Origin of the sequence: Delftia acidovorans NBRC 14950 (assembly GCF_001598795.1) — a bacterium.
GTDB classification, from domain to species: domain Bacteria; phylum Pseudomonadota; class Gammaproteobacteria; order Burkholderiales; family Burkholderiaceae_C; genus Comamonas; species Comamonas acidovorans.
In genome coordinates this window covers 55,702-161,082 of sequence record NZ_BCZP01000013.1, presented here as the reverse complement: position 1 = coordinate 161,082, position 105,381 = coordinate 55,702, and the positions used below count along the sequence as shown (strand labels likewise).

The following is a 105,381-nucleotide window of genomic DNA, read 5'->3' as shown; positions in this document are numbered from 1 at the left end:
GCTCGGCGATGAGTTGGTTTTCGTCCTGGGGAGCGGTCTGGTCCGCTGCGGATCGGGGTGTTGATGTTCGGATCATGACAATGAGCGCCAGCGCAAAACGCCGAGGGGCCGGTAAAAAAAGCCTGGGGGGAAAAAAGCGGGAAAAGCCGCAAAAAAGCCGTGACCCTGTCCAAGATGTGCGGCGCCGGCATGGAGGCCACCATCCTGGCGCACGACCAGTTGGTCGCAGGCAGCCGCGATGTCGTGGTCTCCGGCGGCATGGAAAGCATGACCAATGCGCCCTACCTGCTCAAGAAGGGCCGTGGTGGCTACCGCATGGGCCACGACAAGGTCTATGACCACATGATGCTCGACGGCCTGGAGGACGCCTACGAGCCTGGCCGCTCCATGGGCACTTTTGGCGAGGACTGTGCCGCCAAATACCACTTCACGCGCGAGCAGCAGGACGCCTACGCCATCGAAAGCGTCAAGCGCGCCCAGGCGGCCACTGAAAGCGGCGCCTTCGCCGCCGAGATCACGCCCGTCACCGTCTCCACGCGCAAGGGCGATGTCACTGTCAGCATCGACGAAGGCCCGGCCAAGGCCAAGCTGGACAAGATCTCCAGCCTCAAGCCCGCCTTCAAGAAGGACGGCACGATCACGGCCGCATCGAGCTCCAGCATCAACGACGGCGCCGCCGCCCTGGTGCTGATGCGCGAGTCCACGGCCAAGGAGCTGGGCTGCAAGCCGCTGGCGCGCATCGTCGCCCATGCCACGCACGCCCAGGAGCCCGAATGGTTCACCACGGCCCCCGTGGGCGCCACGCAGAAGGCCCTCAAGAAGGCCGGCTGGACGGCGGCGGACGTGGACCTGTGGGAAGTCAACGAAGCCTTTGCCGTCGTGCCCATGGCCCTGATGGCCGAGCTGGGCGTGCCGCGCGACAAGGTCAACGTCAACGGCGGCGCCTGTGCGCTGGGCCACCCCATTGGCGCCAGCGGTGCGCGCATCCTGGTCACGCTGCTGCACGCCCTGCAGGCGCGTGGCGGCAAGCGCGGCCTGGCCACGCTGTGCATAGGCGGCGGCGAGGGAACAGCCATGGCGATAGAAATGGTCACCCCCTGAGGCGCTGCGCGCCCTCCCCCTGAAAGGGGGACGACACCCTCGGTGCGGGGCGGCGCGGCCGGCCCAGGCCCTTCCTCGGTGTCTCTGATTTGCATTGCGCCAGTTTTATGGGCAGCGCCACAGACGTCCAGAGAGCTAGACTTGGATCGGCCGATCCGCTATTACTTTGACCTCTCGACCATGATTACCAGCGAAGAACAGTTGCGCAGCCTGTATGCCATGCCGGCCGAAAGGGCCTTGCTCAAGCAGCAGGTGGACCTGGACCGGCACTGCCTGCGCTTCATCGCGCTGTCGCCGCTGTGCATCGTGGCCACGGGGGGCGGGGCGGGCGCGATGATGGATGCCTCGCCGCGCGGCGGCAAGCCGGGCTTCATCAAGGCGCCTGACAACCAGACGCTGCTGATTCCCGATTCGGGCGGCAACAACCGCCTGGACAGCTTCAGCAACCTGATCGCCGATCCGCGCATCGGCCTGCTGTTCATGGTGCCGGGTTTCGACGAGACCCTGCGCGTCAACGGCGTGGCCAAGCTGCGCGACGAGGCCCACTACACGGCGCTGTTCGCCAGCGAAGGCTTCCGGCCCAAGATCGTTCTGGAGATCCAGGTGCAGGAGGCCTATCTGCACTGTGCCAAGGCCCTGATGCGCGCCCGGCTCTGGAAGCCAGAGTCCCAGGTGTCGCGCAACGTCATGCCCTCGGTGAACCAGATGGTCCACCAGCAGATCGGCCTGCCTGCGCCCACCGAGACGCAGGAGGCCATGGTCGAGCGCTACGAAAAGCAGATCGCGGACGAGCAGGGCCGCTGACCGCATTCCATTTGAAAGGTCGAAAGACATGGCAGTCACTCTGGTGTTGGGAGCCTCGCGCGGGCTTGGTTTTGCCTTGGTAGAGGCCTATGCGGCCCGGGGCCGCAGCGTGGTCGCCACGGTGCGCAGCGAGGCCGACCGCGAGCGCGTCGAGGCCACGGGCGCCAAGGTGCTGCTGGTGGATGTGGCCGACCCGGCCAGCGTCAGCGGCCTGGCCTGGCAACTCGACGGCGAGAAGATCGAGCTGGCGCTGTATGTGGCCGGAGTGTGGGATGCCCACAGCTCGGCCACGCCGCCCACGCGCGAGCAGTTCGACCGCGTCATGCACACCAATGTACTGGGCGCCATGCAGGTGCTGCCCCAGGTGGCGCCGCTGGTCGAGGCGGCGGGCGGCGTGTTCGGCCTGTTCTCCAGCCAGATGTCGCTGCTTGCCGACGCCGAATCCGACGCCTGGCTCTACCGCGTCAGCAAGGCTGCGCTCAACATGGTCGTGGCCAGCGCCCAGCCGCAATGGCCGGGCGCCACCGTGGTCGCGCTGGACCCGGGCTGGGTGCAGACCGACATGGGTGGCGCGGCTGCCACCTTCACCGTCGAGCAAAGCGTGCAGGGCCTGGTGCGCACGCTGGCCGGCGTCACGCCGGCCGACCGGGGCCGCATGCTGCGGCATGACGGGCAGCGCATCGCCTGGTAGATCCGACCAGCGCAACGGACAACGGACAACGAAACAAGAATCAGGAGACAAGACATGCTGCTCAACGCAGACCAGGAAATGATCCGTGACGCGGTGCGCGACTTCGTGCGCACCGAAATCACGCCCCATGCCGCACGCTGGGACAAGGAACACCACTTTCCCAAGAACGTGCACCAGGGCCTGGCGGCGCTGGGCGCCTACGGCATCTGCGTGCCCGAGGAATACGGCGGTGCCGGCCTTGACTACCTGAGCCTGGCCCTGGTGCTGGAGGAGATCGCAGCCGGCGACGGCGGCACCAGCACGGTGATCAGCGTGACCAACTGCCCCGTCAACGCCATCCTCATGCGCTATGGCAGCGAGGCGCAAAAGCAGCAATGGCTGGCGCCGCTGGCGCGCGGCGAGATGCTGGGCGCCTTCTGCCTGACCGAGCCGCATGTGGGCTCGGATGCCTCGGCACTGCGCACCACGGCCACGCGCGACGGCAGCGACTACGTGATCAACGGCGTCAAGCAATTCATCACCAGTGGCAAGAACGGCGACGTGGCCATCGTCATCGCCGTCACCGACAAGGCGGCGGGCAAGCGCGGCATGAGCGCCTTCATCGTTCCGACCTCCGCACCCGGCTACCAGGTGCTGCGGCTGGAGGACAAGCTGGGCCAGCACAGTTCGGACACGGCCCAGATCCAGTTCGAGGGCTGCCGCATCCCCGCCGCCAACCTCATCGGCGCCGAGGGCGAGGGCTACAAGATTGCGCTGTCGGCGCTGGAAGGAGGGCGCATCGGCATTGCCGCGCAAAGCGTGGGCATGGCGCGTGCGGCCTTCGATTGCGCGCTGCAGTACTCCAAGGAGCGCGAGAGCTTCGGCCAGCCCATCTTCAACCACCAGGCCGTGGGCTTTCGCCTGGCCGACTGCGCCACGCAGATCGAGGCCGCGCGCCAGCTGATCTGGCATGCGGCCAGCCTGCGCGATGCCGGCCTGCCCTGCCTCAAGGAAGCAGCCATGGCCAAGCTGTTCGCCAGCGAAATGGCCGAGCGCGTGTGCAGCGCCGCCATCCAGACCCTGGGCGGCTATGGCGTGGTCAGCGACTTCCCCGTGGAACGCATCTACCGCGACGTGCGTGTCTGCCAGATCTACGAGGGAACGAGCGACGTGCAGAAAATTCTCATCCAGCGCGCCCTGGCCTGAGGGTAATCCCCCGCGCTGCGGGTCGGGCCGGATGGCCCTGACACCCGCAGGGCTTAGCATGGAGCATCGCCGGCACGGCGCCCGAGAGAGGCGGGCAGCCGTTTCCGGCCGGTTTGTGACCACCTTCGCAGGAGATCCCGACATGCCCATCGCTTCCGTCAACGGCCAGAACCTGTACTACGAGGACACGGGCGGGAGAGGCCCGGTCCTGGTGTTTTCGCACGGGCTGCTCATGGACCACACCATGTTCGCTCCCCAGGTCCAGGCACTGCAAGGGCGCTTTCGCTGCATCAGCTGGGACGAGCGCGGCCATGGCCAGACGGCAGACCCCGAGCAGTGCGCACCCTTCGACTACTACGACTCGGCCGACGACCTGGCCGCCCTGCTTGAGCACCTGGGCGTGGAGCGCGCGGTGCTGGTGGGCATGTCGCAGGGCGGCTATCTGTCGCTGCGCTGCGCGCTCATCCACCCCGAGATCGTGCGCGCGCTGGTGCTGATCGACACCCAGGCCATGCTGGAAGACCCCGAGCAGATGCCCCACCATGAAGCCTTGCTGCGGGCCTGGATGGAGCATGGCCTCAGCGACGACATGGCGACCACGGTGGAGCGCACCATCCTGGGCCAGGGCTGGAGTGGCGCGGCGGCCTGGCGTGCCAAATGGAAGAAGGCCACGCCCATCAACCTGGGGCAGAGCTTTCTGGCGCTGGCCCAGCGCGATGACATCAGCCCGCGCCTGCCCGACATCCATGTGCCGGCCCTGGTCATCCATGGCACGGACGACACAGCCATCGCGCCCGACCGTGCACGCGCCATGGCCAAGGCCTTGCCCAGGGCGCAGTGGGTGGAGGTGCCGGGTGCCGGCCATGCGGCCAACCTCACGCATCCGCAGCCCGTGAATCTGGCCATCGAGCGCTTCCTGGAGCAGCTCGACTGACAGGGGCCGCCGAGCAGGGGGTCACACCGGCGGATCGCCGTCGTTCTCGCTGTCGCGGCGGCGCAGGACGACGGTGATGCTGCCGTCGGTCTCCAGCGTGGCGCGTTCCACCTCGCGCAGGTGCAGGCAGCCGCCCGCACGCAGCGCGGCCTCGATATCGTCGCGCGTGATGCGTTCCTCGCGCATCAGATCCTTGTTCAGGTGTCCGTCCCTGATCAGGGCCTTGGCCTTGCCGTCCACCAGCCGCTCCAGCACCGGGAAGTGAAAGGTCAGCCAGGACAGCAGCAGATGGCACAGGATCAGCGTGGAGGCCGAGACCATGCCACCGATCAGCGAGTTGTCCCCGGCATTCATGGAGTTCTGCACCGCATTCGACAGGATGAGCAGCAGTACCAGGTCGAACGGCGCGTACTGCCCCGTCTGGCGCCGCCCCGTCAGCCGAAGGAACACCAGCAAGAACAGGTAGACGGCCACGCCGCGCACCACGAACTCCCACCACGGGACCGACATTGAAAACATGGGCTCTCCTTACAGGCCCGAGGGCCTGCGGTCAGTATCATGGCCCGCCTGTCCTCCATCAAGAACCCGGTCGCAGCAAGGCGGCCGTGACTGACATGCATTCCTGCTCCCGCGCCGTCCTACCCCAAGGTCCCCAAGTTCCGCAAGTTCCGCAGGGCCAGCCGCTATGAGCGCTGCCGCCACCTCCCCGGCCTGTCCCTGCGGCCAGCACGATGCCAAGGGCCGTCCCCTGGCATTCGATGCCTGCTGCGGCCGCTACCTGGACCATTTCGACGACTGCCCTGCGCCCGACGCCCAGGCGTTGATGCGCTCGCGCTACAGCGCCTTCGTGCGTGAGGACGCCGCCTATCTGCTGGCTACCTGGCACGCCAGCCAGCGGCCCGCCACGCTGGACTTCGAGCCTTCGGCACGCTGGCTGGGGCTGACGGTCAAGGACTTCCGAAGCACCGGCGAGGACAGCGCCGAGGTGGAATTCGTCGCGCGCTACCGCGTGGGCGGCCGCGCCGTGCGCCTGCATGAGCGCAGCCGTTTCGTGCGAGAAGCCGGGCGCTGGCTCTACGTGGATGGCGACCAGTTCTGAGCACGGCGGCGGCCCTGCGGAGCCGCTGTGGAAGTTGCAGCAGCGCCAGCGGCTGCTGCTGTCCATCGCATCGCGGGGCTCGTCCGAGGCGGCGGCCCTCATCATCCCCGGCATCGTGGTCTGGCTGCAGCGGCACGAAACGGGCGCCTTCCAGGTGCCGCTGCTGCTGTGGTGGCTGGGCATGGCGGTCATGGCCTGCGTCTTTGTCGGGTTGCGGCGCCAGTTGCGCCGGGACCTGGGTGCTGCCGTGCCATCGGCCGAGTTGCCAACGCGGCTGCAGCGCTGGGAGCGCGTGATGGGCCGCATGGCCCTGCTCAACGCCGGTTCCTGGGCGCTGGCGATACCGCTGACCCATGGCAGCGGCCATGAATTCCGGCTTTTCATCTACCTGGTGCTGTGCGGCGTCGTGGCCTCGGCCGCCACCTTTCTGGCGCCGGCGGCTGCCGTGTTCAAGCGCTTCTTCGGCGTGCTGTACGGCGCCATGCTGCTGGCCGTGGTCTGGTACTTCCCGAACAGGGGCCTGTACCTGCTGCCGCTGCTCATGCTGTATGGCGCCACCATCGCGCGCCATGCCTGGGGGGCGCGCCAGCTCATGCAGCAGCAATGGGCGCAGGAGCGTGACCGCCAGCTGCTGGCCGAACGCTACCTGGCCGCCAAGGAGCAGGCCGAACAGGCGCTGGAGGCCAAGAGCCGCTTCCTGTCGGCCGCCAGCCATGACCTGCGCCAACCGCTGCATGCTCTGGGCCTGCTGGTGGAAACCGCCCGCCAGCGCAATGCCGACGGCGCACTGGCAGGCGTGCTTGACGATGCCCAGGCCTGTGCCCAGTCGCTGGGCACCATGTGCAACGATCTGCTGGACCTGTCGCGGCTGGAGAACGGCACCTGGGAGCTGCGCGCCCAGGTGATGGACCTGCGCATTCTGCTGAGCGATGCCACGCGCCTGTTCGCGGCCGAGGCACGCCAGCGCGGGCTGGTGCTGCGCTGGCGCGTGGCGCGCGGCATGGACAGCCTGGTGCGTGCCGACGAGGCCCTGCTGCGCCAGATGGTGTTCAACCTGCTGCACAACGCCCTGCGCTACACCCAGTGCGGCGGGGTGCTGCTGGCCGCCCGCGTGCACGGCGGGGGCTGGCGCATCGAGGTCTGGGACACGGGCCTGGGCATTGCGGCCGAAGACCGGCCCCATGTCTTTGCGCCGCACTTTCGCGCGCGCTCAGGCCAGGCGGCCCGATGCGCGGCCCAGCCTGCGGCCGACCACCTGCCCGGCGTGAGCAGCCAGGGCCTGGGCCTGGCCGTGGTGGCCGCAGCGGCCCGCCGCATGGGCGTGGAGCACGGCCTGCTGTCCACGCCGGGGCGGGGGTCCTGCTTCTGGCTGCAATTGCCGTCCAGCCTGAATGTGCAGGCGGCCTTGCCGCAGTCCGAGGGATCGCAGGCGCAGACGCAGGCGCAGTCCCGGCCGCCCCTGCTCCAGGGCCGGTGCTGGGTGGTCGATGACGATGCGCAGGTGGCGCGGGCCCTGGTCGGCCTGCTGCGCGATTGGGGGCTGCAGGTGGATGTGGCCGCCACGGGCCGCGAGGTGGCCGACTGGCTGGCGGCGGGGCAGCATCCCGATTTCGTGCTGTGCGACCACCATCTGGCACGGGGCGAGAACGGCTTTGCGCTGCTGCAGAATGTGCTGGCGCAAGCGCCGCAGGCGGCGGGCGCCCTGCTCAGCGGCGAGCCGTCACCGGCGCTGGAGCAGGAGGCGCAGGAACTGGGCTATCTGCTGCTGCGCAAGCCCGTGGACCCGCTGGCGCTGCTGGCCCTGCTTCAGCGCAGGCTGGCCGTGGCCGGCGCCTGAACCGTATCGGTCGGCGGGACGGAGGGCGGCAGCTCCAGCGCAATGCCCTGCATGCGCGTGATGGCGTCGATGCGGCTGTGCACGCCCAGGCGCTGCAGGGCGCCTGCCACATGCTCCTTGACCGTGTGGGGCGACAGGTGCAGCAACTGCGCAATGCTCGGATTGGGCAGGCCGCGCAGCACAAGGTCCAGCACCTGGGCCTGGCGCGGGGTGAGGCCCAGCTCGGCCGCCGTCATGCGGATGGCATGGGCGCCGCCCGGCGCCTGCGGCGCCAGCGGGGCTGCGGGGAACCAGGTCTCGCCGCGCAGCAGGGCAGCCACGGCCTGCTGCAGCACCTGCGGCGGCTGCGACTTGAGCACAAAGCCATGGGCCCCCGCCGCGCGTGCCTTCAGGGCAATCGCGCCATGCGTGTCGCCGCTGGTCATGAGCACGCGGCAGGCGGGCGCCAGCGTGCGGATTTCGCGCACCACGTCCGTGCCCGCGCTGGCACCCAGCCAGAAATCCACGATGGCCAGATGCGGCGATCCCCTGCCGGCCATGCACTGCAGGCCTTGGCCCGCATCGGCCACGGCATGGACTTCGGACAGGCCGAATTGTTTCAGGAACTCGGACACGCCCATGGCCGTCAGCGGGTGGTCGTCGATCACCAGGGCATAGCGCCCCGATTGGAGACAGGAGGAATCGGTCAGGAGGGGATGGCTGTGCATGGTCCGCGCGAAGGCATGTCGAAAGGGCTGGAGCGCCAGGGCGCGCCCGGATACACCTTGCGCACATCGTAACGATTACCCCCCGGCCGGGGGGTGACCGGATGTCGGCCAACTCCCCAAAATCGCCGCCGATGCCCTGAGATTCCGCATGGAACGGGCACGTATTCAACGAGAAGGGGAGATAGTCATGAAGATGGTACAGCTCACGCGCCGCAGTGCGGCATTGATGCTTCTGGGAACCCTGGCCGCCTGTGGCGGCGGCGGTGGTGGTGGATTGGGAGAACCGGGCGGCGGAGATCCCGGCAATGGCGGAAATCCTGGCAACCCCGGCACGCCCGGCAACCCCGGCGGCGGCACGACGACCCCGGTGACCGGCCAGTACCGCATGGAGACGGCTGCCGAAAACTTCGACGCGGCCCTGTCCGCCATGAACACGCTGGGGGCGCAAGGCTATGCCTTCACCTACAGCCTGGCCTCGGGCGGCACCACCTTCCCCATTCCCATCGGTGACTTCTACGTTACCGACACGGCCCACACCGGCACGCGCCTGGACTACCGCATGGTGGCCGACGTGGCTGGCGTCTCGGCCCTGGTGGCCCAGCTCAATGCGCAGGGTGCGCAGGGCTACCTGTACAAGTCGGGCATGGCGTTCCCGAGCAGCACGCAGGACCTGCGCAACCTCTATGTGCGCAGCAGCAGCGCCGCCGCCACCTACAGCTACGAGACGCGCCCCGCCGTGGGTGCGCTGGACACGTCCGGCTTCACGCAGCAACTGGCCGAGATGAGCGGCCGGGGTTTCCGCTACACGGGTCCGCTGATCTCGGGCGACGAGATGTTCAACCTCTACGTCAAGGACTCCAAGGCACCGGCCTTCGAGTACGCGGTGTTCGCCCTGGCCGCGCCCTTCGGCATGGCCAACGGCGCGGCGCTGAAGCAGCGCCTGGACGAGATGGGTGCCAAGGGCCACCTGCTGCGCGGCGCCCTGGTGCTGCGCGGCAATACCGAAGGCGTGCAGCTGTACGAAAAGAGCGGCGACCAGCAGGGCGCCATCGAGTACCGCCTCGAATCCGTGTCCAACAACGCCAGCCTCGCGCAGCGCCTGGAGCAGTTCAACCGCAACGCGGCCGAAGGCTTTTTCGCCTTCGGCGATGTGGTCACCGACGATGGCCAGTTCCATTCCATCTCGGTGCGCAACGTCAAGCGCATGGTGCATCCGCTGGCCGGTGCCTCCTTCCCCTGAGCAGGGCACAGGCATGCGCGGCCGGCGCATAATCCGGCCATTTTCCGCAGCAAGGGCGCCCCAGGGCGCCCTTGCTCAGTTTGTTTCGAGAATCCATCCATGACTGCTTTCGAGGCCGTGCTCTTCGACTGTGACGGCGTGCTCGTCGACAGTGAATCCATCACCAACCGCGTGCTGTGCACCATGCTCAATGAATCGGGCTGGCCCATCAGCACCGAGGAATGCCTGCGCGAATTCATCGGCAAGACCGTGCGCAGCCAGGCCGCGCTGATCGAGGCGCGCACCGGCAAGCCGCTGACCGACGCATGGATGGCCGCCTTCTACGAGCGCCGCAACGCCGCGCTGCGCGCCGAGCTGGTGGCCATTGACGGCGCGCTGTCCGCCGTCAGCGAATCCCATGCGCTGTGCGCTGGCCGCATCGCCTGCGCCTCGGGCGCGGACCGCGCCAAGGTGGAGATGCAGCTGGCCCAGGTCGGCATGGCCCCGTATTTCGAGGGCCGCGTCTTCAGCGGCCATGAGCTGCCGCGCAGCAAGCCCTTTCCCGATGTGTACCTGGCAGCCGCCGCAGCCCTGGGCGTGGAGCCGGCGCGCTGCCTGGTCATCGAGGACACGGTGACCGGCGTCACCGCCGGCGTGGCCGCAGGCGCCACGGTCTGGGGCTACTTCCCGGCCGACCAGGGCCATGCCTCGGCCGAGCAACTGCTCGAAGCCGGCGCCAGCTGCGTGTTCGGCGACATGGGCGAGCTGCCGGCCATGCTGCGCGCCATCGGGCAGGCCAGCGCCAGCGCCTGAGCTTGGGCCTGAGCCGGCCCTAGCGCAGCCGCGGCGAAGGCGTCTCGTCCACGGCCTGCGCACGCGCGGCCTGCTGCTCGGCCTGCAGCGCCCGCTGGAAGGCGGGCCGCTGCTGCAGGCGCTGCCAGTAGGCCAGGGTGGCAGGCCCCCATTGCGGCTCCATCTCCAGGTGGGCCGACAGCATCAGCGCATAGCCCACGGCCACGTCTGCAGCGGTGAAGCGGTCTGCCGTGAGCCAGTCGCGCTGCTCCACGGCCTGCTCCACGGCGCGCAGCCGCGCGAGGAACCAGCGCTGGTAGTCCTGGGCCACCTGGGGCTGGCGCCGTTCGGCCAGCTCGAAGTGCGCATAGCGCAGCACCAGGGTCTGCGGGAAGGTCAGCGTGGCATCGCTCATGTGCAGCCAGTTGAGGTAGGCCGCAAAGCCCGCCTCCTGCGGCTGCACGGACAGGCCCGCCCCGGGGTGCAGGGCGGCCAGGTATTCGCAGATGGCGGCTGACTCGGTCAGCCTGGCCTCGCCGTGGCGCAGCAGCGGCACCGTGCCCAGCGGGTTGAGCTCCAGGTAGCTGCGCTGCAGCATGCGCGGCGGAAACGGCAGCATGTGCAGCGTGTAGGGAAGCTGCAGTTCTTCGAGCATCCACAGCGCGCGGAAGGAGCGCGCGCTGACGCAGTGGTGGAGATGGTGCATGCGCAAAGCCTAGGCCAGATGCGCGGACGGCGGCTGTCGCGCAGGATGCAAATCGCGCCAGGATGCGCACGGCCCTCACTCGGGCCGGGCTCGCGCGCTCTTGCGGAATTCGGAAGGCGACAGCCCCGTCCACAGCCGGAAGGCGCGGATGAAGCTCTTGTCGTTGAGAAAGCCGCAGGACTGGGCGATGCGCTTGATGGGCCGGCTGGTGCGCAGCAGCAGGGCCACGGCACGCTCGCGCCGCACCTCGTCCTTGAGCGCCTGCAGCGAGGCGCCTTCTTCCTTGAGCTGGCGGTGCAGGCTGCGCTGGGACAGGTGCAGCTGGCGCGCCAGCGTGTCGGCCGTCTGCAGGCATTCGGCGTCGGCGGCCAGCAGCTGGCGCACGCGCTGCACCAGCTGGCGCTCGCGCCGGTAGGGGCGCACCTGCAGCGGCAGGGCGCGCTGCAGCATGCGCTGCAGCGCAGGCTCGTCGCGCGTCAGCGGCATATCCAGAAAACGCGCGTCGAACTGTAGGCAGGCCCGGGCCGCGCCAAACTCCACCTCGCCCGGCGGGAACAGCAGCGCATACACGCCCGCATGTGGCGGGGGATCGAAGGGAAAGCAGACGCGCCGCAGCGGCAGCGGCTCATCGATGAACCAGCTGGCCAGGCCGTGGATATTGCGCAGCACCGACAGCAGGCAGAACTCGCGCATGGCGCCCAGCGTGGACAGCTCCTCGATGGCCAGCGTGGCCAAGCCGTCTTCCTGCGTCAGCGTGAGCCGGATGTCATCGGTCAGCAGGCCATGGTGGCGGCACCAGCGCGCCAGCGCCAGGCCCAGCTGCTCGCTGCCCATGCTGGCGCGTGCCAGCATGCCGTAGCTGCCCCAGGGCAGGCGCCGGGAGAACCAGCCCAGGGCCTCGTCGTCGAGTTCGCGCATGGCGGCATCGGACAGTGCCTCCATCTGCAGCGCCGTGATGCACTCGTTGCGCTCTTTGACGGAGTCTGGCGCGATTTGTGCCTTCTCCAGGGCGGACAGGGCGCTGATGTCCCGGCGTTCGTAGGCCAGCATAATGGCCTGCACAAAGGCCATGGGCGTGACTGCAGGGTGTGCGGAGGCCATGGTGGCGGCCGCCTGGGGCAGGGGGGTCTTGACCAGCGAGGGGGTGAACATGCTGGCAATTATTGCAACCTTCGTGGCCTGTTCTGCTCGGGGTTGGCCCTTATGCTGCCACGCAATAGCTGCCGTGACGGGGCAGGCCACTGCATTTGCCCGTCCCAGGCGCCGCCGACGACACAGGAGACAACGCATGCCCGCCCAGAACGCCCCGCTCGCTTCCAGCCATGCCCAAGGCCGCACCGATGTGCCGCTGATCGAGCAGACCATCGGCGACTTCTTTGCCGACATGGCGGCCCGCCAGCCCGATCGCGAGGCCCTGGTCAGCCGCCACCAGGGCCTGCGCTACAGCTATGCCAGCCTGCACACCGAGGCGCGCCGCCTGGCCAGCGCGCTGCTGGGCCTGGGGCTGGACAAGGGCGACCGCGTCGGCATCTGGTCGCACAACAACGCCGAATGGGTGCTGATGCAGCTGGCCACGGCCCAGGTCGGCCTGGTGCTGGTCAACATCAACCCGGCCTACCGCACCTCCGAGGTCGAGTACGCGCTCAACAAGGTCGGCTGCAAGGCGCTGGTGACCATGGCGCAGTTCAAGACCAGCGACTACCTGGGCATGCTGCGCGAACTGGCCCCCGAGCTGGCCACGGCCGAGCCCGGCCGCCTGCATTGCGCGCGCCTGCCCCAGCTGCGCAGCGTGGTCTGGATCGACGTCGCAGGGCAGGGCGAAGAGCAGCCCGGCATGCTGCGCTTTTCCAGCCTGCTGGCCCGCGGTGATGCGCAGGATGCGCGCATCGACGCCGTGGCCGCCACGCTCAAGAACACCGACCCCATCAACATCCAGTTCACCAGCGGCACGACGGGCTTTCCCAAGGGCGCCACGCTGACCCACCGCAACATCCTGAACAACGGCTTTTTCATCGGCGAGTGCATGCGGCTGACGCCCGAGGACCGGCTGTGCATTCCCGTGCCGCTGTACCACTGCTTCGGCATGGTGCTGGGCAATCTGGCCTGTTTCACGCATGGCTCGGCCATCGTCTACCCGAATGACGGATTCGATCCGCTGTTGGTGCTGGAGACCGTGCAGGCCGAGCGCTGCACGGGCCTGCACGGCGTGCCCACGATGTTCATCGCCGAGCTGGATCACCCGCGCTTCAAGGAGTTCGACCTGAGCACGCTGCGCACCGGCATCATGGCCGGCTCGCCCTGTCCCATCGAGGTGATGAAGCGCGTGGTCAGCGACATGCACCTGTCCGAGATCACCATCGCCTACGGCATGACCGAGACCAGCCCCGTCAGCTGCCAGAGCGATGCCGACACGCCGCTTCAGCGCCGCGTGTCCACCGTGGGCAAGGTGCAGCCGCACCTGGAGGTGAAGATCGTCGACCCGGCCACGGGCGAGGTGGTGGCACCCGGCGTCTCGGGCGAGCTGTGCACGCGCGGCTACTCGGTCATGCACGGCTACTGGGGGGACGAGGCCCGCACGCGCGAGGCCATCGACGACGCGGCCTGGATGCACACCGGCGACCTGGCCACCATGGATGAGCAGGGCTACGTGAACATCGTCGGCCGCATCAAGGACATGGTGATCCGCGGCGGCGAGAACATCTACCCGCGCGAGATCGAGGAATTCCTCTACCGCCATCCCCAGGTGCAGGATGTGCAGGTGGTCGGCGTGCCCGACGCGCGCTACGGCGAGGAGCTGTGCGCCTGGATCATCGTCAAGCCCGGCCAGACGCTGACCGAAGACGGCGTGCGCGACTTCTGCAAGGGCCAGATCGCCCACTACAAGGTGCCGCGCTACATCCGCTTCGTCGAGGCCTTCCCGATGACGGTGACCGGCAAGATCCAGAAATTCAAGATCCGCGACGAGATGATCGCCATGCTGGATCTGCGCCCGGCCAGGACCGCCTGAGGGCTGCTTTCATGCACTGCCGCCAGCTGTCCACCGCGTGCCGCCTAGTGCGTGCCGCCTTCGGGCGCGGCCACGGCCGAGGCTGCAGCGCGGCGCGCCACGACCAGGCGCTTGCGCAGCGAGATCTCCTGCATGTCCAGCTCGCTGACCAGGCGGCGCAGCGACTCGTCGTTGATGCGGTGGGCCTGGCGCTCGGCGTAGAGCGCGTCGCGCTCCTGGTGGATGCAGCGCAGCCGCAGCTCGATCTCCAGCAGGTAGCGCAGCTTGCGCTGGCGCACGACTTCGGGCGCCTCGCGCTGGATCTCGATGCTGGAGGCCGTGCCGCTGCCGTCGTCCAGCAGCTGGACGCGGTTGCGGTACTCCTGCGTCAGGTGGCCCATGACCTCCTGGTGCATGGCCACCCATTCGGGCGTGTGGCCCTGGATCTCTTCCTCGCTCAGCGTCAGCCCGCCAATGGCGGACTGGCAGGCGGCCACGCGCGCCAGGCGCTCCTCGCGCACCGTGGGCGATTCGCCGGGCTGGGGCATGCGGCGCAGGATCAGCGGCAGCGCGATGCTGCCCAGCACCAGGGTGAACAAGATGGTGCCGGTGGCCAGGAAGACCAGCATCTCGCGGCCCGGAAAGGGCTGGCCGTTGTTCAGCAGCATGGGCACGGACAGCGCGCCGGCCAGCGTCACGGCGCCGCGTATGCCGGCCATGGTGGTGGCCAGGTTCAGCAGGTGGGAAGGGCGCTCTGCCATCTTTCCCTGGAAGTGGGCGCGTGCCAGGCTGCGCTGCACGCCCAGGGTCAGCCAGATCCAGCGCATCAGCAGCAGCGCGCTGGAGATGATCACCACATAGCCCACCAGCACCCACCATTCGCTGCCCGCATCGTGCAGCGTCACGCCGATGATGGAGGGCAGCTGCAGGCCCAGCAGCAGGAAGATGGCGCCGTTGAACGAGGCTTCCACCATGCTCCAGGTGCCCTCGGTCTGCAGCCGCTCGCTGATGTAGCTGCTGCGCTCCAGGTCGGCGAAGTTGGTGGCAATGCCCGCGGCCACGGCCGACAGGATGCCCGACACGCCGATCTTTTCGCCCACGATGTAGGCAGCGAAGGGCAGCAGGATCAGCAGCAGCACCATCTGCGTGGCCGCCACGTCGCCCAGGCGGCGCGTGATGGTGCTGCGCGCATAGGAAAAGCCCCAGCCGATCAGCGTGCCCACGCCCAGGCCGCCCAGGGCCATCCACATGAAATCCTTGGCCACCTCGGTCCACGAGAACAGGCCGGTCAGCGTGGCGGCAATGGCGAACTTCAGCGCCACCAGGCCCGAGGCATCGTTGAGCAGGGACTCGCCTTCGAGGATGTGCATGGTCTTCTCGGGCATGCCCAGGTTGCGCGTGATGGCCGAGACGGCCACGGCATCGGTGGGCGAGACCACGGCGGCCAGCGCGAAGGCCACGGTCAGCGGCATGCCGGGCACCAGCCAGTGGATCAGCCAGCCCAGCCCCACCACCGTGAACAGCACCAGGCCCAGCGCCAGGCGCAGGATGGGGCGGTACAGCGAAAAGAACTCGCGCTTGGGGATGCGCCAGCCGTCGGCGAACAGCAGCGGCGGGATGAACAGCAGCAGGAACAGCTCGGGATCGAAGGCGATGTGCAGGCCCTTTTGCGGCCAGGCGATCAGCGCTCCCAGGGCGATCTGTATCAGCGGCAGCGGGATGGCGCGCACATAGCGCGCGGCAATGCCGGTCAGTGCCCCCAGCAGCAAAACGAGCAAGACGATTTCAACGGTGTGCATACGGCATTTTCCCCAGCCCGGGCCGCCGTTCTTTGCAGCACATTCGAAAAAACCAAGCGCCCGCATCGGGCAAACACAAGAAGAGGCCACACATGAGCATTCTGGGCACCCAACTCAATCCGCGTTCGGCGGACTTCCTGGCCAATGCCGCCGCCATGCGCGCCGTGGTCGAAGACCTGCAGGCCCAGGTGGCCAAGGTCGCCGAGGGCGGCGGCGAGGCCGCGCGCGCCAAGCACGTGGCGCGCGGCAAGCTGCTGCCGCGCGACCGCGTGGCCATGCTGCTGGACCCGGGCACGCCCTTTCTGGAGATCGCCCCGCTGGCCGCGCTCAACATGTACCGCAACGATGCACCCGGCGCGGGCCTGATCGCCGGCATCGGCCGCGTCAGCGGCGTGGACTGCATGATCGTGTGCAACGACGCCACGGTGAAGGGCGGAACCTACTACCCGATGACGGTGAAGAAGCACCTGCGCGCCCAGGAGATCGCCGCGCAGAACCGCCTGCCCTGCATCTACCTGGTGGACTCGGGCGGCGCCAACCTGCCCAACCAGGACGATGTGTTTCCCGACCGCGAGCACTTCGGCCGCATCTTCTTCAACCAGGCCAACATGAGCGCCGAGGGCATTGCCCAGATCGCCGTGGTCATGGGCTCGTGCACGGCCGGCGGCGCCTATGTGCCGGCCATGAGCGACGAGTCCATCATCGTCAAGAACCAGGGCACCATCTTCCTGGGCGGCCCGCCGCTGGTGAAGGCCGCCACGGGCGAGGTGGTCAGCGCCGAGGACCTGGGCGGCGGCGACGTGCACACGCGCCTGTCGGGCGTGGCCGACCACCTGGCCCACAACGACACCCACGCGCTGGCGCTGGCGCGCCAGTCCGTGGCCAACCTCAACCATGCCAAGCAGCCTTCGGCCGGCGACCTGCCCCCCGAGGCGCCGCTGTTCGACGGCGGCGAGCTGTACGGTGTGATCCCCGTGGACACGCGCAAGCCCTTCGATGTGCGCGAGATCATCGCCCGCGTGGTGGACGGCAGCCGCTTCGACGAGTTCAAGGCCCGCTTCGGCGCCACCCTGGTCTGCGGCTTTGCGCGCATCGAGGGCATGCAGGTGGGCATCATCGCCAACAACGGCATCCTGTTCAGCGAATCGGCCGTCAAGGGCGCGCACTTCATCGAGCTGTGCTGCCAGCGCAAGATCCCGCTGGTCTTCCTGCAGAACATCACGGGCTTCATGGTGGGCCGCAAGTACGAGAACGAAGGCATTGCCCGCCACGGCGCCAAGCTGGTCACGGCCGTGGCCACGGCGGCCGTGCCGAAGTTCACCATCATCATCGGCGGCTCCTTCGGCGCGGGCAACTACGGCATGTGCGGCCGCGCCTACTCGCCGCGCTTCCTGTGGATGTGGCCCAACGCGCGCATCTCGGTCATGGGCGGCGAGCAGGCGGCCAGCGTGCTGGCCACCGTCAAGCGCGACGGCATCGAGGCCAAGGGCGGCCAGTGGACGGCCGAGGAGGAAGAGGCCTTCAAGGCCCCCATCCGCCAGCAGTACGAGGATCAGGGCCACCCCTATTACGCGACGGCGCGCCTGTGGGACGATGGCGTCATCGACCCCGCCGACACGCGCCGCGTGCTGGCGCTGGGCCTGGCGGCCACGCGCAACGCTCCCATAGAGGACACGCGCTTCGGTGTGTTCCGCATGTGACGGCGGCCCCTCTTTCCTTGCAGCGAGGTACTTCATGAAAACCACCGCACTGACCCTCGAATTCCAGGGCCCCCTGGCCACCATCACGCTGACCCAGCCCGAAGTGCGCAACGCCTTCAGCGACGAGGTCATCGCCGACATCACCCAGGCCTTCCACTCCGTGGGCAAGCGCAGCGACGTGCGCGCCGTGGTGCTGGCCGCCGAGGGGCCGGCCTTCTGCGCAGGCGCCAACCTCAACTGGATGCGCCGCATGGCCGACTACTCGCGCGACGAGAACCGCGAGGACGCCGGCCTGCTGGCCGAAATGCTGCGCGTGATCTACGAATGCCCGCAGCCCACCATCGCGCGCGTGCAGGGCGATGTCTATGCGGGCGGCATGGGCCTGGTCGCTGCCTGCGACATGGCCGTGGCCGCCGAGGGCGCGGGCTTTTGCCTGTCCGAGGTGAAGATCGGCCTGATCCCCGCCACCATCAGCCCCTACGTGATCCGCGCCATGGGCGCGCGCGCCGCCCACCGCTACTTCCTGACCGGTGAGCGCTTCGACGCGGCCGAGGCGCTGCGCATCGGCTTCGTGCACCGCGTGGTGGCGGCAGACGAGCTGGACAACGCCGTGGACGGCCTGCTCAAGCACCTGGTCAGCGCCGGTCCCGCCGCCGCCCGCGCCTGCAAGCGCCTGGTGATCGACGTGGCCGAGCGCGAGATCAACGAGCAACTGATCGCCGCCACCGTCGAAGGCATTGCCGACATCCGCGCCAGCGCCGAGGGCAAGGAGGGCGTGCAAGCCTTCCTGCAAAAGCGCAAGCCGGCCTGGCTGGCCTGACACGCGCGGGCCGCCCATTCATCGCGCGACCACCGAGCAACGCCGAGCCAACGCCGAGCCAACACCATGAGCACCCTGACCGACTCCCTCGTCCAGTGGCTGCAGTCCGTGGGCCTGTACCCGGGCCCGGCCGTGCACCACACGGTCAGCGAGGCGGCTGGCGAAGTGGCCGAGCGCGTGGGCCAGGCCACCAGCGGCATGGACATGGCCGGCCTGCTGGCGCTGGCCGCCGCACTGGGCTGGGCCAGCGGCTTTAGGCTCTACGCCGTGGTCTTCGTGACCGGGCTGCTGGGGGCGCTGGGCTGGGTGGCGCTGCCGGGCGGGCTGCATGTGCTGGAGCATCCGGCCCTGCTGTTCGCCAGCGGCGCGCTGCTGTTCGTGGAGTTCTTCGCCGACAAGATCCCCGGCGTGGACTCGGTCTGGGACCTGCTGCAAAGCGTGATCCGCATCCCGGCGGGCGCGGCGCTGGCGGCCGGCGTCTTCGGCGCCGACAGCGCGACCATGGCCACCATGGCGGCCCTGATGGGCGGCTCGCTGGCCCTGTCCAGCCAGGTGGCCAAGAGCACGGCGCGCGCGGCCATCAACACTTCGCCGGAGCCGTTTTCCAACGTGGGCGCGAGCCTGGTGGAGGACGGTGCCTCGGTGGGCGCGATCTGGCTGGCGCTCACGCATCCGCTGGCCTTCGCCGCCGTGCTGCTGGTCGTGGTCATCGCCCTGTGGCTGCTGACCTGGGTGCTGTGGCGCTTTCTCAAGGCCGTGGTGCAGCGCCTGCGCTCGCTGTTGGGCGGGTCTCCCGCGATGAATCAAAAACCATAGCCGCCGGTCGCCGAATGACCGGGGCTGCAGAGAAAACACTGGAGATAACGCATGTTCAAGAAGATCCTGATCGCCAACCGCGGTGAAATCGCCTGCCGCGTTGCGGCTTCCGCCCGCCGCATGGGCGTGCGCACCGTGGCCGTGTACTCGGACGCCGATGCCCGCGCCAAGCATGTGCAGGCCTGCGACGAGGCCGTGCACATCGGCGGCAGCGCCCCCAAGGACAGCTATCTGCGCTGGGAACGCATCCTGGAGGCCGCCAAGGCCACGGGCGCCCAGGCCATCCACCCCGGCTACGGCTTTCTCAGCGAGAACGAGGAATTCGCCCAGGCCTGCGCCGATGCCGGCCTGGTCTTCATCGGCCCGCCGCCCTCGGCCATTCGCGCCATGGGCCTGAAGGCGGCCTCCAAGCAACTCATGGAAAAGGCCGGCGTGCCCCTGGTGCCCGGCTACCACGGGGCCGACCAGGACCCGCAGCTGCTGCAGCGCGAGGCCGACCGCATCGGCTACCCGGTGCTGATCAAGGCCAGCGCGGGCGGCGGCGGCAAGGGCATGCGCCTGGTCGAGCGCAGCGAGGACTTCGCCGCCGCCCTGGCCAGCTGCCAGCGCGAGGCCATCAACAGCTTCGGCGACGACGCCGTGCTGGTCGAGAAATACGTGCTGCGCCCGCGCCATATCGAAATCCAGGTCTTTGGCGATACCCAGGGCAACTGCGTCTACCTGTTCGAGCGCGACTGCTCGGTCCAGCGCCGCCACCAGAAGGTGCTGGAGGAGTCCCCAGCGCCTGGCATGACGCCCGCGCTGCGCCAGAAGATGGGCGAGGCCGCCGTGGCCGCCGCCCAGGCCGTGAACTACGTGGGCGCGGGCACGGTGGAATTCATCGTCGAGCAGCCCGGCGGCTACGACCAGCCCGAGGCCATGAAGTTCTACTTCATGGAAATGAACACCCGCCTGCAGGTCGAGCACCCGGTGACCGAGGCCATCACGGGCGAGGACCTGGTGGACTGGCAGCTGCGCGTGGCCAGCGGCCTGCCCCTGCCCAAGCGCCAGGACGAGCTGCGCATCACCGGCCATGCCATCGAGGCGCGCATCTGCGCAGAGAACCCCGACAACGGCTTCCTGCCCGCCACCGGCACCCTGCACGTCTACCGCAAGCCCGACTGCGCCAGCTTCCATGTCGGCGACGTGCGCGTGGACGACGGCGTGCGCGAGGGCGATGCCATCAGCCCCTTCTACGACTCCATGATCGCCAAGCTCATCGTGCATGGCGACACGCGCGAACAGGCGCTGGCGCGGCTTGATGCCGCCCTGGCCGAGACACGCATCGTGGGCCTGGCCACCAATGTGCAGTTCCTGCGCCTGGTCATCGCCAGCGATGCCTTTGCAACCGCCAAATTGGACACGGCGCTGATCGAGCGCGAGAAGCAGCATCTGTTCCATCAGCAGCGCCTGCCGCAGGCCCAGGCCGTGGCCGCCGCCGTGGCCCAGGTGCTGCAGGCCGAGCGCGCGCAGGAAACCGCCGATCCCTTCAGCCGCCGCGACGGCTGGCGCTCGCACGGCGTGGCCGAGCGGCGCTGGGACTTCCGCCAGGGCGAGGCCGCCGTGCCCGCGCGCCTGCGCTACCTGCATGACGGCGCGCTGCAACTGGCCGTGGGCGAGGGCGAGTCCTTCGCCGAGGGCCTGCTGTCCTGGCAACAGGCCGGGGACGGCGCCTTCGACGTGCAGTTCGCGGGCCAGCGCCTGCGCGCCCAGGTCCATGTGCTGGGCGAGCAATGCCATGTGTTCGCTCCCCAGGGCGCGGCCGTGCTGGGCCTGGCCGATCCGCTGGCCCATGCGGGCGAGGTGCAGTCCGAAGGCGGCCGCCTGACGGCGCCCATGCCGGGCAAGGTGGTCTCCTTTGCCGTCAAGGCCGGCGACAAGGTCAGCAAGGGCCAGCCGCTGGCCGTGATGGAGGCCATGAAGATGGAGCACACCATCGCCGCGCCCGGCGACGGCGTGGTGGCCGAGCTGCTGTATGCGCCCGGCGACCAGGTGACCGAAGGCTCCGAGCTGCTGCGCCTGGAAAGCTGAGGCCGCAGGCAAGACAGTTTTGCGCAAAAGTCGCGCGTGGGCGTCGCCAGGCCGTTAGGCTTGGCCCCCTATGCGAGTGACTTTCTGCTGCGAAGACACCAGGCCCGACGCCTGGCTGCAAGGACTGCGCGCGGCCCTGCCGGGCGCCGAGGTGGACATCTGGTCGCCGGGCGCGCCGCAGGCCGACTACGCCCTGGTCTGGGCGCCACCCCAGCGCTTCATCGACGAGCAGCCGGGCCTCAAGGCCGTGTTCAACATCGGCGCCGGCGTCGATGCGCTGCTGCCGCTGCGCCTGCCGGCCGACCTTCCCGTCTACCGCCTGGAGGACGCCGGCATGGCCGTGCAGATGGCCGAATATGTCTGCCAGGCGGTGGTCCGCTTCTTCCGCGGTCTAGACGGCTACGAGGCCGACATGGCCGCCGGCCTGTGGCAGCACCGGCCCAATCCCCGGCGTGCCGACTACCCCGTGGGCATCATGGGGCTGGGCCGCATGGGCGAGCGCGTGGCGCGCGCGCTGACGGTGTTCGATTTCCCCGTCAACGGCTGGAGCCGTACGCCGCATGCCATCGACGGCGTGCGTGGCTTCTGCGGCCCGCAGGACTTCGATGCCTTTCTGCGCGCCACCCGCATCCTCGTCAACCTGCTGCCGCTGACACCCGAGACGGACAGCATCATCGACGCGCGCAGCCTGGCCCTGCTGCAGCCGGGCGCCTATGTCATCAACGTGGGACGCGGCGGCCATGTGGCGGACGAGGACCTCATCGCCGCCATCGACGGGGGCCATGTGTCCGGCGCGTTGCTCGATGTGTTCCGCACCGAGCCGCTGCCCGACGGCCATGCCTTCTGGCGGCATCCGCGCATCACGCTCACGCCCCACACCTCGGCCCGCACCCTGGCGCGCGACAGCGTGGAGCAGATCGTGGGCAAGGTCGCGGCGCTGAGCCGGGGCGAGGCCGTGAGCGGCCGCGTGGACCTGCGGCGCGGCTACTGACGGGCGCGCTCAGTCCAGCGTCACGCCGGTGCTGCGCACCAGCGCGCCCAGGCGCTGGGAGTCGCTCTTGATCAAGGCACCGAATTCGGCCGCCGTGCCGCCCACGGCCGGCGTGCCGATGGCCTCCCAGCGCGTGCGGAAGGCCGGGTCCTTGAAGATGGCGTTGACCGTGGAATTGAGTTTGTCGATGGCGGCGGGCGGCGTGCCCGCGCGCACGGCAATGCCATGCCAGCCCGTGATCTGGTAGCCGGGCACGCCGGCCTGGGCCATGGTGGGCACGTCGGGCAGCACCTTGGTGCGCTCGGCCGAGGTGACGGCCAGCGGGATCAGGCGCCCGCCCTGGATGTGCTGCAGCGAGCTGCCTACGATGTCGAACATCACGCCCACCTGGCCGCCGATCAGGTCGTTGAGTGCCGGTCCCGCACCCCGGTAGGGGACATGGCCCAGCTTGACCTGCTCCATGGAGTTGAACAGCTCGCCCGCCAGGTGCTGGGGCGTGCCATTGCCGGCCGAGGCAAAGCTCAGCGTCTTGCCCGCTTTGGCCAGGGCCAGCAGCTCGGCCACGGTCTTGACGCCCAGCGAGGGATGGACCTCCAGCACCAGCGGGAAGGCCGACAGCTGCACCACGGGCTCCAGGTCCTTGAGCGGGTTGAATGGCATGCTCTTGTACAGCGAGGAATTCACGGCCATGGGGCCGCTGGCGGCCAGCAGCAGGGTGTGGCCGTCGGCGGGCGCCTGGCGGGCCACCTCGGCGCTGCCCAGGTTGCCGCCCGCGCCGCTCTTGTTCTCCACGATGACGGTCACGCCCAGGTGCTGCTGCAGCTCGGGCTGCAGCATGCGTGCCATCAGGTCGGTGGGGCCGCCGGGCGGATAGGGCACGACGAAGCGGATGGTCTTGCTGGGGAATGCCGGCGACGGGGTCTGGGCCGAGGCCTGGCCCGCCAGGCCCAGGGCCATGAAGGCCAGGGGAAGCGCCGTGAATGCGGTGGCTACCTTGATTTTGGCGATGGCGTCACGCCGCGTGCCGTGGGTGGGCTGTTGCATGGTTGTGTCTCCTGCCTGTGGTTGGAATGGAAGGCCCGTCTTGTGCGGGCTCATGGGCCTATCGGCTTATGGGCCTGTAAGGCGCCTGGTGCTCAGCCCGGTGTGAAGCGCCGGCGTATGTCGTCGGCCGTGGCCAGGGGGCGGCCCAGCGCCTGGGCGGACACCACGGCCTGGCGGACCAGGGCGGCGTTGTCGGGCGCGGTGTGGCCGTCCCGCGTCAGCAGGTTGTTCTCGAAGCCCACGCGCGCATGGCCGCCGAAGGCGGCGGCTGTCGCGATGCAGGTGTTTTCCGTGGCGCCGAAGGCGCACACGGCCCAGGGCTCGCCGCCGTCATGTGCCGCAAGAAAGGGCAGCAGGTCCTGCGGCCGCGAGGTCTGGCCCGCGCTGTAGCGGCCCAGCACGAAGAGCAGGAACCAGGGCGCCTCGGGCACCACGCCCTGGGCGCGCAGCGCCTGCCAGCGGCGCAGGTCGGCCACGTCGTAGAGGATGACCTGCACCATGACCTGGTCGCGCACCAGGCCCGTGAAAAAGTGCGCCAGTCCCGCATCGCCGATCTCGGGCTGGTCGATCTCGCGCAGGCCGATGGAGACGGCCTCGGGCCGCAGCGCCTGCACCATGGCGATCTGCTCGGGTGCGCGGTAGACGCCGGCCGCCTCGCTGGTGATCTGCACCACCATGTCCGTGCCCACGGCCTCGCGCACCACGCGCCAGGCTTCGCGGTAGCCGTCCACATCCAGGCTGTGGCGCCCTTGGGCGTCGCGGATGTGCATGTGGATCATGGCCGCGCCGGCATCCAGGCAGGCGCGTGCCGTGGCGGCCAGCGCCTGCGGTGTGATCGGCAGGGCTCGGTGGTCGGCCGGCTGCTTGTAGGCGCCATTGGGGGCCACGGTGACGATCAGCGGGTCGCTCCACTGCGACGTGGTTGACGTGGGCGATGTGGGCGACGCGGTTGACTTGGGGACCGGCGTGCTCATGGCGTGTCCTGTGCCTGCTCCGGCACCGGCAGCTCGCTGGCCAACAGGGCCAGGCCCTGGCGCAGCAGCGCGTCGTAGCGGGCACGCTCGGCCAGACGGCGGTCCTCGGGCCAGTCGAAGAAGCCCTTGCCGGTCTTCATGCCCAGATCGCCGCGCGCCACGCGATCGCGCAGGGCCTGGGCCGGCACATCGGTGTTGGACAGCGTGGGGTACATGGTGGCGGCGGCCGCGCAGTGCACCTCGATGCCCGCATGGTCGCGCTGCAGCACGGGACCGGCCGCCAGGAAGCGGAAGCCGAAGCCGAAGCGCACGGCGGCATCCACGTCCTCGGGCGAGGCAATGCCCTCGTCGATGAGGGCGAAGGCCTCGCGCGACAGCGCGTGCTGCATGCGGTTGGCCAGAAAGCCGGGCTTGTCCTTCTTCACCAGCACCGGCACGCTGCCGCAGCCGCGCATGAAGCCGTGCAGCCACTGGCCCAGGGCCGGATCGCTGCGCTCGCCCAGCACCACTTCCACCAGTGGCACCAAATGGGCTGGCATGAAAAAGTGCAGGCCCAGCATGCGCTGCGCCGTGGGCAGGCCGCTGGCGATGGCGCTGATGGGAAAGCCCGAGCTGTTGCTGGCCAGCACGGCGTCGGCCGGCGCATGCGCCTCAAGTTCGGCGAACAGTGCCTGCTTGGCATCCAGCCGCTCGGTGATGCATTCCACCACCAGGGCGACGCCGTCCCAGGCCACATCCTCCAGCGCCGCGCAGACCGAGACCTGGGACGCGCACCGGGCAAAGCCGGCCGTGGCCAGCTCGATGGCAATGTGCTGCAGCAGCAGCTCGCGCCGTGCCGCGCCGGGGTCGACCACGGTCACCAGGGCGCCGCCCCGGGCCAGGACCACGGCCACATCGGCACCCATGGTGCCTCCCCCGACGACCACCGTGCGCGCGTTGCGCGGCGAACTGCTGTGCATGCTGTCTCCTGCTGATTTCATGGATTTGAGGCGCAGTCTAGGCAGCCGTCATTGAACGGTAAAGACGCATTTTTCGATAAACTGATCGGCCATGAAGATCAATTGGTCGGCCCGCGAGGTCGATGTCTTTCTGGCGCTGGCCGATTCGCTGAGCTTTCGGCGCACGGCGCTGCAGATGCACCTGTCGCAGTCGGCCGTCTCGGGCACGCTGGCGCGGCTGGAAGAGATGCTGGGCGCGCGCCTGTTCGAGCGCACCACGCGCGCCGTGGAACTGACCCAGGCCGGCGAGGTCTTCGCCGAGCAGGCGCGCATCCTGCGCCACCAGATGGACGAGACCGTGCGCCGCGTGCAGGAGGTGGCCCAGGTGCAGGTGGGCCGGCTGGCGCTGGCGGCCCTGCCTTCGCTGGCCGCGGGCCTGCTGCCCCGCGTGCTGGCGCGCTTCGCGGCCGAGCATCCGGGCGTGCATCTGGAGCTGTTCGACAGCCTGGCCGGACCGGCCTTCGACATGGTGCGCGCGGGCCGCGTGGACTTTGCGCTCACGGCGGCCAACCCCGCCTATGCCGACCTGGACTACCTGCCCCTGGCCTCCGACCGCTTCGTGCTGCTGCTGGGCCGCGGCCATGCGCTGGCGCGCGGGCGCGGCGATCTGGGCTGGGCCGACGTGGCCCATCTGCCCCACATCTCCATGCCGGCCGGCACCAGCGTGCGCCAGTACGCCGACGAGGCCCTGCTGACCCACGGCATACGCTTTGCGCCCCAGTACGCCGTGGAGCACCTGGCCACCATCGCGGCCATGGTGGCCGCCGATCTGGGTGTGAGCGCGCTGCCGCTGCTGGCCGCCCAGGTGGTGCAGCGGCCGGAAGTGGTGGCGCGCCCGCTGGCACGGCCGGTGCTGCGCCGCCCCATCGGCCTGGTGCGCCTGAGCGGCCGCCGCCTGTCGCCGGCTGCCGCGCGCATGGTGGAGATGCTGCGCGAGGAAATGGCGGCCCTGCCCGGCTGAAGGGGGCGCTGGCAGCCGTTGTGCATGGCCCGGCAGGATATGGGGTGGTGCCCGGGCCTGCAAGCCTGGACAATAGGGGCCGTACCCGTCATCCCGGTGAGAACACCCCATGAGCATTCCTTCCCGCGTCAAACTCGTCGATGTAGGCCCCCGCGACGGCCTGCAGAATGAAAAACAGCCCGTGCCCGCCGCCGTCAAGATCGAGCTGGTGCACCGCCTGCAGGATGCCGGCCTCAAGGAAATCGAGGTCACCAGCTACGTCAGCCCCAAATGGGTGCCGCAGATGGCCGACAACGCCGAAGTCATGGCCGGCATCGTCCGCCGCCCCGGCGTGCGCTACAGCGTGCTCACGCCCAACATGAAGGGCCTGGAGGCCGCGCTGTCGGCGCCGCGCGAACTGTGGCCCGACGAGATCGTGGTCTTCGGCGCGGCCAGCGAGGCCTTCAGCCAGAAGAACATCAACTGCTCCATTGCCGAAAGCATCGAGCGCTTCGCCCCCGTGGCCGAGGCCGCGCGCGCCCAGGGCATCTACGTGCGCGGCGCCATGAGCTGCACCGTGGGCTGCCCCTACGAAGGCGAGATCGCCCCCGAGCGCGTGGCCTACCTGGCCGGGCTCATGAAGGGCATCGGCGTGCAGCATGTGGGCGTGGCCGACACCATCGGCGTGGGCACGCCCGTCAAGGTGCGCAAGGCCATCGAGGCCACGCTGCAGCACTTCGCCATCGACGATGTCTCGGGCCACTTCCACGACACCTACGGCCAGGCCGTGTCCAACACGCTGGCCGCGCTGTCGCTGGGCGTGTGGCAGTTCGACACCTCGGTGGCGGGCCTGGGCGGCTGCCCCTACGCCAAGGGCGCCACGGGCAATGTGGCCACGGAGGACGTGGTCTACATGCTGCAGGGCATGGGCATCGAGACCGGCATCGACCTGGACAAGCTGATTGACGCCGGCCAGTTCATCAGCGACCACCTGGGCCGCCCCACGCAGTCGCGCGTGGCCAAGGCACTGCTTACCAAGCGCGCCAGCGCGGCTGCATGCGAGGCGGTGTGAGCATGTGCGGATCTGAACTCCACCATCTTCCCGAAGGCGTGCAGCGCGTGGCGGCCTTCCTGCAGCAGGCCGGCCACGGCGACGGACCGCGCATGCTGGACGGCGCCGCGCGCACGGCCCAGGAAGCGGCCGACCAGCTGGGCATCCTCGTGGGCCAGGTGGCCAAGAGCATCATCTTCCGCCGCCGCAGCGACGGCGTGGCCGTGCTGGTCGTGGCCTCGGGCGACCGCCGCGTGGACGAGAAAAAGGTCGCCGCCCTGGTCGGCCCCGTGGGCCGTGCCGATGCCGATTTCGTCAAGGCGCAGACGGGCTTTTCCATCGGCGGCGTCAGCCCCGTGGCCCATGCCAACACGCCCGTGACCCTGGTGGACCGGGAACTGCAGCGTTTCGACACCGTCTGGGCGGCAGCAGGCCATCCGCATGCGGTGTTCGCGGCCACGCCGGCCGCGCTGCAACTGCTGGCCGGTGCGCCCTGGGCCGACGTGGTGCAGGAGGTGGCGGCATGATGGGCCCCAAGGAAATGCTGGCCCAGAAGGCCCGCGCCGCATACGCTCCGCGTGCCGAAGAGGAACCCGTGCTCTCGCCCTGCATCTCGGTCTGCCGCATGACGCCCGACCGCAGCCATTGCGAAGGGTGCTTTCGCACCATCGACGAGATCCGCGCCTGGTCCAAGTCCGATGCGCCGCAGCGCCTGGCGATCTGGAACGCGCTGTTGGAGCGCGCAGGCATCGCAGTCACCGCACCCTAGATACCCATCACGACGCACCCGCCATGAAGCAGATCACCTTCCATCTCGACTTCATCTCGCCCTATGCATGGCTGGCGTTCGCGCAACTGCCGCAGGCGCTGCAGGGCATCAGCCACCACATGCAGTACCGCCCCGTGCTGCTGGGCGCGCTGCTGCAGCGCCACGCCAACCCGGGACCGGCCGGCATCGCGGGCAAGCGCGAATGGACCTACCGCCATGTGAGCTGGCTGGGCCATGCCACGGGCGTGGGGCTGGATATGCCGGCCCGCCACCCGTTCAACCCGCTGCCGCTGCTGCGCCTGGCGCTGGAGTGCAGCGATGACGGCACCATCAACCGCTTTGTGGCGGACGCCGTGCTGCGCCATGTCTGGCTGGGCGGTGCCGACGCGCTGGACCCCGCGCGGCTCGATGCACTGCGCGCCACGCTGGCGCCGCAGCTGCGCACGGATGCGGCGGACAACGCCAAGCGCCTGCTGCGCGAGAACACCGACGCCGCCGCCGCGCAAGGCCTGTTCGGCGTGCCGGCCTGGGAGGTCGACGGCCGCCTCTTCTGGGGCCTGGACAGCCTGCCCATGCTGCGCGCCTACCTGGAAGGCGACAGCTGGTTCGACAGCGGCTGGGATGCGGCTGCAAGCGTGGAGCAAGGCCTGAAGGTTTGAATGGCGGGGCTGGAACAACGGCCCCGCCCCATGCCCAACGCCTTCAACTTCGCCGCCTCTCCCTTCGACTGCCTCACGCCCGACGAACAGGCGCTGGTGCGCGATGGCGTGGACATCGCCTACTTCCCCGAGGGCGCCGTGGTGCTGGACGCGGGCTCGGCTCCCACCCACCTCTTCGTCATCATCAAGGGCCATGTGGTGCAGACCGAGGGCGACGAGGTGCTGGCCAGCTACGGCCCCGACGACAGCTTCGACGGCCGCGCCCTGGTGGCCGGCCGCACGGGCAGCCGCTTCACCGTGGCCGAGGAGCTCATCGCCTACCAGCTTGCGCGCGAAACCGTGGGCGAGCTGATCGCGCGCAACACGGCCTTTGGCGCCCTGCTGTTCTCCGACCTGGGCCACAAGCTGGGCACATTGGCCCAGCGCGCCGACCGGCACGAATTGCAGTCGCTGACGCTGGCGCGCGTGGACCAGGCCTATCTGCGTGCCGCCCATGTGGTGGATGCGGCCACCGACATCGTCTCCGTGGTGCGCCTGTTCCATGCAGAGCGCACAACCTGCGTGCTGGTCTCGGGACTGCCGCAGGGCGGCCTGGGCATCTTCACGGGCACCACGCTGCAGCGCGCCATCCTCGACGGCCGCCCGCTGGAGCGGCTGGCCGTGGGCGAGTTCGCCAGCCAGCCCGTGTTCACCGTGCGCGCCGACGACCAGCTGGGCGATGCCCTGGTCGTGCTGCTGCGCGCGCGCGTGCACCGGCTGGCCGTGCTGGATGCACAGGGCCAGGTGCTGGGCATCCTGGAGGCGCTGGACCTGTTCAGCTTCCTGGCCAACCACTCCCACCTGATCACCGTGCAGATCGAGCAGGCAGCCGACCTGCAGGCGCTGGAGCAGGCGGCCGCCCAGATCACGCGCCTGGTGGCCGCCCTGCACCGGGGCGGCACGCGGGTGGCGCTGATGGCGCGGCTGGTGCAGCAGCTCAATGCCCGCCTGTTCGAGCGTGCCTGGCAGATGCTGGCGCCGCCGGACCTGGTGGCCCACAGCTGCCTCTTCGTCATGGGCAGCGAGGGGCGCGGCGAGCAATTGCTCAAGACCGACCAGGACAACGGCCTGCTGCTGCGCGACGGCTATGCGCCGCCCCAGGACCTCGATGCCATCTGCGCGCGCTTTTCCGCGCAGCTGCAGCGCTTTGGCTACCCCGAATGCCCGGGCGGCATCATGCTCAGCAATCCGCAATGGCGCGGCACGGTGGCCAGCTTCGGCAGGCAGGTGCGCGAATGGCTGATCCTGCCCGGCCCCGAGGGCCTCATGCACTTGGCGATCTTCCTGGACGCCCATGCCGTGGCCGGCGATGCCGCGCTGCTGGCCACGGTGCGGCGCGACCTGATGGCGCTGGCCCTGGATAGCGATGCCCAGGTGGCGCGCTTCGCCTCGGCCGTCGATGCCTTCGCGCACGAGCCGGGCAGCTGGTGGGAGCGGCTGCTGGGCCGCGGCGGCGAGGGCGCGCCCGTGCACCTCAAGAAGGCCGGCATCTTCCCCATCGTGCATGGCGTGCGCAGCCTGGCGCTGTCCCAGCGCATCGCCGCCACCGGCACGGCCGAGCGCATCGCGGCCCTGGTGGACAAGGGCGTGCTCGACGGCGCCCAGGGCCAGGAGCTGCTCCAGGGCCTGCATTTCCTCATGGGCCTGCGCCTGCAGGCGGGACTGGCCGAGATCGACCTGGGCCGCCCCGTCACCGGCCATGTGGACCCGGCGCGCCTGAGCAGCCTGGAGCGCGACCTGCTCAAGGACACGCTGGCCGTGGTGCGGCGCTTCCGCGAACTGCTGCGCCAGCGCCTGCGGCTGGACGCGGTATGAGCGTGGCGCCCTTGCAGCGCTGGGTGGCGGGCCTGCGGCGCAACTGGCAGCGGCGCAGGCTGGCGGACCCCGCCTATGCCTTTCTCTTCGACGCGCCGCCGCCCGGCGAATGGGTGGCGCTGGACTGCGAGACCACGGGCCTGGATGTGCGCTGCGACCAGATCATCTCCATCGGCGCCGTGCGCATCGTGGGCGAGCGCATCCTGTCCAGCCAGCGCCTGGAGCTGCTGGTGCGCCCCTCGCGCAGCGTGCCCGGCGACAGCGTGCGCATCCACCGCCTGCGCGAGCGGGACCTGGCCCGGGGCCTGGCCATCGAGGACGCGCTGGCGCAGCTGCTGCGCTTCATCGGCAGCCGGCCGCTGGTCGGCTACTACCTGGAATTCGACGCGGCCATGATCGAGCGCGTGCTGCGCCCCTGGCTGGGCACGGGCCTGCCCAACGAGCGCATCGAGGTCTCGGCCCTGTACTACGACCACCGCTTCCGGCAACTGCTGCCCTGGCAGCAGCAGGCGCCCGAGATCGACCTGCGCTTTGCCACGCTGATGGCCGACCTGGGCCTGCCGCAGCGCGAGGCCCACGACGCGCTCAACGACGCCGTGATGGCGGCGCTGGCCTTCATCAAGCTGCGCAGGCTGGCCGGCGCGACGTAGGGCGCCCGGAAAGGCGTTCGCTCAAGCGGCGGAGACTGACGGGTTCAGGCTGTACAGGCCGGTGATGCTGGCCTTTCCCAGCACCTGGCCGGCTTGCAGCGCCGCGCGCACGTTGGCGCCGGTCAGCTCGCCGGAGACCGCCAGCGTGGGCGTGGCCAGCGCATAGACGGTGAAGATGTAGTGGTGGACGATGCTGTCGTTCCACGGAGGGCAGGGGCCGTCGTAGCCGAAGTAGTCGCCCTTCATCTGCTCGTCGCCCGCGAACCAGCCCGTGTAGTCGTTGATGCCGTGGCGCAGGCCGCCGGGGGCGGCCGGGCCGCTCTTGCCGCGCGGCGTGACGCCGTCGGAATGGGCGCCTGCCGCGATCTCGGTGGTGGCGGCCGGAATGTCCAGCAGCAGCCAGTGGAAGAAATCCACGCGCGGCAGGCTGGCCGGCACTTCGCGGCCTTCCTGGTTCACATCGTCGCCGCGGCTGGGCACGTCGGGGTCATGGCAGACCACGACGAAGGACTGCGTGCCCGCAGGCGCGCCGCTCCAGGCCAGGTGCGGGTTGCGGTTGGACGACAGCGCCACGTGCGAGGCCGCATCGGGCACCGCAAACGCGAATTCGCCGGGAATCGCCTGGCCGTCCTGGAAGCTTTGGCTGATGAGTTGCATGTCGGATCTGTCCTGTGCGTTGAAGAGGGAAGCGGTGCTGCACACGCGAAGCTGCGCAGACCCCGCAAGTCTAGAGGCCTGGACGGTGCCGGCCATCGCAGATCCGATCGCGCGCCTTCTCCAGCCGATCAATCTGAGGGCGGCTGCTGCCACGCCAACGAAAAAGCCGGGCGCTGGGCCCGGCTTTTCATGGTGGGTGCCTGAGGGGCTCGGTGGCTCAGTGGCCCGAAGCACCCGAGGCGCCAAGGCCTGTTTCCGAGCGCACCTGCTGCGCGGGGAAGATGGCGCGTTCCTTGGCGGCCTGGGCGCTCTTGTCGAGCACCGAGAACAGCCACACGCCCACGAAGCCGATGGTCATGGAGAACAGCGCGGGCGAGGCGTAGGGGAACCAGGCCGAGCCTGCGGGGTTGCCCAGCGTGGCCTCCCACACCGGGGGCGAGACCACGGTCAGGCCCACGGAGGAGATCAGGCCCATGAAGCCGCCGATCACCGCGCCCTTGGTGGTGCAGTCCTTCCACAGCACCGACAGCAGCAGCGGGGGGAAGTTGGCCGAGGCCGCGACCGCGAAGGCCAGCGACACCATGAAGGCGATGTTCTGCTTCTCGAACACGATGCCCAGCAGCACGGCGATGGCGCCCAGCGTCAGCGTGGTGATGCGCGAGACGCGCAGCTCGGCGGCGCTGTCGGCCTTGCCCTTCTTGATCACGGTGGCGTACAGGTCATGCGACACGGCCGAGGCGCCCGACAGCGTCAGGCCCGCGACCACGGCCAGGATGGTGGCGAAGGCCACGGCCGAGATGAAGCCGTAGAACACGTCGCCGCCCACGCTCTTGGCCACCAGCACGGCCGCCATGTTGGCCGTGCCCGCGCCGCCGTGGATCACGCCCTTGACCGTATCGGCCATCTCGGGATTGGTCAGCACCAGGGTGATGGCGCCGAAGCCGATGATGAAGATCAGCACGTAGAAGTAGCCGATCCAGGTCGTGGCCCAGAACACGCTCTTGCGTGCTTCCTTGGCGTCGGGCACGGTGAAGAAGCGCATCAGAATGTGGGGCAGGCCCAGCGTGCCGAACATCAGCGCCATGCCGAAGCTGATGGCCGAGATCGGGTCCTTGATGAAGCCGCCCGGGCCCATGATGGCCAGGCCCGCCTTGGCGGCGGCCGAGGGGTCGGCGCCGTTGTTGGCAGCGATCTCGGAGCGCACGCGCACGCCTTCGGCGAACAGCGCCTCGGGGCTGAAGCCGTACTTGGCCAGCACCATGAAGCCCATGAAGGTCACGCCGGCCAGCAGCATGCAGGCCTTGATGATCTGCACCCAGGTCGTGGCCGTCATGCCGCCGAACAGCACATAGATCATCATCAGGCCGCCCACCAGCACCACGGCGATCCAGTAGTCCAGGCCGAACAGCAGCTTGATCAGCTGGCCCGCGCCCACCATCTGCGCGATCAGGTAGAAGGCCACCACCACCAGCGTGCCGCTGGCCGCGAAGGCGCGGAACGGCGTCTGGGAGAAGCGGTAGCCTGCCACGTCGGCGAAGGTGAACTTGCCCAGGTTGCGCAGGCGCTCGGCCAGCAGGAAGGTCAGGATGGGCCAGCCCACCAGGAAGCCGATGGAGTAGATCAGGCCGTCATAGCCGCTGGCCATGACCGAGGCCGAGATGCCCAGGAAGGAGGCGGCCGACATGTAGTCGCCCGCAATCGCCAGGCCGTTCTGAAAGCCCGTGATGCCGCCACCGGCCGTATAGAAGTCGGCGGCCGACTTGGTGCGGCCTGCAGCCCACTTGGTGATCCACAGCGTGGCCACGACGAAGGCCGTGAAAAGAATGATGGCGGTCCAGTTGGTGGCCTGCTTGGCGGCCACGCCGACATCGCCGCCGGCGGCCAGCACGGGCCCCGTCAGGGCCAGCGCCACGGCGGGCGCCAGCAGCATGCGTTGTGCGGAATTCTTCATTTCGTGGCGTCCTTCAGGATGTCCTGGGTGAGCTTGTCGTACTCGCCATTGGCGCGGCGCACGTAGAGGCCGGTGATGATCACCGAGAAGACGATCACGCCCATGGCGATCGGGATGCCCAGCGAGGTCACGCCCGCGCCAATGGGCTGGGCCAGAAATGATTTGTCGAAGGCAATCAGCGCGATATAGCCGTAATAAACGACCAGCATCAGCAGCGTCAGAAAAAGGCCCAGGCGATTGCGTCTGGATCGCAACTCCTGGTATTTGGGATGGCGCTGTATTTTGTCTACCACCGGATCGGTCATGGTTTGTCTCCTGAAGTTGGAATCGCGGCGGCAGCCCCATGGATCTGCAGCCTTGCGGCGCATTCTGGAAAGCGCTTCTGACCGAGTGCTTACGCAGTGCAGCATGGTTTGGCAGGGTTTTTACGGTGCTTTTCACATGGAAAAAGACGGCATCAGGGTTGCTGCTGAGTTAGTAAGAAATCGTTCAGTTCGCCGTCAATTTCTGTAAGAGGTGAGTCAGATTCGCGTCAGCAGGCAGGCGGATAGTGAATTGGCGGGCCAATGTCAAACCCGCTGCAAATTCAATAAATCAAGGAGACAGACATGGCTATCAACGCATCGCAAGGCGCGGGGGTCAAGGCGACCCCGCGGCCCATGACTCCGGAAGAACGCAAGGTGATCTTTGCCTCGTCGCTAGGCACGGTTTTCGAGTGGTACGACTTCTATCTCTACGGATCGCTGGCGGCCATCATCGCCAAGCAATTCTTCAGCGGGCTCGATGCGGGATCGGCCTTCATCTTCGCGCTGCTGGCCTTCGCGGCCGGCTTCATCGTGCGGCCCTTCGGCGCACTGGTGTTCGGGCGGCTGGGCGACATGATCGGGCGCAAGTACACCTTCCTCGTGACCATCCTGATCATGGGTCTGTCGACCTTCATCGTCGGCATCCTGCCCACCTACGCCAGCATCGGCGTGGCGGCGCCGGTGATCCTCATCGGCCTGCGCATGCTGCAGGGCCTGGCCCTGGGCGGCGAGTACGGCGGTGCGGCCACCTATGTGGCCGAGCATGCGCCGCACGGCAAGCGCGGCGCCTACACCTCATGGATCCAGACCACGGCAACGCTGGGCCTGTTCCTGTCGCTGCTGGTGATCCTGGGCGTGCGCACCTCCATCGGCGAGCAGGCCTTTGCGGACTGGGGCTGGCGCATTCCCTTCCTGCTGTCCATCGTGCTGCTGGGCATCTCGGTGTGGATCCGCATGACGCTGTCCGAGTCGCCGGCCTTCCAGAAGATGAAGGCCGAGGGCAAGGTCTCCAAGTCCCCGCTGACCGAGTCCTTCGGCCAATGGCGCAACCTCAAGATCGTGATCCTGGCGCTGATCGGCCTGACCGCCGGCCAGGCTGTCGTCTGGTACACGGGCCAGTTCTATGCGCTGTTCTTCCTGACGCAGCAGCTCAAGGTCGATGCGGTGACGGCCAATCTGCTGATCGCGGCGGCGCTGATCATCGGCACGCCGTTCTTCGTGATCTTCGGCTCGCTGTCCGACAAGATAGGCCGCAAGCCCATCATCATGCTGGGCTGCGTGCTGGCCGTGGTGACCTACTTCCCCGTGTTCAAGGCGCTGACCGAAGCGGCCAACCCCGACCTGGCTGCGGCACAGGCCAAGAGCAAGGTGGTCATCGTCGCCGATCCCAAGGAATGCTCGTTCCAGTTCAATCCCACGGGCACCTCCAAGTTCACCAGTTCCTGCGACGTGGCCAAGCAGTTGCTGGCCGCTGGCTCGGTCAGCTATGACTCCGAGGACGCAGCGCCTGGCAAGACGGCCTTCATCCGCATCGGCAGCACCGAGATCCCCTCGTTCTCCATCAAGGGCCTGAGCCCCGAGGAAGCCAAGGCCAAGGACGCCGAGTTCAAGAAGACCGTGGCCAAGGTGCTGGCCGAGGACGGCTATCCCACCAAGGCCGACCCCGCGAAGATGAACAAGGTCATGATGGTCGCCATCCTGACCTACCTGGTCATCCTCGTGACCATGGTCTACGGGCCCATCGCCGCCATGCTGGTGGAGCTGTTCCCCACGCGCATCCGCTATACCTCGATGAGCCTGCCGTATCACATCGGCAATGGATGGTTCGGCGGCCTGCTGCCCACCATGTCCTTCGCCATCGTGGCCCAGACCGGCAATATGTACAGCGGCCTCTGGTATCCCATCGTCATTGCAGGCGCCACGGCCATCATCGGCACGCTGTTCCTGCGCGAGACCAAGGATGTGGATATCTACGCGAATGATTGAGTGAAGGCACCCCCTGAGCGGCTTACGCCGCTTCCCCCTCTCTGCTTGCTTCGCAAGGGAGGGGGACGACACCCTCGCGGCGGGGCGGCCCTTGCTTGGTGTCCCTGGCTTTGGGCCGCGCCGGGTTCATGCGATGTGCGTGTTATCGGCCGGAGTTTTTTGCTCTGCATTGATGAAAGCCCATGGGGGTTTGCCGTGGGCTTTTTCTTTGGGTGCTTCTAATGGTTTTCCATGTCATGCCTGTGGCAGCAAAGCATCAGATGGCGCATTTTCAGAGGCGGGCATACATTTTTTGACATGCCCGCACCTAGAATCCGCAGCAGCCGCAAATGGCACTGATCTAGAGCCGGAGTCGGCCCTGAGATTTCAAGAATACCCACTCAACAATCCCAAGGAGATGCCGAGATGATCAAGATGAACCGCGTTGCCCTGGCCGTGCTGGCCGTGCTGGGTTCCACCACCGTGATGGCGCAAAGCAGCGTCACGATCTATGGCCGTATCAACACCACGATCGAGCGCCAGAAGATCGGTGACGAAAGCGTCAGCAAGATGGAGAACAACTCCTCGCGTTGGGGCATGCGCGGTGTCGAAGATCTGGGCGGCGGCCTGAAGGCCGGCTTCGTGCTGGAAAGCGGTTTCGCTTCCGACACCGGCATGGGTTCCTCCTCCACCGGCGCGCTGACCTTCGGCCGCCAGAGCGAAGTGAACCTGTCGGGCAACTTCGGTATGCTGCGCCTGGGCAACTTCTTCCCCGGCTCGTACTTCGCCACGGCCGACTACGTGAGCATGCACAACCATGACACGGGTTCGTCCTCCGACGCGCTGTACTTCGATCCCGTCTGGTTCGCCAGCGGCCTGGGCACCGCCAACAAGATCTCCTACACCACGCCCAACTTCGGCGGCCTGACGGTGGAAGGCTCGGTCTCCATGCACGAGAAGGCCACCGCCCTGGCCAAGAAGAAGAACGGCTACGACCTGGCCGCCAACTACAACGTGGGCCCCCTGGCCCTGGGCGCCGGCTACAGCCAGTTCGACGAAGACAAGCAGCTGGCCTTCCGCGCTGCCTACACTCTCGGCCAGTTCGTGCTGGGCGGCTACTACCAGCGCAACGACGAAGAAATCCGCGGCACGCGCAACAACTTCCGTCTGTCGGGCATGTACACCCTGGGCGCTTCCGAGTTCCACGTGAACCTGGGCCACGCCAACAAGTGGAGCAACATTGCCGACTCCGGCGCCAACCAGTGGACCCTGGGCTACAACTACAACCTGAGCAAGCGCACCAAGGTCTACGGCTACTACACCAAGGTGGACAACAAGGCCGGCGCCAACTACATGACCGGCGTGAAGGGCGCGGACTTCTCGTCCTTCGCCGTCGGCGTGCGCCACGCATTCTGATCGCCGCGCGGCGTAAGCCGCGAGCAAAGCAGGTCTGTTCCAATCAGCACCTGCCTGCCATCAGGCCTCGTACCGAAAGGTGCGGGGCCTTTTTGTCTGGGCTCGTCTTTTCACAGCCTGATCAAGGAAATACCCATGAGGATCATCGCGGCCGGTTGCCTGGCCTTTGTTGTCGTGTCGCTGCTGGCCATCACCCAGGTGAAGGGCGTGCCGGACGGGCAGGCCATGCCTGCCTCCGTGCAGATGGCCAAGTAAGCCCTCGGCAAGAGGCACGAGCCCCGGACTGGTTCCGGGGTTTTTTTATGGTCGCGCGGATGCGTCGAGGCGGTGTCTTTTTGTTTAACCTGTATAAAAATACAGGTATTGAGAAGCGTCTGATGCCTGACGCATGGACTGCCTAGAATGTTTGGCTCCCACTGACCACAGAACACCCATGACGCACGGTCTGATTCGAATTCGCGGCGCACGCCAGCACAATCTCCAGAACCTGGATCTCGACATCCGTACCGGCGAGCTGACCGTGGTCACGGGGCCCAGCGGCTCGGGCAAGTCCAGCCTGGTGTTCGATACCCTGTATGCCGAAGGCCAGCGCCGCTATGTCGAGACCTTCTCGGCCTATGCGCGCCAGTTCCTGGACCGCATGGACAAGCCGGCCGTGGACCGTGTGGAAGGTGTGCCGCCGGCCATAGCCATCGACCAGACCAATCCCGTCCGCAACTCGCGCTCCACCGTGGGCACGATGACCGAGCTCAACGACCACCTGAAGCTGCTGTTTGCGCGCGCAGCCCAGCTGTTCGACCGCGACACCGCCGTGCCCGTGCGCCACGACACGCCCGACAGCGTGCTGGAGGAACTGGCCGAGCGTTGCCGGCAGGCCGGTGATCCGCGCATCGCCATCACCTTCCCCGTCGAGCTGCCCGCCAATACCACTGCCGCCGAGGTGGAGCAATGGCTGTCGGCCAGCGGCTTCACCAAGGTCCAGGCCGAACGCGAGGCCGAGAAGGCCGGCGCCGTGGAGCCTGCCGCCGACGCCAAGGGCAAGAAGGCCAAGGCGGCGGCGCCGCTCAAGGTCAAGATGCTGGACGTGGTGGCCGACCGCTTCCGCCTGGGCAATGTGGAGCGGGCCCGTGTCTACGAGGCCATCGAGGTCGCGCTCAAGCGCGGCAGCGGCCACATGACGGTCTATGTGCTGCCTGAATCCGCCGTGGAAGCCGCAGGTGCCCAGCCCACCGAGCCCCAGCTGTGGAAGTTCTCGCTGGGCCTGCACTGCCCCGAAAGCGGCCTGAGCTACCAGGAGCCGATTCCCTCGCTGTTCTCCTTCAACTCCGCCGTGGGCGCCTGCGAGGCCTGCCGTGGCTTTGGCCGCGTGATCGGCGTGGACTGGGGACTGGTCATCCCCAACGACAAGCTCACCCTGCGCACGGGCGCCATCAAGCCCGTGCAGACACCGGCCTGGAAGGAGATCCAGGACGACCTGATGCGCCATGCCGAGGCCGAAGGCATTCCGCGCGACACGGCCTGGGCCAAGCTCACCGATGCGCAAAAGAGCTGGGTGCTGGACGGCTCGCCCAACTGGAACGGCAAGTGGACCCAGACCTGGTACGGCATCAAGCGCTTCTTCGAATACCTGGAGAGCAAGGCCTACAAGATGCACATCCGGGTGCTGCTGTCCAAGTACCGCAGCTATACCGAATGCCCCACCTGCGGCGGCGCGCGCCTGAAGACCGAAAGCCTGCTGTGGCGCCTGGGCGGCAAGCAGGCCGCCGATGCCGTGCTGCCGCCCGGCGACGAAGGCCGCTACCGCCGCTTCATGCCGAAGGGCGTGGCATGGAGCCGTGAGCAGCTGGACGCGCTGCCGGGCCTTTGCCTGCACGACCTGATGCAGCTGCCCCTGGTGCGGCTGCGCGACTTCTTTCAGCAGCTGGCGCCGGCAGTCGACGCCCCCTTGCATGACGGCGAGGCCCAGGCGCTCAAGATGCTGCACGCCGAAATCATGGCGCGCGTGCAGTACCTGTGCGACGTGGGCATCGGCTACCTCACGCTGGACCGCCAGAGCCGCACGCTGTCGGGCGGCGAGGTGCAGCGCATCAACCTGACCACGGCCCTTGGCACCTCGCTGGTGAACACCCTGTTCGTGCTCGACGAGCCCAGCATCGGCCTGCACCCGCGCGACATGGAACGCATCACCGAGGCCATGCAGCGCCTGCGCGATGCGGGCAACACCCTGGTCGTGGTCGAGCACGACCCGGCCGTGATGTTCGCGGCCGACCGCATGATCGACATGGGCCCCGGCCCCGGCGCGCGCGGCGGCCAGATCGTGTTCGACGGCACGCCCGAGGACCTGCGACATGCCGACACGCTGACCGGCGCCTACCTGGGCGGCCGCAAGCAGGTGGGCTTCGGCCTCAAGCGCATGGTGACCGAGTCCACGCCGCGCCTCATCCTCGAAGGCGCGCGCGAGCACAACCTGCGCAGCATCGACGTGGACTTTCCGCTGCAGCGCCTGGTCACCATCACCGGCGTCAGCGGCTCGGGCAAGTCCACGCTGATCCAGGACGTGCTGGTGCCTGCGCTGATGCGCCACTTCGGCAAGCCTACGGATGCGGCCGGCGCCTTCGAGCGCCTGCTGGGCGCCGACCACCTGAGCGACGTGATGTTCGTGGACCAGTCGCCCATCGGCAAGACGGCGCGCTCCAACCCGGCAAGCTACGTGGGCGCCTGGGACTCCATCCGCGAGCTGTTCGCCATTGCGCCGCTGTCGCGCCAGCGCGGCTACACGGCCGCCAAGTTCAGCTTCAACAGCGGCGACGGCCGCTGCCCCACCTGCGGCGGCTCGGGCTTCGAGCATGTGGAGATGCAGTTCCTCTCCGATGTCTACCTGCGCTGCCCCGACTGCAACGGCACGCGCTACCGCCCCGAGATCCTGGAAGTCACGATCGAGCGCCACGCGGCCGGCGAGCTGCAGCCGCGCAAACTCAACGTGGCCGATGTGCTGGAGCTCACCGTGGCCGAGGCGGCCCTGCTGTTCGCCCAGGACCGCGAGGTCATCCGCGCCCTGCAGCCCATCGTCGATGTGGGCCTGGAATACGTGAAGCTGGGCCAGCCCGTGCCTACGCTGTCGGGCGGCGAGGCCCAGCGCCTCAAGCTCGCGGGCTTCCTGGCCGAGGCGGCCAAGTCCCAGGCCAAGTCGAAGCAGGCACTGGCCAAGAAGGGCACATTGTTCCTGTTCGACGAGCCCACCACGGGCCTGCACTTCGACGACATCGCCAAGCTCATGCGCGCGCTGCGCAAGCTGCTGGAGGCCGGGCACTCGCTGATCGTCATCGAGCACAACCTCGACGTGATCCGCGCCAGTGACTGGCTGATCGACCTCGGCCCCGAAGGCGGCGACGGCGGCGGCGCCATCGTGGCCCAGGGCACGCCCGAGGAAGTGCGCCAGATTCCTGGCTCGCACACGGCCCAGGCGCTGCGCGAGTACGACCTGGCCATGGGCGTGGGCGGCGAGGCCGTGCGCGAGGTCGCCCCCATGCTCTACAAGAGCCAGCGCAAGGCGCATGCCATGTCGGGGGCGGCCGCCAGGAATGCCATCGAGATCGTCAATGCCAAGGAGCACAACCTCAAGCAGTTGTCGGTGGAGATCCCGCGCGGCAAGTTCAACGTGGTGACGGGTGTCTCGGGCTCGGGCAAGTCCACGCTGGCCTTCGACATCCTGTTCAACGAAGGCCAGCGCCGCTACCTGGAGTCGCTCAACGCCTATGCGCGCTCCATCGTCCAGCCTGCGGGCCGGCCCGAGGTGGATGCGGTCTACGGCATTCCGCCCACCGTGGCCATCGAGCAGCGCCTGTCGCGCGGCGGGCGCAAGTCCACCGTGGGCACGACCACCGAGGTCTGGCACTTCCTGCGCCTGCTGTACGTCAAGCTGGGCACGCAGCACTGCATCCACGACGGCGCCGCCGTGCAGCCGCAGACGGCGGAAAGCATCGCGGCCCAGCTGCTCACGCAGTTCCGGGGCCAGACCATCGGCCTGCTGGCGCCGCTGGTGGTCAACCGCAAGGGCGTCTACACCGAGCTGGCCGACTGGGCACGGCCGCGCGGCTACACCCATCTGCGCGTGGACGGCGAATTCCTGCCCACCACTGGATTCCCGCGCATCGACCGCTTCAAGGAGCACACCATCGAACTGCCCGTGGCCAGCGTCACCGTCACGGCGGCCAATGAGCGCGAATTGCGCGGCCACCTGGCGCAGGCGCTGGAAACAGGCAAGGGCGTGCTGCATGTGCTGTCGGGCCTGGACAACCTGGCCGATGCCATGGCCGGCGGCCGGAGCACGGCCGGCATTGGCAGCCTGCAGGTGTTCTCCACCCAGCGCGCCTGCCCGGTCTGTGCCACCAGCTATGCCGAGCTGGACCCGCGGCTGTTTTCCTACAACAGCAAGCATGGCTGGTGTCCCGACTGCGTGGGCACGGGCGTCAAGCTCACCAAGGACCAGCGCAAGGTCTATGACGACACCCTGCTGGTCGAGGACAACCGGGGCCGTGAGGTCAAGTTCGAAGGCCAGGAAATCGAAGACCTGGCCGAAGTGACCTGCCCCACCTGCCAGGGCACACGCCTGAACGCCACGGCGCGCGCCGTGCGCTTCCATGGCGTGGGCATTGCCGAGATTGCCCAGCTGTCGGTCAACGACGTGCGGCAATGGGTGCAGGCGCTGGCCCTGTCCGGACGCGAGTCCGACATTGCCCGCGACCTCATCCCCGAGATCCAGAGCCGCCTCGAATTCCTGGAGGAAGTGGGCCTGGGCTATCTGACGCTGGACCGTGGCGCGCCCACGCTGTCGGGCGGCGAGGCCCAGCGCATCCGCCTGGCCGCGCAACTGGGCAGCAACCTGCAGGGCGTGTGCTATGTGCTGGACGAACCCACCATCGGCCTGCATGCGCGCGACAACCAGATCCTGCTCAACGCCCTGCACAAGCTGGGCGACAAGGGCAACACCCTGGTCGTGGTCGAGCATGACGAAGACACCATTCGCCGCGCCGACCACATCATCGACATCGGCCCCAGCGCCGGCATACGCGGCGGCCGCCTGGTGGCCCAGGGCACGGCGGCCGACATCATGGCGGCCGAGGACTCCATCACGGGCCGCTACCTGCTGCACGCCATGCGCCACCCGTTCCAGCCGCGCCGCTGGGTGGGCGAAGGCCAGCCGCCGCAGGCGGCCGCCGAGCTTGCAGCAGTGGCCGAACCGGTGCCGGAACCCGCGCCTGTCAAGGTATCCAAATCCAAAAAGAAGGCCGCGCCTGTCGTTGTCGACGCCGAACCCGCCTCCGACGCACTGGGCTGGCTGACCGTGCGCGGCGCCCACTTGCACAACCTGCAGAACGTGGATGCGCGCGTGCCGCTCAAGCGCCTGGTGGCCGTCACGGGCGTCAGCGGCTCGGGCAAGTCCACGCTGGCGCGCGACGTGATGCTGGCCAATGTGGCCGCCTGGGTGGGCCAGCGCGCCACCAAGGCCGGGCGCGATGCCATGGACGCCGGCAAGGCGCCGCCGCTGTCCGGCTGCAAGGGCCTGCAGGGCTTCGAGGGCATAGACCGCGTGCTCGAGGTCGACCAGACGCCCATCGGCAAGACCCCGCGCAGCTGCCCGGCCACCTACATCGGCTTCTGGGACACCATCCGCAAGCTCTATGCCGAAACGCTGGAGGCCAAGGCCCGCGGCTACGCGGCCGGCCGCTTCTCATTCAACACCGGCGAAGGCCGCTGCCCGGCCTGCGAGGGCCAGGGCATGCGCACCATCGAGATGAGTTTCCTGCCCGACGTGAAGGTGCCCTGCGAGGTCTGCCACGGCGCGCGCTTCAACCCCGAGACCCTGGCTGTCTCCTGGCGCGGCAAGAGCATTGGCGACGTGCTGCAGATGGAGGTGGACGAGGCCGTCGAGTTCTTCGCCAGCATGCCCAGCATCGCCCACCCGCTGCAGTTGCTGAAGGACGTGGGCCTGGGCTATCTCACGCTGGGCCAGCCCTCGCCCACGCTGTCGGGCGGCGAAGCCCAGCGCATCAAGCTCGTGACCGAGCTGACCAAGGTGCGCGACGACGTGACCCGGCGCGGCAACAAGGCACCGCACACGCTCTACGTGCTGGACGAACCCACGGTGGGCCTGCACATGGCCGATGTGGACAAGCTCATCCGCGTGCTGCACCGGCTGGTCGATGCGGGCCACAGCGTGGTCGTCATCGAGCATGACCTGGACGTGATCGCCGAGGCCGACTGGATCATCGACCTCGGCCCCGAAGGCGGCAAGGACGGCGGCCGCATCATCGCGGCCGGCACGCCCGAGGATCTGGTGGCTGCGGGCACGCACACGGGCAAGGCGCTCAAGCCCGTGCTTGCCCGTTGAGCCTCAGGCGCAGGCCACGCCTGCGCTGCGTGCGGAGCCCGCGGGCAGGCGGCTGCTCCAGAAGACCAGCACCAGGCCCACGGCCGTCAACGCGGCGGCGGCCCAGCCCAGGTTGACCAGGCCCAGGCCACCGGCCAGGGCCAGGCCGCCAACCCAGGCACCCAGGGCATTGCCCAGGTTGAAGGCCGCAATGTTCAGGCTGGAGACCAGGTTGGCGCCCTGGGGGCCGGCCTGGTCCAGCACGCGCATCTGCATGGGGGCCACCGTGGCGAAGGCCACGACGCCCAGCACGATCACATAGGCCATGGCCACGGCCTGGTTCCCGAAGGCCCAGCGGCCTGCCGCCAGCACCACCATCAGCGCCGCAATGCTCCACACCAGGGCGCGCATCACGCCCCGGTCGGCCAGCTTGCCGCCCAGCAGATTGCCTGCGGCCAGGCCCGCGCCGAACAGCAGCAGGGTCAGTGCCACCAGGCTGTCGCCCATGCGGGTCACCTGGGTCAGCAGCGGCTCCACATAGGTGTAGAGCGCAAACACGCCCGCAAAGCCGAAGGCCGTGATGCCCAGGCCCAGCCAGACCTGGCCGTTGGCCAGCACGGCAAGCTCCTGCGCCAGCGGCGTGACCTCGGGGCGGCCCTGGTCGCGCGGCACGAAGGCGGCCAGGATGGCAAAGGCCAGAACGCCGATCGCGGCCACGGCCAGGAAGGCGCTGCGCCAGCCGAACATCTGGCCGATCCAGGCGCCGGCAGGCACGCCCAGCAGGGTGGCCAGCGTCAGGCCCGAGAACATCAGCGCAATCGCCGACGCCTTCTTGTCCACCGGCACCAGGCCTGTGGCCACCACGGCGCCCACGCCGAAGAAGGTGCCGTGGGTCAGCGAGGTCAGCACGCGCGCCGACATCAGCCATTCATAGCTGGGTGCGAACGCGGCGGCCAGGTTACCGGCAATGAAGATCAGCATCAGCGCCAGCAGCAGGCGCTTGCGCGGCCATTGGCGCGTCAGCAGCGTGAGCACGGGCGCGCCCACGGCCACGCCGATGGCGTAGCCCGAAATCAGCGAGCCCGCCGTGGGAATGCTGATGTGAAGATCCTGGCTGACCTGTGTCAGCAGGCCCATGATGATGAATTCCGTGGTGCCGATGCCAAAGGCACCGGCCGCCAGGGCGAGTAGGGAAAGAGGCATGGACGGATTCCTTGTGATCCTTGGTGTGATGTCCAGTAATGTCGCACTGCAACATACCTTTGTGTAGATGGAATAATGGAAACGGATCTGTTCCTGTGTGGAATAGATGACCTCTTTTCAGGAGACGCTATGCCCGCACTTGCCCCACCCACGGCCACCGATACAGGCAACGCCGATGCCAACCGCTTTGCCGAGCTGGAGATGCTGATCCTGGTGGCCGAGCGCGGCAGCCTCTCGGCCGCTGCGCGCCACCTGGGCATCTCGCCCTCGGCCGTCAGCAAGAGCATGTCGCGGCTGGAGGCGCGCCTGGGCGTGCAGCTGCTCCAGCGCAGCACGCGGCGCCTGCATCTCACGCCCGAAGGCTGCCAGCTGTTCGAGCGCGGCAAGCGCGTGCTGGCCGACCTGGAGGAACTGGAGGCCTGCGTGGCCGTGCGCAGCGAACCACGCGGCCTGGTGCGCATCAACACCAGTTCATCGACCGGAAAAATGCTGCTCGTGCCCCTGGTGCCGCAATTGCTGCAGCGCCATCCCGGGCTGAGCCTGGAACTGAGCTTCACGGACCAGATCGTGGACCTGGTCGAGGCCGGCACGGACATCGCCGTGCGCTGGGGCCAGCTTCCGCCCTCGGACATGGTCGCGCGGCTGCTGGGCCACACGCGGCAGGTCATCCTGGCCTCACCGCAGTACCTGGCCCGCATGGGCAGGCCCCTGCATCCAGACGAGCTGGGCCACCATGTGCGCCTGGGCTGGAGCTACCAGCGCGCCATACCGCACTGGCCATTTCTGGTGGACGGCCAGCGCGTGGCCGTCGATATCGGGGAGGTGGTGCGCGTCAACGACGGCGACGTGATGCGCGAGCTGGCGCTGCACGGCACGGGCCTGGCCCGCCTGTCGCTGTACCACGCCTGGGCCGACGTGCTCGCCGGCCGGCTGGTGCCCGTGCTGGAGGAATTCAACACGGGCGACCTGGAACCCATCCACGCCGTCTACCTGGGCAAGCCCGACCGCCTGCCCCCGCGCACGCGCGCCGTGCTCGACTTCCTGCAGGCGCATGTGGACCTGCGGCATGCGGAGCAGCTGCCGGCACTGCCCTGAGGGGTAGCCGGCAGCGGGGCGTCACTCCTGCTCGGCTGGCAGAGGTGCGGCGCTGAAGGACAGGTTTTCGATGTGCTCGTGCAGCGCGGTATACACAGGCTCCGCAGGCGCCGAATTCTCGTAGACGATGCCCGTGCCCACATCTTGGGGCGTGGTCAGCCGCTTGATGACCAGGCGCTGGTTGGGGCGGTTGCCATTGGTGCTGGACGTGCCCTCACCATCGTTGACGCTGTAAATGAAGCGGTAGCTGCGCAGGATCTGGCCAGAGCTGTTGATCCACACACACAGCGTTTCACCTGCCAGTGCGCCGCGGACCTGGTGCTCGCAGCCGAACAGGCCATCTCCGCTGGTCATGAGGCCGTTGCCGTTGGAAGTGGCGCTGGTCTGGCGTGTCAATTCCACGCCCAGGGTCTGAAGCCCCTCGGAACCGATCGAAGTCATGGTCCAGATGCCCCGTAGACTGGATGCCACGGCGGGGTAACCGAAGTTGAAACGCGAAATCGCCACTTCCTGCTCGCCGGGCAGCGTGATGAATCCCGAGACGCCGCTGGTGAAGCGCATGCTGACCTGGCCCATATTGCGGTCTTCGGTGCCCGACATCGGGCCGCTGCCCAGATAGCGGCCACCCGTATAGCGCATCAGCGGCGCTGAAAAACGGTTGTTGGTCAAGGCGCCCGACGTCATGTAGAAGCTCGGCTGCCCGCTGGGCTCGTAGGCATACATCTGCATGACCAGGGTGCCGTTCTGCGCATCAAGGGCGAGCCCGCGACCCGGCTTGCCGTTGAGTTCGGAAGTCACGACCCAGGTGCCATTGCTGGGCATGAATGCGTGCGCCAGGCCGCAGCCCAGCAAGGTGGCCGCAGCCAGTATTTTTTTGAACATGGGTCCCTCTCTATTGATGAACGACGAAGTCTTTGAATGATTCCGCCGGGAATGGATTTTCAACTAGATCCACCAGTTTCGGAAGATCTCTTGAGAGATCGCGGGGTATGGATACATTTCTGGAGTACCCGCTCGATGGATCCAGATGGAGGAGTACCTCAAACGGTGCATGTCTTGGAGGATCCAGCGTTGAGCAGCAGCCTGTCAGACGCTTTTCTTGAGATTTTATGCAACGGATTCTCGATGAGTTTGAAGTAGAGCAATGAGCAGGCCACGACTGACACCAGATACACCAGCAGCGATAGCTTTCCGCCCCCTATCCACAGCAAGCCCGGAATCTTGGGGAAAAGCAGGCCGTAGAGAATCACCATCAAGGGAATATGCAGCAGGTACAGCGCATAGGAGGCATCGCCCAGCCTGCAGAAGAAGCGGTTCAACTGGCTGCCGGACGAGGGCAGCAATGCGGCCAGCGCCACCAGACCCAGGGACGCACTGCCAAACAGCATGACCCGTTCCGGGTAGTAGAGAAATGCGGCCATGCCAACACCCTGGAGACCGCCGTATTTCTGTGCCCAGATGCTCGCACTCAAAGCAATGGCGGTGAATATGGACCATGCTGCAATAGACTGCCTGGGTTTTCTGTTAATCCACTCGCTCAGCAGAAAGCCAGCAATGAATTCAATGATCAGCGGAGATGTCAGAAAAACATTCAAGAGGAAATTGTTTTCCCTGGGAATTGCCGATCGATAAACCCCCATATTGAATTGCACGGCTACGATCACCACAAATGACGCCAGCAACGCAAGAAACACCGGAACGGCCTGCTTTCGTGTGAAGCAGAGCATGGCACCAATCAGCAGATAGAAATACAACTCATAGGTCAGTGTCCAGGAGACATTGAGCAGGTAGAACTCCTGGGGCAGCAGCAGAAATGACTTCCAGCGGCTGATTTCGGGCCCGTTGAAGATGCCAAGCCAGACGCTGAGAAAAAGCACCAGCAGGAAGGCGGGCCAGTAGCCGCTGTAGATTCTCAGGAAGCGCCGGAAGACAAAGCTGGATGCCGTGCCCGCTCCGGGCTGCATGGGGCGCGTGGTCTCGGCCATGATGAAGCCGCTGATGACGAAGAAGATATCGACACCAGCGAAACCATAGACGGAAATCTCGGTGATCCATGCCGGGATGTTGGCGTAGTGGGCCGGATGCACATTGGGCGGAAGCGTGTGGTGCAGAACCACGAGAAAGGCGGCAATGAATCGCAGTATTTGTATGTTTTTATAGATCATGCAGCCAAGGTGATGCCTGAAAGTGCATGCCTGACTGACATGCGGTTGCGATATGGGGGTGTGAATCTGCAGAAATCTTCTGCCATGCGGACTGGCGCCATCCTAAACCAAGACGGCTCTGCGGCGAGCCGGTGGCTGCAATCCGCTGGCCAATGCAGAAAGCTGCCTGTTGGGCAGCTTTGCTCTTGGTCTTCTCGGCCACGGTGCCGTATGAACCGGCGCAAGAGCGTCTGGCTATCTGGCCAAGGGGTTCACGCTGGCAAAGCTTTCCTGCCTGCTTCCATCCCGACCAATCGCCCAGGCACACCAGGCCGATACCGCTCCCGCAAACACCACATACAGGCACACCAGCCACGGGCTGCCACCGGCCGTCTTGACCAGCGCCGTCGCAATGATGGGCGTGATGCCCGAGGCGAAAATGCCCGAGAACTGGTAGACGAAGGAAATGCCGGTGTAGCGCACCTTGGCGTCGAACAGGTCGCAGAAGAGGGCGGCTTCGGGACCGTAGACCGCCGCGTAGAGAATGCCGAAGGGCACGACGATGGCGATCCATATCAGCAGCACATTGCCGCCGCTGTGGGCCATGAGCCAGAAGGCCGGAAAGGCAGAGACCGCGGTGATCAGCGATCCCCACAGATAGACGCGGCTGCGGCCCAGGCGGTCGGACAGGCGGCCGAACAGCGGAATCGTGAAGCACATCACCACGGCGGCGACCATCACGCCGATCAATGCGTCGGTGCGGCTGATCTGCAGGGTGGAGGTCAGGTAGCTGATCGAGAACACGCCGAAGACGTTGAAGAAAACGCCGTCGATATAGCGTGCGCCCATGCCCTTGAGCACATTGCCGGGGTAGCGCCGCATCATGTCCATGAAGGGAATCGCGGTCTCGGCATTGCGTGCCTTGACGGCCGCGAATTCGGGCGTCTCCTTCACATGCAGTCGGATGTACATGCCCACGGCCACCATCAGGCCCGAGATCAGGAACGCGACGCGCCAGCCCCAGGCCATGAATTGCTCTTCCGTACACAGCCAGGACAGCAGGGCCACCACGCCCGAGGCCATGAACAGGCCGATGGCCAGGCCCACCTGGGGCAGGGAGGCGTAGAAGCCCCGCTTTTCCTTGGGCGCGTATTCGTAGGCCATGAGCACGGCGCCGCCCCATTCGCCGCCCAGGCCTATGCCCTGGGCCACGCGCAACAGCAGCAGCAGGATGGGCGCGGCCACGCCGATCTGCGCATGCGTGGGCAGCAGGCCGATCAGGAAGGTGGACACGCCCATGATCATCAGCGTGACCACCAGGATGCTCTTGCGCCCCACGCGGTCGCCGAAGTGCCCGAAGATCACCCCGCCCAGCGGCCGCGTGACGAAGCCCACGGCAAAGGTGGTGTAGGCCAGCAGCGTGGAGATCAGCGGATCGTCGCTGGGAAAGTACAGCTTGCTGAACACGATGCCGGCGACCACGCCGTACAGGAAGAAGTCATACCACTCGATGGTTGCGCCGATGAGCGCGGAGGTCACCACCTTGCGGATGACCCTGGGATCGGTTGCCGTCGTCATGCTGTCTCCTGGTTGTCTGTCGCATTGCCGGGATGCAGGAACGGGCAGTCATGCGACCTTGAGCTGCCCTGTCTCTCCGTGCCTGTCTTCGCGAACCATGTCGGCGGCCTTCTCGGCCATCATCACCACGGGCGCGTTGGTGTTGCCCGAGACCAGGGTGGGCATGACCGAGCAATCGACCACGCGCAGGCCGGCCATGCCGTGCACGCGCAGCCGCGCATCGACCACGGCCTGGGCGTCGCTGCCCATGCGGCAGGTGCCGCTGGGGTGGAAGATGGTGGCGCCGTGGTTGCGGCAGAACTCCAGCAGTTCCGCATCGCTGTGCGCATCGGGGCCGGGCTTGACCTCGCGCTTCACGAAGGGGCGCATGGCCGGCGTGTCGGCAATGGCGCGTGCCGCGCGCACGGCCGCCACGTTGGTGCGGCGGTCCAGGTCGGTGGCCAGGTAGTTGGGCTGGATGGAAGGCGGCTCGAAGGCATCGCGCGAGCGGATGCGCAACTGCCCGCGTGACTCGGGCCGCAGCTGGCAGACCGACATGGTGAAGCCCGAGTACGGATGGACCTGCCCGCCTGCCATGTCGGCCGACAGCGTGGAGACGTGGAACTGGATGTCGGGCGTGGCCGCCACGGGCCGGCCCTGCTCGTCCCTGAGCGCACGCATGAAGCAGCCGCCCTGGTTGATGCCCACGGCCAGCGCGCCCGAGCGGAACAGCAGCCATTCCAGCCCCAGCTTTGTCCTGCCCACCCAGGAATTGAGCTGGTCATTGGTGGTGATGCGCTGGCTGCATTCGTAGCCCAGGCGGATCTGAAGATGGTCCTGCAGGTTCTCGCCCACGCCCGGCAGATCGTGCACCACGGGAATCCCCAGGGACTGCGACAGCGCGGCCGGGCCTATGCCCGACAGTTGCAGCAGCTGCGGCGACTGGATGGCTCCTGCCGACAGAATCACCTCGGCCCGCGCCTGGGCCTGGCGCTCCTGCCCGCCTTGCCGGTAGCGGATGCCGACGGCGCGCCGGCCGCGCAGCACCAGCTGCGTGGCCATGGCATCGGTCTCTATGCGCAGATTGGGGCGGCGCCGGGCCTCGCCCAGATAGGCCTTGGCCGTACTGCAGCGCAGGCCCTTGTGGGTGGTGAGCTGGTAGTAGCCCGCGCCCTCCTGGTCGCGGCCGTTGAAATCCTCGGTGCGGGGCACGCCGACCTGGCCTGCACCGGCAATGAAGGCCTCGATCAGCGGATGCTGTGCGCCGATGTCCGAGACCTTGAGCGGCCCGTCCGCGCCATGGCCCGGGAAGGCGCCGCGCGCATTGCCTTCGGACTTCACAAAGTAGGGCAGCACCTCCTCATACGACCAGCCCGCATTGCCCAGCGCCGCCCAATGGTCGTAGTCCTCGCGCTGGCCGCGCACGTAGATCAGGCCGTTGATGGAGCTGCTGCCGCCCAGCGTGCGGCCGCGCGGCCAGTAGATGCGCCGGCCGTTCATGTTGGGGTCCGGGTCGGTCTCGAACTTCCAGTTGTAGACGGGGCTCCACATGGTCTTGCCGTAGCCGATGGGCAGGTGGATCCAGGGCGAGCGGTCCGGCGGGCCTGCCTCCAGCAGCAGCACCCGCGTGGCCGGGTCCTCGGACAGGCGCGCGGCCAGCACGCAGCCGGCAGAGCCTGCTCCCACGATCACGTAGTCATAGCTGTCGATGGGGTCCGGCATGCAGTGGCTCCTTTTGAGTTTCTTTTGAAGGAACTATTTGTTCCTTTGAGTGAAACTTATTCGTTGCCGCCGTGGACTGCAACCCCGCGCAAACCCTTGCCGCCTCCTGGCGATCAGGCATGATCGAAAGCGTTTCCGGCCTTCCACACGACACGACACCGCCCCATGCCGCCATCCCTTGCCAGCGCTGCCCCGGACCCCACCCCTGCACGGCAGGACGAAGCGAACTCGGTCTCCGATCGCTCCCTGGCCGTGCTCGATTTCGTGACCCAGGCCGAGGCCCCGCCGGGCCTCATGGACATCGCAGCCGCGCTCAACCTGCCCAAGGCCACGGCCTCGCGCCTGTGCTCCCACCTGGAGGCGCGGCAATGGCTGCTGCGCCATGAGGGTGACCGCAGCTTCTCCCCCGGCCCCAAGCTGCTGAGCCTGGCCGTGCGCGCCCTGCAAGCCGACCCGCGCCAGGCCCTTCGCCATGAGCTGCTGTCCCAGCTGGTGGCCCGTCTGGGCGAGACCTGCAACCTCACCGTGCTGGACGGCACGCGCGTGCGCTACCTGGACCGTGTCGAGACCCACTGGCCGCTGCGCATCCAGCTGGAGGCCGGATCGATGGTGCCCATCCATGCCACGGCCAGCGGCAAGCTGTTCCTGGCCCATATGCCTGCGGCCCGGCGCGCCGCCATTCTGGACAGCGTGGAACTCACCGCCTGCACGGCCAACACGCTGACCACGACCGAGGCGCTGGCCGATGAATGCGCGCGCATCGTGCGCGAAGGCCACTCCTGCGATCGCGAGGAATTCATGCGCGGCATGATTGCCGTGGCCGTGCCCGTGCGCGATGCCAAGGGCCAGTGCCGCGCCACGTTGGCCGTGCATGCGCCCGAGGCGCGCATGCCGCTGGCGCAGGCGCTGGAGGGCCTGCCGCACCTGAAGGAAACGGCCCAGCGCATGGCCGGCCTGCTCTTCTGAGGCGCTGGGCATCCCAGAAAAAAGGCCCCCACGCTACCCTTGCTGCGCAAGGTCCGTTGCCCCCCAGGGGCCGCTTTTTGCCTTGGAGCGGCCCGGCGGCAAAAAAAAGGGCCTCACTCGGAGGCCCTTGTCGTCACTGGAAGCCCAGCGTATGCGGCAACCAGGTGGACAGCGCGGGGATGAAGGTCAGCAGGCACAGCACCACGAAGTGGGCCAGCAGGAACAGCGGCATCTCGCGTGTGAGATCGGTGATGGACACGCGCGTGGCCACCGAGGTCACGAACAGCAGCCCGCCCACGGGCGGCGTGATCATGCCCAGCGTCAGGTTCACGATCACCACCATGGCGAAGTGCGTGGGATCGATGCCCAGGCTGAACGCAATGGGCGCCAGGATGGGCACCAGGATCATCACGCCGGGCAGCGGCTCCATGAAGATGCCGAACACCAGCAGCAGGATGTTCACCGCCACCAGGAACAGGGTGGGCGACAGCTCCCAGCTCACGATCAGCTCGGACAGGTACTGTGGGATGCCCTCCACCGTCAGCACCCAGGCAAATGCGGCCGAAGTCGCCATCACCAGCAGCACCGAGGCCGTCAGCATGGCCGAGCGCGCCGCAATGCCCGGCAGCGCCGACCACTGCAGCGTGCGGTACACCCACTTGCCGCAGACCAGGGCGTAGAACACGGCCACCACCGACGCCTCGGTGGGCGTGAAGATGCCGAAGCGGATGCCCACCACGATGAGCACGATCAGCATCAGCGCGGGAATCGCCTTGAAGCTGTTGATCCACATCGTGCGGCCGTCGGGGCGCGGCTCGGTGGAGCGGTAGTCGCGCTTCCTGCACACCCACCAGTTCACGGCGGCCATGGCCAGCGCGATCAGGATGCCGGGAATGAAGCCGGCCATGAACAGCCCGCCCACCGACACGTTCTCATCCTGCAGCGCGTAGATGATCATGCTCACCGACGGCGGAATGATGGGCCCCACGATGGCCGTGCTGGCCGTCAGCGCCGCCGCGTAGGAGCGTGCATAGCCGGCCTTGTCCATCATCTTGACCATCATCGAGCCGGGGCCGGCCGCATCGGCCAGGGCCGAGCCCGAAATGCCCGAGAACAGCGTCAGCGACAGCACATTGGCATAGCCCAGGCCGCCGCGCAGATGGCCCACGAACTGCGCGGCAAAGCGCAGCAGCACATGCGTGAGCGCCCCGCCCGACATCAGCTCGGCCGCCAGGATGAAGAAGGGCACGGCCATCAGCGGAAAGCTGTCTATGCCCGTGAACATCTCCTTGAACACGATGAGCTGCGGATAGCGGCCGCCCACGAAGACGGCCAGCGCGGCGGAGATCGCCAGCGCGAAGGCCACCGGAAAGCCCAGCGTGAGCAGGACGATGATGGCGATGAAAAGCGTGATACCCATGATGTGTCTGCCTGGTGGATCAGATCGATGCGGCTGCGTCGGCATCCATCTCATCCGACTCCGCGAACGAGCCGTCTGCGATATACCCGCGCGCAATGAACAGCAGATGCACCAGCATCAGCACGAAGCCCACGGGCATGGCCGCGTAGACGAAGGAGATCGGAATGTCCGTGGCCGCCGTAGTCTGGAAGCGCGTGGCCCAGACGTACTGCGACGAGGCCACCGCCATCACCGCGCAGAACAGGCCCACGCCCAGCACCACGAGGCGGCGCAGCCATTGCGCCTTGCGCGTGCCCACCGAGCGGTGCAGGTTGTCGATGGCCACATGGCCGCCGAAGCGCAGCACCAGCCCTGCGCCCAGGAAGGTGACCCAGATCATCATGTGCCGGGCCACTTCCTCGGCCCAGACAATGGAGTCGCCCGTGGTGTAGCGCAGCACCACATTGGCAAACACGATGCAGGCCATGGCCAGCAACAGCACGATCAGCAGCCAGCGGTTGCAGGCCACAAGGGCGCGTTCGATTCGGTTGAGCATAGGAGTGGACGAGGGCAGGAGGGGAGTGGCGCAAGGGCCGGGCTGCCGCCGAAAGGTCAGATCATCGGCGCGGGCGCCGTGCGGGGCCACAGGTGTTGCCCGCAGCGGGGCGCCCTGCATTGCGGGCCGCAGCCCGCAATGCGTCAGGGATTACTTGGCGTTGGCGATGGTGTCCAGCGTCTTCTGGCCGAACTTCTTCGCGTATTCCTTGTAGGCCGGCTCCAGCGCGGTGCGGAAGGCGGCCTGGTCCACCTTCTCCACTACCTGCATGCCGTGGCTCTTGGCCTCTTCCACGCCCTTCTTCTCCACCGTGTCCACGAACACGCGCGAAGCGATGGCACCCGACTTGGCGCCCTGCGTGAAGGCCGCCTTCTGGCTGTCGTTCAGCGTGCCCCAGAACGAGGGCGACACCAGCAGGGCCATGGGCGCGTACACATGGGCGGTCAGCGTCAGGTGCTTTTGCACCTGCCACAGCTTGGCCGAGGCCAGCACCGAGATCGGGTTCTCCTGGCCGTCGATCGTGCCCTGCTGCAGCGCACCGATCACCTCGGGCCAGGACATGGGCGTGGGCGATGCGCCCAGCGTGCGGAAGGCCGTGATGTGCACGGGGTTCTCGGTCACGCGGATCTTCAGGCCCTTGAGATCGGCCACGCCGTTGACGGCGTGCTTGTTGTTGGACAGGTGGCGAAAGCCCTGCTCGCCCCAGGCAAGCGCGACCAGGCCGCGCTTGCTGAACTTGGCCAGCAGCTCCTGGCCGAAGGCGCCGTCCAGCACGGCGCGCGCATGCTGCGTGTCGCGGAACAGGAAGGGAATGTCCACCACGCCCACATCGGGCACGAAGTTGCTGATGGCGCCCGTGGAGACGATGGCCGCCTCCACCGTGCCCAGCTGCAGGCCCTCGATCAGCTCGCGCTCGCCGCCCAGGGCGGACGCGGGGAACTGCTTGAACTTGTAGGCGCCGTTCGTGCCCTTTTCCACCGCATCGGCCCAGGCCTGGGCAGCCGCGCCGTAGTGCGAATTCACGGCCAGGGCGTAGCCCACCTTGACCTCCTTGGTCTGGGCCAGGGCGGCGCCAGCCGAAGCAACCGCCATGGCGGCCACGCAGGTCGAAAGAAGGGTGCGGCGGATCATTTGCATAGCGGCAGTCTCACTTGTTGTGTGTTGAAAAATAGCCCCCACGCTCCCCTTGCAAGGCAAGGTCCGCGGTCCCCCGCAGGGGGCCGCTTTTCATCCTGGGGCGGCCCGGCGATGAAAAAAAGAGCCCATGGATTGTAGTGACCACTCCCCTTGTGGCGACCACGTACAAAGCGCTCGTCATGTGCGTTGAGGCGCATCTGATTTGGCGATGTCATAGGTGCTGAAATGACAAACGCCCGATGCGCGCAAGCGTCATCGGGCGTCGGGTTCAGATGGAGCGGGTCAGCTCATTACCACTCAGCGTGCCCCGATCCGCTCGAACTCGCTCTCCACCGCCGCATGCGCCTTCAGGATGCTTTGCGAAGGCGCAGGGCCCATGCGGCTGACGACCACCGTGGCCAGCCAGGCCAGGATGAAGCCGGGGATGATCTCGTACAGGCCCAGCCAGCCGAACTGCTTCCACACCAGCACCGTCACGGCGCCGGTGATGATGCCGGCCAGCGCGCCGCCGCGCGTCATGCGGCTCCAGAACAGCGACAGGATGATCACTGGGCCGAAGGCGGCGCCGAAGCCAGCCCAGGCGTAGCTGACCATGCCCAGCACCTTGGAGTCGGGGTTGCTGGCGATGGCGATGGCGATCAAGGCCACCAGCAGCACCATGGCACGGCCGATCCAGACCAGTTCGATCTGGCTGGCGTTCTTGCGCAGGAAGGTGCGGTAGATGTCCTCGGTCAGCGCGCTGGAGCACACCAGCAGCTGGCACGACAGCGTGCTCATCACAGCCGCCAGAATGGCCGCCAGCAGTGCGCCCGAGATCCAGGGGTTGAACAGCTGCTTGGTGATCTCCATGAACACCGTCTCGGCATTGGCGTTCACGGCGGCGGCGCCACCGGGGTTGGCCGCGAAGTAGGGGATGCCTATGAAGCCCACGGCCACGGCGCCGGCCAGGCACAGGATCATCCAGGTCATGCTGATGCGGCGGGCCGAGGGAATGGTCTGCACCGACGAGGCCGCCATGAAGCGCACCAGGATGTGCGGCTGGCCGAAGTAGCCCAGGCCCCAGGCCAGCAGCGAGACCACGCCCACGAAGCTGGCGCCACGGAACAGGTCGAACTTCTCTGCCGCCACGATGGCGTGCAGGTCCTGGCCCGGCTGCAGATGGCCCTGCACGGCCAGCCAGGCGATCACGGGCGCCAGGATCAGCGCCGTGATCATCATCGAGGCCTGGATGGTGTCCGTCCAGCTCACGGCCAGGAAGCCGCCGATGAACACATAGGCGATGGTGCACAGTGCGCCCACCCACAGGGCCGTGCTGTAGGGCATGCCGAACATGTTCTCGAACAGGCGCGCGCCCGCCACCACGCCCGAGGCGCAGTACAGCGTGAAGAACACCAGAATCACCACGGCCGTCACGATGCGCAGCACGTTGGAGTGGTCCTCGAAGCGGTTGGCCAGGTAGTCGGGCAGCGTCAGCGCATTGCCGGCGCGCTCGGTGTACAGGCGCAGCCGCGCCGCCACCAGGCGCCAGTTCAGGTAGGCGCCCAGGATCAGGCCGATGGCGATCCAGGCTTCCGACAGGCCGGACAGGTAGATGGCGCCGGGCAGGCCCATCAGCAGCCAGCCGCTCATGTCCGAGGCGCCGGCCGACAGCGCCGTCACGAAGCTGCCCAGGCTGCGGCCGCCCAGGATGTAGTCGGAAAGATTCTTGGTGCTGAAGTAGCCGATGGCGCCGATGCCGAGCATGGCGACCAGGTAGATGGCGAACATGATCGCCGTCGGGTCGTTCCAGTTGAATTGCATTGAAGTGTCCTGCGTTGGTCGTGTTTTTTCGGGTGGTGCGGGGCGCTTGCCAGGGGCCGGTTGTGCCGGCCCCGGCGGTTCAAGCCATGGTCATGAGCTGTGCATTGCCGCCTGCGGCGGCGGTATTGGTGCTGATGGATTGCTCGTGGAACAGCGCAGCCAGGTCATAGCCGCGGCCCGCATGCAGCTCGTCGCTGTTGCGGCTTTCCACGCGCACCAGGGCACCGTCGCGCGCGGCGACCTGGGCGCAGACCTGCAGCAGGGCGTCGCCGTCGCCCTCGAACAGCAAGGCCGCCATGGGCGCTGCCGAATCGGCCAGGGAGTCGGCGCTGGCGCTGTGCAGCCATGGCACACCGGCATCGCCCGCAGCGGCGCGCAGCGCCTGCCAGGTGGCGGCGCAGCCGCTGTCGGCGCCTGTTCCGTTGTCGGGCAGCACCGCATGGCAGGCGTTGCCGCTGGCCAGGGCTGCTGCCACCTGGGCCACCAGGCCCAGCGGCGTGCGTGGCAGTGCCCAGACGGGGCCGCGCGGCAGCAGGCGGTAGCGGTTGGATTCGCCAGTGGGGCCGGGCAGCTGCATGGCGGCGTCAAGGCGCGAGGCGGCCAGGGCCTCGTCGCAGGCGGCCAGGGCCTGCACCTGCTCATCGGCGGACATGTCCTGGGGCGGGGCCTTGGACAGCGTCTCGCGCAGCAGGCCCAGCAATTGCAGCGGTGCCTGGGCGGACGACTCGGCCCGCGCGAAGACGGACAGCGCCGCGCTGGCCGGCCCCTGCGCCAGTCGGTGCAGGTACAGCGGGCCGCCTGCTTTGGGACCCGTGCCCGACAGGCCCATGCCGCCAAAGGGCTGCACGCCCACCATGGCGCCGATCACATTGCGGTTCACATAGATGTTCCCCGCATGCACGCGCTGGGTGAGGTGGGCAATGGTCTCGTCGATGCGGCTGTGCACGCCGAAGGTCAGGCCGTAGCCGGTGGCGTTGATGCCATCGACCAGCGCGTCCAACTGCTCGCGCTTGAAGCGGATCACATGCAGCACGGGGCCGAAGACCTCGCGCTGCAGGCGCGTGGTGCTGTCGATCTCGATGAGGGCCGGGGCCACGTAGTGGCCATTGAGCACGCCGTCCTTGCGTTCCACGCGGGTGACCTTCTGGCCCGCTGCGGCCATCTGCTCTATGTGCTGCTCGATCTGGCGGCGCGCCGCATCGTCGATCACGGGGCCCACATCGGTGCTCAGGCGGTCGGGGTTGCCCAGGTTCCACTCCTGCAGCGCATCGCGCAGCATGGTCAGCGTGCGGTCGGCCACCTCGTCCTGCAGGCACAGCAGGCGCAGGGCAGAGCAGCGCTGGCCGGCCGAATCGAAAGCCGAGGCCAGCACATCGGCCACCACCTGCTCGGCCAGGGCCGAGGAGTCCACCACCATGGCGTTCTGGCCGCCGGTCTCGGCAATCAGCGGAATGGTGCGGCCCGCAGGCGACAGGCGGCGGGACAGCTGGCGTGCCACCTCGGTGGAACCCGTGAACATCACGCCCGCCACCTGGGCATGGGCCACCAGGGCCGCGCCCACGGTCTCGCCCGTGCCCGGCACCAGCTGCAGCGCGTCGCGCGGCACGCCAGCCTCGTGCAGCAGGGCCACCATGGCGGCGGCCGTCAGCGGTGTCTGCTCGGCAGGCTTGGCCAGCACCGTGTTGCCGGCGGCCAGGGCCGCAGCCACCTGTCCGCAGAAGATGGCCAGCGGGAAATTCCAGGGACTGATGGCCAGCACCACGCCCAGAGGGCGCTGCGCGGCGTTGTCGAAATGCGCGGCCGCCTGGGCGCCGTAGTAGCGCAGGAAGTCCACGGCCTCGCGGACCTCGGCCACGGCGTTGGAAAGGGTCTTGCCCGCCTCCCGCATGATCAGGCCCATCAGCGGCTGGCTGCGTTGCTCCAGCAGGTCGGCGGCGCGGGCCAGCGCGTCGGCACGGGCGGCGGGCGGTGTGCCGGCCCAGATGGGCGCGGCCTGCGCGGCGCGCGCGGCGGCGGCTTCGGCCTCGGCCGCCGTGGCCTCGCGCACCCAGCCCACGATGTCGGACAGCTCGGCCGGGTTGCGCATGGGCTGCCAGCCTTCGGTACGCGCCGGGTCGGCCGGCAGGTCGGCATCTGCGGGGGCGGCCAGATAGGTCTGGCGCGTGCTGTGCAGCAGCGCGGCGGCCAGCGATGCCAGTTGCTGCTCGTGCGCCAGGTTCAGGCCCTGGGAATTGGCGCGGGCCTGCCCTGCCTTGTCTCCCTGCTGCGCGAACAGATCGGCCGGCAGCGCAATGCGCGGGTGGGGGGCGCCCAGCCGGCCTTCGTTGCGTGCGATCTTCATCACCTCGTCCACCGGGTCGGCCACCAGGTCGGAGACCGGCACGGAGGCATCGCCGATGCGGTTCACGAACGAGGTATTGGCACCGTTCTCCAGCAGGCGGCGCACCAGGTAGGCCAGCAGCGTCTCATGGCTGCCCACGGGCGCATAGATGCGGCAGGGGCGGGCCAGCTTGCCTTCGGAGGCCGGGCCCGTCACCTGTGCGTACAGCGGCTCGCCCATGCCGTGCAGGCACTGGAACTCGTACTGGCCGCTGTAGTAGCTGCCGCCCACGGCCTGGGCCAGGTGGTAGATGCTGGCCAGGGTCTGTGCGTTGTGCGTGGCGAACTGGGGGTAGATGGCATCGGGCGCATCCAGCAGCTTGCGCGCGCAGGCCAGGTAGCTCACATCGGTATAGACCTTGCGCGTATAGACGGGGTAGCCGGCCTGGCCGCCTTCCTGGGCGCGCTTGATCTCGCTGTCCCAGTAGGCGCCCTTGACCAGGCGCACCATCAGGCGGCGGCGGCTGCGGCGGGCCAGGTCCACCAGGTAGTCCAGCACCTGCGGGCAGCGCTTCTGGTAGGCCTGGACCACAAAGCCTATGCCGTTCCAGCCCTTGAGCGAGGGCGCGGCACACAAGGCCTCCAGCAGGTCCAGCGACAGCTCCAGCCGGTCGGCCTCTTCGGCGTCGATGTTCATGCCGATGTCGTACTGCTTGGCCAGCTCGGCCAGCTGCAGCACGCGCGGCAGCAGTTCGGCCATCACACGCTCGTACTGCGCGCGGCTGTAGCGCGGGTGCAGGGCCGACAGCTTGATGGAAATGCCCGGCCCCTCGAAGATGCCTCGCCCGTTGGAGGCCGCGCCAATCGCGTGGATGGCCTGCTCGTAGGCCTGCAGGTAGCGCTGTGCGTCGGAATCGGTGGCGGCCGCCTCGCCCAGCATGTCGTAGCTGTAGCGAAAGCCCTGTTTTTCATAGGCGCGGCTGTTGGCCAGCGCCTCGGCAATGTCCTGGCCCGTCACGAACTGCTCGCCCATCAGCTTCATGGCGCGGTGCACGCCCTGGCGGATCAGCGGCTCGCCGCCCTTGCCGATCACGCGCGTCAGCGCCGACGACAGGTTCTTTTCGCTGCTGGTGGACGTGAGCTTGCCCGTCAGCACCAGGCCCCAGGCCGCCGCGTTCACGAACAGCGAGGGCGAGCGGCCTACATGGGCGCGCCAGTCGCCCTTGCTGATCTTGTCGCGGATCAGCGCATCGCGCGTGGCACGGTCGGGAATGCGCAGCAGCGCCTCGGCCAGGCACATCAGCGCCACGCCTTCCTGGCTGGACAGCGAGAACTCCTGCACCAGCGCCGCCACGCCGCTGCCGGCCGGCGCATCGCGCAGGCCCTGCACCAGCCGGGTCGCCAGCTCGCGCACCTTGTCGGCCTGCTGGGCATCCTGGGCGCGTGCCAGCGGCAGCAGCACCGGCAGGCACTCGGGCTCGGGCCGGTGCCAGGCGGCCGTGATGGCAGCGCGCAACGGCGTCTGCGGCAGGATGGATTGGGCGAATTCCAGAAAGGGTTGCACCTCTTGCGGGCTGCTGGGTTGCACCTCTTCCAGCGCCACATCGCCCTGGCTGTCGCCCGCGCTGGACAGCCGGATGGTGGTCGCGCCGCGCTCCAGGGCATCGACGTACTGGACAACCGCCTGTTTGATCAGCCAGTGCGGTGTGCGCCCTATCTGCTGGGCGGCGATGCGGATGCGCTCGCGCAGAGCGTCATCAACCTTGATGCCTACGGTGGTGGACATGGTGTGCCAGTGAGGAATGGAAGAGGTGGGAAATGCGAATGGACATGCACCATGAAGAAAACATGGTGCAACCTTGCTTGGTTGAAATGTCGCAGAGGTTGCGATTTTTTTGGACTGGGGTTAACCCTTTTTTCTCATGGCCCAAGCCGATACCGCCGTGTTGCGGCCGTGCTGCGACCGGCCTACTGGTAGTCGATGGTGAAGGTCGCCAAGGCATTTGCACTGCCACCGCCGCTCACGGTATTCCTGATCTGCCGGTAGCGCGCCTCCAGGTCGATCTGGAAATTTGCCGTGCCCTGCGAAATCGTGCCCGCCTGCCAGCCGTTGGCTGCGCCAAAGCCCTGGATCGCGCCATTTCTCAGCACCTCCACGCCAACGCCGCTGACCTGCGAGCCGGTCAGCGCCAGCACCGAGGGGACTTGCGTGTCCGTCGTGCCCGACAGCGTCACGAAAGGCTTGATCTGGGTGTTCGGGTCGCCGCCGGAGCAGCTCAGCTGGATGGAGAAGGGCACCTTGTCCGTGGTCGCACCCAAACCCGTGAAGCGTGTGTCGGGATGCGTGCCCAGCGGTACGCTGATGCTGTCCGACACCAGCGTGCAGGTGGGATTGATGGGGACCAGGGTGATACCGGAGAACACGTATTGCGCGGCGAGTGCTCCGGCAATTTTCATTTCCATGTATGGTCCTGCCAGTTGGATATCTCCAAAAATAGTACTGATGGGTCCTGTTTTTATGAATTCTATTGTAATGATGAAATTTTCTCCTTCGGGAATGGGATACGAATTTGTTAGTATGGGCAGTTCGTTGGGAATTGTTCCAATCCCCTTCATCGATATGCGCAATCCTATTCCGGAGACGTTGCTGGGGTAGATTCTGACATCAGGTGCTCCGATTCCTGAAAATGAAGGTCTGCTGGCGCCGGAGCAAACCACTTGCGCAATTATTGATGAATGAGTCTTGTTGTCGACTACTGGTTTAATCGGAATTGTTGCAAACACTTTGCCGTTTGGTTCGGAGTTTATGTTGATGGGTAAACTCAGGACCTGATTCACGGGGTAAGATGCAATGTAATGGTTCTTTCCATCAGTGGTCGGATTGGAGTCAGCCGGCATGCAGATTGCTGCATGGGATGCGGAAATGGTGGAAAAAATGATTCCCATGGAAAATGCGAAAAGCTTGTATATATTCATTCTGGTTCTCCATCTGGAATCAAGGCGGCACTTCGAAAGAACAACGTGGCGTCTTGTGCCGTGTGCCGTGTGCCGTTAGCCCTGGCATGTGCAGGCGCATGGCATCTCTGAGGAGTGCAGCGCCTGCTCCAAGGCCCTCGCAAAGACAGGCTTGGGATCAGTGGCGGTTGAGCGAAAGCTGGGCGACACTGGAACTTCCCATGACCGGCTTGATGCTTGGCAGTTCATCAGCAAGGCAGGATGGAGCTTTGGCGATCATTTTCGGCAGCCTGCCCTCAGCAGCGGGGCGACCGGAAGAATGGGCGACGGCGGCCGTGGCCGGGTTCTCTGCGCTGAGGCTCGCGGTGCAGAACGGACCGGTCGGAGCGGCGGCCTCACGGTCAAACTGGTATTGGGCGATGACCACGTCGTCGACCTTGTATTGAAGGAAAACCCCTTTGAGGGGCCCTGCCTGTTTGATCGGGCCAATCTTCACCAGATCGATATAGATGGGAGCATCGGACAGTTCCTGGATGGGGAAGTAACGCCGTTTTGTATTGTCTGGGTTGGTCGGAACAGGCATTTTTCTGAAGTCTATGCGCAGTCCTATGCCGGGAATGGAACTCTCATAAGCCCGGTGTATCTGGTGAAAGGTGCCCACGCCATACCAGCCAGAGTTTTGGTATTTTGCACAGAACATTGCACCCCCTTTCATTTCAGTATATTTCTTGTTGATGATATAAGGGAGAAAGGCGACGCGGCCCACTACACTGCCGATTGCACGAGATTCAATATCAAACGGCAGTGGGACCTCCAGCGTTCTACTGGGCAGGTGGACATAGTGATTTTTGCCATCGTTGATGGAATTGCCGACTCCATCGTTAGAGCAAAAAGCTTGCGCGTGTGCCTGACCTATGGAAAAAATGAAGAGTACTGAGGACAATGCAATGGCACGGGTAATGGTCATGAAAATGCTCCGTTGCTGAATGAAAAGGCGGTTCTTGGATTTCAATATCGCAGGGCAGGTGACCGGCGGACCGCGTGCCGGAAAGGGGGTGGGCACAGCCATGTACCGCGTCGGTTCAGACGCCGACCGAGGCCTGGGCTTGTGTCGGCGAGTCCCGCAATTCACCCACCAGGCTGCGATCGATCCGCAGGCCAGGGCTGTTGTCTGCCTGGCCGTCCGGCGCCAAGGGCGGCTGTGCCTGGCCCGTGTACTGCTTCGCATCGGCCGTGGTGCGCAAGACACTGATGCGCAGGCTCAGCCGCAAATCGCCAAGATGCTTCTCGGCCTGGAAGGGCAGGCTGGACTGGCGGGCGGCGATGGGGCGCGAGGTCTCGGCTCTGTGTGTCAGCGCGGCCTGATGGGACGGCGCTGCGGCAAGATGGGACGGCACGCAGTGCAGGTCCATGCTGGCTGGCACACGGGAGCCGGTGGAGCGCTCCCGCGCCGGCAGCGAATAGGCCATGCTGCAATGGGCCGTGCCATCTCCGGCCTTCCACTGGGCGTGCAGCTGTCCCTGGTCCGACAGGCCGCGCAGCATGAGCTTGCCGGCCTGGCCGACCATGCCCAGGTCCTTGCCGCTCTCGTCCGAGACGACGGCGCCGAAAGGCACGGGCGACGTGTCCGCCTGCGTCAGGCGCAGCACGGCCGAGCGGCTGTAGCTCGTCTTGAACACCACCATGGCGGCGGCACCGGCCACCGGTGCGACGCGCCGGTTGGCCTCCTGCAGTTCCACATCCATGGACATGCCCTTGGGGTCCAGCGACACCTCGTTCATGGCATAGGGTGTCATGTAGGGCACCACGGCATAGCCCCGTGCATCGATGCGTACGCCGGGCGCATTGGTAAGGCGCGCGCCCTCGGCATGCGGGGCCTGCACGATGGCGAAGGTCTCGCCCAGGGGCTGCGACAGCGTGACCCCTCCGGGGTGGGCGACCAAGGCGCCGCGCGCGCCCAGTGACAGTTGCTGGCCGGCCCGGCCCGCGCTCACGCTGCCGCTGAACAGCGTGTACGAGCGGCGGTAGAGTGCATTGGCGCCTGCATTGAGGCGCGATCCCTGGTTGCCGCTGCTGCCGTATTCGGCATTCAGGCCATAGGAGAGATCGCTGCCGACCTGCCCGTAGGTGCTGGCCTGCAACTGGTTGCCGCCGCTCGAGTCATGTGTGAAACGGCTCATGACTCTGGGCTTTCCCGCCCCCAGCGGAATTGTCACCCCTGCGTACAGCTGCGTGCTGGGGCGGCCCCAGGCATCGCGCTGGCGCGAGGCCGACAGGTTGTAGGGAACGCCCAGCCACGAGCTGCTGTAGTTGAGCGTGTAGTCCACGCGGCGGCCCGCGCGGTTCCAGTAGTTGTCCATGGAGGCGGAAATGCTCAGGTTGCCGCCTTGCTCGCCCAGGCGCTGGCTCAGTGTCATTGCGGCGCGCGTGCGCGGGCGCGACAGCGGGGGCGGTGCGCCGCTGGCAGCGGGCCGGGTCAGGTCGCGCGACCGCATGGCCTCGTTGATGCCGAAGAACCCGTTGGTGGAATAGCGGTAGGCAGCCAGGGTGATGCCCGTGCCGGACTCCGGGAAGGTCTTGGCGTAGGTGACTCTCAGGCTTTGTCCTGAGTAGCTGCGGTCATGGGGGATGCGGGTGTTGGCGTGTGTGAGGTCCAGGCCAAAGGCACCCCATGGTGTATTGAACACGGCGCCCACCGTGGGCGAGAAATAGCCCTTGGCGACCGTGGCGCCGCCATAGGCCGTGAGCATGTTCGAGAAGCCGTACTGCCAGCCTGCCTGCGAGAAGAACGGAGCGCTCTCACGCAGGCCGCGCACCGCGCCTGCTGTGAGGCTGTAGCGGTGCTGGCCCTCGCGCAGCGAACGAGGAACGGCCGCATAGGGCACCGAGAAGGAGCGCACGGAGCCGTCGGCCTCCTCGATATCCACCTGCAGGTCGCCGCCATAGCCGGTGGGGTACAGGTCATTGATCACGAAGGCGCCCGGTGCCACCGTGGTCTCTTGCAGCTTGATGCCGTTCTGGCGGATGACCACCCGGGCGTTGGAATTGGCCACGCCGCGCACCACGGGCGCGAAGCCGCGCTGCGACTCGGGCAGCATGCGGTCGTCCGTGCGCAGCCGCAGGCCGCGGAAGGAGACCGAGTCCATGATCTCCCCGTCGGTGTAGGTGTCGCCCAGGATCAGTTGCGATGACCAGTCGGCGATGTCGCGCTGCGCATAGGCCGAGATGCTCTGATAACGGCTCGGTCCCTGATCGCTCCAACTGAACGAGCCACTGTGCCGGAAATGCCAGCGCGCATAGTTGAAGCCGCTGTTCAGGCCCAGGTAGCCCTGGGTGCTGCTGCCCGCTGGCCCGCCGCGCGCATGGTAGGTGTTGAAGTCATAGCCGAGCGTGCCGGTCGTCACGCCCGCGTTCCACTGCTCCGGACTCACGTAGCCGCTTGCCACGCGCCGCATCAGGATCTGGGGAATGCTCACATCCAGTCGTTGCAAACCTACGTTGAAGCTTGCGGAAGCGCCGGGGACGACCTTTTCAATGCGCAGGCACGCTGGGTCTCCATCCACAACATCCTCGTTCGCCGGCAGGCTCGCCATGTCAATGTCCATTTGCTCCAGCAGGGACATGTTGAAGCAGGGCTGGGCACTGGCACCCCGACTGCGTTGAGTGAACCGCATCTCGGTGCGGGTCATCCAGTTGCCGTTGACCAGAAGGTCCGGGTTGTAGAGACCCGGTTCCACAGAATTACCCTCTGCAAAACGCAAGACATCGATCCCGTCGCCTCCTCGCAGAAAGCTGCTGTTGAATTCGATGTGCTGTGCGCGTGCGGGCGGCATCCTGCCGGCGGTGTGCTCTGTTTGCGAGGCGCGCATATCCATTTGCCAACAGGCCAGTACTGCCAGCAGCAAGGCATGTAGTGGTTTGGCCTTGAACGGGAAACAGCCTGGCTTCCGTACCCTGTCGGCTTTTTTCTTCATAGCAATCCCTCTCGATGGACATGCCTTTTTTGCACCTGCTGCGCCGTGCTGCCTACCTCGGCCAGTCACGCGTGACCGGCATGGAGGCTTTCGGTGCTGCGTTAGGGCTTCGGCTACCGTCAGCGCCCAAGTTCGACCCTGTGGCCCTCGGCACCACCCCAGTCGTTGAGGCTGGTGTAGACCACGACTGCGTCCGCGGGAAGCTCCTTGGGTAGTTGTTCGTTTTCGGCGGGCTTCTGGAATGCAAACTTTGCCGTTTCTCCTGGCAGCACATGTCCTACATTCATCTTGAAACTCTGGCCAGCTGCCTCTACGGCGATATGGCCCAGATTGGCGACATACGCGGTCGGATTACGGGCCTGAAGTACGGCCTGCCCGTCTCGGGTCGTGCTCGCGGACCACTGCAACTGCTCAGGCGCATCCTTCGGTTCGCCCGGAAGGCCCTTGGGGCGATATATCAGCTTGATGCGCGTGCGAAAGGCCAGTGCGAGGCTGCCCTGGGAGCCTTTCGCGTTCTCGGTCTTGGGCGGCACGTCCAGCACGTTGATCCAGAACAATGACTCTCTGTCCTGGAGTAGGGGCTGGCCGGAATGGATGATGCGCAGCATCTGCTGGTCCGAGGCTTCCAGGCGGGTGAGCGACGGCGCGATCACGAAGGGCACATCTATGCCCTCGGGCGCCATATCTCCATCGCCCGTGTCCAGCCATGACTGCACCAGCGATGGCAATTTTCCTTCATTGGAAATCTTGAGGGTGGCTTCCGTCTCGTCGCCTGAAAATATGACCCGTGTTCCATAGAGGACTATGCTGGCATTGGCCGGGAGGACGCAAATAAGCAATGCAGCCATGGCGAAACAATGTGACAGCAGACTGGATCGGCGATTTTTCACCGGCATAGGAGATCCTGAATTTCTGTATATGAGAGAAATGCCACAGGCATTGGAGGTGAATGCGCCAGCCACCAGAAGGTGGCCGGCGCTTCTCTGAGGCGGTGGACTGCCTATTGATAGTTCATGGTGAAAGTCGCTTCAGCATTCGCCTCTCCTGAGGCAAGGGGCACGGCAGCCACGTAGTACCTGGCGATGTAGTTGAGCGTATTGGTTCCTGATTGCAGGTTGACAGGCGCGGACGGGCCGCTCAGATCCCAGATGGCCGTTGTCGAGTTGTTCTCCAGTAACTGGATGTCGGCCGTGGCATTGCTCGTATTGATGCGGCCGTTCCTGATGGGGCCATCAAAACGGACCGTGGCAGTGGTGGGCTGATTGTTCGATCCTGGGGTTGAGCAGCCATCCAGCCTGATGGTGATCGTTCTATGATGGGCGGGAATAGCAACGTTGCCGACGGCGCCACCGCCAGACGTGAAACCGCGTTCATTGGGAGGTACGATACCGAAATCGATCTTCTGGTCTCGACTTCCCAGATTGACGATGCAAGTGACAGGAGAAATATTTCCTGTGAATCTGACGATTCCACTCTGAGTGGATTGCGCATGGACAGAACTCAGTGCAAGCAAGGACAAGCCCGCAACCGAAAATTTCAATGCAGAAAATTTCATATTTATGCCTGATGAAATTGAGTTTGATGAATATGGTGGATTGAAGTAATGATCTTGTTTGAAACTTTTTCTTTGACGCACCTCCATTTTTGATTTGATATTGGATATTTTTGAATGATTCCAGATATCGATGGCTATAGAGTTGCTGCTGCTGAAAGTTGCAGGTAATATATTTTTTTATGCGTCAATGGGGTGTGGCTGAAGAGGCTTTTGGGGAATATGAATTGACGGTGGATTGTTCTCGTTGATGACGAAATTTCGAAGGATCAGATTCTGATTCTTGGCAATTTGTCTGATCGGCTTATTGTCAACACATGCTCGCTGAAATGAAATTGGATAATTCTGAATTTCGCGATTTTCTCTCTAGGAATTTCCTGATTTTTTGAGCGGAGTTATCGGGATTCCCTAGGAATAGTCCTATCTTGTCTTCAATTGCTTACGAATTGGTGATCCGAACTGTGCGTGCGCGGGTCCAGAAATGGCGGGGCAAAGCCTTGTGGGAAGGCTGTCGCCTATGGATTGGGGGGATCTGCGATGCAGCTGATGCCGGCAGACAAGCGGACGATGGTCTTTGCGAGAAGAGCAAGGTCTCGGCTGTGCCGCCCTGCGGCACAAGGCCCGCAGTCAATCTTGCGGGTCTTGATGAACAGCGTTTGGGCAGTGACGGCAAATAGCTGCATGCCGATGGCTACCCGTACCAACGTATCTGCAGTCGGCGCGGGAGTCGGAAATGGAAGCCTGCCGGTGCAGCAATCAACGTGGCCCTGCATTGGCAGCGGCCCATTTGGGCTGCTTTTCCGGTGCTTATGTCTGATCGGCCGATGCCAGGACCCTGATCTTCAAGCTGGGCTGCAGGATGGCCAGCGGACGGTCAGCCCGCAGGGTTTGCTGCGGCGGCTTGTGCTTGCCGGTGCCTGCGTCGTGCCCTGCCGCCACGGGAGTTCTGCCCGCGTTGCTGGTGACTGGCACCGTGGTGGGCAAGGCGCTGATCTTGACGCTCATGCGCAGGCCGTCCAGGTTGCGCTCCAGCTTCAGTGCCTGCTGGCTGTCGCTCGGCTGTGTGGCACGAGCGGGCAGCACTGCAGCCGCAGTGACTGCCGGCGCGCTGGCGACTACCGTGGCCGGTGCCGTTGCTGCCGTGCGTTCCTGGGTCATGCCGGCCAGAGCCACGGCCGACGCCGCGTTGGAGGCCGGGGCGCCGGCCACGGCTGTCTTGGCATTGGTGGTTGCGGTTGAGGTTGAGGTTGTCGCGGTCTTGCCCGGCTTGGCCGATGCCACGTCGGTGGCCGCAGGCAGCAGCTTGCTGCTGGCCACGCAGGGCAGTTCCAGGCTTTGCGGCGGCTGGTAGGTGGTGCTGCGCTTTCTTTCAGGAAGGGTATAGGAGAGGTTGCAGCCCACCATGCCGGTGTCGGTCTTCCATTGCACCTGCAGTTCGCCCTGGTCCGACAGCCCGCGCGCCAGAAGCTTGCCGGCCTGGCCGATCATGCCCAACTCCTTGCCGTCCATGTCCAGCACGCTGGCGCCAAAGGGCACAGGCATGTTGCCGGCCTGCCGCGCGCGGATCACGGCCGAGCGGCCATAGGCTGTCTTGAACACCAGCAGCGGCACGGCGCCGGCCAGCGGCGCGACGTGCTGGCTGGTTTCCTTGAGTTCCACGTCCGTCGACAGGCCCTTGGGATCGATGGAGACCTCGTTCATCGAGAACGGCGTCAGATACGGGACGACGGCATAGCCCCGGCTGTCCACCTTCACTCCGGGCGCGTTGTTGATGCGCGCGCCTTCCGCGTTCTTGGCCTCCACGATGGCAAAGGTGTCAGACACCGATTGCGACAGCGTCACGCCGCCCGGGTGGGCCACGATGGCGCCACGCGCGCCTACCGAGAACTGCTGGTAGCCGCTGCTGGCGCTGACGCTGCCGCTGAGTTCGGTCTGCGATGCGCGGTAGGTGGCGTTGGCGCTGGCACTGGTGCTGCTGCCATTCATGCCACCGGTGTTGTGGTTGGCGCTGAGGCCGTAGGAGATGGCGTTGTCGTCGCCCAGCAGCCCGGACAGGTTGGCCTGGGCCTGCACGCGGCCGCGCGAGTCGCGGTTGGTATTGGTGGAGAGCATCATGCCGCGCTCCATGCTCAGCGGAATCGACAGGCCCACGTGCAGGAACGTGTTGGACTGTCCCCAGGCATCGCGCTGGCGCGCCGCAGAGAGGTTGTAGGAGATGTTGCGGAACGAGTTGCTGTAGCCAATGGCGTAGTCGACGTTGGAGCCCTGGCGGTTCCAGTACTTGGCAGTGGACGCCGTGAGGCTGAGGCTGCCTCCCCCGGGGCCAAACTGCTGGCCCATGACCAGGGAGGCGCGGTTGCGAGGCCGGTACAGGTCCGTGGAGGGCCGTAGCAGATTGGCCTGATCCCGTGCGCGCATGGCGTCGTTGAGGCCGAAGAATCCGTTGGTGGAGTAGCGATAGGCGGCAATGGCCACGTGGGTGCCGGTCTGCGCAAAGGACTTGGCGTAGCTGGCACGCAAGCTCTGTCCGGAAAAGGAGCCGTCATTGGGAATGCTGGTGGAGGCGTGCGTGATATCTGCACCAAAGGCACCCCAGGGCGTGGTGAGCGCCGCGCCAATCATGGGCGAGATATGGCCCTTGGCCACGGACACGCCGCCGTAGCCGGTCAGCATGTTGGTGAAGCCGTGCTGCCAGGTCGCCTGCGAGAACAGCGGCGAGGTATTGGGCAGGTGGCGCACCACGCCCGCCGTGAGGCTGTAGCGGTCCTGCCCCTCGCGCAGCGACAGCGGCACGGCTGCGTAGGGCACGGCAAAGCTGCGCACGGCACCATTGGCCTCGGTGATGCTGACTTGCAGGTCGCCACCGTAGCCCGTGGGATAGAGGTCGTTGATGACGAAGGCGCCGGGCGCCACCGTGGTTTCGTAGAGCTTGATGCCGTTCTGCGTGATGGTGACTCGGGCATTGGTGTTGGCCACGCCGCGCACCACGGGCGCGTAGCCGCGCTGGGAGTCGGGCAGCATGCGGTCGTCACTGTTCAAGCGTATGCCGCGAAACGAGGTGGAGTCCATCAGGTCGCCACCCGTGTAGGTGTCGCCCAGTATGAGCTGGGAAGACCAGTCGGCAATGTCGCGCTGTGCGTAGGTGGAGATGTTCTGGTAGTTGCCCCGTCCAGTGTCCGCCCAGCTGAAGGAGCCGTTGTGCCGGAAATGCCAGCGGTCGATGTTGACGCCGCCGTTCAGGCCCAGGTAGCTCTGCGTGGTGTTTTCTGCGTTGCTGGAGCGCCCGTGGTAGGTGTTGAACTGGTAGCCGAGCAGGCCGACAGGCACGCCAGCGCTCCATTGGTCAGGGCTGACATAGCCACGCACCGAGCGGCGCAGCGAGGCCTGGGGCACGCTCAGGTCCAGTCGCTGCTTGCCGAAGTCGAAACTGGTGAAGGCGCCCGCGATGATCTGGTCCAGACGGTTGCAGCCACCGTCGGCCACCAGCTTCAAGGCGGCCTCGGGCGGCAGGCGCGAAAGGTCGATGCCCACCTTCTCCAGCAGTGCTTTATCCAGGCAGGGCAGCGCGTCCTGCGAACCGGCCAGTGCCTTGAACTGCACTTCGCTGCGGCCAACCCAGTTGCCGTTGATGTAGATGTCTGGGTTGTAGCTGCCTGCCGTGACCACGTTGGCGCGCGAGTAGCGCGAGACGTCAATGGTCTGCCTGCCGGTGTTCAGAAAGCTGGGGTCGAAGTCGACGGCAGCCGGCGTGGGCTGCCACTGGCCGGTGGACGTGGAGGTCGTGACTTCCTTGACCTGCTGGCCCTGCTGGGCCTCGGACTGCCAGCAGACCAGCACGGAGAGCAGCAGCGCATGGCCGGGCTTCAGTTGGAAATATCCGGCAGGGCCTTGGCCTGGCCCCGGCATTATTCCTTGTCTTTGCCTTGTATGCCGGCTTTTGATTCCCTTTTCTGAATCTGGAAAGACTGGCCTGATCATTTGCTTATCTCCTAATGCTGTGCGCCCGATGCAAAGCGAACGGCCAAGGCCGATGTGCCAGTCCCGGTAAAGAGACCGATGCAGTTTTGCTGGGTATTAACGCTGTGTATCGGTGTGCTGGCCGGGCTGAAAATGCAGTGGCGTTAGATAATCAGACCGGAGAGGACGGGGGATTCGCGTGGCTTTGCTCGCATTGCCCTGTTTATTGGGCGGAATTGCCAATTATGGCTTCGTGGTTGAGACTGGCGCCCCAATCATTGATGCTGCTGAACATCACCGTGGCACCGGTCGCACCAGCCATATTGGCACCCGCAGGTTCCTTGATTGGGAAGGTGGCCACCTGGCCGGGAAGAACGGGCCCGACACCTGCCTCGAAGGATTTACCGTTGAGCTGCACTTCAACGCCAGCCACATTGACCACAAAGGCGCTGGGATTGCGTGCGTTCAACACAGGCTGGTTTTTGGCGTCAACGCCTGCCGACCATTGAAGCAGGGCAGGAGCCTCCTGGGCATTGCCGGGCAGATTGCCGGGCCGGTACATGAGCTTGACGCGAGTGCGAAAGGCGAACTGGAGATTGTTGGAGTCGCCTTCCATTTTCGCCTTGGGCGGGACGTCCAGCACGTTGAGCCAGAACAGGGATTCCTTGTCAGCAGGCAGTGCTTCGCCCGAATAGATGATGCGCAACGTCTGGGTCTTGCCCGCCTCGATGCGCATGATGGTGGGCGTGATGACGAAGGGAACGTCGATGTTCTCAGGCGATTCCTGGTTGTTGCCCTTGTCCAGCCAGGCCTGCACCAGGGCAGGTTTGCTGCCTTCGTTGGTGAGCTGGATGGTGGCTTCCTTCTCGCCACTGGGGAAGATGATGCGCGTGCCCGTCAATGTCACGCTGGCCTGTGCCGCCGTTCCAAGAAGAAGGGACAACAGGATGGCAGCAAGCCCATATGAACGTTTGATCGTCAGCATCGGAGAACTCTCTGGGTTTTGAGCGAAAGAATGGGGCCGGGCCCATGTCAAGAAAGCAGAAGACACGGCATATCGACCACCGCAAGGCGGCCGATATGCCTGAAAGTCAGTGATTACTGATAGACCAGCGAGTAGGTCACCGAGGTGTCGGTACGGCCTGCGGTCACGGGGCCGGTGGCCACGTATTCGGAGGCGAAACGCATGATGGCCCGGCCATTGCCACCGACCTTGTTGTCGATGTCCACAAAGCGCGATTGGGCGGAACCGATCTTTAGGCGCTCGTTGTTGCTGGGATCCACGATGGCGATCTGGACACCGGAGGCCACGGTGGGCGCACCAGTACCGCTGGCCGCTGCGGGCTTGAGCATGCCGGTGACCAGGTCCACGTTGGGGCCGGCTTCGAAGAACACGGCGACCTTGGAGACGGGCGCTGTGGAGGTGGCGGTGGCCAGCTCACAGCCGCTGAGTTCCAGCGAGAACGCCTGGCGGCCGACCGTGGCACCCACGGTGGCCAGCTGGTTGTTCGCCACGTTGGGCAGCTTCACGCCGTCCTTGGCGGCGCCGGCGACCGTGGTGTCCACCTTGCAGGTGGTGGTGACCACCTCGCCCGTGAAGTTGATGGTGCCGTCTGCTGCTTGAGCGGTGTTCATGGCCATCATGACCAGGCCGGCAACCGATGTCAGCAATGCGATCTTTTTCATGGGTATTCCCTCGAGTTGAAGAGATAAATAAAATTCCAGCAGCGATGAATGCGCTGATGGAATAAGAGAGTGTGTGAATGGTTGAGTGGTTAATAAATCATCAGTGTTCCATGTTCACCTCATCAATCCAATGGTTGGTAACTGTCAGCATGGTCAAGGATTTGCAGGGGGTGCGATCATGCTGGAATAGGTGGTGGCGCTGACATGGAGAAATTGTTCGGATGAGGGAGCGTTGGCGAGGGATGGGCGAGGTTTGTTTCTCTGGCATGTTTGAAGTTGAATTGTTCAAATACACCAGTGCCCAATGGCGCGGATGGGATGCAGGAGAGAATCTGTCAAAGAAAAAGGCGAAACAAAAACCTGTTCTTTGGGTATGTGATGGATTCTAGGTGTGCACCGCCACTATATGAAATAGGGCGCATTCTGATAATTGATGCTTGATCTAGGAATAGTCCTAGATTTGCTCTGTCGAATGGGGGAAAGAGGGTGCGCAGCCCGCCTGCGCCGGGCGGTTGGCTGTGCTGAGGGTGATGGTGTCTGCGGGGGGAGCGCGGGTCCCGCAGATCAGGACGGGCCGATGGGGTAGTCGAAGGCGAAGGCGCAGGCCTGCAAGGGCTGCACCGGCCCTCGGCCCTGTGGATCAGGGGCGCTGGGTCAGCAGGTACTGCGCCATTTCGGCAAAGCCGTCTCCACGCTCGGCCTGGGTGACATGGCGAGGCAGGTGCTTGAGCTGGGGCACGAAGCGCGCGATGTTGGCCACGCCCAGGCTGTGGGGCATGTGCTCGAACATGAGCTGGTCGTTGGTGGAGTCGCCGATGTAGATCCAGCGGTCCAGCGTGGCGTCGAGGTCGATGTCGAACAGGGTGCGCAGGATCCAGCGCGCGCCTTCGAGCTTGTTGTGCGCACCGAACCAGCCGTTGATGTGGATGGAGCTGACGGTGGCGTTCATGCCCGCCGCCTTCATGATGGCCACGCAGCGGTCAATGTCCTGCTGGGGCATCTGGGTGAATTCGCTGTGGTCCACGGCAATGTCGCATTCGCGGCCCGCCGAGTCGGTGGCGCGCAGCGCCCCGGGCACGGTGGCCTCGATCTCGGCCAGCACCTGCTGCATGCGCGCGTAGTTGGCGGTGCGCGTGGCCTCGTCCTGCTGGTAGAGCTTGTCCAGCCCGCCCTGCGCATTGCGCCGCAGTGCCACGGCGCCGTTCTCGGCCACGATGGCATCCACGGGCCAGGCCTGGGCAAAGGGCTCGCTCCAGCCCACGGGCCTGCCCGTGATCGGCACCACGCGCAGGCCGGACTGCTTGAGCCGGGCGATGGCATCGACGACATGGGCCGGCACCACGCCCTCGGTGGTCAGGGTGTCGTCGATGTCGGTAAGGATGCCGAGCGGCGATGCGGGAGGTGTCCAGAGGGACAGCGGCTGGAGGGTTGTAGGCACGGTCGTCAAAATGCAAAAAGCCGCCCAGGGCGGCTTGTAAAAGGGCAGCGTTTGCGCGCACGGACCGTGCGCGCAAGGGCTCCATCCTACTGCCTGGCGAATTCGACGATGGCCTTGTAGAACTTGTCGGAGCCGTCCTTGGGGTTGTCTGGGGACAGCTCCATGCGGTTGACGCCGTGTTCGGCTGCGCCCTTGAAGCGCTGGTTGATCACCGAGAAGTAGTAGGGGCTGATGAAGGTGGCGCCTGCGTCATAGTGGGCCTTCAGCGCGGCCAAGTGCGTTCCGTCAAGTTTCCATTGCTGCGGATTGAACTCGGGCGCGCCGTAGCCGCTGCCGATCTGGTGCTGCTTCATGAAACCGCGCAGCCAGTCGCTGTTGGTGGCGCCGCCATACATGTTCAGGCCCTGCTTCCAAGGTGCCTTTCCATCCAGGGTCTGGGTGGAGGCGAACAACTGCGGATTCCAGGAGGGATTCACATCGGGAATGATTTGGTGGGAGTAGAGCTTGGCTGCGGGCAGGCCGGCGGCAATGGCGCGTTCGTGGAACACCGCAAGCTGTGCATACACCTGCGATTCGCGGTAGTGGTTCCAGTCGCGGGCCAAGGGGTTGTAGTAGACGTCCTGCAGTTGCGCCGGCATGTCGAGCCACGACCGCACGCCCTGCTTTTCCAGTATGGACGTGGGCGGCATCCAGCCGAGCCGCCGGGGGTACATGTTGACGATCTTGCCCTGATTGCGCGGAACGACAACGAAGTTGGCATTGGCCAACTGGTATTTGCGGCCCTTGGACTCGGCCACGACCTGGACGATGTGCTGTCCGGCGGACAGGTTGCTGAAGTCGAGGTTGTAGCGGAACCCGGTGTTGGGGCTGGTTATGTTGTCCACGGCGCGGTAGACGTCCAGCCGGTTGAGGCCGCGGGCCATGGGCCCTACCAGCTTGCCGTCCAGATAGAGATCCAGGCGCTCGATTGCCTGCTTTGGGTCCCACAGCCAGCCGCCCACGGGTAGTGTGCCGTCGGCGAATGCGTCGTAGTGTTCACCGAAGCCGTTGAGCTTTTCCTTGCGTATGTCCTTGGATGGGGCAGGAATCGCATCGAACGATGCGTAGTCCAGCCCGGTCTGCGCCTTGAACTGCGCTATGCCTTTGTATTTGGTCTGCAGCCATTGGCGAAAGCCTGCTACCGAGCCTGGGCTGTAGTCGGTGACGCGGATGTCCTTATAGGCGCCCATGCCGTTCTCGAAGTCCGGGAACATGTGGTGCAGTTCACCGGGCAGGGTGTAGGCAATGATGCGGTCCTGTACGGGCTGGGGCAGCTCCCGGATCTTCCTGGCCATGTATTCGAGGGCCTTGAAGCGGTAGTGATTGACGGGAACCGAAGCATCCGTCGAGAGCGTGTAGGGCAGGATGCGGTAGCCGAAATAGCCCAGTTCCAGGGGCTTGCCGTCTTTCAGCTGCATCAGGTTAACGGGGTCCTTGGCCAGCTCGGCGGCAATGGGGCCGACCGAGTCGAAATGGTCTGCCGAGAAATACAGCACGACCGGACGCTGCACCTTGCGGATAACGTTCAGGAAGCTGTCCACCTTGGCTTCGTCGATTTCCCAGCCCTTGGCCGTGCGCTGGTACAGCCCCAGCAATTGCAGCGTGGCGGTGTAGCCGATCTGCACGTTGCCCTTGGGGCCGCCCGGCTCCAGCGTGTCCAGCAGGCGGTTGACGGCAGCGGAGCCGTCCAGCTTGCGCTGCTGGCAGAAGGCATAGGCCTCGTCCATGGACTTGATCCTGGTGTCTGCAACGGCTTCATCGCACAGGAGCATGCCTTCCACCGTGGGCGCGATGACCAGGGGCTGGCCGCGCGTGGCACCAGAACCTGTCTGTGCATGGGCTGCCATGGATGCCAGGGCAAGGCCTGCGGCGATCAGCGTGGATGCGTATGGAAGGTGGAAGGTGCTAGGCAGGTGGGGCATGGATGGGCTGGTGGACAGGACTGGATGTGGCAGGCCGCGAAGACGGCGCGGTCAGGCGACGGCTTCGTCTTCGAGGGACAGGCTGACCGGCTCGGTGGGCACGCTGCTCACGTCGTAGTGCAGAAAGGCGATCAGGCACTGGATGCCGATGATGATGGGCAGCGCCGCCAGCATGACGGTTCCGCTGGTGGCAGGATGGCTGGTGCTGTTGCTGACGATCCAGCGCCAGAGGCCGAAGAAGGTGCCCAGCAGCACAAGCATGACACCGCTCAGGCTGTAGAGCGTGCCCACGTTGAAGTCGCGCACCAGGTAGTTGTAGACATAGCGTCGCCACAGGCGCGAGGCGTGCTTGCGCAGGAATTCGGGCAGCACCTTGCCGATCTTGAGGTTGGACTCCTCATCGGCATAGACCGAATCCATGGGCACGTCCTTGACGACGGCGCGCACGGTGTTCAGGCGGAACAGCATGTCGGTCTCGAAGAAGTAGCGATTTTCCAGCTTGTCCAGCGGCAGCTCGGCCAGCACGCAGGTGCGTACGGCCGTATAGCCATTGGTCGGGTCCATCACGTTCCAGTAGCCGCAGCTGAGCTTGGTCATGAAGGACAGCACGGCATTGCCGAACAGGCGTACCGGAGGCATGTCCTGTACCGACTCAGGCCGGTAGAAGCGGTTGCCCTTGGTGTAGTCGGCCTGGTGGCGCAGCAGGGGTCGCACGAACAGCGGCAGCAGCGAGGGGTCCATCTGGCCGTCGCCATCGATCTTCACCACGATGTCCATGCCGTCGGCAATCGCCGCCTTGTAGGCCGTGACGATGGCGCCGCCCACGCCCCGGTTCTCGGGGTTGTAGAGCACGCGCACGCGTGGGTCCGTGTTGTTCTCCTCGATGAAGCGTCCGCTGCCGGCAGGGCAGGCGTCGTCCACGGCATAGATGGCCTCGACTTCGGGGCCGATGGCGTTGATGACACCGAGCACATGCTGGGTGACCTTGTAGCAGGGGATGGCGACGGCGATGCGCATGGGAGTGGACATGGGTCTCAGGATGCGTGGGCGGTAATTGTGATTCCGGCAAGGATGAGGGCGCCGCCCACCAGCGTGGGAATGCGGATGGGTTCGTTCAGGAACAGCCACCCCAGGCAGGGAACGATCACGAAGGCCAGTCCCATGAAGGGGTAGGCCAGATGCAGCGGCGCGTGCCGCAGCACCCAGATCCATACCAGGGTGGTAATGCCGTAGAGGGCCAGAGCGGTAATGAGCCAGCCGTTGAAGACCCAGTGCTGCCAGGTGGCAGCCTCGGGTATGGACAGCGCGGCTTTCTTGAAAAGCATCTGTCCGAGCGAGATGCCCAGGACGCACAGGATGGTGATGCTGGTGAGAAACGGAGTCATGTCGTGGATTCGAAGGGGGCGTCAGCGAGGTTCGTTGCGGTAATAGGGGTCGATGGGCACGCCGTGCTGAACCAGGGCCCGTGCCGCCTCGGGAAGCGTGGACCTTAGCAGTTCCGCGCCAGACCAGGTGATTACGGTGTCCTTGGGGCAGTGGAAGGTAATGATCAGCTTGCCTGGTCCTGCCGGGCGAAGATGGTCGTTTCCGTGGAGGGCGTAGGTGTGGGCTTTCCCATCGGGGCGCAGCCGCAGGGCGGTATCGGGCTCATACCAGTCGTTCGACTGATAGGCGTTGGAGACCTGTACGACGGCTTTGCGGCAGGTGCGGGCTTCTTCTCCCTGCAGCTCAATGGCGAAGCGCGCTCGCCAGATGGCATCCATGGTGCGATGCGGGGAAAGGATGCCGGGCTCCTTGATTTCCAGCGGTATGACCAGGGAGGCCGGGCTGGTGGTCAGCTTCCACCGGCCCTCGCCGAGGTCCGTGGCATCCTGGGACTGAAGGGCGCCCATGGCGGTGCGGTCCAGTGCCATCTCCACAGGGCCGGGCCGATACGGGTCCATGCCCCAGGTTTCGTGACGGGCCGCGTAGCGTGCGAGCGCAGGCGGCAGCAGTGCGAGCACCAGCACGATGGCCACCTTGCGCGGCAGCCATTGCGCCAGCTGGCGCAGACCCCTGGCCGCAGAGCCGGAGGATGTGGCCAGCGCGGCAGGTTTTTGCAGGAGGATGGCGCATGCCACACCGCACAGCAGCATCAGCCAGGGCTCCAGGAAAAACAGGTTGTAGCGCGTGTTGTAGAGCACAGGCGCCAGTTGCGCCGCCATGGCCAGCACCAGCACGAGCAGTGTCAGCAGGATGGTGAGCCGTTCCGGCTCACGACCTGAAGGGCCGGGCAGCCGCAGGCGTTCGCCCTTGGGGCGTCGCCGCGCCTGGAGGGCAAGCGAGATGGCGGCAAAGCCGATGGCAAGCCACTCGAAGACCCGCAAAGCGCGCAGTTTGCGCAGGAACTGAAGTTCGGGCGTGCTGTAGATCAGCCAAGCCTTGATTTTGTGGGCGAAGAACACGGCGTTGTCCGCCAGCGAGGTGCTCTTTATGATTCCCAGGCCCACACGTGCATTGATGCTGTCCGACTCGTAGGCAAGCGGGTTGACTGTGGTCATGTTGGAGGCCACCTGCGGGACAAGTGAGGCGTCATAGCCAAAGCCCGAGTAGATGGGTTCCAGTCCCATCTTGGAGGGGCTCACGCCATAGAGCAGCCCTGAACCAGCTCCTGTGCCCAGCCCCCAGACGCCAAAGCACGTTCCGTTCTTGATGATGACGGCAGCGGGCAGCAGGATTGCGGCCAGCAGGGCCACGCAGAGGCGGCGATCAATGACGCGTGACAGACAACGCAGGGTGTTGCCGAGCGCCGGGCCACGCCATGTGGCGTATGCGGTCAGCACCAGTGCAGCGATCAGGGCTGCCAGTGTGAAGATCTGCAGAACAGGGCGTGACAGCAGGGTGATGGTGAGGCCGAGGGCGAACAGGCCCAGCAGCAGGCGAGGCCGCCGCCCTCCCAGCGCGTATTCAATGCCAGCCGTCATGCACAGCATCAGGCCGAAGAGGTAGATCGTTTCGGTCAGCACCTGCGGGATGAAGGACGTCAGCGAGGGGTAACCCACAAGCAGGCTGGTCGCTACCACCCCGGCCCACAGTCCCCCCAGCCGCGAGGCGCAACGCCACATCATCAGCACGCAGGCAAGAAAGAGTACGCAATTGGCCAGTTCTACGCGCGCGTGGTCGGCGCCCCATACAGCGGCCCAGACGTAGCCCAGTGGGGCAACGTAGTAGCTGGAGGGGTCCGTGGTCAGGAAATTCCAAGGCTGCTCAAGCAACTTTCGCGCATTCGGGAGGTAAGTCCAGTACGCATCGCCGTTGAGTTGGTCACCTGGTAAAGGGAAGAAGCGGATGAGACGCTTGGTCGCCGCCACCAGAATGAAAGCCAGCCACAGAGCTGAAAAATAGAATCCGAATTTGCGCTGCATAACTATGAGGACGATATTTCAGGCTTTGTCTTTTGATTTTTTTGCGTGGCACTGGTGGCGGACAAGAGAAGATTCATCGTTTTATTCGATGATGCATGCATCCTTTGCCGCGGATATTATTTTTACTATGTTCCTATATGTTCCCGAGGATGGTTGGAATTGCCTGGTATCTTCGGTGATCGTTGAGAAAAAATGGGTAGGAGTACGAGGGGCGCCGTAAAAAATGAAAGGAGATATCTGTATTCTCCAGCGATGGAGAAAAAGAACACGGCTGCCAATTGGAGTATGAAGATGCTGCACACGATGAGGCTGCCGCGATCACGGTACCGCCATGCCTTCGCGGTGGTTGCAATGATCAGGAATATTCCCAGCCATGGAGCCCAGAATATGGCCCTGTATTCCAGGGCAAAATTGTACCAAGGCATGAGAACTCGGTGTGGAAGAAGTTCACGGAACAATACGGATGATTCTGTTTTTGTTTGGGACAGAATATATTGCCCTGCCTCAGGGGGTGGAAGGCCTCCATTGGCCAATGATGCGTAGAGAAAAATATTAACTCTACTTGCCATGAAAGCAGGAAAGTTGTGCCAAAGGTTGTACTTGAAGAACTCTTTGACAATTGTCTTCTTTGCTTGCTTGGGGAGGTGCAGAAGTGCCGGGCCGGCGTCACTGAAAATGAGAGGATCCCAGTAATAGTGATCGTGAAATTTTATGATGTGATCCAGAGATTTACCTGTGGATGTAAGTGCCTCGACCGACTTCGTAGATATGCGGGGTTTGTTGTATTCCCACAATCCCATGGGGCGATGCTCCATGAATCCCACTGTTTCATAAAGAGCGAGCGGGAAGATACTGCCGATCGGTGTGTGGTATTTGTATTGAGAATTGGCAAATATCGCTATGGCACACCAGGGCAATGTGACAGCCAGCAGCCTCCACCGATGAAGCCGAGGCAAGGCGAAAAATAGTGCGACCAAGGCAATTGCGTTGATGAATCCGTTGGGGCGGGCGAACAATGCAAAGGGAATGGTAAAAGCCAACATCCAGCAAGCGATGGCATCAATGCGCCTGGCGCGGTGGCAAAGCCATATCTCGAACAGCATGCCCATCATGGCCATGGCATAGATTCCATCCGAATAAAGCGCGATAGAGTAATAAAGGACGCTGGGGGCCAGTGCAACAAAGAAGAGGCAATACCAGAAGCTCTTGTAGAGGCGTTCACCCAGCATCCAGCTGAGTATGCGGGCGCTCACAATCGTGCTGACGCAGATTTGTATGAGTATGGGGACCTCCACCAGTCTCCAAGGGCCATACAGCAAGAGATTGTAGAGGTACCAGAATGCAGGTTTGCCAGCCTGTGCAACCCGGTCAGTTTCCACCTCGAGCATGATTGCGAGACTGTCTTGACCCAGAACGCCTGGCCAGAACGCCAGCAGCCACAATATATAGATGGTGCTGAGAAAGGCCAATAGAAATATGAATCTTCGTTGTGGACTTGCGAGCATGTTTGGGCCTATGGTTTGCGAGGCTTGATCTTCAGCGCTCTCTTTTCTATGCAATGCCACGAAGCATATGCCAGAGCGGTGGTGATAGCGACGGAAAATACAAGAACCCCGGCCGAACCGATGGTAGGCCAGAAAAAATGAATAATGGTCTGCTGAGTGGGGAAGGCAATCAGATACAGCCCGTAGGATGGATCACCCCATCGACCGAATTGTCGCAATATGGGGGTTGATTTTATTCCAATATATATCAGAATATAAGGGAGTGCTATCATCAGTGAAAGATAGCGCAGTCCAAAAAACCAGGCGCACAATCCTGCTGCCGTCAATACGGCAAGCCAAAGCAGTGACCGTTTGCTCCAGTACGGCTGAAGCACAGCGATTGCAGAGCCCAGGATAAAATAAACCATCATTTCGCGCTTCAATTTCCAGTCAGCGTGAAAATCCGGTCCGTATTTGATTTGATACCATATGGCTGTCACCAGTACCATCAGGAGCCAGACGGTACGAATGCGCAAGGCGCCCATCAATCCAGCGCACGCCAGGATCACATAGCATTGCACCTCATAGGGAATCGTCCATATTGATCCATTGGCCGCTCCTTTGAGCGGATTGTTTTCGAAAAGTCCTGGAAGTCCAGCTTTGCCATGCATCCATATATTGGACAAATAGCCGGACGTTGCACTGTCGCGCAAATAGTCCTCAGGGGGAAGGGTTGTCAGCCAGACGCCCAGCCCGTAAGCGGTCAGAACGACAACGGCAATAAGCGCTGGCCAGATGCGCAGGGCACGCCTCAGGGCAAAGCGTATGAGATGCGGATCATTGTTCCAGCTGCAGGTCACCAGATAGCCGCTGACCACGAAAAACACAAGCACTGCAAAGCCGCCCAGCGAATGTATGCCCAGTACCAATGGTTCGAATTGGCCTATGAGGGCATGGTGGTGGCTGACGAGAACCGCGAGGGCCGCCACAATTCGAATGGCATCGAAATTGTTGGTGTGGGAAACCGGGCGGGGAAGGCTGCGGGTGCTTGAGTTCATGCCTGTCGATGGTCAGTTTCCGGATTGCAACGCCAACCCCGCATGCTCGCGCAGCGGATGGAAATGGATCTTCGGAAACCGCTCCTGCGCCAATCGCACGTCATAGGGTGACGTGCACAGATAGGCCAGCGTATCGGCCGCATCGCGCGCCATGCGCAGCGGGTAGGCGTTCTCGAATTCGCGCAGTTCGGCCGGGGTGTCGGCCGTGATCCAGCGGGCGCCGGTGTACTGGCAGCCTTCCAGGCGGATGTCGCAGTCGTATTCGGCGTTCAGGCGGTGCTGGACGACTTCGAATTGCAGCTGGCCCACGGCGCCCAGCAGCATGTTGCCGCCAGCCTCGGGCTTGAAAACCTGGATGGCGCCTTCCTCGCCCAGCTGCATCAGGCCCTGCTGCAGCTGCTTGGTGCGCAGCGGGTTCTTGAGCACCACGGTCATGAACATTTCCGGGGCGAAGAAGGGCAGGCCCGTGAATTGCAGGTTGGTGCCGTCAGTGATGGTGTCGCCCAGCTGAACGCCGCCATGCGTGGTGAAGCCGATGATGTCGCCCGCATAGGCTTCTTCCACGGCTTCGCGGCGCTGGCTCATGAAGGTTACGACGGAGGTGGGGCGCAGCTCCTTGGCGGTGCGCTGGACCTTCATCTTCATGCCGGGCGTGTACTTGCCCGAGGCCACGCGCACGAAGGCGATGCGGTCGCGGTGGTTGGCATCCATGTTGGCCTGGACCTTGAAGACCACGCCGGAGAAGCCTTCGTCCTCGGGCTGGATGATCTTTTCCACAGGCTGTTTGTTGACCAGCAGCGAGCTTTTGCGGGGGCCGGGCGGGGGCGACATGTCCACCACTGCATCCAGCACTTCCATGACACCGAAGTTGTTCACGCCGGAGCCGAAGAAGACCGGTGTGAGCTTGCCTGCCAGGAAGGCCTCGTGGTCCCAGGGGGCCGAGGCGCCCTGGGCCAGTTCCATGCTTTCCAGCGCATCGTCGAAGGACCGGCCGAAGCGCGCGCGCAGCTTGTCGGCCTCGGCCAGGGGGATGGCCTCGAAATCCTGCGGGCGGCGTTCGCTGCCGGGCTGGAACACCGTCATGGTCTGGGTGAGCAGGTTGATGATGCCGCCGAACTGCCGGCCCTGGCCCACAGGCCAGGTGACGGGGCAGCAGGGCATGCCCAGTTCGCGCTCGACTTCGTCGAGGATGTCCAGCGGATCGCGCACTTCGCGGTCCATCTTGTTGACGAAGGTGATGATGGGCGTGTCGCGCTGGCGGCAGACCTCGATCAGGCGGCGGGTCTGCGATTCCACGCCGTTGGCGGCGTCGATGACCATCAGCGCCGAGTCCACGGCCGTGAGCACGCGGTAGGTGTCTTCCGAGAAGTCCTTGTGGCCGGGCGTGTCGAGCAGGTTGACCACGTGGTCGCGGTAGCTCATCTGCATGACCGAGCTGGCCACCGAGATGCCGCGCTGCTTTTCGATTTCCATCCAGTCGGAGGTGGCATGGCGGCTGGCCTTGCGGCCCTTGACGGCGCCCGCGATCTGGATCGCGCCCGAGAACAGCAGCAGCTTTTCGGTCAGCGTGGTCTTGCCCGCGTCGGGGTGGGAAATGATGGCAAAAGTCCGGCGGCGCCGGGTTTCCAGGGCGTAAGTCAAGGGGGAATCCAGGAGATGGGCTGTCGAGAGCGCACGGGTGTCTGGCACCCGTGGCGAATCGGCGCATTTTACAGAGCGTGGGCAAAAGATGGCTTTTACACGATGTCCCTGATTGGCCCATGCATTGACCTGCCGCCTGGGGGCTGTTACGACCTGTTTTCGTGCGCTGACGAAATCATTATGGGAATGAGTACCAGCGGCATGGTGAAGAAAAGCAGTAAGTAACGATATTCGCCTGCCGAAGCGAATGCAGTGATACCTGCCAGTTGCAACGCCAGGGGAATTGTCACAAGCAGGGCTGGCAGGTCCTTGCCGCGGCAACTGCGCCACAGCATCAAGGCCAGCAGGCCCATGCCCAGCCAAGGTGTCCACAGCAGCCACCGCCAAGCGTAGCTATATCTGTGCACGGCGCGCAGTGCCTGTTCTGCCTGGTCCAGCCCGAACCGGCGCATCTGCGACTGTGTCTGGGTGCGCTTCAGGACGTATTGCGCATAGTCGAGCGCAGGAAATCCACCCTGCGCAAGCGCCGCAGCCAAAAAAACGTTCACACGGCTGGCCACAACGTCCGGCAGGTTGTGCCACAGGTTGTAGCGGAAGAATTCCTGCACCAGTTCCTTGCGCTGGTCCTCGGGCAGCCCGAAGAGCTGGGGGCCTGACGGATGGAACACCAGCATGTCCCAGTAGGCTGGGTCCGAGTAGGTGAGCATCAGCTCCCGGGGGCGGTAGCTGTCGAGGATTTCCAGGGTGCGCGCGGAAAGCTTGGGCTCCTGCAGTACCCAAGGGTCGTTCATGAGGGGCTGCTTTTGCCATAGATCGTTCATGGCCCTGGGCTGGAGCAGCTTGACGGTCTCGAAGAGGACCAGTGAATCCGTGGCGCTTTGCGCGGTCGATTTGTGCAATTGGGTTCCTGCAGAGACCGTGGCGCACCAGAACGCGATGATGGTCCCGAGATACCAGCGGCTGCGGCGGTCGGCGAGAAACAGGGCCAGCATGGCAGGTGCCAGGAAAACGATCCCGTTGGCGCGCACGAACACGGCGAAGGGCAAGGCAAGGGCAATCACGGCCAGGGATGCCCGACTGTGCTGGCGCTGGCTGCACAGCAGCCAGAGCTCGAACAGCAGCGCGCAAGAAGCCACGGCGAAGATGGCGTCCGGGTACAGCGTGCCTGTGAAATAGAACATGTGCGGCGCCGCGCAGATGAAGAGCAGCAGAAAGACGCACAGCGCGCGGTGCCGCGAGGTCCAGTACCAGGCCAGCATGCGGGCGAAGAACATGGCGCACAGCAATATCAACGCGATGATGGGTACTTCCACCAAGTGGGTGGCGCCGTAGGTGAGGCGGATGAAGTAGTACCACAGCACCCCCTTGCCGGAGCGGAATTTGTCCGGGTTGTCCACTTCCATGAGGACGGCCGCACTGTCCTCGCCCAGCACGCCGGGCCAGAAGATCAGCAGCCATCCCAGGTACAGGAGGCTGAGCAAACCCCAGAAACGAAGGAAAGTCCTGCCATCGGTTGCCTGGCCTGTCGTGGAAGTGTTTTTCACTGGGAGTGCAGGGGTCATAAGGGTGGGATGGCAGAGCGTGAAGGGCGGGGTTCTGAACCATTCGATAAGAGGCATCGGTGGACATCTTGATGCCGTCTTGATACGGCATGCCGCAATCTCAATCCGCTTTTGACAGCCCCGGCCCTAGAGTTTTCCCCATCGCAACAACAGGTGCCGCCAAGCGGTGCCGATGCGGGAGAAATTCCTATGACCCTGACCGAAATCACCGGATGGCTGGGCGCCTTGGGCGCTCTGGCTCTGTTTGTCTACCTCGGATACGCATTGCTGCGGCCCGAGCAGTTCTGAGGTGGCGCAGATGCAAGACCTGATCTTTATCGCCCTGAGCCTGGGCTGCTTCGGGGGCCTGCTGGCCTTCGTGGCGGCGCTGGGCCGGATTTGACTGCCTGAAAGGAGACCGCCATGTGGTTGACCTGGATGGAATATGCACTGGTGCTGCTGGTGATGACGGCGCTGGCCGTGCCCATGGGGCAGTGGCTGGCACGCTGCTTCACGAGTGAGCACCATGCCTGGATCGAGCGGCTGAGCTTTCGCGCCCTGGGCGTGAACCCCGCCGAGCGCATGGGCTGGCAGCGCTACGGGCTGGCGCTGCTGCTGTCCAACGGCGCCATGCTGCTGCTGGGCTATGCGCTGCTGCGCGCGCAGGGCTGGCTGCCGCTGAATGCACTGGGCAATGCGGCGCAGACGCCGGATCTGGCCTTCAACACGGCCGCGTCCTTTGTGACCAATACCAACTGGCAGGCGTATTCGGGCGAGAGCAGCCTGTCCAACGCCACGCAGATGGTGGCCATTACCTTCATGATGTTTGCGGGTGCTATCACGGGTGTGGTCGCGGCTGCGGGCTTCATTCGAGGCCTGGCGCGCTCCAGTGCATCGGACCTGGGCAACTACTGGGTGGACTATGTGCGCGTGCTGTGGCGCGTGATGCTGCCGCTGAGCTTTGTGGTGGCCCTGGTCTATGTGTGGCAGGGCGTGCCGCAGGCGCTGGATGGCCAGGTCTGGGCGACGACGCTGGAGGGCGCGCGCCAGCAGATTCTGCTGGGCCCCGTGGCCAGCCTGGAGAGCATCAAGCACATCGGCACCAACGGTGGCGGCTTCTTCGGCATGAACGCGGCCCATCCGTTCGAGAACCCCACGCCGCTGACCAATGCCATCCACATCCTGGGCATGCTGCTGATTCCCTCGGCCATGACCTATGCCTTCGGCTCCATGCTGCTGCGCCGCCGCCAGGGCTGGGTGCTGTTCGGCGCCTGCCTGGTGATGTTCGTGGGCTTTCTGGCGCTGGTGTTCACGGCCGAGCAGGCAGGCAATCCGCTGCTCACGGCCGCAGGTGCCGACCAGCAGATCAGTGCCACCCAGCCGGGCGGCAACATGGAGGGCAAGGAGCTGCGCTTCGGCATCGCCGATACGGCGCTGTTCGTGGCCACGACCACGGCCGCGACCACGGGATCGGTCAATGCCATGCATGACTCGCTGACGCCGCTGGGCGGGCTGGTGCCGCTGGCACAGATGATGCTCAACTGCGTGTTCGGCGGTGATGGCGTGGGCCTGATCAACCTGCTGCAGTACGCCATCCTCACGGTCTTCCTGGCCGGCATGATGATTGGCCGCACGCCCGAGTTCCTGGGCAAGAAGATCGAGGCGCGCGAGATCAAGCTGGTGATGCTGGCCGTGATGGCGCACCCCATCTCCGTCCTGGGCTTCACGGCGCTGGCGGCGGTCTGGCCCGACACACTGGCCAGCCTGGCCAACCGGGGGCCGCATGGCTTCTCGGAAGTGCTCTATGCCTATGCCTCGGGCACGGCCAACAACGGCTCGGCCTTTGCGGGCCTGAATGCGAACACGCCGTTCTTCAACACCACCATCGGCCTGGCCATGCTGGCGGGCCGCTATCTGACGCTGCTGCCCATGCTGGCCCTGGCCGGCAGCCTGGCGGCCAAGCCCACCGTGCCTGCGGGGCCGGGCACCTTCCCGACGGCCACGCCGCTGTTCATGGGGCTGCTGGTCTTCGTGGTGGTCGTGGTCGGCGGGCTGACCTTCCTGCCTTCGCTGGCCCTGGGGCCCGTGGTCGAGCAGCTGCAGATGCTGTCAGGACAGGTCTACCCCTGAATCCCTGAGCCACCTGAGCCCGTTTTTTTCTTGGCCGCCGGTTCTGCCTTGGCAGGGCCGTGCGGCGGAGGTTTCGAGATGCAAGTTCAAACACATACTTCCGGCTCCTTGCCGGTGCTGCGCGCTGATGCGCAGGCACAAACGCAGGCCGTTCCTGGTGGTCTGCGCTCGCTGTTCGGCCCCAGCCTGCGGTCGGCGCTGTTCGTCGCCGTGGTCACGGGCCTGGCCTATCCGCTGGTCACCACGCTCGTGGCCCAGGCTGCGTTTCCCAAGACCGCCAATGGCAGCCTGGTCATGCGCCAGGGCTCGGTCGTGGGCTCGGCCCTGATCGGGCAGGAGTTCGCCTCGCCGCGCTATTTCCAGGGCCGGCCCAGCGCCACCTCGGCGCCTGATCCCGACAAGGCCGATGCCACGGTGGCCGCGCCCTACAACGCTGCGCTGTCGGCTGCCACCAACCAGGGTCCGACCCATGCGGCGCTCAAGGAGTCCGTGGCGGCGCGCGTGGCGGCCTACCGCGAACTCAATGGCCTGGCTGCAGATGCTGCGGTGCCTGTGGATGCCGTGACGGCCTCGGCCTCCGGCCTGGACCCGCACATCTCGGTGGCCAATGCCGAGCTGCAACTGCCGCGCGTGGCCCGCGAGCGCCAACTGCCCGTGGCCAAGGTCCAGGAACTGCTGCGCCAGCAGGTGGAGCCGCGCGTGCTGGGCCTGCTGGGCGAGCCGCGCGTGAACGTGCTGCAGCTGAATCTGGCGCTGGACGATCTCTCGGCCGCGACGCTGCAGCCTGCGGCAGCCCATGCCGCCAAGGAGTAAGCCATGTCGCGCAAAACTGCTTTGTCCCTGTTCGATCCTTCGCTGGTGCGCCAGGCGCTGGGTGACTCCATCCGCAAGCTCGCTCCCAGCGCGCAATGGCGCAACCCGGTGATGTTCGTGGTCTATCTGGGCGCCATCTTCACCAGCCTGCTCTGGGCTCAGGCCCTGGCGGGCGAAGGCGAAGCGCCTGCGGGCTTCATCCTGGCGATTGCGCTGTGGCTGTGGTTCACCGTGCTGTTCGCCAATTTTGCGGAGGCGCTGGCCGAGGGGCGCAGCCGTGCCCAGGCCGCCAGCCTGCGCAGCATGAAGCGCAGCACCGTCGCCAAGAAGCTGGAGCAGGCCAACTACCAGAGCCGCTGGCATCCCGTGGGTGCCGAAGAACTGCGTTCGGGCATGTGGGTGCTGGTTGAGGCCGGCGACACCGTGCCGCTGGATGGCACAGTGATCGAGGGCGTGGCCTCGGTGGACGAGAGCGCCATCACCGGCGAATCGGCCCCCGTGATCCGCGAGGCCGGTGGTGACTTCTCTTCCGTCACGGGCGGCACGCGCGTGCTGTCGGACTGGCTGGTGGTGCAGATCACCGTCAATCCCGGCGAGTCCTTCCTGGACCGCATGATCTCCATGGTGGAGTCGGCCCGCCGCCACAAGACGCCCAACGAGCTGGCGCTGACCATTTTGCTGGTCGGGCTGACGCTGCTGTTCCTGCTGGTCATCGTTACGCTGCGGCCCTATTCGTCCTTTGCGGTGGAGCTGACGGGCAGCGGCCAGGTCGTGGGACTGACGGTGCTGGTGGCGCTGCTGGTGTGCCTGATCCCGACCACCATCGGGGGCCTGCTGTCGGCCATTGGCGTGGCGGGCATGAGTCGCATGATGCAGGCCAACGTGATCGCCACCTCGGGCCGCGCCGTGGAGGCGGCCGGCGACGTGGACGTGCTGCTGCTGGACAAGACCGGCACCATCACGCTGGGCAACCGCCAGGCCAGCGAGTTCCTGCCCGCGCCCGGCGTGACGGCCGCGCAGCTGGTGGATGCGGCGCAGCTGGCCTCGCTGGCCGACGAGACGCCTGAAGGCCGCAGCGTGGTCGTGCTGGCCAAGGAGATGCATGGCCTGCGCGAGCGCGACCTGGCCACGCTGCATGCGGTCTTCGTGCCCTTCACGGCCCAGACGCGCATGAGCGGCGTGGACATGCCCCAGCCGGACGGCGCCACGCGCAGCCTGCGCAAGGGCGCGGCCGACGCCGTGCGCCGCCACGTTGAATCCCTGGGCGGCCAGTTCCCGCCCGCCATGCTCAAGGTGGTGGAGGATGTGTCACGGCGCGGCAGCACGCCGCTGGTCGTGGCCGACGGTGCCCGCGTGCTGGGCGTGATCGAGCTCAAGGACGTGGTCAAGCACGGCATACGCGAACGCTTTGCCGAGCTGCGCCGCATGGGCATCAAGACCGTGATGATCACGGGCGACAACCCGCTCACGGCGGCGGCCATTGCGGCCGAGGCCGGCGTGGACGACTACCTGGCCGAAGCCACGCCCGAGGACAAGCTGCGCCTGATCCGCGAACACCAGGCCGCCGGCCGGCTTGTGGCCATGACCGGCGACGGCACCAACGACGCACCTGCCCTGGCCCAGGCCGACGTGGCCGTGGCCATGAACAGCGGCACCCAGGCGGCCAAGGAAGCCGGCAACATGGTGGACCTGGACAGCAACCCGACCAAGCTCATCGAGGTCGTGGAGACCGGCAAGCAGATGCTGATGACGCGCGGCGCGCTGACCACCTTCAGCGTGGCCAACGACGTGGCCAAGTACTTCGCCATCATCCCGGCCGCCTTCGTGGGCACGTATCCGCAGCTGTCGGCGCTCAACGTCATGGGGCTGGCCAGCCCGGGCTCGGCCATCCTGAGTGCCGTGATCTTCAACGCGCTGATCATCATCGTGCTGATCCCGCTGGCCCTGCGCGGCGTGCCCTACCGTGCCATCGGTGCCTCGGCCCTGTTGCGGCGCAACCTGCTGATCTACGGCCTGGGCGGCCTGGTCGTTCCCTTCATCGGCATCAAGCTGATCGACATGCTGCTGGTGGCTCTGAACCTGGCGTGACCCTGTGCGGCCCGCCTGCCCGGCCGGGCAGGCCCCGCTTTGCTCTTCTCTTCAAGAAAACCAAGATGAAATCCGTTTCTTCCATGACGGCCGCTTGTGCCGTCCCCCATTTCTCCCTGGCCGCACTGCTGTCGCTGGCGGCCGCATCCTGCCATGCGCAGGCCGAGACCTCCCCCGTCAGCGCTGCCAGCGCCGCTGCCCAGGAATCGCCCGCACCCGCCTACGCCCTCACCGGCAGCGTGACGCTGCTCAGCGACTACCGTTTCCGGGGCATCTCGCAAAGCTGGATGGGGCCGGCGCTGCAGGGCGGGCTGGAGCTGTCGCTGCCGCGCGGCGCCTACCTGGGCGTGTCCGGCTCCAGCGTGTCGCGCCACAGCTATCTGGATGGCCGCGCGCTGGAGCTGGACCTGTACGGCGGCTGGCGTACCGAGCTGCTGCCGGGCTGGACGGGCGACATCGGCCTGCTGCACTACAACTACCCCGGCGCGCGCGTGCCCCGCGGGGATGGCAGCGGCGGCGTGCGCTACGACACCACCGAGGCCTATCTGGGCGTCACCAACGGCGGCTTCAGCGCCAAATGGTCGCTGGCGCTGACGCCTTACTTCGGGCTGCGCGACAGCACGGCGGCCACGGCCTTTGCCGAGGCGCTTCCCGGCAGCGGCAGCTCACGCGGCAGCAGCTATCTGGACCTGAACTACCAGCATCCGCTGGGCGACTGGGCGGTGCTGGGCCTGCATGCCGGCCACACGCAGGTTCGCAACTACAGCGAACTGTCGTATGCCGACTGGCGCGTCTCGCTGGCCCGCAGCTGGGGACCGTGGACGGCCACGCTGGCCTGGGCCGGCACCTCGGCCGACACGCGCTACTACCGCGCGGCCAACGCGGCGGGCCAGATGCAAAGCCTGGGCCGCAGCGGCTGGGTGCTGTCGCTGTCGGCGGCGTTCTAGTGTGGGAGCACGCTCTGGTGCTAGGCTGAGAACCATGCCCATTTCGTCCTCTGCCGAGCCGGCGCCGCCCGGTCTGCCGCGCCCCGATCCCGACGCCCTGGTCGCGCGCCTGCGCCATGAGCGGGCGCAGGAGGGACGGGGCAAGCTGCGCATCTACTTCGGATCGAATGCAGGCGTGGGCAAGACCTACGCCATGCTGGCCGCCGCCCAGCGCGAACGCCAGGGGGGCCGCGAGGTTCTGGTGGGACTCGTGGAAACCCATGGCCGCAAGGAAACGGCGCAGCAACTGCATGGCCTGGAGCAACTGCCGCTGCGCGAGCTGCCGCATCAGGGGCGGACGCTGCGCGAGTTCGACCTGGATGCGGCGCTCGCGCGGCGGCCGCGCGTGCTGCTGCTCGATGAACTGGCGCACAGCAATGCGCCGGGTTCGCGCCATCCCAAGCGCTGGCAGGACGTGCAGGAGCTGCTGGACGCAGGCATCGATGTCTGGACCACGATCAACGTGCAGCACCTGGAAAGCCTGAACGACGTGGTGGGCGGCATCGTGGGCATCACGGTGCGCGAGACCGTGCCCGACCAGATCTTCGACGATGCCGACGAGGTCATCGTCGTCGACATCTCGCCCGACGAGCTGCTGCGCCGCTTGAAGGACGGCAAGGTCTACATGCTGGAGCAGGCCGAGCGGGCCTCGCGCAACTTCTTTCGCCGCGGCAACCTGCTGGCGCTGCGCGAGCTGGCGCTGCGCCGCACGGCCGATCGCGTGGACGAGGACATGCGCGACTACCGGCGCGAACGCTCCATAGGCACGGTCTGGCCTGCGCGTGAGCGCCTGCTGGTGGCCGTGGCAGGACACGCGGGCGACGACGCCCTGGTGCGCCAGGTCGCGCGCATGGCGCGCCGGCTCGATGCGGACTGGATGGTGGTCTACGTGGACGCGCCCCAGCGCCAGCACCGCCCACGCAGCGTGCAGGCCGCCGTGCTCAAGACCCTGGCCCTGGCCGCGCGCCTGGGGGCCGAGACGGCTACGCTGCCGGGCGCCGATGTGGCCGAGGCCCTGGTTGCCTTCGCGCGCGAGCGCAACGCCAGCCGCCTGGTGCTGGCCCAACCGCCGCGCCCGGCATGGTCGCCCTGGCGCTGGTGGGGCCGCAGCCTGCCCGACCGCATCGTCCAACTGCATCCCGACATCGACGTGCTGGTGCTCTCCGGGGGATCCAGCGCGGCCCGGACAGAGGCCGCGCCTGCAGCACCGCTGCGGCGCAGGCCGCTGCCCTGGAAGGGCTATGCCGGCGTGACCCTGGCCTGCTTGACCGCCACGGTGCTGGCCGAGCAGCTGCTGCGCATCTTCGACCCGGCCAACGTGGTGATGCTGTTTCTGCTCATCGTCGTGCTGTCTTCGTTGCGCTGGGGGCGTGGCCCGGGCGCCTGGGCGGCGCTGCTGTCGGTACTGTGCTTCGACTTTTTCTTCGTGCCCCCGCGCGGATCCTTCCATGTCAACGACACGCAGTACCTGTTCACCTTCGTGCTGATGCTGGGCGTGGCCCTGGTCTGCGGCCAGCTCATGGCGCGGCTGCGCCACGAGGCGCGCGTGGCGGCCGAGCGCGAGCGGCGCGCGGGCGCCCTGGCGCGGCTGGCGCGCGACCTTTCGGGCGCGCTCACGCAGGAGCAGGTGGTGGAGATTGCGCTGAGCACGGTCTCGGGCGTGTTCGACGCCCAGGCCGGGCTGCTGCTGCCCGATGCCGACGAGCGCCTGCGCCCCGCCGGCGGCGGCTCCTGCCCCATGGACGACAGCATTGCGCGCTGGGCCATGGACCATGGCCAGCAGGCCGGCCAGGGCACGGACACGCTGCCGGCCGCACCGGCCCGCTATGTGCCGCTGGCCGCACCCGTGCGCATGCGCGGCGTGCTGGTGCTGCAACTGCGTGCGCCGCAGCGCCTGGAGGTGCCCGAGGAGCAGCGCCTGCTGGAGGCCTGTGCCAGCCAGGTGGCGCTGGCGCTGGAGCGCCAGCACTTCGTGGCCGTGGCCCAGCAGACCCAGATCGCCATGGAGGGCGAGCGCATGCGCAACACCCTGCTGTCGGCCGTCTCGCACGACCTGCGCACCCCGCTGACCACCATCCTGGGCGCGGCCGAGGCCGCGCAGCGCCATGTACCGCCGGGCGGCGCGGCCGACATGCTGGAGCAGGTCCGCATACAGGCGCAGGCCATGCAGCGCCTGGTGGAGAACCTGCTGGACATGGCGCGCCTGCAGCAAGGCGGCGTGCACCTGCAGCGCGAATGGCTTCCGCTGGACGAAGTGGTGGGCAGCGCGCTGCGCCAGATGCGCGCGCGCCTGGGCCAGCATCCCGTCAGCACCGATGTGCCCGCCAGCCTGCCGCTGCTGCAGCTCGATGCCCTGCTCATGGAGCGCGTGCTGGTCAACCTGCTGGACAACGCCGCCAAGTACACGCCGGCCGGCACGCCGCTGGCCATCAGTGCGCGTGTGCAGGATGGCGAACTGCTGCTGTCCGTGCGCGATGGCGGGCCGGGCCTGCCATCCCACCTGCCGGTGGAGACGCTGTTCGAGCCCTTCACGCGCGGCACGGCCGAGTCCACCGTCTCGGGCATCGGCCTGGGCCTGGCGCTGGTGCGCAGCATTGTCGAGGCACATGGCGGGCGCATCGAGGCTGCCGCCGCGCGGCCCGGCCCAGGCACCATCTTCACGCTGCGCTTTCCCGTGCCCGAGCAGCCTGCGCTGGATTAGAGTCCCGCCATGCACGAAAGCCCCCCATGAGCACGCCCGCCAACCGCATCCTGATGATCGAGGACGACCCCGGCATCCGCCGCTTCGTGCGCCTGGTGCTGGAAGACGAAGGCTGGCAGGTCTTCGAGGCCGACAGCGCGCGCCGCGGCCTGATCGAGGCCGCCAGCCGCCAGCCCGACCTGGTCATCCTCGACCTGGGCCTGCCGGACGCCGATGGCAAGCAGGTCCTGACCGAGCTGCGCGGGTGGTCCTCCGTGCCCGTGCTCGTGCTCTCTGCGCGCGAGCGTGAGGACGAGAAGGTGGCCGCATTGGATGCCGGCGCCGACGACTACCTGGTCAAGCCCTTCGGCGTGCCCGAGCTGCTGGCCCGACTGCGCGTTATGCTGCGCCGCCGCCAGCAGCTGGGCGCTGCCGGTGGGGCGGGCGGCACCGCCGCGTCCAGCAAGGTGCACTTCGGCCCGGTGCAAGTGGACCTGGCCACGCATGAGGTGCGGCGCGCCGGGCAGCCGGTGCACCTCACGCCCATCGAATTCCGCCTGCTGGCGGCCCTGATCGCCGCCCAGGGCCGTGTGATGACCCACCGCCAGCTGCTGCTGCAGGTCTGGGGCCCCGAGTACCTGAGCCGCGCCCACTACCTGCGCGTGCACATGGCCAATCTGCGCCAGAAGATCGAGGACGAGCCGGCCCAGCCGCGCCACCTGGTGACCGAGCTGCAGGTGGGCTACCGGCTTGTGGGGCTGGGCGGTGAGGCATCCCCGGGATCGGTATAATCAGCGCCTCTCCGAGGAGCGTTGCAGCGGCCCCCACACATCAGGCGTGGTCGCGAGGCTCGGAGTCATACCTGCAACGACGCTCGCCCACGCTTTCTGTGCGGTGAGCTTTTTTTCGTCTCCCGCAGAACGTGGTTTTTCATTCATCTTTTGGAGAAAACCATGAACGCTGCTGTTCGTCCCGTTTCCGCCGACACGGCCATCGCTGACATTTCCCTCGCTGCCTGGGGCCGCAAGGAAATCCTGATCGCTGAAACCGAAATGCCCGGCCTGATGGCCACGCGCGAGGAATTCGCCGCTGCCCAGCCCCTCAAGGGCGCGCGCATCACCGGCTCGCTGCACATGACCATCCAGACGGCCGTGCTGATCGAGACGCTCAAGGCCCTGGGCGCCGAAGTGCGCTGGGCGTCGTGCAACATCTTCTCGACGCAGGACCACGCTGCTGCTGCCATCGCGGAAACCGGCACGCCCGTGTTCGCCATCAAGGGCGAATCGCTGGCCGACTACTGGGACTACACCCACCGCATCTTTGAATTCGGCGCCGCCGGCACCGAAGGCGAAGGCCCGAACATGATCCTGGACGACGGCGGCGACGCCACCATGCTGCTGCACCTGGGCATGCGCGCCGAAAAGGACCTGTCCGTGCTGGACAACCCCGCCTCCGAAGAAGAGAAGATCGCCTTCGCCGCCATCCGCGCCAAGCTGGCCCAGGACCCCACCTGGTACACGCGCAAGAGCGCCCACATCATCGGCGTGACCGAAGAGACCACGACCGGCGTGCACCGCCTCAACGAGATGTCGGCCAAGGGCACGCTGAAGTTCCGTGCCATCAACGTCAACGACTCCGTCACCAAGAGCAAGTTCGACAACCTCTACGGCTGCCGCGAATCGCTGGTGGACGGCATCAAGCGCGCCACCGACGTGATGATCGCCGGCAAGGTTGCCGTGGTGGCCGGCTACGGCGACGTGGGCAAGGGCTGCGCCCAGGCGCTGCGCGCGCTGTCGGCCCAGGTCTGGGTCACCGAGATCGATCCCATCAACGCCCTGCAGGCGGCCATGGAAGGCTACAAGGTCGTGACCATGGAGTGGGCAGCCGACAAGGCCGACATCTTCGTGACCACCACCGGCAACCGCGACATCATCCGCCACGAGCACATGGTGGCCATGAAGAACGAAGCCATCGTCTGCAACATCGGCCACTTCGACAACGAGATCGACGTCGCCTCCATCGAGCAGTACCAGTGGGAAGAAATCAAGCCCCAGGTGGACCACATCACCTTCCCTGACGGCAAGAAGATCATCCTGCTGGCCAAGGGCCGCCTGGTGAACCTGGGTTGCGCCACCGGCCACCCCAGCTTCGTGATGAGCGCCTCGTTCGCCAACCAGACCATCGCCCAGATCGAGCTGTTCACCAAGCCCGATGCCTACGAGGTCGGCAAGGTCTACGTGCTGCCCAAGATCCTGGACGAGAAGGTTGCCCGCCTGCACCTGAAGAAGGTCGGCGCCATGCTGACCGAGCTGACGGACGGCCAGGCTGCCTATATCGGTGTGAGCAAGCAGGGTCCCTACAAGCCCGAAACCTACCGCTACTAAGCACCCCCTGAGCGGCTTGCGCCGCTTCCCCCTCTCTACTTGCTTCGCAAGGGAGGGGGACGACACCCTCGCGGCGGGGCGGCCCTTGCTCGGTGTCCCTGAGTTGGGCCCTGCCAGTTGTGGGGTGCGGCGCCGCTTGGCGTCATTGGTTTAGAGATTTCCTGGGAACGACGCTATGCGCGCAGATGTATTTTTGGTGGAAGCCGGCCATGCGGCCACGCGCTCGCAGGCGCAGCGGCTGATTGCGGGTGGCGTGCAATGGCGCATGACGCCGCTGACGCCTTGGAAGAAGGTTGCCAAGAACGGCGACGAGATTCCTGCGGGTGCCGAGCTGCAGTTGCTGGACGGGGCCGAGGCCCGGTTCATCTCGCGCGGCGGGCTGAAGCTGGAAGGCGCGCTGGCGGCCACCAAGCTGTCGGTGGACGGCTTGCGCTGCCTGGACGTGGGCCAGAGCACGGGCGGTTTCACCGACTGCCTGCTGCAGGCGGGCGCCGCCCAGGTCATCGGCGTGGATGTGGGCCATGGCCAGTTGCATGACCGGCTGCGCTCGGATGTGCGTGTGATCTGCGTCGAGGGCGTCAACGCCCGCGCGGTGACGGCCGAGGGCCTGCAGGAGTCCTGCGAGGAAGTGCTGTCCGAACGCTGGGAAGAAGATCCCGACGACAACGACACTCAGCCCGTGGCGCCCTATGCCTGGATGCGCAACGGCGGTCTGGTCGATGAAGACTACGACGACAGCGACGACGCCAAGGAAAAAGAGATCGAGGCCTTCAAGGCCGAGCGCGCGGCCAAGGGCAAGGCCCGGGAAGAAGGCACGGTGGCCACGCAGCGCCGCCGCCGCGCCGAGTTTGCCGACGTGGACATCACGCCGCAGTTCGACTTCGTCACGGGCGATCTGTCCTTCATCTCTCTGACCCTGGTGCTGCCGGCCGTCACGCGCCTGCTCAAGCCGCACGGCCAGCTGCTGATGCTGGTCAAGCCGCAGTTCGAACTGCAGCCGGGCCAGGTCGGCAAGGGCGGCATCGTGCGCGACGCAGCCTTGTTCACCGAGGTGGAGCAGCGCATCCGCACCTGCCTGGGCGAGCTGGGCCTGGAGGTCAAGGGCTGGATGGAGTCGGCTATCGAAGGCGGTGACGGCAACCGCGAATTCTTCGTGCATGCCCAGCAGGCGGCCGTGGTGAAGGAGCCTGCACAGCCTGAAACGCAGGACGACGACGAGCCCCGTTCGGCCGTGAAAACCGCGCCTAAGCGCGTGTCCCGCACCGTGCTGCGCGAGCAGCGCAACGAGCGTGTGATCGACACCAGCACCGAGTTCGGCGTGCCCGGACCGGGGCGCGCCAAGCTGCGCAAACGCAACGAATGAAACACTGAGCAGTGAGTCTTACATGAGCTTTCCGATCAGCTTCGAATTCTTCCCGACCAAGACGCCCGAAGGCGCGGCCAAGCATGTGCAGGTGCGCAAGAACCTCTATGCGCGCAAGCCCCAGTTCTGCTCCGTCACCTATGGCGCGGGCGGCTCCACGCAGGCCGGCACCTTCAACATGGTGCGTGACATCCAGAGCGAAGGCGTCAGCGCGGCATCGCATTTCTCCTGCGTGGGCGCCACGCACGACAAGGTGCGTGCCGAGCTGCAGGAGCTCAAGGCCATGGGCGTGCGCCGCATCGTTGCGCTGCGCGGCGACCTGCCCAGCGGCTATGGCCTGGGAGGGGAATTCCAGTACGCCAGCGACCTCGTGGAATTCATACGCCGCGAGTTCGGCGACTGGTTTCACATCGAGGTGGCAGCCTATCCCGAGGTCCACCCGCAGGCGAAATCCCCACATTCCGATCTGGAAGCGTTTGCGGCTAAAGTGCGCGCTGGCGCGGATTCCGCGATCACCCAATATTTCTACAATGCCGACGCCTACTGCCGTTTCGTTGATGCGGCGCGCGGCATGGGGCTTGATGCACCGGTTGTTCCCGGCATCATGCCCATCACCAGCTCTACGCAGCTGATGCGCTTCTCGGACGCCTGCGGCGCCGAGATCCCGCGCTGGATCCGCCTGCGTCTGCAGGCTTACGGAGATGACACGGCGTCCATTCGCGCCTTCGGCCTCGATGTCGTGTCCCGTCTATGCGAGCAGTTGCGCAGCCAGGGCGCTCCCGGGCTGCACTTCTATACGATGAACCAGAGCGTCGCCACGCTGGAAATCTGCGATCGATTGGGCCTTTGAGCGCGCAGCCACTGCGCCGGCCCCAGGCGGCCCTCTAGAACTTGGGAACGGTCAGGCGTTCCCTGGAGGTTTTTGCCCATGGATCGTAATTTTCGACGCCTGCATTGGCGCTGGCTGGCCATGTGTGCCATCACCGCCACCCTGGCTGGCTGCGCACCGGCTCCCGTGGCCGAAACCGATGCCGAGTCCGGCGCCCTGATGGCCGGTTCTGCTGGTTCGGCAGGTGCCGAGGCCATGGCTGAAGGCCAGACGCCTGCGGCCGTTCCCTCAGCAGGCAAGCGCAGCAGCCGCGCCTCGCGGGCCACGCCGCCTGCCAGCAGGTCCGCGGATGCCAGGCCCTCCGAACCGGCTTCGCCGGAAGAGAGCGCCGACGCTCCCTCCAATCCCGATTTCGCCCTCGTTCCCTCGCGCGACAGCGACCAGCAAGGCCTGGCTTCCTGGTATGGCCCGGGCCTGCATGGCCGGCTGACGGCCAGCGGCGAACGTTTCGACAAGGAAGAACTGACGGCTGCCCACCGCAGCTTCGCCTTCGGCAGCCGTGTCTGCGTGCGCAGCGCCGCGACAGGCAGGACGGTGGTGGTGCGCATCAATGACCGGGGGCCGTTTGCGCCCGGCCGCGTGATCGACCTGAGCCAGGCCGCTGCGCAGGAGCTGGGCATGGTCGGCCTGGGAATCAAGCCCGTGGAGCTGTGGCAGCTCGACGAAGGCGAGGAAGAATGCCCCGAAACCCTGGTCACGGCCAGGAAGGCAGAGTCCCTCAAGAAGACTCAGCAGGCCAAGGCACAGACACAAACACAAACGCAGGCGCGGACCCAGGTTCAGGCAAAGGCCCCGGTCCGGCCGCGTGTGCAGGCCAAGGCGCCCGCACCCAGGCCCAATGCACGCACGGCCGTGGCCAGCCGGGCCGCCCCTGCCGCCAAGCCGGTGGCGAAGGCCGCTGCGCCCGCCGCAGCCTCGGCCACGGCAGTGGCCTCTGCGGCGTCGAGCTCGCGCTGAACCGTGTTCAGCCGCCGGATTCGAGCGTGAAGGCCGCGTTCTCGTCCTGACCGAGCAGCTTGACCAGCTGCGGCATGGCCGGCTTGAGCTGTTCCTTGAGATTGAACGGCGGATTGATCAGGAACATGCCGCTGGCCGGCAGGCCGCCGCGCTCCGACGTCTTGTTGCTCTTGACCGTGAGCTCCACATGCAACCAGCTCTTGCCGGCCTTGGTTGTCATGGTCTTCAGGCGGCGCGGCAGATCGTGCGCCTCGGGGCGCGGGATGATCGGATACCAGACCGCATAGGTGCCTGTGGCAAAGCGCTTGAGGCTGTCGGCCGCCATGTCCAGCACCTTGGCGTAGTCGCTCTTGAGCTCGTAGCTGGGGTCGCACAGCACCAGGGCGCGGCGCGACGGTGGCGGCAGGAATTTCTTGATGCCCTCGAAGCCGTCCTCGTGCAGCACGGCCACCTGGCGGCCCGCTTCGAGTTGGGCAATGTTGCCCACCAGCGAGCGCATGTCGGTGGGATGCAGCTCGAAGACCTTGAGCTTGTCGCGCTCCTGCACGCGCAGCAGGGACTGGATGATGAAAGGCGAGCCCGGGTAGTTGCGCAGCTGCGCGCCCTGGTTGAAGGAGCGCACCGTGGCCAGGTAGGCCTGCAGCACCGGGGCCAGCTCGGCCTCCTTGGCCTGGGCCAGGCGCATGATGCCGTCGGCGGACTCGCCGCTCTTGTTGGCGTAGTCGCCGTCCAGTCGGTACAGGCCGGCGCCGGCGTGCGTGTCCAGCACCGTGAGGGCGGCATCCTTCTGGAGGAGGTATTGCAGGGTGGCGATCAGCACGGTGTGCTTGAGCACATCGGCATGGTTGCCTGCATGGAAGGCGTGGCGGTAACTGAACATAGGCGTATGGTAACCAGCCGCGCTGCCGGGTGGTTGTCCGTGGCGGCTGAAGGATGGGGGCCGGCGCTGAAGCCAGGGCGGCGCAAGGGGGGATGGCGAAGACCTGCCGTTTTTGTATAATGGAGGGCTTCGCAGCGATTTTAGGGTCCCGCGGCGAAGTTTACATCCCCGCCTAAGAGGCTTCCTTTTTGAAGAAGCGCCGACCGCGGAAAAGGACCCGCCAAACCTTTCTTGAAAGAGAAAACTCATGTCTACATTCAGCGCAAAGCCCGCTGAGGTGCAACACGAGTGGTTTGTGATTGACGCCACCGATAAGGTGCTCGGACGTGTCGCCAGCGAAGTGGCACTCCGTCTGCGCGGCAAGCACAAAGCCATTTACACACCTCACGTTGACACCGGCGACTTCATCGTCATCATCAACGCCTCCAAGCTCAAGGTCACCGGCACCAAGAACCTGGACAAGGTGTACTACCGCCACTCTGGTTTCCCCGGCGGCATCACTGCCACCAACTTCCGCGACATGCAGGCCAAGTTCCCCGGCCGCGCTCTGGAAAAGGCCGTCAAGGGCATGCTGCCCAAGGGTCCCCTGGGCTACGCAATGATCAAGAAGCTCAAGGTGTACGGCGGTGCTGAGCATCCCCACACCGCCCAGCAGCCCAAGGCTCTGGAAATCTAAGGAGACCTAGATGATTGGTGATTGGAACAATGGCACCGGCCGTCGCAAATCCAGCGTCGCACGCGTGTTCCTGAAGAAGGGCTCCGGCAAGATTACCGTGAATGGCAAGGACATTCAGGAATACTTCGGCCGCGAAACCTCGATCATGATCGCAAAGCAACCCCTGGCTCTGACGAGCAACCTGGAAGCTTTCGACATTCAAGTGAACGTCCACGGTGGTGGTGAATCCGGCCAGGCCGGCGCTACCCGCCACGGCATCACCCGCGCCCTGATCGACTATGACGCAGCGCTCAAGCCCGTCCTGAGCCAAGCCGGCTTCGTGACGCGTGACGCTCGTGAAGTCGAACGTAAGAAGGTCGGCCTGCGCTCCGCACGCCGCGCCAAGCAGTTCTCCAAGCGTTAATCCGCTGGCACTGCAGGAAAGTCCCCCGGGGCTTTCCCCAGAAAAAAACCGCCTTTGCCGGCGGTTTTTTTCTGGGCGATGCAAACCCTTCGCATTCACCTTCGCCGTCGGTGGCCAATGCCCCCACTTGCACTGTCGTCAAGCTGGCGGCCCCGGGAATTCCCGAGCCCTTTGCTGTACCATTCGGGCCAATTGAGAACTTCGGAGTATCCCCATGAGCGCCGTCGCAGAAATCACCGAAACCACCACCGCCGAAATGCCCACCCCGATCGTCTTCACCGACAGCGCAGCTGCCAAGGTGGCCGATCTGATCGCCGAGGAAGGCAACCCTGACCTGAAGCTGCGCGTGTTCGTGCAAGGTGGCGGCTGCTCGGGCTTCCAGTACGGCTTCACCTTCGACGAGATCACCAACGACGACGACACGACCATGACCAAGAATGGCGTGTCGCTGCTGATCGACGCCATGAGCTACCAGTACCTGGTGGGTGCCGAGATCGACTACAAGGAAGACCTGCAGGGCGCGCAGTTCGTGATCAAGAACCCCAACGCCTCCACCACCTGCGGCTGCGGATCGAGCTTCTCGGTGTAAGCCTTGTCGGCCGCGCTGCAGTGAAGCCCGCAGCAGCCCGCCGCACAACACGCCACCAACCGCCGCGCAGCAATGCGCAGGCGGTTTTTTAACGCCTGCGCCCTTCCTGCCTTGCCATGATTCCTGAAGACAAAAGCGCTTCCGCCTCCACCACATCCTCCTCGCGTTCGGTGCTGCTATGGCTTGTGGCCATCGGCTTTTTCATGCAGACGCTGGACGGCACCATCGTCAACACCGCGCTGCCCACCATGGCCGAGGCCCTGGGCGAGAGCCCGCTGCGCATGCAGTCGGTCATCGTCGCCTACTCGCTGACCATGGCCATGCTGATCCCGGCCTCGGGCTGGATGGCCGACCGCTTCGGCACGCGGCGTGTCTACCTGTGGGCGATTGCGCTGTTCGTGCTGGGCTCGGTGATGTGCGCGATTGCGCCCAACCTGCAGCTGATGGTGGCTGCGCGCGTGCTGCAGGGCATGGGCGGGGCGCTGCTCATGCCGGTGGGGCGGCTGGCCGTGCTGCGCGCCTTTCCGCGCGAGCAGTTCCTCAAGGCCATGAGCTTCGTGGCCATCCCCGGCCTGGTCGGGCCGCTGATCGGCCCCACGCTGGGCGGCTGGATGGTGGAGTACGTGAGCTGGCACTGGATCTTCCTGGTCAATGTGCCCGTGGGCCTGATCGGCCTGGCCGCCACGCTGCGCTTCATGCCTGTGGGTGACCGCTTTGCCGTCAAGCGCTTCGACGGCGTGGGCTATGCGCTGCTGGCCTTCGGCATGGTGGCCGTGTCGCTGGCGCTGGACAGCATGTCGGGCAAGGGCATCCACGGCGCCATGGTCTTCGTGCTGCTGATCTTCGGCTTGGCCAGCCTGGCCGCCTACTGGCTGCACGCGCTGCGCCGGCCCGACCCGCTGTTCGCCCCCGAGCTGTTTGCCGTGCGCAGCCTGCGCGTGGGCCTGCTGGGCAACCTGTTCTCGCGCCTGGGCAGCTCCTGCATGCCCTTCCTGATCCCGCTGGTGCTGCAGGTCTGCCTGGGTTTCTCTCCGCTGCAGGCCGGCATGATGATGCTGCCCACGGTGCTGGCCAGCATGGCCATGAAGCGCCAGACCACCACGCTGATCCAGCGCATCGGCTACCGCCGCGTGCTCATGGGCAACACCCTGGTGCTGTCGCTGATGATTGCCAGCTTCGGCACGGTCTCCACGGCGCTGCCGCTGTGGGTGGTCATCGTCCAGCTGCTGATCTTCGGCGCCACCAACTCCATGCAGTTCACGGCCATGAACACCGTCACGCTCAAGGACCTCGATGCCGGCAACGCCAGCAGCGGCAACAGCCTGCTGTCCATGGTGCAGATGCTGGCCATGGGCATGGGCGTGGCCGCCGCAGGCGCCGTGCTGGCCGGTTTCAGCGAATGGTTCGGCGGCGACACGCCGCAGCACACCCTCAATGCCTTCCGCGCCACCTTCGTCTGCATGGGCGCGGTGACGCTGGCCTCGACCATGATCTTCTCGCAGCTCGGCGACGATGAGGATGTGCGGCCCAAGCCTCTGGAGCCGGCCGAGCACGAGTGAGGGCTGTGCATACCTTTTGAACCCTGAACCGCTGCAATCCACACTTTTGTTGCGGGTTTACCCTTGTTTTTGACAAGGATATATGGCAGCCCGCATAGGAAATATCGAGGCCGTCTTATGCGTTTGGGCGGGGCTGGACTTAATCTCGGGTACATCCGCAGGACTTACGCAAGCAAGAACGCAAACACGCCATCGCCACAGGGCCAGCGGCTTTCTTCCTCGGAATTTGCGTAAGTCGTGATCCGAACAGTCCACGCACCAGCAGTTGCCCCCACGAGCATGAGCCAGAGCCCCAGTTCCCAACCCATCCGCTTCTATCACCGCGGCCAGATCGTCGAGGTACAGGGGCCGCATCCCACGCGCTCGGTGCTGGACTGGCTGCGCGGCGACGCGCGCTGCACCGGCACCAAGGAGGGCTGCAACGAAGGTGACTGCGGCGCCTGCACCGTGGTCATCGCCGAGCTGGCCGAAGACGGCGCGCCCGACGCCGTGGGCGGCCTGCAGCTGCAGACGGTCAATGCCTGCATCCAGTTCCTGCCCACGCTGCACGGCAAGGCGCTGTTCACGGTGGAGGA

At 66.0% G+C, this 105,381-nt stretch carries 81 protein-coding genes, 1 pseudogene and 1 riboswitch (1 of these 83 only partly in view); of the genes and pseudogenes, 43 read left to right on the top strand and 39 right to left on the bottom strand.

What is annotated here, in order from left to right; all coding sequences use genetic code 11:
- Positions 1–156: 156 nt before the first annotated feature.
- The 5 genes and pseudogenes from DA1_RS18140 to DA1_RS18120 all read left to right on the top strand — a co-directional run.
- Positions 157–1,101, top strand: a pseudogene (locus DA1_RS18140) (acetyl-CoA C-acyltransferase); the annotation flags it as partial.
- A 180-nt stretch (positions 1,102–1,281) separates the two neighbouring features.
- On the top strand, positions 1,282–1,905 hold the full coding sequence (locus tag DA1_RS18135) for a pyridoxamine 5'-phosphate oxidase family protein (RefSeq protein ID WP_034397418.1): 624 nt from the start codon (positions 1,282–1,284) through the stop codon (positions 1,903–1,905).
- Between the two features lie 28 nt (positions 1,906–1,933).
- Complete coding sequence (locus DA1_RS18130; RefSeq protein ID WP_034397416.1) at positions 1,934–2,596, top strand: SDR family oxidoreductase; 663 nt, start codon at positions 1,934–1,936, stop codon at positions 2,594–2,596.
- Positions 2,597–2,650: 54 nt separating this feature from the next.
- The gene (locus tag DA1_RS18125) at positions 2,651–3,781 is read left to right on the top strand and encodes an acyl-CoA dehydrogenase family protein (RefSeq protein ID WP_034397414.1); all 1,131 of its coding nucleotides are present in this window, start codon (positions 2,651–2,653) and stop codon (positions 3,779–3,781) included.
- Between the two features lie 142 nt (positions 3,782–3,923).
- Complete coding sequence (locus DA1_RS18120; protein ID WP_013800386.1) at positions 3,924–4,715, top strand: alpha/beta fold hydrolase; 792 nt, start codon at positions 3,924–3,926, stop codon at positions 4,713–4,715.
- 21 nt (positions 4,716–4,736) lie between these two features.
- On the opposite strand, the gene DA1_RS18115 is transcribed toward DA1_RS18120, so the two are convergent.
- Positions 4,737–5,234 carry a DUF421 domain-containing protein gene (locus DA1_RS18115; RefSeq protein ID WP_034397412.1) on the bottom strand — a complete coding sequence of 166 codons (498 nt, stop codon included), beginning with the start codon at positions 5,232–5,234 and terminating at the stop codon, positions 4,737–4,739.
- 166 nt (positions 5,235–5,400) lie between these two features.
- On the opposite strand from DA1_RS18115, the gene DA1_RS18110 reads away from it, so the two are divergent.
- Both DA1_RS18110 and DA1_RS18105 read left to right on the top strand, forming a co-directional pair.
- Complete coding sequence (locus tag DA1_RS18110; protein ID WP_034397411.1) at positions 5,401–5,814, top strand: YchJ family protein; 414 nt, start codon at positions 5,401–5,403, stop codon at positions 5,812–5,814.
- Positions 5,798–7,651: a hybrid sensor histidine kinase/response regulator gene (locus DA1_RS18105; RefSeq protein ID WP_034397409.1), complete on the top strand. Its 1,854-nt coding sequence runs from the start codon at positions 5,798–5,800 to the stop codon at positions 7,649–7,651. Before DA1_RS18110 ends, DA1_RS18105 begins: the two co-directional genes overlap by 17 nt.
- On the opposite strand, the gene DA1_RS18100 is transcribed toward DA1_RS18105, so the two are convergent.
- Positions 7,621–8,358 carry a response regulator gene (locus DA1_RS18100; RefSeq protein WP_034397407.1) on the bottom strand — a complete coding sequence of 246 codons (738 nt, stop codon included), beginning with the start codon at positions 8,356–8,358 and terminating at the stop codon, positions 7,621–7,623. The genes DA1_RS18105 and DA1_RS18100 overlap by 31 nt on opposite strands.
- Positions 8,359–8,545: 187 nt before the next feature.
- On the opposite strand from DA1_RS18100, the gene DA1_RS18095 reads away from it, so the two are divergent.
- Both DA1_RS18095 and DA1_RS18090 read left to right on the top strand, forming a co-directional pair.
- Complete coding sequence (locus DA1_RS18095; protein ID WP_034397405.1) at positions 8,546–9,598, top strand: hypothetical protein; 1,053 nt, start codon at positions 8,546–8,548, stop codon at positions 9,596–9,598.
- A gap of 99 nt (positions 9,599–9,697) precedes the next feature.
- Complete coding sequence (locus tag DA1_RS18090; RefSeq protein WP_012207775.1) at positions 9,698–10,390, top strand: HAD family hydrolase; 693 nt, start codon at positions 9,698–9,700, stop codon at positions 10,388–10,390.
- 19 nt (positions 10,391–10,409) lie between these two features.
- Here DA1_RS18090 and DA1_RS18085 read toward each other — a convergent pair whose 3' ends face one another.
- Positions 10,410–11,075, bottom strand: coding sequence for a glutathione S-transferase family protein (locus tag DA1_RS18085; RefSeq protein ID WP_034397403.1), 666 nt, complete (start codon positions 11,073–11,075; stop codon positions 10,410–10,412).
- Positions 11,076–11,150: 75 nt separating this feature from the next.
- Positions 11,151–12,227 carry an AraC family transcriptional regulator gene (locus DA1_RS18080; RefSeq protein WP_034397401.1) on the bottom strand — a complete coding sequence of 359 codons (1,077 nt, stop codon included), beginning with the start codon at positions 12,225–12,227 and terminating at the stop codon, positions 11,151–11,153.
- Positions 12,228–12,363: 136 nt separating this feature from the next.
- Here DA1_RS18080 and DA1_RS18075 point away from each other — a divergent pair, with 136 nt between their 5' ends.
- Positions 12,364–14,082: an AMP-binding protein gene (locus DA1_RS18075; RefSeq protein WP_034397399.1), complete on the top strand. Its 1,719-nt coding sequence runs from the start codon at positions 12,364–12,366 to the stop codon at positions 14,080–14,082.
- Between the two features lie 44 nt (positions 14,083–14,126).
- Here DA1_RS18075 and DA1_RS18070 read toward each other — a convergent pair whose 3' ends face one another.
- Entirely contained in the window at positions 14,127–15,860 is a 1,734-nt protein-coding gene (locus DA1_RS18070; protein ID WP_034397397.1) for a Na+/H+ antiporter, read from the bottom strand.
- A gap of 92 nt (positions 15,861–15,952) precedes the next feature.
- Between DA1_RS18070 and DA1_RS18065 the strand changes: the two genes are divergently transcribed.
- The 5 genes from DA1_RS18065 (at position 15,953) to DA1_RS18045 (ending at position 22,257) form a co-directional block, all read left to right on the top strand.
- Complete coding sequence (locus tag DA1_RS18065) at positions 15,953–17,560, top strand: carboxyl transferase domain-containing protein (protein WP_034397395.1); 1,608 nt, start codon at positions 15,953–15,955, stop codon at positions 17,558–17,560.
- A gap of 34 nt (positions 17,561–17,594) precedes the next feature.
- Complete coding sequence (locus DA1_RS18060; RefSeq protein WP_012207769.1) at positions 17,595–18,380, top strand: enoyl-CoA hydratase/isomerase family protein; 786 nt, start codon at positions 17,595–17,597, stop codon at positions 18,378–18,380.
- Positions 18,381–18,446: 66 nt separating this feature from the next.
- Positions 18,447–19,196 carry a DUF4126 domain-containing protein gene (locus DA1_RS18055; protein ID WP_034397393.1) on the top strand — a complete coding sequence of 250 codons (750 nt, stop codon included), beginning with the start codon at positions 18,447–18,449 and terminating at the stop codon, positions 19,194–19,196.
- Positions 19,197–19,247: 51 nt separating this feature from the next.
- Positions 19,248–21,266, top strand: a complete 2,019-nt coding sequence (locus DA1_RS18050) for an acetyl/propionyl/methylcrotonyl-CoA carboxylase subunit alpha (RefSeq protein ID WP_034397391.1) — start codon at positions 19,248–19,250, stop codon at positions 21,264–21,266.
- A 70-nt stretch (positions 21,267–21,336) separates the two neighbouring features.
- Positions 21,337–22,257 carry a 2-hydroxyacid dehydrogenase gene (locus DA1_RS18045; protein WP_034397390.1) on the top strand — a complete coding sequence of 307 codons (921 nt, stop codon included), beginning with the start codon at positions 21,337–21,339 and terminating at the stop codon, positions 22,255–22,257.
- A gap of 9 nt (positions 22,258–22,266) precedes the next feature.
- On the opposite strand, the gene DA1_RS18040 is transcribed toward DA1_RS18045, so the two are convergent.
- The 3 genes from DA1_RS18040 to DA1_RS18030 form a co-directional block, all read right to left on the bottom strand.
- Positions 22,267–23,301 carry a Bug family tripartite tricarboxylate transporter substrate binding protein gene (locus tag DA1_RS18040; protein WP_034397388.1) on the bottom strand — a complete coding sequence of 345 codons (1,035 nt, stop codon included), beginning with the start codon at positions 23,299–23,301 and terminating at the stop codon, positions 22,267–22,269.
- Between the two features lie 92 nt (positions 23,302–23,393).
- Positions 23,394–24,275, bottom strand: a complete 882-nt coding sequence (locus tag DA1_RS18035; RefSeq protein ID WP_034397386.1) for a beta-keto acid cleavage family enzyme — start codon at positions 24,273–24,275, stop codon at positions 23,394–23,396.
- Positions 24,272–25,234, bottom strand: a complete 963-nt coding sequence (locus tag DA1_RS18030) for a 3-hydroxyacyl-CoA dehydrogenase family protein (RefSeq protein ID WP_034397384.1) — start codon at positions 25,232–25,234, stop codon at positions 24,272–24,274. Before DA1_RS18030 ends, DA1_RS18035 begins: the two co-directional genes overlap by 4 nt.
- Before the next feature lie 91 nt (positions 25,235–25,325).
- Here DA1_RS18030 and DA1_RS18025 point away from each other — a divergent pair, with 91 nt between their 5' ends.
- The 7 genes from DA1_RS18025 (at position 25,326) to DA1_RS17995 (ending at position 31,196) form a co-directional block, all read left to right on the top strand.
- A complete protein-coding gene (locus DA1_RS18025; protein ID WP_012207762.1) occupies positions 25,326–26,234 on the top strand; it encodes a LysR family transcriptional regulator in 909 nt (302 codons plus the stop codon).
- A gap of 109 nt (positions 26,235–26,343) precedes the next feature.
- Positions 26,344–27,285 carry a hydroxymethylglutaryl-CoA lyase gene (locus tag DA1_RS18020; protein ID WP_034397382.1) on the top strand — a complete coding sequence of 314 codons (942 nt, stop codon included), beginning with the start codon at positions 26,344–26,346 and terminating at the stop codon, positions 27,283–27,285.
- Between the two features lie 2 nt (positions 27,286–27,287).
- A complete protein-coding gene (locus tag DA1_RS18015; protein WP_013800403.1) occupies positions 27,288–27,791 on the top strand; it encodes a YbaK/EbsC family protein in 504 nt (167 codons plus the stop codon).
- On the top strand, positions 27,791–28,033 hold the full coding sequence (locus tag DA1_RS18010) for a DUF1289 domain-containing protein (RefSeq protein ID WP_034399020.1): 243 nt from the start codon (positions 27,791–27,793) through the stop codon (positions 28,031–28,033). The genes DA1_RS18015 and DA1_RS18010 overlap by 1 nt, the downstream gene beginning before the upstream one ends.
- A 23-nt stretch (positions 28,034–28,056) precedes the next feature.
- Positions 28,057–28,692: a DsbA family protein gene (locus DA1_RS18005; RefSeq protein ID WP_034397380.1), complete on the top strand. Its 636-nt coding sequence runs from the start codon at positions 28,057–28,059 to the stop codon at positions 28,690–28,692.
- The gene (locus tag DA1_RS18000) at positions 28,693–30,546 is read left to right on the top strand and encodes a DUF294 nucleotidyltransferase-like domain-containing protein (protein WP_034397377.1); all 1,854 of its coding nucleotides are present in this window, start codon (positions 28,693–28,695) and stop codon (positions 30,544–30,546) included.
- Positions 30,543–31,196, top strand: a complete 654-nt coding sequence (locus DA1_RS17995) for a 3'-5' exonuclease (protein ID WP_034397375.1) — start codon at positions 30,543–30,545, stop codon at positions 31,194–31,196. The genes DA1_RS18000 and DA1_RS17995 overlap by 4 nt, the downstream gene beginning before the upstream one ends.
- Positions 31,197–31,217: 21 nt before the next feature.
- On the opposite strand, the gene DA1_RS17990 is transcribed toward DA1_RS17995, so the two are convergent.
- From DA1_RS17990 to DA1_RS17980, 3 genes are all read right to left on the bottom strand, one after another.
- Positions 31,218–31,853, bottom strand: a complete 636-nt coding sequence (locus tag DA1_RS17990) for a YbhB/YbcL family Raf kinase inhibitor-like protein (protein WP_034397373.1) — start codon at positions 31,851–31,853, stop codon at positions 31,218–31,220.
- A 217-nt stretch (positions 31,854–32,070) separates the two neighbouring features.
- Positions 32,071–33,804, bottom strand: a complete 1,734-nt coding sequence (locus DA1_RS17985) for a cation acetate symporter (RefSeq protein ID WP_012207754.1) — start codon at positions 33,802–33,804, stop codon at positions 32,071–32,073.
- Positions 33,801–34,109: a DUF485 domain-containing protein gene (locus DA1_RS17980; RefSeq protein WP_013800408.1), complete on the bottom strand. Its 309-nt coding sequence runs from the start codon at positions 34,107–34,109 to the stop codon at positions 33,801–33,803. Before DA1_RS17980 ends, DA1_RS17985 begins: the two co-directional genes overlap by 4 nt.
- A 303-nt stretch (positions 34,110–34,412) precedes the next feature.
- Here DA1_RS17980 and DA1_RS17975 point away from each other — a divergent pair, with 303 nt between their 5' ends.
- The 3 genes from DA1_RS17975 (at position 34,413) to uvrA (ending at position 43,881) form a co-directional block, all read left to right on the top strand.
- On the top strand, positions 34,413–36,095 hold the full coding sequence (locus DA1_RS17975) for an MFS transporter (RefSeq protein ID WP_034397371.1): 1,683 nt from the start codon (positions 34,413–34,415) through the stop codon (positions 36,093–36,095).
- Between the two features lie 405 nt (positions 36,096–36,500).
- Positions 36,501–37,490: a porin gene (locus tag DA1_RS17970; RefSeq protein ID WP_016450048.1), complete on the top strand. Its 990-nt coding sequence runs from the start codon at positions 36,501–36,503 to the stop codon at positions 37,488–37,490.
- Positions 37,491–37,923: 433 nt separating this feature from the next.
- The gene (uvrA, locus tag DA1_RS17965; protein ID WP_034397369.1) at positions 37,924–43,881 is read left to right on the top strand and encodes an excinuclease ABC subunit UvrA; all 5,958 of its coding nucleotides are present in this window, start codon (positions 37,924–37,926) and stop codon (positions 43,879–43,881) included.
- Between the two features lie 3 nt (positions 43,882–43,884).
- On the opposite strand, the gene DA1_RS17960 is transcribed toward uvrA, so the two are convergent.
- Positions 43,885–45,063, bottom strand: coding sequence for an MFS transporter (locus DA1_RS17960; protein ID WP_012207748.1), 1,179 nt, complete (start codon positions 45,061–45,063; stop codon positions 43,885–43,887).
- A gap of 129 nt (positions 45,064–45,192) precedes the next feature.
- On the opposite strand from DA1_RS17960, the gene DA1_RS17955 reads away from it, so the two are divergent.
- Positions 45,193–46,158 (top strand): LysR family transcriptional regulator, encoded by a 966-nt coding sequence (locus DA1_RS17955; RefSeq protein WP_034397367.1) that lies wholly within the window; start codon positions 45,193–45,195, stop codon positions 46,156–46,158.
- A gap of 21 nt (positions 46,159–46,179) precedes the next feature.
- Here the strand turns inward: DA1_RS17955 and DA1_RS17950 are convergent, their stop codons facing one another.
- The 4 genes from DA1_RS17950 to DA1_RS17935 all read right to left on the bottom strand — a co-directional run bounded on the left by DA1_RS17950 (position 46,180) and on the right by DA1_RS17935 (position 51,581).
- Positions 46,180–47,040 (bottom strand): hypothetical protein, encoded by an 861-nt coding sequence (locus DA1_RS17950; protein ID WP_034397365.1) that lies wholly within the window; start codon positions 47,038–47,040, stop codon positions 46,180–46,182.
- Between the two features lie 158 nt (positions 47,041–47,198).
- On the bottom strand, positions 47,199–48,323 hold the full coding sequence (locus DA1_RS17945; RefSeq protein WP_034397363.1) for an acyltransferase family protein: 1,125 nt from the start codon (positions 48,321–48,323) through the stop codon (positions 47,199–47,201).
- Positions 48,324–48,557: 234 nt separating this feature from the next.
- On the bottom strand, positions 48,558–49,880 hold the full coding sequence (locus DA1_RS17940) for an MFS transporter (RefSeq protein WP_034397361.1): 1,323 nt from the start codon (positions 49,878–49,880) through the stop codon (positions 48,558–48,560).
- Between the two features lie 48 nt (positions 49,881–49,928).
- A complete protein-coding gene (locus tag DA1_RS17935; RefSeq protein WP_034397359.1) occupies positions 49,929–51,581 on the bottom strand; it encodes a GMC family oxidoreductase in 1,653 nt (550 codons plus the stop codon).
- 165 nt (positions 51,582–51,746) lie between these two features.
- On the opposite strand from DA1_RS17935, the gene DA1_RS17930 reads away from it, so the two are divergent.
- Entirely contained in the window at positions 51,747–52,547 is an 801-nt protein-coding gene (locus tag DA1_RS17930; RefSeq protein ID WP_034397356.1) for an IclR family transcriptional regulator, read from the top strand.
- A gap of 133 nt (positions 52,548–52,680) precedes the next feature.
- Here DA1_RS17930 and DA1_RS17925 read toward each other — a convergent pair whose 3' ends face one another.
- The 22 genes from DA1_RS17925 to DA1_RS17830 form a co-directional block, all read right to left on the bottom strand.
- On the bottom strand, positions 52,681–53,967 hold the full coding sequence (locus DA1_RS17925) for a TRAP transporter large permease (RefSeq protein WP_013800418.1): 1,287 nt from the start codon (positions 53,965–53,967) through the stop codon (positions 52,681–52,683).
- 19 nt (positions 53,968–53,986) lie between these two features.
- A complete protein-coding gene (locus tag DA1_RS17920) occupies positions 53,987–54,502 on the bottom strand; it encodes a TRAP transporter small permease (protein WP_013800419.1) in 516 nt (171 codons plus the stop codon).
- A gap of 150 nt (positions 54,503–54,652) precedes the next feature.
- A complete protein-coding gene (locus tag DA1_RS17915) occupies positions 54,653–55,639 on the bottom strand; it encodes a TRAP transporter substrate-binding protein (RefSeq protein WP_034397353.1) in 987 nt (328 codons plus the stop codon).
- A 297-nt stretch (positions 55,640–55,936) separates the two neighbouring features.
- A complete protein-coding gene (putP, locus tag DA1_RS17910; RefSeq protein WP_012207739.1) occupies positions 55,937–57,439 on the bottom strand; it encodes a sodium/proline symporter PutP in 1,503 nt (500 codons plus the stop codon).
- Between the two features lie 79 nt (positions 57,440–57,518).
- Positions 57,519–61,544 carry a trifunctional transcriptional regulator/proline dehydrogenase/L-glutamate gamma-semialdehyde dehydrogenase gene (gene putA / locus DA1_RS17905; RefSeq protein ID WP_034397351.1) on the bottom strand — a complete coding sequence of 1,342 codons (4,026 nt, stop codon included), beginning with the start codon at positions 61,542–61,544 and terminating at the stop codon, positions 57,519–57,521.
- A gap of 182 nt (positions 61,545–61,726) precedes the next feature.
- Positions 61,727–62,734, bottom strand: a complete 1,008-nt coding sequence (locus DA1_RS29830; protein WP_080736975.1) for a fimbrial protein — start codon at positions 62,732–62,734, stop codon at positions 61,727–61,729.
- A 157-nt stretch (positions 62,735–62,891) separates the two neighbouring features.
- Positions 62,892–63,680 (bottom strand): hypothetical protein, encoded by a 789-nt coding sequence (locus DA1_RS17895; RefSeq protein WP_155294331.1) that lies wholly within the window; start codon positions 63,678–63,680, stop codon positions 62,892–62,894.
- 115 nt (positions 63,681–63,795) lie between these two features.
- Complete coding sequence (locus tag DA1_RS17890) at positions 63,796–66,687, bottom strand: fimbria/pilus outer membrane usher protein (protein WP_034397345.1); 2,892 nt, start codon at positions 66,685–66,687, stop codon at positions 63,796–63,798.
- A 119-nt stretch (positions 66,688–66,806) separates the two neighbouring features.
- Complete coding sequence (locus tag DA1_RS17885; RefSeq protein WP_051941012.1) at positions 66,807–67,583, bottom strand: fimbrial biogenesis chaperone; 777 nt, start codon at positions 67,581–67,583, stop codon at positions 66,807–66,809.
- A 104-nt stretch (positions 67,584–67,687) separates the two neighbouring features.
- Positions 67,688–68,329 carry a fimbrial protein gene (locus tag DA1_RS29825; protein ID WP_080736974.1) on the bottom strand — a complete coding sequence of 214 codons (642 nt, stop codon included), beginning with the start codon at positions 68,327–68,329 and terminating at the stop codon, positions 67,688–67,690.
- Between the two features lie 717 nt (positions 68,330–69,046).
- Complete coding sequence (locus tag DA1_RS17880) at positions 69,047–72,145, bottom strand: fimbria/pilus outer membrane usher protein (protein ID WP_034397342.1); 3,099 nt, start codon at positions 72,143–72,145, stop codon at positions 69,047–69,049.
- A 274-nt stretch (positions 72,146–72,419) separates the two neighbouring features.
- A complete protein-coding gene (locus DA1_RS17875; protein WP_034397339.1) occupies positions 72,420–73,181 on the bottom strand; it encodes a fimbrial biogenesis chaperone in 762 nt (253 codons plus the stop codon).
- Between the two features lie 113 nt (positions 73,182–73,294).
- A complete protein-coding gene (locus DA1_RS17870; protein WP_013800427.1) occupies positions 73,295–73,882 on the bottom strand; it encodes a fimbrial protein in 588 nt (195 codons plus the stop codon).
- A 640-nt stretch (positions 73,883–74,522) separates the two neighbouring features.
- Entirely contained in the window at positions 74,523–75,320 is a 798-nt protein-coding gene (locus DA1_RS17865; protein ID WP_034399018.1) for an HAD-IIB family hydrolase, read from the bottom strand.
- A gap of 86 nt (positions 75,321–75,406) precedes the next feature.
- Positions 75,407–77,281, bottom strand: coding sequence for a hypothetical protein (locus tag DA1_RS17860; RefSeq protein ID WP_034397336.1), 1,875 nt, complete (start codon positions 77,279–77,281; stop codon positions 75,407–75,409).
- Positions 77,282–77,332: 51 nt separating this feature from the next.
- Entirely contained in the window at positions 77,333–78,310 is a 978-nt protein-coding gene (locus DA1_RS17855) for a glycosyltransferase (protein WP_225614248.1), read from the bottom strand.
- Positions 78,311–78,315: 5 nt separating this feature from the next.
- Entirely contained in the window at positions 78,316–78,666 is a 351-nt protein-coding gene (locus tag DA1_RS17850; RefSeq protein ID WP_034397334.1) for a DMT family transporter, read from the bottom strand.
- Between the two features lie 21 nt (positions 78,667–78,687).
- Positions 78,688–80,685: a hypothetical protein gene (locus tag DA1_RS17845; protein ID WP_155294330.1), complete on the bottom strand. Its 1,998-nt coding sequence runs from the start codon at positions 80,683–80,685 to the stop codon at positions 78,688–78,690.
- Positions 80,686–80,810: 125 nt separating this feature from the next.
- On the bottom strand, positions 80,811–82,154 hold the full coding sequence (locus tag DA1_RS17840; RefSeq protein ID WP_051941009.1) for a hypothetical protein: 1,344 nt from the start codon (positions 82,152–82,154) through the stop codon (positions 80,811–80,813).
- Between the two features lie 44 nt (positions 82,155–82,198).
- On the bottom strand, positions 82,199–83,227 hold the full coding sequence (locus tag DA1_RS29820) for an acyltransferase family protein (RefSeq protein WP_080736973.1): 1,029 nt from the start codon (positions 83,225–83,227) through the stop codon (positions 82,199–82,201).
- A gap of 12 nt (positions 83,228–83,239) precedes the next feature.
- On the bottom strand, positions 83,240–84,868 hold the full coding sequence (locus DA1_RS17835; RefSeq protein ID WP_034397330.1) for a peptide chain release factor 3: 1,629 nt from the start codon (positions 84,866–84,868) through the stop codon (positions 83,240–83,242).
- A 146-nt stretch (positions 84,869–85,014) separates the two neighbouring features.
- Positions 85,015–86,412, bottom strand: a complete 1,398-nt coding sequence (locus DA1_RS17830) for a hypothetical protein (RefSeq protein WP_230590947.1) — start codon at positions 86,410–86,412, stop codon at positions 85,015–85,017.
- Between the two features lie 207 nt (positions 86,413–86,619).
- Between DA1_RS17830 and kdpF the strand changes: the two genes are divergently transcribed.
- From kdpF to DA1_RS17775, 11 genes are all read left to right on the top strand, one after another.
- Entirely contained in the window at positions 86,620–86,718 is a 99-nt protein-coding gene (kdpF, locus tag DA1_RS17825; RefSeq protein WP_034397326.1) for a K(+)-transporting ATPase subunit F, read from the top strand.
- 114 nt (positions 86,719–86,832) lie between these two features.
- Positions 86,833–88,539 carry a potassium-transporting ATPase subunit KdpA gene (kdpA, locus tag DA1_RS17820; RefSeq protein WP_034397325.1) on the top strand — a complete coding sequence of 569 codons (1,707 nt, stop codon included), beginning with the start codon at positions 86,833–86,835 and terminating at the stop codon, positions 88,537–88,539.
- Positions 88,540–88,617: 78 nt separating this feature from the next.
- Positions 88,618–89,352 (top strand): K(+)-transporting ATPase subunit C, encoded by a 735-nt coding sequence (kdpC, locus tag DA1_RS17815; RefSeq protein WP_034397324.1) that lies wholly within the window; start codon positions 88,618–88,620, stop codon positions 89,350–89,352.
- A gap of 3 nt (positions 89,353–89,355) precedes the next feature.
- Positions 89,356–91,440 carry a potassium-transporting ATPase subunit KdpB gene (gene kdpB, locus DA1_RS17810; protein ID WP_013800441.1) on the top strand — a complete coding sequence of 695 codons (2,085 nt, stop codon included), beginning with the start codon at positions 89,356–89,358 and terminating at the stop codon, positions 91,438–91,440.
- A gap of 83 nt (positions 91,441–91,523) precedes the next feature.
- Complete coding sequence (locus tag DA1_RS17805) at positions 91,524–92,387, top strand: TorF family putative porin (protein WP_013800442.1); 864 nt, start codon at positions 91,524–91,526, stop codon at positions 92,385–92,387.
- Between the two features lie 34 nt (positions 92,388–92,421).
- Positions 92,422–95,127 carry a DUF4118 domain-containing protein gene (locus tag DA1_RS17800; RefSeq protein WP_034397323.1) on the top strand — a complete coding sequence of 902 codons (2,706 nt, stop codon included), beginning with the start codon at positions 92,422–92,424 and terminating at the stop codon, positions 95,125–95,127.
- A 26-nt stretch (positions 95,128–95,153) separates the two neighbouring features.
- Positions 95,154–95,897, top strand: a complete 744-nt coding sequence (locus DA1_RS17795; protein WP_034397322.1) for a response regulator — start codon at positions 95,154–95,156, stop codon at positions 95,895–95,897.
- A gap of 7 nt (positions 95,898–95,904) precedes the next feature.
- A riboswitch (S-adenosyl-L-homocysteine riboswitch) is annotated at positions 95,905–95,989 on the top strand.
- A gap of 70 nt (positions 95,990–96,059) precedes the next feature.
- Positions 96,060–97,490 carry an adenosylhomocysteinase gene (gene ahcY / locus DA1_RS17790; protein ID WP_013800445.1) on the top strand — a complete coding sequence of 477 codons (1,431 nt, stop codon included), beginning with the start codon at positions 96,060–96,062 and terminating at the stop codon, positions 97,488–97,490.
- A gap of 175 nt (positions 97,491–97,665) precedes the next feature.
- Entirely contained in the window at positions 97,666–98,853 is a 1,188-nt protein-coding gene (locus DA1_RS17785; RefSeq protein WP_034397321.1) for a TlyA family RNA methyltransferase, read from the top strand.
- Between the two features lie 22 nt (positions 98,854–98,875).
- A complete protein-coding gene (gene metF / locus DA1_RS17780) occupies positions 98,876–99,703 on the top strand; it encodes a methylenetetrahydrofolate reductase [NAD(P)H] (protein ID WP_034397320.1) in 828 nt (275 codons plus the stop codon).
- 78 nt (positions 99,704–99,781) lie between these two features.
- Positions 99,782–100,699 carry a septal ring lytic transglycosylase RlpA family protein gene (locus DA1_RS17775; protein ID WP_034397319.1) on the top strand — a complete coding sequence of 306 codons (918 nt, stop codon included), beginning with the start codon at positions 99,782–99,784 and terminating at the stop codon, positions 100,697–100,699.
- 7 nt (positions 100,700–100,706) lie between these two features.
- Here the strand turns inward: DA1_RS17775 and DA1_RS17770 are convergent, their stop codons facing one another.
- Positions 100,707–101,579 (bottom strand): 23S rRNA (adenine(2030)-N(6))-methyltransferase RlmJ, encoded by an 873-nt coding sequence (locus DA1_RS17770; protein ID WP_012207712.1) that lies wholly within the window; start codon positions 101,577–101,579, stop codon positions 100,707–100,709.
- Positions 101,580–101,826: 247 nt separating this feature from the next.
- Between DA1_RS17770 and rplM the strand changes: the two genes are divergently transcribed.
- The 5 genes from rplM to xdhA all read left to right on the top strand — a co-directional run.
- Positions 101,827–102,255, top strand: a complete 429-nt coding sequence (gene rplM / locus DA1_RS17765; protein ID WP_012207711.1) for a 50S ribosomal protein L13 — start codon at positions 101,827–101,829, stop codon at positions 102,253–102,255.
- Between the two features lie 10 nt (positions 102,256–102,265).
- Positions 102,266–102,658, top strand: a complete 393-nt coding sequence (gene rpsI / locus DA1_RS17760; RefSeq protein ID WP_012207710.1) for a 30S ribosomal protein S9 — start codon at positions 102,266–102,268, stop codon at positions 102,656–102,658.
- A gap of 214 nt (positions 102,659–102,872) precedes the next feature.
- Positions 102,873–103,247 (top strand): iron-sulfur cluster insertion protein ErpA, encoded by a 375-nt coding sequence (erpA, locus tag DA1_RS17755; protein WP_013800449.1) that lies wholly within the window; start codon positions 102,873–102,875, stop codon positions 103,245–103,247.
- A 116-nt stretch (positions 103,248–103,363) separates the two neighbouring features.
- Positions 103,364–104,806, top strand: coding sequence for a multidrug transporter subunit MdtD (gene mdtD, locus DA1_RS17750; RefSeq protein ID WP_013800450.1), 1,443 nt, complete (start codon positions 103,364–103,366; stop codon positions 104,804–104,806).
- Between the two features lie 279 nt (positions 104,807–105,085).
- Positions 105,086–105,381, top strand: the start of a protein-coding gene (gene xdhA / locus DA1_RS17745) for a xanthine dehydrogenase small subunit (protein ID WP_034397318.1). It continues 1,318 nt past the right edge of the window; only the first 296 of its 1,614 coding nucleotides appear in the window; its start codon is at positions 105,086–105,088; the stop codon falls past the right edge of the window.

Bases quoted from the DNA above. Each gene is read 5' to 3' on its own strand.
- kdpB (WP_013800441.1), top strand. From the start codon at position 89,356: ATGTCGCGCAAAACTGCTTTGTCCCTGTTCGATCCTTCGCTGGTGCGC.
- DA1_RS18080 (WP_034397401.1), bottom strand. From the start codon at position 12,227: ATGTTCACCCCCTCGCTGGTCAAGACCCCCCTGCCCCAGGCGGCCGCC.
- DA1_RS18000 (WP_034397377.1), top strand. From the start codon at position 28,693: ATGGCGGGGCTGGAACAACGGCCCCGCCCCATGCCCAACGCCTTCAAC.
- kdpF (WP_034397326.1), top strand. From the start codon at position 86,620: ATGACCCTGACCGAAATCACCGGATGGCTGGGCGCCTTGGGCGCTCTG.
- DA1_RS17915 (WP_034397353.1), bottom strand. From the start codon at position 55,639: ATGCAAATGATCCGCCGCACCCTTCTTTCGACCTGCGTGGCCGCCATG.
- DA1_RS17985 (WP_012207754.1), bottom strand. From the start codon at position 33,804: ATGAAGAATTCCGCACAACGCATGCTGCTGGCGCCCGCCGTGGCGCTG.
- DA1_RS18050 (WP_034397391.1), top strand. From the start codon at position 19,248: ATGTTCAAGAAGATCCTGATCGCCAACCGCGGTGAAATCGCCTGCCGC.
- kdpC (WP_034397324.1), top strand. From the start codon at position 88,618: ATGCAAGTTCAAACACATACTTCCGGCTCCTTGCCGGTGCTGCGCGCT.
- DA1_RS18110 (WP_034397411.1), top strand. From the start codon at position 5,401: ATGAGCGCTGCCGCCACCTCCCCGGCCTGTCCCTGCGGCCAGCACGAT.
- DA1_RS18030 (WP_034397384.1), bottom strand. From the start codon at position 25,234: ATGCACAGCAGTTCGCCGCGCAACGCGCGCACGGTGGTCGTCGGGGGA.
- DA1_RS18025 (WP_012207762.1), top strand. From the start codon at position 25,326: ATGAAGATCAATTGGTCGGCCCGCGAGGTCGATGTCTTTCTGGCGCTG.
- uvrA (WP_034397369.1), top strand. From the start codon at position 37,924: ATGACGCACGGTCTGATTCGAATTCGCGGCGCACGCCAGCACAATCTC.
- DA1_RS18015 (WP_013800403.1), top strand. From the start codon at position 27,288: ATGTGCGGATCTGAACTCCACCATCTTCCCGAAGGCGTGCAGCGCGTG.
- DA1_RS18065 (WP_034397395.1), top strand. From the start codon at position 15,953: ATGAGCATTCTGGGCACCCAACTCAATCCGCGTTCGGCGGACTTCCTG.
- DA1_RS29825 (WP_080736974.1), bottom strand. From the start codon at position 68,329: ATGGAGGTGCGTCAAAGAAAAAGTTTCAAACAAGATCATTACTTCAAT.
- erpA (WP_013800449.1), top strand. From the start codon at position 102,873: ATGAGCGCCGTCGCAGAAATCACCGAAACCACCACCGCCGAAATGCCC.
- DA1_RS18125 (WP_034397414.1), top strand. From the start codon at position 2,651: ATGCTGCTCAACGCAGACCAGGAAATGATCCGTGACGCGGTGCGCGAC.
- putA (WP_034397351.1), bottom strand. From the start codon at position 61,544: ATGTCCACCACCGTAGGCATCAAGGTTGATGACGCTCTGCGCGAGCGC.
- DA1_RS17950 (WP_034397365.1), bottom strand. From the start codon at position 47,040: ATGTTCAAAAAAATACTGGCTGCGGCCACCTTGCTGGGCTGCGGCCTG.
- DA1_RS17860 (WP_034397336.1), bottom strand. From the start codon at position 77,281: ATGCCCCACCTGCCTAGCACCTTCCACCTTCCATACGCATCCACGCTG.
- DA1_RS18095 (WP_034397405.1), top strand. From the start codon at position 8,546: ATGAAGATGGTACAGCTCACGCGCCGCAGTGCGGCATTGATGCTTCTG.
- DA1_RS17850 (WP_034397334.1), bottom strand. From the start codon at position 78,666: ATGACTCCGTTTCTCACCAGCATCACCATCCTGTGCGTCCTGGGCATC.
- DA1_RS17920 (WP_013800419.1), bottom strand. From the start codon at position 54,502: ATGCTCAACCGAATCGAACGCGCCCTTGTGGCCTGCAACCGCTGGCTG.
- DA1_RS18010 (WP_034399020.1), top strand. From the start codon at position 27,791: ATGGGCCCCAAGGAAATGCTGGCCCAGAAGGCCCGCGCCGCATACGCT.
- DA1_RS18060 (WP_012207769.1), top strand. From the start codon at position 17,595: ATGAAAACCACCGCACTGACCCTCGAATTCCAGGGCCCCCTGGCCACC.
- DA1_RS18085 (WP_034397403.1), bottom strand. From the start codon at position 11,075: ATGCACCATCTCCACCACTGCGTCAGCGCGCGCTCCTTCCGCGCGCTG.
- DA1_RS17935 (WP_034397359.1), bottom strand. From the start codon at position 51,581: ATGCCGGACCCCATCGACAGCTATGACTACGTGATCGTGGGAGCAGGC.
- DA1_RS17885 (WP_051941012.1), bottom strand. From the start codon at position 67,583: ATGCCGGTGAAAAATCGCCGATCCAGTCTGCTGTCACATTGTTTCGCC.
- rplM (WP_012207711.1), top strand. From the start codon at position 101,827: ATGTCTACATTCAGCGCAAAGCCCGCTGAGGTGCAACACGAGTGGTTT.
- DA1_RS17980 (WP_013800408.1), bottom strand. From the start codon at position 34,109: ATGACCGATCCGGTGGTAGACAAAATACAGCGCCATCCCAAATACCAG.
- DA1_RS18135 (WP_034397418.1), top strand. From the start codon at position 1,282: ATGATTACCAGCGAAGAACAGTTGCGCAGCCTGTATGCCATGCCGGCC.
- kdpA (WP_034397325.1), top strand. From the start codon at position 86,833: ATGTGGTTGACCTGGATGGAATATGCACTGGTGCTGCTGGTGATGACG.
- DA1_RS17855 (WP_225614248.1), bottom strand. From the start codon at position 78,310: ATGTCCACTCCCATGCGCATCGCCGTCGCCATCCCCTGCTACAAGGTC.
- DA1_RS18130 (WP_034397416.1), top strand. From the start codon at position 1,934: ATGGCAGTCACTCTGGTGTTGGGAGCCTCGCGCGGGCTTGGTTTTGCC.
- DA1_RS17970 (WP_016450048.1), top strand. From the start codon at position 36,501: ATGATCAAGATGAACCGCGTTGCCCTGGCCGTGCTGGCCGTGCTGGGT.
- DA1_RS29830 (WP_080736975.1), bottom strand. From the start codon at position 62,734: ATGAATATATACAAGCTTTTCGCATTTTCCATGGGAATCATTTTTTCC.
- metF (WP_034397320.1), top strand. From the start codon at position 98,876: ATGAGCTTTCCGATCAGCTTCGAATTCTTCCCGACCAAGACGCCCGAA.
- DA1_RS18120 (WP_013800386.1), top strand. From the start codon at position 3,924: ATGCCCATCGCTTCCGTCAACGGCCAGAACCTGTACTACGAGGACACG.
- DA1_RS17785 (WP_034397321.1), top strand. From the start codon at position 97,666: ATGCGCGCAGATGTATTTTTGGTGGAAGCCGGCCATGCGGCCACGCGC.
- DA1_RS17975 (WP_034397371.1), top strand. From the start codon at position 34,413: ATGGCTATCAACGCATCGCAAGGCGCGGGGGTCAAGGCGACCCCGCGG.
- DA1_RS18045 (WP_034397390.1), top strand. From the start codon at position 21,337: ATGCGAGTGACTTTCTGCTGCGAAGACACCAGGCCCGACGCCTGGCTG.
- DA1_RS17805 (WP_013800442.1), top strand. From the start codon at position 91,524: ATGACGGCCGCTTGTGCCGTCCCCCATTTCTCCCTGGCCGCACTGCTG.
- DA1_RS18035 (WP_034397386.1), bottom strand. From the start codon at position 24,275: ATGAGCACGCCGGTCCCCAAGTCAACCGCGTCGCCCACATCGCCCACG.
- DA1_RS17995 (WP_034397375.1), top strand. From the start codon at position 30,543: ATGAGCGTGGCGCCCTTGCAGCGCTGGGTGGCGGGCCTGCGGCGCAAC.
- DA1_RS17770 (WP_012207712.1), bottom strand. From the start codon at position 101,579: ATGTTCAGTTACCGCCACGCCTTCCATGCAGGCAACCATGCCGATGTG.
- DA1_RS17795 (WP_034397322.1), top strand. From the start codon at position 95,154: ATGAGCACGCCCGCCAACCGCATCCTGATGATCGAGGACGACCCCGGC.
- DA1_RS17775 (WP_034397319.1), top strand. From the start codon at position 99,782: ATGGATCGTAATTTTCGACGCCTGCATTGGCGCTGGCTGGCCATGTGT.
- mdtD (WP_013800450.1), top strand. From the start codon at position 103,364: ATGATTCCTGAAGACAAAAGCGCTTCCGCCTCCACCACATCCTCCTCG.
- DA1_RS17870 (WP_013800427.1), bottom strand. From the start codon at position 73,882: ATGAAAAAGATCGCATTGCTGACATCGGTTGCCGGCCTGGTCATGATG.
- DA1_RS17890 (WP_034397345.1), bottom strand. From the start codon at position 66,687: ATGAAGAAAAAAGCCGACAGGGTACGGAAGCCAGGCTGTTTCCCGTTC.
- DA1_RS18055 (WP_034397393.1), top strand. From the start codon at position 18,447: ATGAGCACCCTGACCGACTCCCTCGTCCAGTGGCTGCAGTCCGTGGGC.
- DA1_RS17960 (WP_012207748.1), bottom strand. From the start codon at position 45,063: ATGCCTCTTTCCCTACTCGCCCTGGCGGCCGGTGCCTTTGGCATCGGC.
- DA1_RS18070 (WP_034397397.1), bottom strand. From the start codon at position 15,860: ATGCACACCGTTGAAATCGTCTTGCTCGTTTTGCTGCTGGGGGCACTG.
- DA1_RS18090 (WP_012207775.1), top strand. From the start codon at position 9,698: ATGACTGCTTTCGAGGCCGTGCTCTTCGACTGTGACGGCGTGCTCGTC.
- DA1_RS17990 (WP_034397373.1), bottom strand. From the start codon at position 31,853: ATGCAACTCATCAGCCAAAGCTTCCAGGACGGCCAGGCGATTCCCGGC.
- DA1_RS17875 (WP_034397339.1), bottom strand. From the start codon at position 73,181: ATGCTGACGATCAAACGTTCATATGGGCTTGCTGCCATCCTGTTGTCC.
- DA1_RS17930 (WP_034397356.1), top strand. From the start codon at position 51,747: ATGCCGCCATCCCTTGCCAGCGCTGCCCCGGACCCCACCCCTGCACGG.
- DA1_RS17945 (WP_034397363.1), bottom strand. From the start codon at position 48,323: ATGATCTATAAAAACATACAAATACTGCGATTCATTGCCGCCTTTCTC.
- DA1_RS18040 (WP_034397388.1), bottom strand. From the start codon at position 23,301: ATGCAACAGCCCACCCACGGCACGCGGCGTGACGCCATCGCCAAAATC.
- DA1_RS18005 (WP_034397380.1), top strand. From the start codon at position 28,057: ATGAAGCAGATCACCTTCCATCTCGACTTCATCTCGCCCTATGCATGG.
- DA1_RS17880 (WP_034397342.1), bottom strand. From the start codon at position 72,145: ATGCCGGGGCCAGGCCAAGGCCCTGCCGGATATTTCCAACTGAAGCCC.
- DA1_RS17940 (WP_034397361.1), bottom strand. From the start codon at position 49,880: ATGACGACGGCAACCGATCCCAGGGTCATCCGCAAGGTGGTGACCTCC.
- DA1_RS18100 (WP_034397407.1), bottom strand. From the start codon at position 8,358: ATGCACAGCCATCCCCTCCTGACCGATTCCTCCTGTCTCCAATCGGGG.
- rpsI (WP_012207710.1), top strand. From the start codon at position 102,266: ATGATTGGTGATTGGAACAATGGCACCGGCCGTCGCAAATCCAGCGTC.
- DA1_RS17845 (WP_155294330.1), bottom strand. From the start codon at position 80,685: ATGCAGCGCAAATTCGGATTCTATTTTTCAGCTCTGTGGCTGGCTTTC.
- DA1_RS18105 (WP_034397409.1), top strand. From the start codon at position 5,798: ATGGCGACCAGTTCTGAGCACGGCGGCGGCCCTGCGGAGCCGCTGTGG.
- DA1_RS18115 (WP_034397412.1), bottom strand. From the start codon at position 5,234: ATGTTTTCAATGTCGGTCCCGTGGTGGGAGTTCGTGGTGCGCGGCGTG.
- ahcY (WP_013800445.1), top strand. From the start codon at position 96,060: ATGAACGCTGCTGTTCGTCCCGTTTCCGCCGACACGGCCATCGCTGAC.
- DA1_RS29820 (WP_080736973.1), bottom strand. From the start codon at position 83,227: ATGAACTCAAGCACCCGCAGCCTTCCCCGCCCGGTTTCCCACACCAAC.
- putP (WP_012207739.1), bottom strand. From the start codon at position 57,439: ATGCAATTCAACTGGAACGACCCGACGGCGATCATGTTCGCCATCTAC.
- DA1_RS17925 (WP_013800418.1), bottom strand. From the start codon at position 53,967: ATGGGTATCACGCTTTTCATCGCCATCATCGTCCTGCTCACGCTGGGC.
- DA1_RS18075 (WP_034397399.1), top strand. From the start codon at position 12,364: ATGCCCGCCCAGAACGCCCCGCTCGCTTCCAGCCATGCCCAAGGCCGC.
- DA1_RS17895 (WP_155294331.1), bottom strand. From the start codon at position 63,680: ATGACCATTACCCGTGCCATTGCATTGTCCTCAGTACTCTTCATTTTT.
- DA1_RS17800 (WP_034397323.1), top strand. From the start codon at position 92,422: ATGCCCATTTCGTCCTCTGCCGAGCCGGCGCCGCCCGGTCTGCCGCGC.
- DA1_RS18020 (WP_034397382.1), top strand. From the start codon at position 26,344: ATGAGCATTCCTTCCCGCGTCAAACTCGTCGATGTAGGCCCCCGCGAC.
- DA1_RS17955 (WP_034397367.1), top strand. From the start codon at position 45,193: ATGCCCGCACTTGCCCCACCCACGGCCACCGATACAGGCAACGCCGAT.